The organism is Stappia indica, assembly GCF_020177335.1.
GTDB classification, from domain to species: domain Bacteria; phylum Pseudomonadota; class Alphaproteobacteria; order Rhizobiales; family Stappiaceae; genus Stappia; species Stappia indica_B.
Genome location: NZ_JAIVMG010000001.1, coordinates 518367 through 632940, shown reverse-complemented (window position 1 = coordinate 632940; position 114574 = coordinate 518367). Strand labels below are relative to the sequence as shown.

Sequence of the window (114574 nt, the reverse complement as noted above, 5' to 3'; positions counted from 1 at the left end):
GGTCTTGTTGGCCGATCCGCCACCCTTGGCCATGAACAGGAACTTGTATTCGTCCTCGCCCTCCGCATAGAGGTCGACCTGGGCCGGCATGTTGTTGGAGGTGTTCTTCTCCTCGAACATGGACAGCGGAGCGAGCTGCGAGTAGCGCAGGTTCTTCTTGAAATAGGCGTCGCGCGCGCCTTCGCCGAGCTTGGCCTCGTCGCTGCCGTCGGTCCAGATCCGGCGACCCTTCTTGCCCATGATGATGGCGGTGCCGGTGTCCTGGCACATGGGCAGGACCCCATGAGCGGCGATATTGGCGTTCTTCAGAAGGTCGAAGGCGACGAACTTGTCGTTCTCCGTCGCCTCGGGGTCATCGAGGATCTTCCGCAATTGGGCCAGATGCCCCGGACGCAGGAAATGGTTGATGTCGGCGAAGGCTTTCTCGGCCAGGAGCCGCAGTGCCTCCGGCTCGACCATCAGCACCTCTTCACCGTTGAAGGTGGCGGTGGAGACGTGGTCGGACGTCAGCTTGCGATAAGGGGTGGTGTCCTTGGCAAGCGGGAACAGCGGCGAATGCCGGTAGTCGGGGGTCTGTGGCTCGGACATCGGATGACCTTGGCTTTTCGAAAAAGGAGGAATGGGGTCGCCGCCTTGTACGCCATCCAGCCACCGCCCGCCAAGAGAGCGGTGGGAGATTTTGCCGGCACAAGGCTGACCGCCCGCGCTCCGCTCAGCGGGTCGCGGTGATGTCGAGCCGGATGGTGACCTCATCGGCGACGGTTGCGGCCGGAATGTCCGCGCCGATGCCGAACAGCATGCGCATCACCGAGACCTCGGCCGTGGCATGCGCGGTGTCGCCGTCGATGGTCAGCGTGAAGGGCAGGGTCAGCGGCTGTTCATGGTCCTTGATCGTCAACCGTCCTGCGGCGGTGTAGCTGTCGCCGCCCGTTGCGGTGATGCTGTCGGACACGAACACCGCCTTGGGAAAGGCCGCCACATTGAACCAGGCTTCACTCGGCAGGGTCTGGTCGATCTGCATCTGCCCGGTGGTGGCCGAACCCGTTTCGATCTCCGCCCGGATTGCGGCATTGGCAAGATCGGCCGGATCAAGCCGGATCTCTGCCGACCAGGTGGCGAAACTGCCGTCCACCGGGCTTTCGCCCTGCTGGGCCGTAAAGCTCAGGGAACTTGCGGCAGGGTCGACGCTCCAGTCGGAGGCGGCGGCGGGCAGCGCGGCGAGGACGAGAGCCGTGCCGGCGACAAGAAGGCGTGTCAGGGCCGAAGGGGCGCGCATGGGGAACTCCGGAACAAGATTGAGAACAAGGGGCCGATCACTCCGCCGTCTCGGCGTCTTGCCGGGCCGGCCGGGTCGAGAGCATCCGGGTCAGCACGGTATCGCGGTCGTAGAAGTGATGCTTGAGCGCGGCGGCGACATGCACCACCAGCAGCAGAAGAAGGAACAGGCCGAGCGCCTCATGCACTTGCTTCAAGGTGGCTTCCGCCTGCGCCAGGGTGCCGAGCTCCGCGGGAACCGGCAGATGCGGCACCGGCAGGGTGTTGAACAGGACGGTGGGGATGCCCCAGGGCGAACTGGAGACCATCAGCCAGCCGGACAGCGGCAGGGCGAGCAGCACCGCATAGAGGCCGGCATGGCCAAGAGCGGCGGCAAGACGCAGCGGCACAGGCGTTCCTTCCGGCAGCTTCGGCGCCGGATTGACCGCCTTCCACACAAGGCGAAGACCTGCGAGCGCGAGCACGACGAAGCCGAAGGACTTGTGCCACTGATAGAGCGCGAAGGTCTGCGGGTCCGTTGGCTCCAGCCCCGACATGTACTTGCCCAGGACGAACAGGCCCGCGACGAGAACGGCCATGGTCCAGTGAAACGCGATGGCAACGGTTCCGTAGCCGGTCTGTGTGTTGCGCAGCTGCATCGAGCTCTCCTTTGCCCGGATCGGACCGGAGCGCGGCGACGGCGGGAAAGTCCCCGATCCGTCTGCCGCGCCCGCTCCGCCGAGATGTGTTCTCGTGCTTACTTCGCCTGCAAGGCTTCGGCGCTGAACGAAATCGTGATCTCGTCGCCGACATAGGGCAGGAACATGGTCATGCCATAGTCCGAGCGCTTGACCACCGCCGTCGCGTCGAGCCCCACCGCCGGCACCTTGGCCATCGGATGCTCACCGACGGTGTTGACGGTAACATCAAAGGTCACCGGCTTGGTGACGCCCTTGATGGTCATATCGCCGCTCACTTCCAGCGTGTTGTCGCCGGTCTTGCGCACCTCGGTGGAGGAGAAGCTGGCCTGCGGATGGGTTTCGACCCCGAAGAAGTCGGCGCTCTTCAGGTGGTTGTCGCGCTCTTCCCAGAACGTGTCCAGGGTGGCCACATCGACCTTCATGGCGATCTTCGAGTTTTCCGGGGCGTCGAGGTCGATGACCAGATCGCCGGTCCAGTCGCCGAAGCGGCCATCGGTGGTCGAGTAACCGAGGTGATTGTAGGAAAAGCTCAGGTTGGCATGGGACTTGTCGAAAGCATAGGCAACCGGCTCGGCGAGGGCCGGAGCGGCGACGAGAACGGTGGCAAGGGCCGCGGCGGCGGTGCGGATCATGGGGTATCTCCTCAGGTGAAACGTGCGATGGGCTGAAAACGCCGGTCCGGCGCTCGCCCGCTACAAATCGCCCCGGGAGGCGGCAGCATCAACTGCGTGGCTTTGAATTCACTGTTCGCGGTGGGTGAACAGTGCTGTGCCCCCTGCGCGTCATTCGTGCTCTTGCGCGTGCGCTTACGCTGAGGCAGGCTGCGGTCCCGGCCGCCCGGCCGCCCGGCCGCCCGGCCGCCCGGCCGCCCGGGGCCGGCGGACGGCAGAACGCGACGGCGACACACAATCGGGGAGTTCGGAATGATTGATCTGTACACCTGGTCCACGCCGAACGGGCGCAAGGTGTCCATCATGCTGGAAGAATGCGGGCTGGACTACACGGTCTACCCCGTGGACATTCGCAACCGCGAGCAGCACCGTCCCGCCTTCGTGCAGATCTCGCCCAACAGCAAGATCCCGGCGATTGTCGATCGCGAAGCGGGTGTCAGCCTGATGGAGTCCGGCGCGATCCTGCTTTACCTGGCGGAGAAGACCGGCAAGCTCTTGCCGCCGTCCGGTCCGGCGCGGCTGAGGGTGATCGAGTGGCTGATGTGGCAGATGGGCGGGCTCGGCCCGATGCTGGGGCAGGCGCATCACTTCCTGCATTTCAACCCGGGCAAGGCGGCTTACGCGGAAGAGCGCTACCACAGCGAGGCCGCGCGACTGTATCGGGTACTCGACGGTCAGTTGCGCGACCACGAATTCGTGGCGGGGGAGTATTCAGTCGCCGACGTGTCGATCTGGCCGTGGGTCAGCCGCTTCGAGTGGCAGCGGATCGATCTGGACGACTTTCCGAATGTGCGGCGCTGGTACGAGGCGCTGGCCGCCCGTCCGGCCGTGCAGAAGGGCTATGATGTACCGGAAAAGACCAATCCGGTGCCGATGCCTGGTGAGCGGGGCGGCCTGTCACGGGAAACCGAGCCGGAAAGTGGCCCGGAGATCGGTGCGGAATAGGCCGCACGAAACGCGCAATGCAACGTGTCGTCGTGCGGCCTGGCCTGGGGGGGCGCGTGTCGCGGATTATCCGGGCTGGGCCATGCCACGCACGGACGCCGGACGGGCCATGCAGGCACTCAGCCAGCGATTGATGTTCGGCAAGGCGTCGAGCCCGGTGATTTCGCCGGCCTCATAGGACTCGCGCAAGGTCTGTACCCAGGGGAAGATCGCGATATCGGCGATTGTATAGGCATCGCCCATGATATGCGCCCGGCCGTCAAGCCGCTGTTCGAGCACACCGAGCAGGCGCTTGGCCTCGCCGAGATATCGGTCGCGGGGATAGGGATCGGAGACCTTGTCGGCCGCGTATTTGTGGAAATGCCCGAGCTGGCCGAACATCGGGCCGAGCCCGCCCATCTGCCACATCAGCCATTGCAGGCATTCGTAGCGGGCATTGGGCGCCTCCGGCAGCAGCTTGCCGGTCTTCTCCGCCAGATAGATGAGGATCGCCCCGCTTTCGAACAGCGCCAGCGGCGTGCCTTCGGGGCCGTTCGGGTCGAGGATCGCCGGGATCTTGTTGTTCGGGTTGAGCGAAAGGAACTCGGCGGTGAACTGGTCGTTGGTCTCGAACGACACCTTGTGCGCCTCATAGGCCAGACCGAGCTCTTCGAGCGCCACCGACACCTTCCGGCCGTTCGGGGTGCCGAGCGTGTAGAGCTGGATCCGATCCGGATGGCGGGCGGGCCAGCGTTGGGTGATCGGGAACTGGGCAAGAGCGGTCATGGCGGCCTCGGTTGGGCTGATTGTTCGCATGGGGAACTGGCGACCCATCCGGCCGGCATGCGCCATGCGACAAGAGGAGGAAGGACGCAAGGACGAGGAGGTTCGCGCCTTGCGTGTCAGGAAGACGAAACTGCGATAAGCTGGGGGCACCCATGCCGTGTCAGTTTCATGGTTGGGATTGCAACCTAGTCGCTGCCGATCCGTTTTCAAGAGGGTTTCATGCAAGGTCGCGTTTCGGGAATGCTGCGGTCGTTGCTCGTTCCGATCGTCACGCTTCTTGCCCTTGATGTCGTCATCCTGTTCGTCGCGACGCGGCACGTCGGCGACGACCGGACAACTGAAGCGCTGCAGGTCCTTGCCGGTCAGCTGTCGTTGGTGGCGGAAAGTGGCACCTATCATCAGGTGCGTTCCACCGGGCCCAGCGCTGCCCCGGATCGCCCCGAGTTCCTGTTCGTGCCCCCCGGGGGCGCGCGCGATGGGATGCACGCAGGCTTGCCGGTCGGGGATGCGCTGCGGGAGGTCATTGACGGGGGCGCGCGCGATTTCCGGACCGCTGTGGACCTGAACGGCGAGACCGTGCTGTTCGCGGCGGTGCCGTTCGAGGCCGGTGCCACTTGCAGGGGGTGTCATGATCGCGCCGAGGCGGTGGGAGGCACACAGGCCGTTCCCGTTCTGTCGGCTGAGGGCGTCGCCGGTCTGATTGCGGCCCGGGCCCCGCTGTCGGGGTCATTGGGTAAACCGGAATTCGTCCTGGAGATCGGCGGCGTCCTTGTTTCGATGGTCCTTCTGTCGGCGCTCTTCCTGCTGTTCTGGGTGTACTATCGGCGCCAGCATGAGGCGCGCTTATCCCAGCATCTGGCAGAGAAAGAGGTGCATCGGCTTCAGGAAATGGCCGAGATGCATGACCGCGATGTTCGATTGCGTGCCATCGTCGACAACATGGGCGAGGCGCTTGTGACCATTTCCGAGATGGGGGTGGTGGAGAGCGTCAATCCGGCGGCCCGCGGCATGTTTGGCTATAGCGTGGAGGAAATTGTCGGCGAGCCCTTCGCGCGGCTGGTCCCTGGCGTGGGAGCGCGGGCCGGAGCGGCCGAGGTGCCCCGGTTACACGAATTTGCCGCCCGGAAGGAGCAGGTTCCGGTCGAGGTGCGCGGGGTGCGCAAGAATGGCGAGCGCTTTCCGATGGAGCTGATGCTCTCGGAGGCAGGCACGGGAGACCGCTGCCGTTTTGTCGCCATTGTACGCGATCTGTCCGCCAGCAAACTTGCAGAAACGAAGGTTCGCGAGGCGCAGACACGCCTGCGCGAGGCTATTGAGTTCCTGCCCGATGCCTTCGTTGTCTATGACGCGGAAGATCGGCTGCTGCTGTGCAATCAGCGGTTCAGGGACGTCTATGCCCGCAGTGCCCATGCGATCCGGCCCGGCGTCCGGTTCGAGGATATCGTAAAGGTTGGCGTGGAAGCGGGCCAATATGCCGACGCGGATCTCGATTCCAACCCGGAAAAATGGATCGCCGAACAGGTGCGCCTGCATCGGGAACCGCCGGCGGAGCCGATCGAACAGCGGCTGGGTGATGGACGCTGGCTGAGGGTGTATGAGCGCCAGACCCCGGATGGTCAGACGGTGGGCCTGCGTATTGACATCACCGAGCTGAAACGGCGGGAAGAGGCGCTGAGGCTGAGCGAAAGCCGGCTCGGCGCCGTTGTCATGGCAGCGCTCGACGCCATCATCGTGATCGATGAGTTCGGCCGGATCCGGGAGTTCAACCCGGCGGCGGAGCGGGTCTTCGGATATGCGAAAGACGAAGTCATGGGGCTTCGTGTCCGGGAGCTTATGGTGCCAGAACGGTTTCGCTCCGCCTTCGATACCAAGATGCGGGTCCTGCAAGACGCGGAACCGACGACGCTCATCGGCGACCGGGTCGAGGTCATCGCGCTGCGCAAGGACGGGTCGGAAATCCTGATGGAGGTGGCGTTCAACCACGTCACCGGCGCCAGCGGGCGGGTGATCATCGGCTTCATGCGCGATATCACCGAGGAGAGGGCCAAGACCCTGGCGCTCGACGAGGCGCGGCAGCGCGCCGAGGCGGCCAGCCAGGCGAAGGCCAACTTCCTGACCATGATGAGCCATGAGATCAGAACCCCGCTCAATGCGGTGCTTGGGCTGCTTGATCTCCTGCTGCACACACGGCTCAACGGTGAGCAGAAGAAATACATCGAAACGGCGCGGGAATCGGCGCTTGCCCTGTTGCAGATCCTCAATGACATTCTCGACTTTTCCCGCCTGGAGGCTCGACGCCTGGAGTTTGTCGATGCACCCTTCGACCCCCGTGCCCTGATTGGAAATGTTCGCGATCTGTTTTCAGCTCGGGTGGGAGAAAAGGGTCTGACCCTGGAGACCCAGGTCGATACCAAGGTGCCAACCGTTCTTGTGGGGGATGCGGGGCGTATTCGCCAGGTGCTGATCAATCTGGTTGCCAATGCGGTCCGGCACACGGCGCGGGGCAGGATCCGGATCGAGCTGGCGCTTGCCCCGATCCCGACGCTGGCAACAGAAACGGAGCATGTGGCCTTGCGGTTCTCCGTTGCCGATACAGGCGCGGGGATCGCTGAAAAGAACAGGAAAAACGTCTTCGCACGCTTTACCACCTTGCCGGCGCAAGGGGAGACGCGCAGCGAGGGAGTTGGTCTGGGTCTCGCCATCAGTCGGGAACTGGTCGAGGGGATGGGCGGGAGCATCGATTTTGCCTCGCGCAGCGGTGAAGGTACGCGCTTCTGGTTCGACCTGGGCCTTGCCCGTGGGACGGTCGATGTCTTGCCCCGGACCGAACAGAACGCGGATGCGGAAGGACCTTGCGAGCTGGACGGGGCGAGGATCCTGCTCGCGGAGGACAATGCCACCAACCGGATGATGACGGGTGCTTTCCTGCAACGCTGGGGCTGTCGGTTCGAGACCGCCACGAATGGGGCCGAGGTCCTGGAGATGCTGGCGCAGGCTCCCTATGACGCGGTGCTGATGGATGTTTCCATGCCGGTGGTGGACGGGATCGAGGCCACGAGGCGCCTGCGGGCCAGTGGCGCCGCCTTTGCCGATATTCCGGTGGTGGCCTTGACCGCTCATGCCCTGGTGGAGGAGCGCGACCGGGCAATGGCCGCCGGCATGAATGCCTTTGTGACCAAACCCGTCGATTCGGCCGTTCTCCGGCGCGCGCTGGGCGCGGTGCTGGCGGGGCGGGCCGTGGGCCGGGCGCCGGATAGCGCGCCGCCCGAGGCTTCGCCGCCCGTGTTGATCGACGCCGACCGGTTCGCCGAGCTGATTGCCGATCTGCCGGAAGAGGTGCGCGATGCGGTGGTGCATCGCTGCGTGCTCGATCTCGATGCGGAGGCGGAGGCGCTGGACAAGGGGCAACAGGATCTCGACCGTATTCGCGCTTCAAGTCATGTTCTGGTCTCGCTCGCCGCGACCTTTGGCGCGCTGTCGCTGGCGGAAATGGCCGAAGAGGTGGAGCGGCTGGCCCTCAGCGGCAGTGACGCAGCGCGTGCCCGTGCGCCGGAACTGGCGATCCGCGCCCGGGCCGTTGCCCGGGATCTGGAGCGCCGGCGGCGGGAACGGCTCATGGTGAGCGCCTGATCGCGGGAAAGGCCGTTCCGGTCTTGGACTTGTCACGATTGCGTGGTCCCCTTTGACGAACGCAGGGCGTGTCGGACGCGGTTGGAAACAGGGGGCAAGGCCTTTGCCCTCTTTCCTCCTGCCTCGGGGCAGGATATCGATTGGCGGTTGCGCGCAAAGCCGAACGCGCCGAAAAACGGGAACGGGAGATGAGAGCCATGGGCGCAGACAATCTGACGAAGGCGCATGCGCCGAAGGGGATTGGCCGGATCTCCCGGGTGCTGTTCGGTGCCGGGCTTTTGTCGCTCGCCGTTCTTCAGGGCGCTGGGCAGGCGGAGGAACGGCGCATCGTCACCATCGACAATGCGGATTACTTCGGCTCGGACCTGCGCACGCTGAAGGATGTCGATCTCGATGCCTGCAAGGCGGCCTGCGTTGCCGAGAAGAGCTGTCAGGCGCTGACCTACAACACCTCTGCCGGCTGGTGCTTCCTCAAGTCCAGCGTCGGCGAATTGCACGCCTTCAAGGGCGCGATTGCCGGGCGTATCGTGATGGTCAAGGCGATGGACGAGGCGACGGTGGATGCCCGCCGCGCCGATCTGTCCTTCCTGCCGGGCAACCTGATGGACGAGGCCGGCCGCTATGCGCGCCAGCTCCCGCGTGCCTTCACCCCGGCGAGCGATGGCACCTCCGCCTTCGGCCTTCTGGCGCAGGGGCAGTCGGAAGCCGCAGAGCGGGCCTTTGGCCGGTCGCTGGCGCTGGAGCCGACAAACTACGGCCTGTGGGCCGGCATGACCCGGTCGTTGTTGCGACAGAAGCCGGATGACTGGCGGCGGCGCAACAAGGTGATGCAGGATGGTGGCGCGGCGGCGGTCAACGCCTATCTTGCGGCGGCCACCGACATGGACCGGGTCGAGGCCTATGATCTTCTCGCCTCGGCGCTGGAACGGCGCCAGCTCTACAAGCCGGCGATCAAGGCCCTGCGTGCCGCGCTCGCTCTCGATGACCGCGCCGACCTGCGCTCCCGGTATGAGCAGCTCGTGGCGGAACATGGCTTCCGCATCCTCGATCATCAGGTCGATTCCGATGCGGTGAGCCCGCGCGTTTGCGTGGTCTTTTCCGAGGAGTTGCCGCGCACGCGCGACATGGGACCGTTCGTCAAGGCGACCGGGGAGGGGCCGTTCTCCGTTGAAAGCGATGGCGCCCAGGTCTGCGTCGACGGGGTGCGTCACGGTCAGCGTTACGGCATTCTCGTGCGCCAGGGGCTGCCCTCCGCCAGCGGCGAGGTGCTGGAGAAATCCGCCGACCTCTCCGTCTACGTGCGCGACCGCAGCCCGGCGGTGCGGTTTCTTGGCCGGGCCTATGTGCTGCCGGCGGGCGATGGGGCGACCATCCCGCTCGTGTCGGTCAACACCGGCGAGGTGGAAACGGAAATCTACCGGATCGGCGAGCGCGGCCTGGCCTCGGCGCTGCGCGACCGGCGCGTGCTGTCCCAACTCGACAGCTACAAGGCCGATCAGATCCGCGACGAATACGGCGAGCAGGTCTGGTCCGGCACCGTGGAGACGGCGCAGCGGCTCAATCAGGACGTGACGACGGCGGTCCCGCTGGAGGAAATTGGCCTCGACATGAAGCCCGGCATCTACGCCATGGTGGCACGAGCCGCCACCGACCAGGCGAACCGCTGGGGCCCCTGGGCGACCCAGTGGTTCATCGTCTCCGATCTCGGCCTCAGCGCCTATTCCGGCGGCGACGGCACCATGGTGTCGGTGCGCGCCCTGTCGAGTGCGCAGGCGGTCGCCGGGGCCACCGTGCGCCTCGTTGCGGTCAACAACGATGTGCTGGGCGAGGCGACCAGCGACGGCGAAGGCATTGCCCGCTTCCCGGCCGGCTTGTCGCGCGGCAAGGGTGGACGGGCGCCGGCGCTTGTCGCGGTGGAAACCAAGACGGGGGATTATGCGTTCCTCGATCTCACCAAACCGGCCTTCGATCTGAGCGATCGCGGCGTGGAAGGACGGGCCTCGCCCGGTCCTGTCGATGTCTTCGCCTGGACCGATCGCGGTGTCTATCGCCCCGGCGAAAGCGTGCATGTGGGTGCGATGGCCCGGGATCCGGGGGCGCGAGCGCGGGCCGATCTGCCGCTGACGCTCGTCTTTGCCCGGCCCGATGGCGTCGAGCACAGCCGCGCGGTCACCGAGGATGCGGGCGCAGGCGGCCGGGCCTATTCTCTGGCCCTGCCGGCCAGCGCGCAGCAGGGCACCTGGACCTTGCGCGTCTATGCCGATCCGAAGGCACCGGCCCTTTCGGAAACCTCTTTCCTGGTGGAGGACTTCCAGCCGGAGCGCGTCGATTTCACGCTGGAAGCGGATGCGAAAGCGATTGATCCGCTCGATCCGCCGGAAGTCTCCTTCACCGCCAAGTTTCTCTATGGCACCCCGGCCTCCGGCCAGCGGATCGAAGGGGAGGTGATTGTCTCGCCGACGCGGGAGAATGCAGCATGGCCGGGCTATGTCTTTGGCCTGGCCGACGAGCAGATCTTCCCCAACCAGGCGATCCTTTCCGATGCCGGCGTGACCGATGAGGCGGGCCGGGGCAGCTTCGTTCCGCCGCTGCCGGATCTGGAGCCGACCACGGCCGGATACACCGCCCGCATCGTCACCCGCCTTGTCGAGGCCGGTGGCCGCTACGTGGAGCGCGGGCTGGAGTTGCCGCTTCTGCCCGATGGCGCGCGGATCGGCGTCAAGCCGGCCTTCGATGGCGGTGTCGAGGAAGGCGGCCCGGCGGAATTCGACGTCATCGCCATCGACCGCGAGGGCGCGCGGGTGGCCATGAGCGAGGTCACCTGGACGCTGGCCAAGCTGGACACCCGCTATCAGTGGTACCGCTCGGATGGGCGCTGGTCCTACGAGCCGGTGACCACCTCGCGCCGGGTTGCCAGCGGCACGCTGGACATTGGCGCCGATGGGCCGCAGCGGGTGTCGCTGCCGGTGGACTGGGGGCGCTATCGTCTGGAGGTGGTGCGCGATGGCACCGAGCCGGCGGCAACCAGCACCGAGTTCAACGCCGGCTGGTATGTGTCCTCCGCCTCGTCGGAAACCCCGGATGTGCTGGACGTCGGTCTCGACAAGCCGGCCTATCGGGTGGGTGAGACCGCACGGCTGCGGATGAAACCGCGCTTCGATGGCGTCGCCCTTGTCCATGTGGTCAACGAGAAGCTGATCGAAACGCGGGCGCTGCCGGTCAAGGCCGGTGAGGCCGACGTGGAGCTGACCGTGACCGATGACTGGGGCGTTGGCGCCTATGTCACCGCGACCTTGTTGCGACCGATGGACATTGCCGCCAAGCGGATGCCGGCGCGGGCCCTTGGCCTGCAGTGGCTGAAGGTCGATCCGGGCGCGCGGGTGCACACCGTCTCGCTGGAGGCGCCGGAGCAGATGCTGCCGCGCACCACCCTTGATGTGGATGTCCGGATCGCCGGGCAGGGCGCGGGCGAGACCGCCTATCTGACCCTTGCCGCCGTCGATGTCGGCATTCTCAACCTGACCCGCTTCGAAACGCCGGACCCGGATGGCTGGTATTTCGGCCAGCGGCGTCTGGCGACGGAAATTCGCGACTACTACGGCCAGTTGATCGACCGCACCGCCGGCGAGCTCGGCCGGGTGCGCTCGGGCGGCGATGGCATGGGGCTTTCCCTTGCCGCACCGCCGCCGCAGGAAGCGCCGGTGGCGCTGTTCTCCGGTGTCGTCGAGACGGATGCGGAGGGACGGGCGACCGTGTCCTTCGACGTGCCTGACTTCAACGGCACGCTACGGCTGATGGCGGTGGCCTGGAGCGCCGGCGGCGTTGGCCACAGCGAACGGGATGTCACCGTGCGCGATCCGGTGGTGATGACCGCGACCCTGCCGCGCTTCCTCGCACCGGGAGATGCTTCGCGCCTTCTCGTCGAGATCGACAATGTGGATGGCGGCGCGGGTGATTACCGCATCCATGTCGATGTGGACGGGCCGGTGTCGGTGGACCTGCCGGACAGCGGGCGCGGCCTGACGCTGGCCAAGGGCGAGCGGCAATCGCTGCGCCTGCCGCTGCGCGCCGGGGGGACCCCGGGCGATGCCTCGCTCCACCTGACGATCAGCGGACCGGGGGGCGAAATAGCAGAAAAGCGCCTGGCGCTCGGCGTCCGGGACAACACGCCGCTGGTGACCCGCCGCTCCTTCGTCACGCTGGCCCCGGGCGGGGCGCTGACGCTCGATGGCGGCAGCCTGTCCGGGCTGAAGCCGGAAACCGCATCGCTGACGCTGGCGGCTGGGGGAGCTGCGCGGATCGACATCCCCGGCCTTCTCGCCGCGCTCGATCGCTACCCCTACGGCTGCACCGAGCAGACCACCAGCCGGGCCTTGCCGCTGCTCTATCTCAACGAGATGGCCAGCGCTGCCGGTCTGAAGAGCGACGACGAGATCGCCGCCCGTGTCGACAAGGCGATTGCCGCCGTGCTCGCCAATCAGAGCTCCAACGGCGCCTTCGGCCTGTGGTCGAGCTATGGGTCGCAGGATCCTTGGCTCGACGCTTATGTGACCGACTTCCTGATCCGTGCCGGCGAGACGGGACACATCGTCCCGGCGCAGGCCCTGAGCGGCGCGCTCGACAATCTGGAGAACCGGGTCGCCTATGCCTCCGACTTCCGCGATGGCGGTGAGGGCATTGCCTATGCGCTGAATGTGCTGGCCCGGGCCGGCCGTGCCTCGGTCGGGGACCTGCGCTACTACGCCGATGTGAAGCTGAACGACTTCGGTTCGGCGCTGGCGCGGGCCCAGTTGGGCGGTGCTCTTGCTGGCTATGGCGAGAAGCAGCGCGCGCGGCAGGCGTTCCAGTCGGCGCTGGCGTCGATCCCCGCCGGGGATGGCACCGGCTATCGTGAGGACTATGGCACCGCCTTGCGCGATGCCGCCGGTGTCCTGACCTACGTGACCAAGGCCGGGCTCGATGGTGTCGATGCCGCCGGGCTGACCCGTCAGGTGGCGGACCGGCAGGACCGGACCAGCGCCTTGTCGACCCAGGACATGGCCTGGTTGCTCTTGGCCGGCCATGAGCTGCAGGTGAACGCGGAGGCCGACCGTTTCGCGATCAACGGCGATGCGCTCGCCGGGCGGCTGGTGCGCAAGGTCGGCGGCAACGCCCTGATGCGTGAGAACCTGCGGGTGGAAAATCGCGGCGATACCGGCAGCGACGTGGTCGTGACGGTGAGCGGTCAGCCGGTCGTGCCGGAACCTGCCGGCGGGCGCGGCTACACGATCACCCGGCAGTTGTTCGACCTCGACGGCAAGCCGCTGGAAGGCGGCGTGGTGGCGCAAAACACCCGCGTTGCCGTGGTGTTGACGGTGACCGCCGACCGCCCGGGCAAGGGCCGGATGCTGGTGGTCGACCGGCTTCCCGCCGGCCTGACCATCGACAACCCGCGTCTGGTCCGCTCCGGCGATATCGGGGCGCTCGACTGGCTGTCGACCATCGATTCCGCCGATCATGTGGAGTTCCGTGACGATCGCTTCGTGGTCGCCCTCGACCAGAGCGGTCAGAACACGGACAGCTACACCTTCGCCTATCTGGCGCGGGCTTCGATCCCCGGTGAGTTTGCCCATCCGCCGGCAACGGTGGAGGACATGTATCGCCCGGATCTGGCAGCGACCACCGCGACCGGGCGGTTTGAGGTGCTTGGGCCGCAGCGCTGACAAGGGTGAGCCGACGGAGAGCAGGATGACCCGCAGTGGTGCGTCTGGGGGCGCGACGGGGGGAACGGGTGGCGATCTGCCGGCCCGCTCCCCGAACGGCCCCGTGCGCCGGCGGCGAGCTTTGCGTCTTGCCACTTTTGTCCTGGGCGGCGGCCTGCTGGCCGCGGGTGTTGCAGCAGGCGCGCTTGCCTATGCGGTCCATGTGGCCGAGGTGCCGGGCAGTGTGCGCCCGGTCGCCGTGTCGCGCTCGGTGCTGGACCGAGAGGGGGTGCTTCTGCGCGCCTTCCAGACCCCGGATGATCGCTGGCGCCTGCCGCTCGAACCGGATGAGGTCGATCCGCTGTTCCTGCGCATGCTCCTCGCCTATGAGGATCGCCGCTTCGAAGAGCACGCGGGCGTCGATCCGCGCGCGCTCATTCGTGCGGCCGGGCAGGCGGTCTGGCAGGGGCGGATCGTCTCCGGCGCCTCGACCCTGACCATGCAGACCGCGCGGCTGCTTGCGGAAACGCCGACCCGGTCGCTCATCGCCAAATGGCGGCAGGTGGCGAGTGCGCTGGCGCTGGAACGGCGGTTCAGCAAACACGAAATCCTGACCCTCTATCTGCTGCGCGCGCCCTATGGCGGCAACATCGAGGGGCTGCGCGCCGCCAGCCTGACCTGGTTCGGCAAGGAGCCAAAGAGGCTGACGCCGGCGGAAAGCGCGCTCTTGGTGGCGCTGCCGCAGGCGCCGGAGGCGCGCCGGCCCGACCGGCACCCGAAGGCCGCGCGGCAAGCCCGTGACCGGGTGCTGGAGGCGATGGTGTCCGCTGGGGTTCTGGCGCCCGATGAGGCGGCCGCCGCCCGGCGCGATCCGGTGCCGCGCCAGCGCCGTGCCGTGCCGATGCTGGCTGCCCATTCGGCGCGCGATGCGTTGGTGGCCGCCCCCGGTGCCGAAACGGTGCGTCTGACCATCGACAGCCGGGTGCAGGCACGTCTGGAGGCGCTGGCCGAAGAGCGCGCGCGCCGGCTGGGCGGTAAGGTGTCGCTGGCGATTCTGGTGGCCGACCATGGCAGCGGTGAGGTGCTGGCGCGGGTCGGCTCGCCCGGGCTGTTGTCCGAGGCGCGGCTCGGTCATGTTGACATGACCCGGGCGCTGCGCTCGCCCGGCTCCACCCTCAAGCCGCTGATTTACGGGTTGGCGTTCGAGGAGGGGATCGCCCACCCGGGCAGTCTGATCGAGGACCGGCCAACCTTGCTGGCCGGCTACAGCCCGACCAATTTCGACCGGGCGTTCCAGGGCACGGTCCGAGTGCGCGAGGCGCTCCAGGCTTCGCTCAACGTGCCGGCGGTCAAGCTGCTCGATGCCGTCGGCGTTTCCCGTTTTGTCCAGCGGCTGGCCGCCTCCGGCGCCCATCCGCAATACTCGACGCGGGAAGCTCCGGGGCTGGCCGTCGCGCTCGGCGGCTTCGGCATGACGCTAGAGGATCTGGTTGCGCTCTATGCCGGCTTTGCCCGAGGTGGAAAGGCGGTTGTCCTGCGCGAACGCAGTGATCCGCCGCCGGCGGTGGGAGAGGCAAGAGCCACCGGATCCGGGCGTATTCTCGCCCCGGCTGCTGCCTGGTATGTGGGCGATATCCTGTCGGAGGTGCCGCCGCCGGATGCCGCGCGCGGCGAAGGCGTCGCCTACAAGACCGGCACCTCTTACGGCTATCGGGATGCCTGGGCCGTGGGCTATGACGGCCGGCACGTGATCGGCGTCTGGGTTGGTCGCGCTGATGGTACGCCGGTACCCGGCATCACCGGTTTCCGCACGGCCGCGCCGGTGCTGTTCGAGGCGTTCCAGCGGGTTGCGCCGGCGCGCACGCGCCTGCCGGCCCCACCGCCGGGCGTGCAGGCGGAAACCTCTGAGCACGCCCCCGGCGCCCTGCGCTATGCCCGCACCTCGGACCGCCGTGCGCTGCTTTCAGAGGAAAACGGCCCGGACATCTTCTATCCGCCAGATGGCGCGGTGGTTGATCTGGGGCTTTCGGAGCCTGATGCGACGGGCGGTGAGGCGGTGCTGGTGGTCAAGGCGCGGCGCGGGCGCGGGCCGTTCACCTGGATGGCCAATGGCGTTCCGGTCGCGCGCGGCCCCTTCGCCACCTCGCTGACCTTCCGCCCCGATGGCCCCGGTGCCTCGACCATCACCGTGATCGATGCCGATGGCCATGCCGATCAGGTGGTGGTCGATATCCGCTGACGGCCAATGGTTTAGGTGCAGCGGTCGGCGAAATCGGCGATCCGGGCAAGGGTTTCCGCATCCCACAGCAGCGGCGCGTGACCTTCATCGGGAATCGTCATGGCTTCCGCATTCGGATGCCGCCGCAGCATCTCGGCCAGGGTCGCCTCGGTGAGAATGTCCGAATGGGCGCCGCGCAGGATCAACAGGGGCACATCGCCCAGTTGGTCGTAGATCGGCCAGAGGTCGATGGGCGGGGCGTCTGGCTGAACCGCTTCCACCAGATTGTGGCGGAGTGCGGGATCGTAGTCGAGGGTGAGGCCGTTCGGTGTCTCACGGTAGAACTGATGCGCCAGCCGTCGCCAGCCTGCCGCATCGAGCGCGGGAAACTGCGCCTTGAGACTGCGCTCCAGACTGTCCGCCGCCGCTTGCCAGTCCTCGGCCCGCATGTTGGTGCCGATGGAAACCGCAATGCGCGCGAGCCCGTCCCGGTCGAGTTCCGGTCCCACGTCGTTGAGCACGATCCCGGCCACCCTGCCGGGGTGGCGGCAGGCCAGCAGCATGGCGTGAATGCCGCCGCGCGAGGTGCCGATGGCGATGAACCGGCCGGGGGCGAGGGCGGCAAGACCGGCGTCGATATCCTCCGCCTCGCGCTCCACCGAATAGTTGCGCCAGTCGCTGTCGCGATCCGAGGCGCCCCGGCCGCGGTAGTCCATCGCCAGGACGCGGTGGCCCCGCGCGCACAGATCCGCCGCGAGCGCTTCGAAGTCGCGCGCGTTGCGCGACAGGCCCGACAGGCAGAGAACGGGCAGGCGGGGATTGTCGGAGGGGGCAGGCGGCCAGGTCAGGGCGCTCAAGGTCAGCCCGTCTTCTGCCCGCCATCGGCGGCAAGGCGTTTCCTTCGCCTCTGGCCGAGGCGCGTCAACTGGTAGCATTGGGCGTTTCCTCACAACATTTTTACGTCATATTAGCGCTCCTGTTCGACGGATTGAAGCTTCGGTTGTGCGTGAAGCGCGGATGGCGCGTCGCGGTTGCCGGGATGTCGTAAAAACCGCCGGGGCAGCCGGTCAGTGTCGGTTGCTTCGCCCGCCTGTCACGATTATGGTGCGCCACCCACGAAGGGTTTGTTTGCACTGCACACTCCATGAGGACCATCATGTTCAAGGGATCCATCCCCGCGCTTGTCACACCGTTTCGCAATGGCGCGGTTGATGAGAAAGCGTTCCAGGAGTTTGTGGACTGGCAAATAAAAGAGGGCAGCCACGGGCTGGTTCCCGTGGGCACCACCGGTGAGAGCCCGACCCTGTCCCATGACGAGCACAAGCGCGTCATCGGCCTGTGCATCGAGGCGGCCGGCGGCCGCGTGCCGGTGATGGCCGGCGCGGGCTCGAACAACACCGCCGAGGCGATCGATTTCGCAACCCATGCGGAAAAGGCCGGTGCCGATGCGCTGCTGGTCGTCACGCCCTATTACAACAAGCCGAACCAGGCGGGCCTTTTGGCGCATTTCCGGGCCATTGACGCCGCCGTCGGATTGCCGATCTATATCTACAACATCCCCGGTCGGTCGGTGATCGACATGCAGCCGGAGACGATGGCCGAGCTGTTCCGCACCTGCCGCAACATCAAGGGCGTCAAGGATGCCACCGCCAACATGTCGCGGGCCAGCCGCCAGCGCGAGCTGTGCGGTCCGGAGTTCGTTCAGTTGTCCGGCGAGGACATCACGGCGCTTGGCTTCAACGCCCATGGTGGCCACGGATGCATCTCGGTGACGGCGAATGTGGCGCCGCGCCTGTGCTCCGATTTCCAGAAGGCAATGCTCGCCGGCGATTTCGCCACGGCGCTGACCTTGCAGGACCGGCTGGCGCCGCTGCACAACGCGCTGTTCATCGAGCCCAACCCGACTGGCGCGAAATACGCGCTGTCGCTGCTGGGCAAGCTGGAAAACGAGCTGCGCCTGCCGCTCGTTCCGGTATCCGACACAACGAAGGCCGCGATCCGCGATGCGATGACGCACGCCGGCCTGTTGAACTAGAAGGACGCGGCGGGGAGGGCCTTTCCGGCTGTCCCCGCGCACACGAGACCATGGCAAAGAAGAGCGCCGCCGACAGCAACCGCAAGGTGATCGCCGACAACCGCAAGGCCCGGTACAACTACGAGATCGAGGACACCTTCGAGGCAGGCATCGAGCTCAAGGGGACCGAGGTCAAGGCGCTGCGTCTGGGCAAGTCCAATATCGCCGAATCCTACGCCAGCAACGAGGGTGGGGAATTCTGGCTGATCAACTCCTACATTCCGGAGTATCTCCAGGCCAATCGCTTCAATCACGAGCCGCGCCGCAAGCGCAAGCTCTTGCTGCACAAGCGCGAAATGGCCAAGCTCGCGCTTGCCGTCCAGAAAGACGGCAAGACCATCGTTCCGTTGAAGCTCTACTTCAACAAGCGCGGGCGGGCGAAGCTGGAACTGGCGTTGGCGCGCGGCAAGAAGCTGCATGACAAGCGCGAGACCGAGCGCCGCCGCGACTGGGATCGCGAGAAGTCCCGACTGTTGAAAAGCGCTGGATAGCCTGTGGAAAAGTTCGGGATAAGTCTGTGACGTGTCCAGGTGCGATCCCGGTCATGGTCCGCAGGGTCGCCCCGGGAGCCGGTAGGCAGCCTCCTGATATCACATGATTTTCAGGGATGTTCCTGAATTGTTTCCAGTAGCCCGCGCCGGTCACCAATGATCGGCGTGGGCTGGCGCGTCTGTTTGTCCACCTGCACGTGGATAAATGTGCCCTGCGCGCTCGCCGTCTTGGCCTCGCCGCGAAACAGGGCGATCCGATAGCTGACCGAGGAGCGCCCCAGGCGGGTGACCTTGAGGCCGGCATGCACCACATCCGGAAAGACCAGCTCTGAGAAGTAGCTGCAGCGGGTGTCGACCACCAGGAACACCTCTGAGGAGGTGGCCGGGTCGAGCACACCGTTTTCGATCAGCCAGCCGTTTACCGCCGTATCGAAATAGCTGAGATACTCCACGTTGTTGACGTGGCCGTAGGTGTCCACGTCCATCCAGCGGGTGGGAATGGTGCGAAACACCTGAAAGGCGTCGCGGTGCAGAGGGGCGGCTTTTTCGCTCATGTCGGCAATGCCTTGAGGACTGGAGAGGGCCGGCCGGCCCCTAAAGGGTGCGCCGGCCGAACTTGTTGGTACGCGGGAAGCCGTTGGGCGGCAGGCGTCCCGCCTGCGCCCGGTCGCCGCGCCAGTCGGTCAACTCATCCAGCTTGCGGGTGAAGCTGCGGCCGGAGCTGTCGATCCAGGTGAGGCCCTCCTCGGCGGCAAACACGGTGATGTCGGAGACGCCGCCATCCCGGTAGCGCTGCAGGCGAACGCCGCGCCCGCGTGTCATCTCGCTGATCTGCGCCAGCGGGAACACCAGGAGCTTGCGATTGCGGCCGATGATGGCGACATGATCGCCCTCGGCGGCAACGCACAGGGCGGCCTCATGCGGCGCTGAAACGTTCAGCACCTGCTTGCCCTTGCGGGTGTTGGCGACAACGTCCTCTTCCTTGACGACAAACCCGCGCGCCTCGGTGGAGCTGACCAGCAGCCGGCGGTCGGGCTTGTGCACGAACACCTCGACCACGTCGCTGCCTTCCTCCATGTCGACCATCAGCCGGATCGGCTCGCCATGGCCGCGCCCGCCGGGCAGCTTGTCCGCTCCGAGGGTGAAGAATTTGCCGCTGGTGCTGAATACCAGCAGCTTGTCGGTGGTCTCCGCGTGAAGATGCAGCTTCAGCGCGTCGCCCTGCTTGAAGGAGACGGTGGTGAGGTCGCTCTGGTGACCCTTCAGCGCGCGGATCCAGCCCTTTTCGGACACGACGACGGTGATCGGCTCCTTCTCGATCATCGCCTGATGGATGTCGGACAGGTCGCGGTCGACCGCATCGGCGAAATCGGTGCGGCGCTTGCCGAGCTCGCTATCGGCGGGATAGGCCTTCGCCAGATCGGCGATCTGCTTGCTGATCCGGGTCCACTGGCGCGCTTCCGAGCCGAGCAGGGCGAGCAGGCCTTCCCGCTCCTTGGTGAGCTTGTCGTGTTCCTTGCGGATCTCCAGCTCTTCCAGCTTGCGCAAGGAGCGCAGACGCATGTTGAGGATCGCGTCGGCCTGCACCTCGGACAGGTCGAAGGCGGCCATCAGCGAGGTCTTGGCGTTGTCCTCCTCGCGGATGATGCGGATCACCTCATCGAGATTGAGATAGGCGATGAGGTAGCCGCCGAGCACCTCAAGCCGGTGCTCGATCTGGGCGAGCCGGTGGCTGGAGCGGCGAACCAGCACTTCCTTGCGATGGTCGAGCCATTCCCGCAGCACCTGCTTCACGCCCATCACCTTCGGCACCACGCCGCCGGACAGGACGTTCATATTGAGCGAGAAACGGTTCTCCAGATCGGTCAGCTTGAACAGCGATTCCATCAGCAAGGTGGCGTCGACATTCTTGCTGCGGGGCACCAGCACGACGCGCACATCCTCGGCGGATTCATCGCGAATATCATCGAGCAGGGGCAGCTTGCGGGCCTGCAACAGCTCGGCGATCTTCTCGATCAGCCGGGATTTCTGCACCTGATAGGGAATTTCGGTGACTACCACCTGCCAGGTGCCACGCCCCAGATCCTCAATCTCCCAGCGGGCGCGCACGCGGAAACTGCCGCGCCCGGTCTCGTAGGCTTCGAGCAGCGCGGCGTCGTTGCGCACCAGAAGCCCGCCGGTCGGGAAATCCGGGCCGAGGATGAACTGCAGCAGATCGGGCGTGTCCGCGTCCGGGTTCTTGATCAGATGCTGCGCGGCGGCGCAGATCTCGCCAATGTTGTGCGGCGGGATCGAGGTCGCCATGCCCACGGCAATGCCGGCTGCGCCATTGGCCAGAAGGTTGGGGAACCCGCCCGGCAACACCACCGGTTCCTTGTCGAGCCCATCGTAGGTTTCGCGGAAGTCGACCGCGTCCTCGTCGAGCCCGTCAAGGGTGCGCGCGGCAATATCGGTCAGCCGCGCCTCGGTGTAACGCATGGCGGCGGCGCTATCGCCGTCGATATTGCCGAAGTTGCCCTGGCCGTCGACCATCGGATAGCGCACGGCGAAATCCTGGGCGAGACGCACGAGCGCATCGTAGATCGCCTGGTCGCCGTGCGGATGGTATTTACCCATCACGTCACCAACGACGCGGGCGCATTTCTTGAAGCCGGCGCCGGGATCGAGCTTCAAAAGGCGCATGGCGTAAAGCAGGCGCCGATGCACCGGCTTCAGGCCGTCGCGCACATCCGGAAGCGCCCGGTGCATGATGGTCGAGAGCGCGTAGGCGAGGTACCGTTCCTCAAGCGCTTCGCGCAGGTTGATCGGCTCCACGCCGCCAGCCGGAATCAGATCTTTTCCCATGCCCCTTGGCTACAGTCATTCGCCGAATCGCGCAATGAAATGCGGCGGAAAATCCCGGAAATGCGCGCTTTTGCGGCTGCCCGAGCCGGTGGATCTCGCGTCAGGGACGATTGGGCGAAACTATGACGCGGCAAGCGCGCGCTTCACCGCCTCGACAAAGCCTTCCCGCGCGGGCGAGGCGTCAAGCGAGCGCGGCTCGTAGACGTAGCGATGCAGGAAATAGCCGGTGAGGGTAAAGGCATCCACGAGATCCGCGTGATCGGCCCGGCGCAGATCGGTGTCGCTGTCGCGGCCACGCAGGAACGCGGGCAGGGCGAGCAGGCGGCCCGCATAGGGGCGCCCGGCCTCGCGGCAGACGGCACGGCCGGATTTCGGAGAAACGTAGATGAGGTCGGTGGCGGTTCCTGTCGCCGCGCATTCGCTGAGATCGAGACCGAAGCCCAGGTCGGCCAGAAGCTGCAGTTCGAAATGAACCATCAGCGGCCCGGCGAGCTGCGGCGCGTTGAGATGCTGCAGCAGGGTCTCCAGCCCGTCGAACAGTTGCGGATGCGGGTCGCGCTCTGGCAGGAGATGCAGCAGCGCGGCAAGGGTCTGGATGCCGTAGACCCCGGTCGGCGAGGTCATCAGGCTGGCCGCGCGCATCACCTGCGGCTCGACGGTGAAGGTGCCGAGCTGATCGTCGATCCTGGCCCGCCAGACCAGCCCGACTTCGTTGCCCGGCTGCAGGGCCGCCTGCATCTTGCGGCTGCGCCCGCCGCGCACCACCCCGAGGTGACGGCCGCGGTCGCGGGTCATCACCTCCAGGATGACGCTGGTCTCGCCCAGCTTGCGCGTGGCGAGGATGATGCCTTCACCGGTCCACTGCATGTCGTCCTGCTGTCGCCGTACGTCTGGCCGTCAGCGCCATCACGGGAGCCGGAATAGGGGCACCCGCGTTCCGCCGCGCCGTGTCAGCGGGGGAATTCGAGCCCCATCTCCCGGTAGCGTTCCGGATCGTCGGCCCAGTTCTCCCGCACCTTGACGAACAGGAACAGATGCACTTTCTGCTCCAGCGCATCGGCGATCTCAAGCCGGGCCGCCTGGGAAATCGCCTTGATCGTCTTGCCACCCTGGCCGAGGACGATCATCTTCTGGCTGTCGCGCTCCACGTAGATCGTCTGCTCGATGCGCACCGATCCGTCCTTGCGCTCCTGCCAGCTTTCCGTCTCCACCGTGGAGATATAGGGCAGCTCCTCATGCAGGCGCAGGAACAGCTTCTCCCGGGTGATCTCGGCGGCGAGCATTCGCATCGGCAGATCGGACGCCTGGTCTTCCGGGTAGAGCCACGGGCTCTCAGGGACGACGGCGCCCAGGTGCTCCATCACCTTGTCGAGGCCATGGCCCTTGGCCGCCGAGACCATGAAGGTCTCGTCGAAGGCGACTTTCGCATTGGCCGCCTGCGCCAGCTCCAGCAGCTTTTCGCGCGGGGTGATGTCGATCTTGTTGAGGATCAGGATCTTCGGCAGCTTGACGTCGGCCAGACGGTCGAGAATGCCTTCCACCTGCTCGTCGATCCCCTTCTTGGCATCGATCAGCAGCGCCACCACATCGGCTTCGCGCGCACCGCCCCAGGCGGTGTCGACCATCGCCCGGTCGAGGCGGCGGCGCGGCCGGAAGATGCCCGGTGTGTCGATGAAGATCACCTGGGAGTTGCCGCGCATGGCAATGCCGCGCACAAGCGTGCGGGTGGTCTGCACCTTGTGGGTGACGATGGAAACCTTGAGCCCGACCAGTGCGTTGAGCAGGGTGGATTTGCCGGCATTGGGGGCGCCGATCAGCGCGACAAAGCCGGCGCGGGTGGCGGCGCTGTCACCAGCGGGGGAGCCCTGTGCCGGTGCGCCGGTCTCGGGAGTATCGGTCACGTGTCTTTCGTCTCCGTCCATAGCCCTTCGCGCGTCAGCGCGGCTTCGGCAGCTTTCTGTTCGGCGATCCGTTTCGAGCCGCCCCGGCCGAAGGCCGGATCGTACCCGTCTATATCGACCCGCACGACGAAGATCGGCGCGTGGTCGGGACCGCTGCGTTCTGTTTCGCGATAAAGGGGCGCCGGCTTTCCAAGCCCTTGCGCCCATTCCTGGAGCATGGTCTTGGCATCGCGCAACGGTCCCTTGTAGTTGGTCATGCGCGGACGCCAGTGCCGCTCGATCAGATCTTGCGCCGCTTTCAGGCCGCCGTCCAGATAAACGGCGGCAATCACCGCCTCGCAGACATCGGCAAGGATCGCGGTCTTCTTGCGCCCGCCCGCCTGGGCTTCGCTGCCACCGAAGACGATGGCCTCGCCGAGTTTCAGGTCGCGGGCGACGTCGGCGCAGGTCTCGCGGCGCACAAGCTGGTTGAGCCGGCGTGCCAACTCGCCTTCCTCTGCCTGAGGAAAGGCATGGTGCAGCATGGTGGCCACCGCCAGTCCAAGGACCCGGTCGCCGAGAAACTCAAGCCGTTGATAGCTGGTTTCCGAGGCGCCGCCGCGCGCGGTCGCACTGCCATGGGTGAGGGCGCGTGTCAGCAAATCACCCTGCTTGAAGCGATGGCCAATGCGCTGTTCGAGCGCCCGTTCGGCCGCCCGTTTCTGTTCGCCCGTCATGTCCTGCCGTCCAGTCCGTTGTGCAAGGGATGCTCAGAGCATCCGGAAGATCCGGCTGCCGCGCACCGTCCACGGCCATTTCCAGAACATCCAGGCCGAGGCCTGCTCGTCCACGGAGAAGAACAGCATCTCCGCCCGGCCCACGAAATTCTCGAACGGCACGTAGCCGACCGCCGAGAGCACGCGGCTGTCGGTGGAATTGTCGCGGTTGTCGCCCATCATGAAGTAGTGGCCCGGCGGCACCTTGTAGACCCGGGTGTTGTCCCAGGTGCCGCGCGGCGTCAGGTCCAGCGTGTCGTAGCTGACGCCGTTCGGTAGGGTCTCGCGATAGCGCGCGACCCGGCGCACGCTGCCAAACGGATCGGTGGAGATGAAATCGTCGATCCGCTCGCGCGGCACCGCGGTGCCGTTGATGTGCAGCACGCCGTCGATCATCTGGATTTCATCGCCCGGCAGGCCGATCACCCGCTTGATGTAGTCGGTCGAGTTGTCGCGCGGCAGCTTGAACACCGCGATATCGCCCCGCTTCGGCTCCGACGCCCAGATGCGGCCCTCGATCGGCAGAAGGCCGTAGGGCACCGAATACCGGGAGTAGCCGTAGCTGTATTTGGAGACGAACAGATAGTCGCCGATCAGCAGCGTGTCCATCATCGACCCTGAGGGGATGTTGAATGGCTGGAACAGCAGCGTCCGCACGATCAGGGCAAGGATCAGGGCCTGTGCAAGCACCTTGGCGGTATCGTAGAGGCCACCGTCTTTGCTCTTTTTTTCCTCAGACACGCTCATCTCTCTCTTCAGGAGCCCTTGCCGGTCAGGGACGATGCGTCGAACCTCGCCGGGATCATCTTATGGCACCGCTTGCCGTCGTCTGGCCTTGCGTGTTGGGCGCGAGACCGGATCACGGCACGATTGGAAAAAGCCGGGTTCAAGCATGGGGAGACATGTTCGAACAACCAGCCGCCAAAGGCTTGTACCGGCTCGCATGTCCGGGCGCAACGCAAAGACGCCGCCTCCGCCGTCCTTCTCAATCGGTGGAGGTGAGGGGGCGGGGCAGGTCCGGCCAGTCGGCGGGCCACGCGCTGATGACCACGAAGGCCTGTGCCAGCGGCGGATCGTCGGTGATGGTCAGGTCGATCCGGGCACGAAAGCCAGCCGGCAGCAGGCTGTCGAGCCGGGCGGCGGCGGAGCCGGTCAGATGCAGTGTCGGCTGGCCGGAAGGAAGGTTGATGACCCCCATCTCTCGCCAGTTGATGCCCATGCGGATGCCGGTGCCAAGCGCCTTCGAGCAGGCCTCCTTGGCCGCGAACCGCTTGGCATAGGAGGCCGCGCGCAGCCGCTTGCGGTCGGATCGGGCGCGCTCTTCCTCGGTGAAGACGCGTTGGACGAACCGCTCGCCGAAGCGGTCGAGGGTCTTCTCGATCCGCCTGATGTCGATCAGGTCCGTTCCAATTCCGACGATCATCTGTCAGCGCGCTCCCTTGCGGCTATCATCCATGCGCCGGCGCATTTCGGCAATGGCGGCCTCGAGACCGGTGAAAATTGCCTCGCCGATCAGGAAATGGCCGATGTTCAGCTCGGCGAACTCGGGGATCGCGGCAATCGGTCCGACGGTGTCGAAGGTCAGGCCGTGACCGGCATGCACCTCAAGGCCGATGGCGGCGCCATGACGGGCAGCAGTGCGAATGCGCTCCAGCTCGCGCGCGGCGCCGTCCGTGTCCCCTTCCAGGGAGAGGTCGCAGTAGCGCCCGGTGTGCAGCTCCACCACCTGCGCGCCAAGCGCGGTGGCGGCATCGAGCTGGGCGGGGTCGGCCTCGACGAAGAGCGAGACGCGAATGTCCGCCTCCACCAGCCTGGTGACGATCGGCAGGAGATGGGTGTGGCCGCCGATGGCGTCCAGCCCGCCCTCGGTCGTGCGCTCCTCGCGCTTTTCCGGAACGAGGCAGGCGGCATGGGGGCGGGTGCGCAGGGCAATTGCCAGCATTTCGTCGGTCGCGGCCATCTCGAAATTGAGCGGCAAGGCGACGTCGGCCCGCAGGCGCTCGATATCCGCATCGAGAATGTGCCGCCGGTCTTCCCGCAGATGCGCGGTGATCCCGTCGGCCCCGGCGGAGGCCGCCAGCTTTGCCGCGCGCACCGGATCGGGCGCGGCTCCGCCACGCGCATTGCGAACGGTGGCGACGTGATCGATGTTCACGCCGAGACGCAGGCGTTGGGTCGTCATGCGGGAAGCTCCTGTCAAGGCAGTTGGCGGGCGATCGTCAATGAGGGGCGTGTCCGGCGGGCCGGGGTGCGGCGGAGTGGAACGAAGGATCAGGCCGCCGACGAATCCACGCCGCCACGCCCGTTGTCCGGGGACGAGCCACGCCGGGCGGAAAGCCGCTGGCGCCGTGCACGCTGATAGGTCCGGACGCTGTAGTAGACCAGAAAATAGAAGAGCCCCGCAACCGCCAAGCCGATGGGCAAGGCGCCGACCAGCATCGGCTTGAGGAGCGGCAGCAGCGTGTCGAGAGAGGATTGCAGGAGGCCGCCGCCCATATGCGCGCCCATGTGGCCACCAGAGACCGTGCGTGCCTCGCCGTAGAGCAGCAGCGAACCGACCTTGTAGGTGGACGCCCAGATAAACGGGAAGGTCAGCGGGTTGCCGATCGAGGTGCCGAGCGCTGCGGCGAGCATGTTGCCGCCAATCAGAAAGGCGATGGCGAAGCTGAGCAGGAAATGCAGTCCGACGAACGGGGTGATGGAGGCAAACGCCCCGGCGGCGAAACCGAGCGCGATGGCGTTCGGACTGGCGGTCAGTCGAAGCACCCGCTTGGAGAAATAACGGGCCGACCGGGCCCAGCTGTGGCGCGGCCAGACCGCGACCCGCAGGCGTTCCAGGTGGTTGGGCTTGTCACGGCGTTTGAACAGCATGTCTTATCGCTTCATGGCGGCATGTGGCGAAACGCGCGCTGCTGCCCCTGGAGGTTCGCTTCGGAAGGCTGTGGCCGGTGCTCCTTCGTGACCCTAGCCGATTTCGCGTTGCACGTTGGACACGTTGGTTTTTGCTCTTAGCTGGTTGATGATTCGTGTCAGGTGCTTCAGATCCCATACCTCGAGATCGATGATCATTTCGTGAAAATCGGCGGCCCGGCGCACCATCTTCAGATTGTCGATGTTGCCGTCCAGGTCGGCGATCGTCGCGGCAATGGCCGCCAGGGATCCCGGTTCGTTCAGCGCCGAAACGGCAATGCGCGCGGGGAAGCGGTCATGCTGGTCGCCTGACATATCCCAGCGCACATCGAGCCAGCGCTCGGGCTCTTCCTCGAACGCCTGCAGCGCGGGCGACTGTATGGGATAGATGGTGACGCCGACGCCCGGTGTCAAAATGCCGACGATCCGGTCACCGGGCACCGCGCCGCCTTCGGGCGCGAAGGAGATGGGAAGATTGCCGGTCAGGCCGGTGATCGGCAGGGAATGCGCGCCGCCGGTCGCGCTCTCCGCATCGGGAATGCGGAACTTCATGCCGCTGCCCGGCTCCAGGTCGAACCAGCCGTCCTCCGCTTCCGTCGGGACGGTTCCGAGCCGGTCGTCGCGGAAATCGGGATAGACCGCGTGAACCACGTCATGGGCGCGAATGTCGCCGCGCCCCACCGCCGCCAGCAGGTCGGCGAGATTGGAATGGCCGAGTTGAACGAGCACGCCGGCCAGCCGGTCGTCGGTCAGGGTGTGGCCCGCGCGCAGGAACGCCCGTTCAAGGATGTGCCGGCCGAGAGAGCCATATTGCTGGCGGGCCGATTCTCGCGTCGCCCGGCGAATGGCCGCCCGCGCCTTGCCGGTGACGGCCAGGGATTCCCACGCCGGGGGCGGGGTCTGCGCCTGGCTGCGGACGATGTCGACCTCGTCGCCGTTCCGAAGTTCCGTCACCAGAGGCATGATCTGGCCGTTGATCTTGGCGCCGACACAGGTGTTGCCGATATCCGTGTGCACCGCATAGGCGAAATCGATCGGCGTGGCCCCGCGCGGCAGGGCGATCAGCCGCCCCTTGGGGGTGAAGCAGAACACCTGGTCGTGGAACAATTCCAGCTTGGTGTTCTCCAGGAACTCTTCCGGCGTGTCCCCTTGCGCAAGCAGCTCGATGGTCCGGCGCAGCCATTCATAGGCGCGGCTTTCGTCGTTCAGCTTGGCGATGTTGCGCCCGCCCAACTCACCGTCCTTGTACAGCGCATGGGCGGCGATGCCGTATTCGGCGACCCGCTCCATGGCGCTGGTGCGAATCTGCAGCTCCACCCGCTGCCGGCTGGGGCCGACCACGGTGGTGTGGATCGAGCGGTAATCGTTCTGCTTCGGGGTCGAAAGATAGTCCTTGAAGCGCCCGGGAACCGTCGGCCAGGTGGTGTGCACCACTCCGAGCACCCGGTAACAGGCCTCCACCGTGCCGACGATGACGCGGAAGCCGTAGATATCCGACAATTGCTCGAAGGCGATCGACTTCGACTGCATCTTGCGGAAGATCGAGTAGGGGCGCTTTTCGCGGCCGCGCACGACGGCGGCAATCCCGCGCTCCTCCAGACGTTCCGTCAGGTCCGCTTCAATGTCGGTGATCAGGCTTTCGTTGCGCTGCTCCAGCGCCGCCAGCCGCTCGGTAATGGTCTCGTAGGCGTCCGGGTTGAGGGTCCTGAAGGCAATGTCCTCCAGCTCCTCGCGCATGTCATGCATCCCCATGCGACCGGCGAGCGGCGCATAGATCTCCATGGTTTCCTCGGCAATGCGCCCGCGCTTGTGCTCCGGCATGTGGTGCAGCGTGCGCATGTTGTGCAGCCGGTCGGCCAGCTTGACCAGGAGCACCCGCACGTCGTCGGCAATTGCCAGCAGCAGCTTGCGGAAATTCTCGGCCTGCTTCGCGCGTTTCGACACCAGATCGAGGCGCTTGATCTTGGTCAGGCCATCGACCAGCTTGCCGATCTCCGGCCCGAACAGCCGGTCGATCTCGTCGCGAGTCGCTGAGGTGTCCTCGATCGTGTCATGCAGCAGGGCGACGGCGATGGTGGCGTCGTCCAGGCGCAGATTGGTGAGAATCGCAGCGACTTCAAGCGGATGGGAGAAGAACGGATCGCCGGAAGCGCGCGTCTGGCTGCCGTGCTTCTGCATGGCATAGACATAGGCCTTGTTCAGCAAGGCCTCATCGGCATTCGGATTGAAACGCTGGACCCGTTCGACAAGTTCATATTGCCGCATCATTGCGGAGACGCCTCACAACGCCAGACCGTCCGGCTGGACCGGACGGCACTGAAATAAAGATGCGGATCCGCCTGAGGTGGCCCTCTGGCCGGCGTTGCCGCCTGGCGTCAGATATCGTCCTTGCGCTCCGGCGGGACAAGTCCCTCAAGCCCGCGCAGCAGATCTTCTTCTGACATCCGGTCGAATTCAACGGCACTGTCATCAACGCTGTTGACTTCGGTGCCGCCTCGCGCGCCGGCATTCGGCACCAGTGGCACGGCCTCGGTCTCCGGCTCGTCCACCTCGACGTATTTTTGCAGCGAATGGATCAGATCTTCCTTGAGATCCTCCGGGCTGACGGTTTCCTCGGCGACCTCGCGCAGGGCAACGACAGGGTTCTTGTCGTTGTCGCGATCCACGGTCAAAGGCGAGCCGCTGGAAATCATCCGCGCCCGATGGCTCGCCAGCAGAACCAGCTCGAAGCGATTCTCGACTTTGTCGATGCAATCTTCGACGGTCACGCGCGCCATGCATTTTCTCCGTTGCAGTATGGGAAGCAAGGCGCGACACATAGAGGGTTGGCGACCAGAACGCAACCCGAAACACAAGAATTGCGGGTCGGCCGAGGGTTAAGTATTTTTGGTCTGCGTTGTGTATTGTCATGAAACGGGCGGAAAACCTACCGGAAGGTCTGTTGCCGTTGCCGGGCGAAATGGTGTAGGTGAATTTCATAAACAGGCATGCCGAAACGGCTGTTTGACAAAAAGGACAGGCTCCGCGCAGGGGCGGTTCCATGGTCACGGGAAAACCGGGCAGTGATCCGGGCAGTCAAGTCGATCCGAATACGGTGAACGCGAACGCATTTCTTTGTCCTCTCGTGAAGGCGAATTCACGCGCAAGGATCGCTCTCGCATTTTATAATGGCAAAATATCCGTAGGGCTGGCGACTTTCTGCATTAATAAAGAAAGGCATTACACGTGATGTTCGACCCCAGAGAAAAGGTGGCCTTGTTTATCGATGGTGCGAATTTGTACTCCACCGCGAAGACAATCGGCTTCGATATCGATTACAAGCGGCTTCTTCAGGAATTTCAGTCGAAGGGGTATCTTCTGCGGGCGTACTATTATACGGCATTGATTGAAGATCAGGAATACTCCTCAATTCGCCCGCTGATCGATTGGCTCGACTACAACGGTTACAAGGTCGTGACCAAGCCGGTAAAGGAATTCGTTGATTCCAGTGGTCGGCGCAAGGTCAAGGGCAACATGGATATCGAACTGGCCGTCGATGCCATGGAACTGGTCGATCAGGTCGACCATATCGTCTTGTTCTCCGGCGATGGCGATTTCCGGTCGCTGGTCGAGGCATTGCAGCGCAAGGGCCGCAAGGTCAGCGTCGTCTCTACTCTGCAGACCCAGCCGCCGATGATCGCCGACGATCTGCGCCGGCAGGCCGATCACTTCATTGACCTCGCCACACTGGCCAAGAAGGTCGGACGCGATCCGGCGGAACGGCCCGCCCGTGTTGTCGAGCGTGCGCCGCGCGACGATGAGGACGAGGACTACTGATCTGTCGGACGCAATGACGCATCCTCTCGATCCCGATCGCGACTGCCCGCTCTGCCCGCGGTTGGTCGCGTTTCGCGCGTTGCATCGTGAGCGCTCGCCGGACTGGCATAACAGTCCGGTGCCAACCTGGACCGGGGCGACGCCCCGGTTGCTGGTGGTCGGGCTGGCGCCTGGCCTGCGCGGTGCCAATCGCACCGGGCGGCCGTTTACCGGGGATTATGCAGGCGATCTGCTCTACGAGACGATGATCGATTTCGGCTTCGCGCGGGGAACCTATGACGCGCGGCCCGATGACGGTCTGGAGCTTGTTGGCGCGGCGATCACCAATGCGGTGCGCTGCGTGCCGCCGGAGAACAAGCCGGTCGGAGCGGAGATTCGCGCCTGCCTGCCGTTTCTGACGGCCACCCTGACCCGCACGGAAAGTCTCGTCGCGGTGCTGGCTCTGGGGCGCATTGCCCATGATGCGGTGATGTCCGCCTATGGGGTGCGCAAGGCGAGCCATCCCTTCGGCCATGCGGCCCGGCATGCGATTCCCGGCCGGCCGGTGCTGTTCGACAGCTATCATTGCTCGCGCTACAACACCAACACGGGCCGGCTGACCCGTGACATGTTCCGCGATGTCTTCACGCTGATCCGTGCCGAGGTCGACGCCGCCTGACCAGGGCTCGCTCTGGGGAGAATTGTCTGGGGCGGGCGGTGTTCGCCTCAGGTGGCGGGGAGCCAGCCATCCGGCCCCAGATGCTCCTGCGGTTGGAACCGTGCCTTGTAATCCATCTTCGGCGAGCCATTGACCCAGTAGCCCAGATAGACATAGGGCAGGCCCAGCGCGCGCGCGCGCTCGACATGATCGAGAATGAGATGGGTGCCGAGACTGCGCGAGGGCGCGTTTGGCTCGAAGTAGGAATAAACCATCGACAATCCATCGCTGAGCAGGTCCGTGAGAGCGACGCCGAGCAGCGGCCCTTCACCGGTTCCCGTCAGGAATGAGTCGGGCCCGCGCTGACGGTATTCGATCAGCATGGTCTCCACATGGGTATCCTCGATCATCATCGCATAGTCGAGAACGGTCATGTCCGACATGCCGCCCTCGGCGTGGCGGGCGTCGAGATAGCGACGGAACAGATCGTATTGCTGTGCGCTTGGCGCAGGCGTGGAGGTGGTGCCGATCAGGTCTGCATTGCGCCGCCATTGCCGCCGGAAGGAGCGGGTCCAGTGGAAGTCGTCGACCCGGACCCTTACCGAGACGCAGGCCTTGCAGCCCTCGCAGGCCGGGCGGTAAGCGATGTTCTGGCTGCGCCGAAACCCGCCTTGCGTGAGCACGTCGTTGAGCGCCTGGGCCCGGCTGCCGACCAGATGGGTGAAAACCTTGCGCTCCTGCTGGCCTTCCAGATACGGGCAGGGCGAGGGGGCGGTCAGGTAGAACTGCGGTGTGTCGGTCGGGTGCCGCGTCACGACAGTGATCTCCGGTCAGGATACGTCACAGCATATCGAAACCATAATACACCGGCGCCAGGAAAGTGAACGTCAGCCAGATCAAAATCGCAAGAGGTGTTCCGGCGATCAGGAAGTCGGAGAACCGGTAGTGGCCGGGACCCATGACGATCAGATTGGTCTGATATCCGATCGGTGTGGCGAAGGAGCAATTCGCGGCGAAGATCACGCAGGTGACGAAGGCCTCCACCGGCAGGCCGGTCTGGACCGCCATGTTGACGGCGATCGGCGTCAGCAGCACGGCGGTGGCGTTGTTCGACAAAAGGTTGGTCATCACCATGACGAGGAAGAACAGCGCCGACAGGATCATCATCGGCGGCTGCGCTTCCAGCGCACCGACCAGCAGATCGGCAATGGCGGTGGCGCCGCCTGTCGCTTCCAGCGCCGTTGCCGAGGCGATCGAGGCGCCGATCAGCATGAAAATGCGGCTGTCGACCGCGCGCAGCGCCTGGCGCACGTTGAGGCAGCCGGCGGCGATCATGGCGAAGGTGGCCGCCAGTGCGGCAGAGACGATGGGAACGACACCGGTGGCGATCACCGCCACCAGCAGGGTGAAGATCGCCAGCGCACGTGGCGCCAGCCGCCGTGGAGGGACCTCCGCCGTCGACCAGTCCAGCAGCAGGACGTCGTGATAGCGACGCAGTTTCTCGATATCGCTGGCGCCGCCTGCGATCAGCAGCACATCGCCGGGCTCCAGCCGGATCTCGGTCATCGCCATGCGCGGCATCCGCGAGCGCCGCTGCACCCCCATGATCACGCAGCTTGTCGCCGAGTGGAAGCCGCTCTGGGCGATGGTGCGCCCGCTGAGCCGCGACGCAGGCGCGACCATGGCCTCGGTCAGGGTGAGCGAGCGCTGGGAGGGCGCCGGTTCGGTATCGTCCGTCTCGTTGCCTTCCGTGCCCATCAGGGGATTGCGGCGGGCCAGCGCCGAGGTCAGGGCCGAACGGGTGGCGGCGACGATCACCGTGTCGCCGACCGACAGGGTGACGTTTTCGAAGGGCGGTAGAATCGGCCGCTCGCCGCGCTGTACCAGACGCACGGTCATGTCCTTCAGCGGCGGAAACAACCCGGCCACCGCCTCCACCCCTTCGAGCGGATGACCGGCGGTAATGGAGATCTGGGCGATGAATTGCTTGCCGGAGGAAGATTGCAGCTCATCGGCCATGGTCCGACGCGCGCGAAGCAGCAGCGGCATGACGAAGATGACGTAAAGGCCGCCGACGACGGCAAGGATGGCACCAAGTCCGGTGAAGCTGAAGAAGCCGAGGCGGACATCGCTTGACCGCGCCGCGACATCGGCGACCAGAAGGTTGGTGGAGGAACCGATCAGCGTGGTCATGCCGCCAAGAATGGCGATGAAGGACAGCGGCATCAGTAGCCGCGAGGCCGATTTTCCTTGCGCGGCGGCGACCGCGGACAGGATCGGCAGGAACATCACCACCACGGGCGTGTTGTTGAGAAAGCCGCTGGTCACCGCAACGGTGGCGAGGATGGCACCGGCGGCGACAAACGGATAGCGCCGGGTGGCCTTGACCATCAGCTTCGCCGGTTTGTCGAGCGCGTCGGTCTGGAACAGCGCCTGACCGATGATCAACAGACAGATGACGGTGATCAGGGCCGGATTGGCGAAGCCGGCAAGCAGATCCGCCGGACCGATGGTGGGCGCGGGCTGGCCATTGGAGGCCGCCCAAGGAAACGAGAAGATCGCCAGAAGCGCCACGACCGAGCCAAGCGCGATGAATTCAAGCGTGAACCGGTCGATGGCATAGAGCACGATGGTGACAACAATCACCAGCAGCGTGAGAAGCATCGGCAGGTCGGCTGGCGTCATGCGGTCGGCCCACATCCTTTTGCTGGCTGGCCGGCACGGCAGCACGGCACGAAATCGAACTCCCCTTTTCTAGAGCAGTTTGATGAAAAGTGGAAACCGGTTTTCCACGCGAAACCGCATGAAAGCAAACGGATAGCCGAAAGTCATACAGCCCGCATGCGCTGTGCGGGATTGGCGTATCGTCGCGTCAGTGCCGGCCGGAATCGCGATAGGTGACCGCGCTGTTGATCACCACCGTTCCCAGAATGAGATCATGCAGGAGTTGCTTGCGCGGGGTGAAGAGGCACACCGCCAGCACCAGGGGGGTCAGCAGCGTGACGGAGAACCAGTAGAGCAGCGTATGCATCGCGCCGATCAGTGCATCGGGGCGCCCGCCGTTCCACATGCGCAGCTCCAGCCCGGCCGAGCGCATGCCGATGGTCGCCGAGCGCGGCCCGCCAAGGGTGATGGCGGCATAGACCAGCGCCACCACCTGCCACAGAATGGGATAAATGAACCAGCCGAGCCCGAAGGTGAACAGGCCGAGCAGCAAGACCAGGAAGCCGGCGCCGAGGCAGAGCGCGCCGACCACCACCACATCGAGCAGGAAGGCAAGGGCGCGCCGGGTGCGCACATCCTGATAATAGGCTGCCGACCCGAGGGGATCGCCGCCGGATGCGGCGGGACTGGTGACTGTGGGGTCGGGTTGCATGGGCAGTTGGGCTCCGGTGATGACTCTCATTCCCTAGATAAGGAGCGGACGCCTTGATTCAAAGGCGGGACTCGCCAAGATCCAGCGGTTTGACCTTGTGGCCGTGCTCTTCCAGGGCCGCGATGATCCGGTCCGCGTGAGCCCGGTCATGGGTTTCCATGGTGACGTCAAGGGTTGTGCCCTTGGCCGGAACGTTCAGGAACAGCCGGTGGTGCGACACTTCCAGGATGTTGCCGCCAAGCGTGCCGACAAGGCTGGAAATCTCGCCAAGGACACCCGGGCGGTCCTGGGTGGCGATGCGGATCGCCAGCATCCGCCCCTCGCGCGCCAGCGCCCGCACCATGATCGAGGAAAGAAGGCGCGGGTCGATGTTGCCGCCGCACATCACCAGGCCGACCCGGCGGCCGGCGAACCGCTCAGGCGTGGTCAGGACGGCGGCGAGCCCCGCCGCGCCCGCGCCTTCCGCCATGGTCTTTTGCCGGGTGAGATAGGCGTTGACCGCTTGTTCAATGGCGTCCTCGCTGACGAGCAGGATGTCATCCACCGTGTCGCGGGCGATCTTCTGGGTCAGGACGCCGACATTCTTCACCGCGATGCCCTCGGCCAGCGTCGCGCCGCCGCAGGTCGCCTGCTCACCGCGCAGGGCCGCCAGCATCGAGGGGTAAAGCTCAGGTTCCACGCCGACGATCTCGATGTCCGGCTTCAGCGCCTTGGCTGCGGTCGCCATGCCGGCGATCAACCCGCCGCCGCCGATCGGCACGACGAGACAGTCAAGGTCCGGCTGTGCCTCCAGCATCTCCAGCGCGATGGTGCCCTGTCCGCAGATGATCGCCGGATCGTCGTAAGGATGGACCCAGACGAGTCCGTGTTCTTCCGCTCGGCGCTCCGCCTCGGCCTGCGCATCGGCGAGCATTTCGCCGGCCAGCACCACCTGCGCGCCGTAGCTGCGGGTGGCGGCGACCTTCACGAAGGGCGTCGGTTCGGGCATGACGATGGTGGCCGGAATGCCGAGCCGCCGCGCGTGATAGGCGACCGCCTGGGCATGGTTGCCGGCGGACATGGCGATCACCCCGCGCGCCCGTTCGTCCTCGCTCAAGGTAAGTAGCTTGACGAGGGCGCCGCGCTCCTTGAAGGCATTGGTGACCTGCAGGTTCTCGTATTTGACGCGGATGTCCGCGCCGGTGAGCTGCGACAGCTTGGGCGCGGGCAGGCAGGGCGTTTGCATCACCGCGCCGGCGATTGACCGGGCCGCGTCCTGGATGGATTGAAGCGTTACCTGCATTTGCGCCACCGGGCCTGTGTCATGGGATCCCAGTTTGTGCCTCTATCCGGGGATCATTTGCAAGCTCGTGATGGTCGAGCCGACCATCAGCGCGGCCAGCGCGACGTTGAGCCCGCGCAGGATGCGCCCGTCGCCCGTGCTCGCCCGCATCAGGCTGCCACCACACAGCCAGAGGCTGTTGAGGGTGATGCCCAGGAGGCAGAAGGTCACGGAGACCACCAGTGCATCGGCGAGGAACCGGTTCGGCGCGACGAACTGGGAAAGCGCGGCGACCTGTATGGCATAGGCCTTGGGGTTGAGCGGATGCACCCAGAAGCCGCGCCAGAACCCTGGTGCCGCACCTGCCTTCATTGTCTTCGGTCGCGCCCGGACAATGAGCCAGGCGAGGTACAATATATACCCCATGCATGCCCAGCGCAGGATCTGGAACACCGCCGGAGCGCTTTGCAGCAGAGCGAACAGCCCAAGGGCGTTCAGCCAGAAGATCAGTTGGAAGCCGCCCGTGGTTCCCAGCATGAAGGGCAGGACGGGGCGCACGCCAAAGGCGAGCCCGTTGGCCACCAGAGCCATGTTGGCCGGACCGGGCGAGCCGACCATCGCCACGATGAACCCGGCAAGCAGAGCGAATTGCGTCAGCGGCATCAGCATCTGCGATGCGGCTGCGAGGTGTGAGGGCTGTGCGATCTCGGAAAGCATGGCGATCCTTGCGTGGCCGGTATGGCGTTGCGTTTCTGGCAAGGCATCGAAAGTCGATTGATATGTACCAAGTTACAATATTATTATTGTACTCATGACAATATTCCGGACCTTCGGCGCTCAGGACGGGCCACTGACCGCGCGGCGGATCGAGAGCTTCCTGCGTGGCCAGATCGAGGCGGGCGTCCTGTCCTCCGGGGCGAAGCTGCCGCCGATCCGCGAGAGCGCCTGGCAGATCGGCTGCGCGCCGGGAACCGTGGCGCGGGCCTATCGCGCGCTGGTGGTGGCGGGGCTCGCCCATGGCGAGGTTGGCCGCGGCACCTTCATTGGCAGCGGCGCGGGGGCCGATCCGTTTCCCATGCGCGCGCCGCCGCCCGAGGCGGTGGCGGATTTCAGCGTCAACAGCTTCCAGATGGAGGATGCAAGCGGTTTGCTCGCCGAGGCCCTGCACCGGAGCGCCGCGCGCGTCGCCTCCGGTGCGGTGTCGCTCTCCTATCAGGGGCTGGAGGGTTGCCGGGAGAACCGGGAGGCGGTGGTGCCGCTGATCTCGCGTTGGCGGTCTGGCGTGACAGCGGAGGATATCGTCGTTGCGAGCGGCGCGCAGTCCTTGCTGTCGGCGGCGTTCCTCGCTCTGCGGGATCCCGGGGGCGGTGTCGCCTGCGATGCCTTGACCTATCCCGGGGTGATTGCGGCGGCGGTGGCCACCGGCACGAAGCTCCACCCGGTGCGGATGGATGCGCAAGGCATGTGCCCGGAGGCGCTCGATGCCCTGTGCCGGAAGGTGCCGGTGTCGCAGGTGTTCCTGATGCCGGCGGTGCAGAACCCGACCGGCGGGGCCATGCCGGGCGCCCGCCGGTCTGCGCTGGCGGAGGTTGCGGCCCGGCATCGGCTCACCGTTCTGGAGGATCAGATCTACGGCTTTCTGGAGGAGCCTGGGCGGACAGGGTTTTCCGAGCTGATTCCGGAGCGGACACTGCTGGTGTTCAGCCTGTCGAAATGCGTCGCACCGGCCCTTCGGGTCGGCTATGCGGCTGGCCCGTCAGTGATGATCCGCCGGCTCGCCAGCGCGCAGAATGCCATGCAGATGATGGTGTCGCCGGTCCTGACCGACGCGGCGAACTGGATCCTTAGCCTGCCGACGTTTGAGGAAAGACTGGCGCGGCTGCGCGAGGGGGGGGCCCGCCGGGCGGCCTATGTGGCCGAACGGTTGCCAGGCTTGTCGCGCGATACCCTGGCAGGAGGGCTTGCCTGGCTTTCCGTGCCGGAGGGCTGGACCGAGGATGGCTTTTGCGCCGAGGCGGAGGCGCTCGGCGTGCGGGTCAGTCCGGGGCGGCTGTTTGCGGCCGACGCCCGCACCGCGCCGGGCGCGGTGCGTCTGTGCCTTGCCTCCGTGCCCGACGAGACCCGCTTTCGCGCGGCCATCGACCGCATCGCCGGGCTGTGTCAGCGGCCCGGAACGCGGTCGGAGTTCATCCCCTAGACGGCCTTTGCCAGCCGGCGGGCGACCTCGGGGGCGAAATAGGTGAGGATGCCGTCGGTGCCGGCGCGCTTGAAGGCGATCAGGCTTTCCATCATCGCCCGGTCCCGGTCGATCCAGCCGTTCTGGCCGGCGGCGCAGATCATGGCGTATTCGCCGGACACCTGATAGGCGTAGGTCGGCATCAGGAAGGTGTCCTTCACACGGCGGATGATGTCGAGATAGGGCATGCCCGGCTTGATCATCACCATGTCGGCGCCTTCCTCAAGATCGAGCTCGACTTCGCGCAACGCCTCGTCGCTGTTGGCCGGATCCATCTGGTAGGTGCGCTTGTCGCCGACCAGCGTGGTGTTGGTGCCGACCGCATCGCGGAACGGGCCGTAGAAGGCAGAGGCATATTTCGCCGCATAGGCCATCACCTGCACATCGCCATGGCCGGAGCGGTCGAGAGCGCCGCGAATCGCGCCGATACGTCCGTCCATCATGTCCGAGGGGGCGATCACGTCGGCGCCGGCATCCGCCTGCAACAGCGCCTGGCGGACAAGCTGTTCCACGGTCTCGTCGTTGAGGATGTCCTCACCCTGCATCAGCCCGTCATGGCCATGGCTGGTGTAGGGGTCGAGCGCCACATCGGTGATTATGCCGATCGGCAGGCCCTCCCGGGTGATCGCCCGGCAGGCGCGGCAGATGAGATTGTCCGGGTTGAGCGCCTCCGATCCGGTCTCGTCGCGCAAGGAGGGGTCGGTGTTGGGAAACAGCGCAATGGCCGGAATGCCGAGCTTCGCCGCTTCCTCGGCCTGCCGCACCACGCCATCGACGCTGAACCGCTGCACGCCGGGCATGGAGGGCACGTCCTCGGCAATGCCTTCGCCTTCGGTCAAAAACAGCGGCCAGATCAGGTCGTCGACCGTGAGGCTCACTTCGCGCACCAGCCGGCGCGACCAGTCGGTGCGCCGGTTGCGGCGCAGCCGGCGACCGCCAACGATGGAGCCGACATCGGCAGCAAGGCCGCCGGCGTAGGGACGATGAGGCGCGGTCATGTTGAGGAATCTCCAGTGTGTCGTCGAAAATCGCGTTTGTCCGGACACTATCCCATGCGCCTCTTCGCCGAAAGACTGAGAGGGTGCGATACAATGGCAAGATTGACGGCAGGTCAGGTGACCGGTACTCAAACCTAGGGTCCAGAGCCGCAAATGAGGCATTTCGAGCTCATTTGCGGCTCTGGACCCTTGCGCTGCCCGGCCGTCTTGCCGCGCGGTGCGTAAGGTAACGTGCGGTAGGGGAGGCGCCGTTCATGGATTTTACCCTCGGTGAGGATCAGCGCGCGTTTCAGGACGTAGCGGCACAATTCGCCCGCGACGAAATGGAGCCACACGCCCGGGAATGGGACGAAACATCGACGTTTCCGGTCGAAACCATGCGCAAGGCCGCCGAACTGGGCTTTGGCGGCATCTATGTGGGGGATGATGTCGGCGGCTCCGGCCTTGGCCGTCTCGACGCGGCGGTGATCTTCGAGGAACTAGCCAAGGGCTGCACCTCGACCGCCGCCTATATCTCGATCCACAACATGGCGTCCTGGATGATCGACCGCTACGGCTCCGACGAGCAGCGCCGCCGCTTCCTGCCCGATCTTTGCGCCATGCAGCGCTTCGCCAGCTATTGCCTGACCGAGCCGGGGGCGGGTTCCGACGCGGCGAGCCTCAGGACCCGCGCGGTGCGCGATGGCGACCACTATGTGCTCAACGGCTCCAAGGCGTTCATTTCCGGCGGCGGTGTATCGGATGTCTATGTGACCATGGTGCGCACCGGCGAGGATGGCCCCCGGGGGATCTCCTGCGTTGTCGTGGAAAAGGGGACGCCGGGCCTGTCCTTCGGGGCGCAGGAGGTCAAGCTGGGCTGGAAAAGCCAGCCGACGGCGCAGGTCGATTTCACCGATTGCCGGGTGCCGGTGGCCAACCGCATCGGCGAAGAGGGCGAGGGGTTCCGCATCGCCATGGCCGGGCTCGACGGCGGTCGGCTCAATATCGGTGCCTGCTCGCTCGGGGCGGCGCAGACCTGCCTGGATCGCACCACCGCCTACATGCGCGAGCGGCGCCAGTTCGGCAAGGCGCTCGCCGAGTTCCAGGCCCTGCAGTTTCGTCTCGCCGATATGGCGACGGAGCTGGAGGCGGCCCGCCTCTTGCTGCACAAGGCGGCGATTCTGGTCGATGCCAAGGCACCGGATGCCACCCGCACGGCGGCGATGGCCAAGCGGCTGGCGACCGACACGGGCTTCAAGGTGGTCAACGAGGCGCTGCAACTGCACGGCGGCTACGGGTATCTGCGCGACTATCCGATCGAGCGCTACCTGCGGGACGTGCGGGTCCATCAGATCCTGGAAGGTACCAACGAGATCATGCGGTTGATCATCGCGCGGGACCTGTTGAAGGATTGAGAATGCGCCCCGGGTTCCATGCGCGTGCTTTGCGGCCGGTGTCGTCATTTCCGGACGTCCGGGTGATGCGGCGGCAACGCTTCTGCTCGCGCAGATGTTTCCGGCCATTCCGGCGAACGACGATGTGCTGTTCGCCGCGATGGTGCTATGGGGCTACGGCGTGATCCTGGCCGTGCTGATCCTGTTCGGCGACAAGTTAGTGAGGGCTCGATGAGCGAAGACGAAATTCTGTTCGAAACCCGTGGCCATGCCGGCGTCGTTACCCTCAATCGTCCGAAAGCCCTCAATGCCCTGAGCCATGGCATGGTGCGCGCGCTCGCCGCGCAGATGAATGCCTGGCGCGAGGACGATGCGGTTCGTCTTGTGGTGTTGCGGGCCGCTGGCGAGCGGGCCTTCTGTGCCGGTGGCGACATTCGCCGGATCTACGATCAGGGGCAGGCCGGGGATCCGCACAAGGTCGACTTCTTCGCCGACGAATACCGGATGAACGTGGCGATCAAGCGTTATCCCAAGCCCTGGGTGTCGCTGATCGACGGCATCGTCATGGGCGGCGGCGTCGGCATTTCGGTGCACGGCAGCCACCGGGTCGGCACCGAACGAACCGTCTTTGCCATGCCGGAGACCGGCATCGGCTTCTTCCCCGACGTCGGCGGCTCCTATTTCCTGCCGCGCCTGCGGGGGGAGACCGGAATGCTGGCGGCGCTGAGCGCAGGGCGGATGAAACAGGCCGATGCGCTGTGGACCGGCGTGCTGACCCATGCGGTCGCCTCCGCCGATCTCGATGGGCTGCTGGACGCGCTTGCCGAGAGCGGGTCTCCCGACGAGGTGCTGGCCGCGCGGGCCCGCACCGCTGCGGATCTTGCCGAGGGCGAGGCGCCGCTGGCGGAACGCGAGACGCGCATCGCTGACGTGTTCGGCCGCGACTCGGTCGCCGCGATCCTCAATGAGCTGGATCAGGTCACCGGCGCGGATGCGAATTGGGCGGCCGGGCTGGCGGACACCATCCGCTCCAAGTCTCCGACCAGCCTTGAGATCGCCTTCCGGCAGGTGCGGCGCGGTGCCGATCTGGACTTCGAAGATTGCATGCGGATGGAATACCGGATCGTCAGCCGGATCCTGGAAGGCAAGGACTTCTACGAGGGCGTGCGCGCGGTCCTGGTGGACAAGGACAACACCCCGCACTGGACGCCGGCCAATCTTGAAGATGTGCGCGAAGCGGATGTGGAAGCGCACTTTTCCGCACCCGCGGGCGGTGATCTGGATGTATGACGAGGACGGGCGGGGGCGAGGACTGGCAACAGGGATGATGTGCCGATGATCTCGCTGATCAAGGATTTCGTGCAGAGCCGGCCGGCCTGGTCGGTGGTGCTCGTCTGGTATCTCAGGGCCATGGCGGTGCTCCTCTTGGGCGGCGGGCTCATTCACTGGGCGCGGATCATCGGCATTGTGCCCTGGCGCGGCGCCTGGTTCTGGGACATGCCGGTGGAGTGGCAGGCGGCGACCGTGTTCTTCGCCGTCTTGGATCTGGTGGCGGCCATCGGCCTGTGGCTGACCGTGTCCTGGGGCGCGGTGATGTGGCTGTTCCGGGCGCTGACACAGGTGGTGATGCACTCCGCATTTTCCGATGTGTTCGGGCGCCGGCCTTATGAAATCGCGTTCTATCTGTTGACCATCGCACTCTATCTGATCCTGCTCTACCTCACGGAGCGGGAACAACGACGTTAGCGCGCCATTCCGGCGCGCGGATCTCGAATCTTGAGTGTTGTGAACTTTCGTTCAGCCAAGGAGAGAATACATGGCAACCATCGGCTTTATCGGACTGGGCAACATGGGTGGGCCGATGGCGGTCAACCTGGTGAAGGCCGGGCACAAGGTCTTCGGCCTTGATCTGTCGACCGAAGCCAAGGAGCGCCTCAGCGCGGCGGGCGGTGTTGCCGTCGACAGCGTCGCGGAGGCGGTGGCCTCTGCCGATGTGGTGGTGTCGATGCTGCCGGCGGGCGCGCATGTGCTCAAGGTGTATTGCGGCGACGACGGGGTGCTGGCGCATGTGCGTCCCGGTGCGCTGCTGATCGACAGCTCCACCATCGATGTGGACTCCGCCCGCAAGGTCGCTGCCGCCGCCGTCGAAGCGGGCATGCGGATGGTCGATGCGCCGGTCTCCGGCGGGGTCGCCGGTGCCGCCGGCGGAACGCTCACCTTTATGGTCGGCGGTCCGGACGACGCCTATGAAGCGGCGCTGCCCTATCTGGAAATCATGGGCAAGACCATCGTCCATGCCGGCGGTGCCGGCACCGGGCAGGCGGCGAAGATCTGTAACAACATGCTGCTTGGCATTTCCATGATCGGTGTCAGTGAAGCCTTCGTTCTAGCCGAGCGGCTCGGGCTCGATCACCAGAAGCTTTATGATATTTCCTCCACCGCCTCGGGTCAGTGCTGGTCGCTGACGAGCTATTGTCCCGTTCCAGGGCCGGTCGAGACCTCGCCGGCCAACCGCGACTACCAGCCGGGTTTCGCGGCGGCGATGATGCTGAAGGATCTGAAGCTCGCTCAGGAGGCGGCGCATTCCAGTGGTGCCTCGACGCCGCTCGGGGCCGAGGCCGCGGCGCTCTACAACATGTTCTGCAATGCGGGTGAGGCGGGAACCGACTTCTCCGGCATCATTCGCTTCCTGCGCGGCAAGCAGGAGGCCTGACGCGCTCGTTTTCCAGCAAACCCGTGCCGCGCCGATGGGCGCGGCACTTAGGGTCCAGACTCATAAATGCGCTGACATGGCATGGGAATGGCAAGAGACTGCAAGGAAGGGCGTGCGGAGCGGGCTTGTTGCCCGGTCAAACGCGCTGACGATGCAGGGCGAAGCCATTTCCATGTCCTGAAGGATTTGACCGGATTGCACCTGCTCATGCGTCGCGAAAGGCTTGAAAATGAGCCACATTTCCGGCGCTTCCGCTCCTTGACCAGGAGCAATCCGCCTCAAACCATTTCGAGCTCATTTATGAGTCTGGATCCTAGGGTTTCCAGTAAGTAAATCTTGGTTTTTTGGCTGTTTTGCTACCTAAATCCATGTTTAACAAAACGTCACGCATGTTGGTTTGGGGTAAAATTGGCAATTAACGTTCGGTTTAGCGTTCTTTTTAAGCGGATTTTAGAGACCGGCCGCCTAATGTCTGTTTCAAGGTGAGGATAACCCACCAAAAACAATACATGAGGCGCAGACAGATGATGACCGCAAAAAAGGTGGCTGAAACAACAGTTCAAGCCGAAGACACGAACCAGATCAAACCGCTTTACCTTGAAGCTCTGACTTTGGTCGAACGACTGCATCGCCGGTTGCTGGATGTGGTCAAGGACGAATTCGACAGGGAAGGCCGCTCGGATATCAATGCGGTGCAGGCACTGCTGCTGTTCAATATCGGCGATGCCGAACTGACTGCCGGCGAGCTGCGCACCCGGGGCTACTATCTGGGCTCCAACGTGTCCTACAACCTGAAGAAGCTGGTCGACATGGGCTTTATCCATCACCAGCGTTCGCGCACCGACCGCCGCTCGGTTCGTGTCAGCCTGACGGAACAGGGCAAGGAAGTCGCCAAGAAGATCAATGATCTGTATGAACGGCAGATGCTGTCGGTCGAGCAGGTCGGCGAGATCGGTCCGGATGATTTCGTGGTGCTGAACAAGTCGCTGCGTCGGCTTGAGCGGTTCTGGACCGACCAGATCCTGTATCGGCTGTAAAAGCCCGGCAAAGGTCACCGGTCGCGGTGTGCCGCCTCTCCGGCAAGGGAGCTTCCCGGATCCGGATTTCAAAAGGCCCGCCTTCCTCCAGGAGGGCGGGCCTTTGACGTTTGCCCCCGCCGGAGACTGCATCGGCTGTCGGGTCCGGTTGAAAAGTGCCGGTGGGGCAGACCATGAATGCGCCACAATGACATGAAAACCCATGTACCCGACATGTCCGGAGTGTGGCCGCAGGTTGCGCTGGCTTTGCCGGATGGCTCTCGTTGCCGTAGTATTCGCCGGGAGATGCAATTGGCCCTGTGCGTGTGAGTATTTGTTAACAGGGGCGGGGTACCCATGTCCTGACCGCAGGATGCAGGGTGAAAAGGGAGTATGCGCGTGGGATCGATGGCAGCCACCATCTTCGAGGTGGGATCGTTGGCGCGAAAGGCCGGTTTCGGACTGGCCGGGCTGGCTCTGATGGCGTTGCCCCAGGCGGCGACGGCACAGAACGCGGCGGTGCAGATGCTGATCGAGCAGCAGCAGCGGGCCGAGTGGAGCGATCAGTTCGACAACACCATGCGCAGCCTTCAGGCAATCGAATCCACCTCGCCGACCTTGTCTCCCGATACGGCGGCCTATGTGGAACAGGCGATCGCCCGCTATTCCTCGATCGTTGCGCAAGGCGGCTGGCCGCGGGTCAGCAGCGGACGGCGGGCCATGCGGCTCGGTGCCCGGGATGACAATGTGGTGCCCTTGCGCCGCCGCCTGATGGCCTCCGGCGACCTTGAGCAGACCGCCGGCTTTTCCAGCACCTTCGATTCCTATGTCGATGCCGGCGTGCGGCGTTTCCAGGCCCGCAACGGCCTGACCCCCGATGGGGTGGTGGGGAAGGGGACCCTCGATGCGCTCAACGTTCCGGCCGAGGTGCGTCTGTCCCAGCTTGAAACCAATCTGGTGCGCCTGCGTTCCATGTCCGGCTTCCTCGGCGACCGCTATGTGATGGTGAACATCCCGGCAGCCGAAATCGAGGCGGTGGAAAACGGCCGCGTCCGGTCTCGGCACACGGCCGTGGTCGGCAAGATCGACCGGCAGACGCCGATTCTCAACTCGAAGATCTACGAGCTCAATTTCAATCCCTACTGGACGGTTCCCGTCTCGATTATCCGCAAGGACCTGATCCCGAAGATGAACGAGGATCCCGGCTATCTGGAAAAGAACCGGATCCGGATCTTCGACTGGAAGGGGAACGAACTGACCTGGCAGCAGATCGACTGGAGCACCGACGAGGCGACCAAGTTCCAGTTCCGTCAGGAGCCGGGCGAGATCAATTCGCTTGGGTCGGTTCGCATCAACTTCCACAACAAGCATCAGGTCTATCTGCATGACACCCCGTCGAAGTCGCTGTTCGGCTCCGACTATCGGTTCCACTCCTCGGGCTGCGTGCGCGTGCAGAACGTGCGTGAACTGATTACCTGGCTGCTGGCCAGCACGACGCCGGATTGGGACCGTCAGCGGGTGGATACCACCATTCGCTCCGGCGAGCGCGAGGATGTGCGGCTGAAGACCCAGATCCCGCTGTATCTCGCCTATGTGACCGCTTGGGCGACCGCCGAGGGCGTGGTGCATTTCCGCGACGATATCTACAATCGTGACGGACTGATGATGAGCAGCACCGAGGCATCCTTGCAGTGACGGGGACGCTTTGTCGCGCGGAAGCAAATCGCCGTCGCAATAGGCGCCATGCCGACGGTGTCGGTTCGTCATGTTGTGAGGGATGGCAAGTGGTTTTCCTCGCCGGCTTCGAATGCGGCGCAGTGACGCGGAGGCCTGAGGCATGAGCGGGACCACGTCCATGCCAGGGGAGGTGTATTTCGAGTTCGTTCCGCTTGGTCGACAGGTCAAGGTGACCGCCATCGACGCGGCCAGCGGGCTGGAAGTCGTGGTGATGGGGCCGGTTCAGGCGGCGCAGGCGGATCTTCAGCAATTGGCGCTGCGCAAGCTGATGCGGCAACTTGAGGTGAGGACAACCCGCCGCTGACCCCGGAAAATGCCCGGAACTGGGCCTTGGTTCCGTTTGGCGGCTGTGCTATTTGCATCGCCCTTGATGGTGGTGGGGAAGATTGGCTGTCCCCGCTGGAGCGCTCGCCGGCATGTTGCAAGGCGCGCATTCTTTTCGTGAGTGAAAACTCTCCTGGTGAGACTTGGAAGGGGACCGACGATGTCGATGACCGAAACTGCACTCGACGCGCCGATTTATCCGGATTTCTTCACGTGCGCCCTGGCCGACGCGGACCCCGAGCTCTATTCCGCGATGAGCAAGGAACTCGGTCGCCAGAAGCATGAGATCGAGCTGATCGCTTCGGAAAACATCGTCTCGCGCGCCGTGCTGGAAGCACAAGGCTCGGTGCTCACCAACAAATACGCCGAAGGCTACCCGGGCCGCCGCTACTACGGCGGTTGCCAGTTCGTCGATATCGCCGAGGAACTGGCGATCGACCGAGCCAAGCAGATGTTTGGCTGCGATTTCGCCAATGTGCAGCCGAACTCCGGCAGCCAGGCGAACCAGGCGGTGTTCCTTGCCCTGTTGAAGCCGGGCGACACCATTCTCGGGCTGAGCCTCGACGCTGGCGGTCACCTGACCCATGGTGCGCGTCCGAACATGTCCGGCAAGTGGTTCAACGCGGTTCCCTACGGTCTCGACAACAGTACCGGCATGATCGACTACGACCGGCTGGAAGAGCTGGCGAAGGAACACAAGCCGGCGATGATCATTGCCGGCGGCTCCGCCTACTCGCGTGAGTTCGACTTCGTCCGCTTCCGTGAGATCGCCGATGCGGTCGGCGCCTATCTGATGGTGGATATGGCGCATTTTGCCGGCCTCGTCGCCGGTGGTGCGCATCCCAGCCCGTTCCCTTACGCGGATGTGGCGACCTCGACGACCCACAAGACCCTGCGCGGTCCCCGTGGCGGTCTCGTGGTGACCAACCGTGAGGACATTGCCAAGAAGATCAATTCGGCAGTGTTCCCGGGCCTTCAGGGCGGTCCGCTGATGCATGTGATCGCGGCAAAGGCGGTGGCCTTCGGCGAGGCGCTGCGCCCGGATTTTCGCATCTATGCCCGCAACGTGGTGGAAAACGCCAAGGTGCTGGCCGAGACCCTGCGCGAGGGCGGTCTGGATATCGTCTCCGGCGGCACGGACAACCATCTGATGCTGGTCGACCTGCGACCGAAGGACCTCACCGGCAAGGCCGCCGAGGCATCGCTCGGCCGCGCCAACATCACCTGCAACAAGAACGGTGTCCCGGACGATCCGCAGAAGCCGACGATCACCTCCGGCATTCGCCTAGGCACGCCGGCCGGCACCACCCGCGGCTTCGGCCCGGCGGAGTTCCGCGAGATCGGCCTCCTGATCACCGAGGTTCTGGACGGCCTGAAGAGCGCCAACAGCGAAGATGGCAATGCCCGCACCGAAGAGACCGTACGCGGCAAGGTGCTCGCTCTGACCGAGCGTTTCCCGATCTATCCCGGCCTTTGAGCCGGGAGCGATCCAATCCGGAGCCACGTGACGCATGAAATGCCCGTATTGCGGCTGCGATGATACGCAGGTGAAGGATTCCCGTCCCACCGAGGACAACACGGCGATCCGCCGCCGCCGGATCTGTTCGGCCTGCGGCGGTCGTTTCACCACCTTTGAACGGATCCAGCTGCGCGAGTTGACGGTCATCAAGCGTAGCGGGCGCCGTGTGCCCTTCGACCGGGAAAAGCTGGCGCGGTCCGTGCGGATCGCGACCCGCAAGCGGCCGGTCGAACCGGAGCAGCAGGAGCGCATGGTCAGTGGGATCGTGCGCCAGCTGGAAAGCTCCGGCGAAAGCGACGTCAAGGCCAGCGACATCGGCCATCTGGTGATGGAGGGCCTGAAGGTCCTGGATGATGTTGCCTATGTGCGCTTTGCCTCCGTCTACAAGAACTTCCGGGAGGCAAAGGACTTCGAGGCTCTTCTCGATGAGATGAGCGGTCCGGAGGGGCCGGGGCTTGAGGACCGCTGACAAGCGGACGACTGCGTGAGCGATATCAACCGATTGAACGATGAACGGTACATGGCTGCGACCGTTGCCTATGCCCGGCGCACCCAGGGACTGGTCTGGCCGAACCCGTCCGTTGGCGCCCTGATCGTAAAGGGGGGCGTGATTCAGGGACGCGGTGTGACCCAGCGCCCCGGTGGCCCCCATGCAGAGGTGATGGCCCTGCGCCAGGCGGGCGAGGCGGCCCGGGGCGCGAGCTGCTATGTCACACTGGAGCCCTGTTCCCATCATGGCCGCACCGGACCTTGCGCCGTCGCGCTTGCGGAAGCGGGGGTGAAGCGGGTGATCATCGGCCTGCGCGACCCCAATCCACGCGTTGCCGGGCGCGGGGAGGCGATCCTGCGTGAACGCGGCGTCGAGGTGGTGTCCGGGGTGGCCGCCGATCTGTGCCACGCTCATCACATTGGCCATGTACGACGCCTTCTGGACGGGCGTCCCCAGGTGATCCTGAAGCTCGCGGTGTCGCAAGATGGCTTCATCGGCCGGCGCGGCGCGGGTCAGGTGGCGATCACCGGCGAGGGAATTGCCCGGCGTGTGCATATCCTGCGCGCCGAGTGCGATGGCATCATGGTGGGCATCGGTACGGCGCTCTGCGATGATCCGTTGCTGAACTGCCGTCTGCCCGGTCTGGGGGAGCGTTCGCCGGTCCGGGTCATTCTCGACACCGCCGCCCGGCTGCCGCTCGACAGCAAGCTGGTGCGCGGCGCCGCCGATATTCCCGTCTGGGTTCTGGTCGGCAATGGCGCCGACTACGCCCGTACCGATGCCCTGCGTGATGCCGGCTGCACGGTGGTTCGGCTGGCAACCCTGGCCACTGGGCGGATCGATCCCTTGGTGGCGCTGCGCGCGCTCGGCCAGCGTGGGCTCACCCGTCTGCTGGTGGAGGGCGGCGCCTCCGTCGCCCGCGCCTTCGTTGACCGGGGTGTCGCCGATGAGGTGATTATTTCACGCGGCAATGTCGTCATCGGGGAGGGGGGGATCCGGCCCTTCGTCGATCGCGGCATCGAGTTTTTCGAGCGAATGCCGGACTACCGGCTTGTTGCCCGCCAGTGCCACGAGGGCGAGCAGCTTCAGCATTATCGACGCGAGAGGGGCTGACCATGTTCACCGGGATTGTCACAGACATCGGGCGTATCGCCGCTATTTCGGAGATCCCGGCCGGGCTACGCACCCGTATCCTCACGGTCTATGACCCGGATGGCATTGCCCTTGGCGCCTCGATCGCCTGCAACGGCGTGTGTCATACGGTGACCGCCAAGGGGCGGGACGCGGGCGAGAACTGGTTCGAGATTGAATCGGCGGCGGAAACCCTGAAGCTGACCACGGTTCCGAAGTGGAAGGTGGGGGACCGGCTCAATCTGGAGCGCTCCCTGGCCATCGGCGACGAACTGGGCGGCCACATCGTGCAGGGGCATGTGGATGGCACCGCCGAAATCATCGAGCGGACCGATCATCCCGAATCCGCTTTCTTCCGCTTCAAGGTGCCGGGTGAGTGCGCGCCCTTCATCGCGAAGAAGGGCGGCGTGGCGCTGGATGGCACCTCCCTGACGGTAAACGATGTCGACGGTGATACCTTCTCCGTCTTTCTCATCCCCCACACCCTGACGGTGACCACCTGGGGGGAGCGCAAGTGCGGCGATCTGGTCAACCTCGAAGTCGACATGATGGCGCGGTACGCGGCCCGTCTTGCCCAGTATGCCGGGGGCGCGGATCTCTAGCGCATGACTGCCCTGAACACAGGGGGCTGGACAAAGCCATGAAGGCATGGTTCCTACCGGCACCCCGTGGCCGGGGCGGATGATGCCTGCCGCTGGCATGGTCTGCGCCTGGACCCCGACACCGGCCTCGATTCCCGCGCCCTTGCCACCCCTGTGGAAGCGGCGCCTGCCCGAAGAAGTGGATTTGCGACATGACGGCTCCCACCATCCTGATCATCGACGCCCGGTTCTACGATGATATCGCCGATGCCCTGCTGGCCGGCGCGACCGAGGTGCTGGATGCCGCCGGCGCGAAGGTGACCCGGATCTCCGTGCCCGGAGTTCTCGAAATTCCGGCGGCCCTGGCCATGGCGCTGGCCGCCATGGAAAACGGCGGCACCGAATATGACGGGTTCGTGTTGCTTGGCTGCGTGATTCGCGGCGAAACCTCGCACTACGATATCGTGGCCAACGAATCCGCGCGGGCGGTGATGGAGCTGGTGGTGGATGCGGCCCTGCCGCTCGGCAATGGCATCCTGACCGTCGAGAATCGCGCCCAGGCCTGGGCGCGCGCCGACGTGGCCCAGAAGAACAAGGGCGGTGTGGCCGCGCGGGCGGCTCTCGACATGATCGCAATCCGGGATCAGCTCGGAGTCTGAAGAACAATGTCCGACAAGTCTACTTCACACACACCTGGCGAAACGCGTCCGGCCAACAAGCGTGGTGCCGCGCGCCTGTCGGCCGTGCAGGCGCTCTACCAGATGGACGTGGGCGGTGCGACGCTGACCGACGTTCTGGCCGAGTTCGAAGCCTTTCGTCTCGGTGGGGAGCTGGATGGCGAGCAGTACCGCGAGGCGGATGCCACCTGGTTCCGCGATCTGGTCAAGGGCGTGGTCGCCGAACAGCGCCTTCTCGATCCGCTGATTCACAAGGCGTTGGTCGCCGACTGGCCCTTGAAGCGGATCGACACCACCTTGCGGGCGATCCTGCGATCGGCCGCGTTTGAGCTGCTGCGCCGCAAGGACGTGCCGGCGCGGGTGGTGATCACCGAATATATCGATGTGGCCAAGGCCTTTTACGAGGGGGATGAAACCCGCCTCGTCAACGGTGTACTCGACCGGATCGCCCGGGAGCACCGGGCTGGAGAGTTCGGCGGTTCCGCGCCCACGACCTGAGCCTTCGCGATTGCCGAGCGCTTTCACAAAGGCATTGCCGCGGGTGACCTGCGGCAGTGCCCTGGTTGCCTTCCGTTTCCGATGAACTTTCCCGTCTGATCGTGAGGGGCGCGTGCGGGCTGCAGATTGCCCGTCGCCGCGTGTCGGCCTATGGTCCACCGCTCACAACCATCGGACGTTTCCCATGACCGCGATTCCCGCTGACGATTTCATTGACGACCGCCTCGCGCGGCGCAACGCGATCCTGCTCGCCTGCGCGCAGGCGCTTGGCGGGGCCTCAGCCTCGATCGTGATCGCAACCGCCTCGCTGGTTGGCGCGGGGTTGCTGGGAGCGGACAAATCCCTGGCGACGCTGCCGGTCTCGTTCTTCGTGCTGGGCACCGCCTTCGGAACCTTGCCGGCCGGGGCCATTATGCACCGGTTTGGCCGGCGCGCGGGGTTCGTGGGCGCGTCGCTGCTTGGTGTCGGGTCCGGAGTGACCTCCGCCTATGCGATCTTTGCGAGCAACTTCGCCTTGTTCTGTCTGGCGGTGGCTGCCAGCGGGGTTGTCGGTGCCTTCGTGCAGCAATACAGGTTCGCCGCAGCCGATACCGCCAGCGATGGCTACAAGCCGAAGGCGATTTCCTTCGTTCTGGCAGGCGGTATGCTGGCTGGCATCGTCGGACCACAGACGGTGATCTGGACCGCGGATCTGTTCTCGCCGGTCATGTTCGCCGGCACCTATGTGGGGCAGGCCGTACTGTCGCTGATCTCGCTGGCGTTTCTCCCGTTCCTGCAGATCCCGAGGCCGAAGCACACAGGCGAGGCGCGCGGCGAGCGCCGCCCGCTGTTGCAGATCCTCGCGCAGCAACGGTTCATTGTCGCGGCGGCCTGTGCCGTGACGTCCTACGCGCTGATGAACCTCGTGATGACCGCCACACCGCTGGCCATGATCGGGTGCGGCCACAGCCGCACCGATGCGGCCCTGGCGATCCAGTGGCATGTGCTGGCCATGTTCGCGCCGAGCTTCTTCACCGGGCACCTGATCGCCCGTTTCGGCCGCGAGCGGATCGTCGCCGTCGGCCTCGCTTTGCTCGCTGGCTGTGCTGTCGTCGCCATTTCGGGTGTCGAGGTTGCGCACTTCTGGGTTGCGCTGGTACTGCTCGGGTTGGGCTGGAACTTCGGCTTCATCGGCGCGACCGCCATGCTGACCGGAGTCTATCGTCCGGCGGAACGTAACCAGGTGCAGGCGGTCAACGACTTTATCGTGTTCGGCTTTGTTGCCGCAGCGTCATTTTCCTCCGGGGCACTGCTGGATGCGTTCGGATGGGCGACCGTCAACTGGCTGGTATTCCCCTTCACGCTGCTCAGCCTGGTGTTGCTTGGCTGGCTCGTGATCAGCGAGCGTCAGCGCGAATTGACGTAAAACAAAGGCGTTTTTCCCTCCCGTGAGGTTCAAAGTCTTTCTTGACGAAAGGCTCAGGACAGCTACCGTCATTGGCGGCAGGCCGAAGAAAAGCAAACGCGCGGCCGAGTCGTGTCCTTCAGGGGGGGTGCAATGCTCGAACTTTCTATTGTGATTGTGTGTGGGCTTTTGTCTGTCGCCTATGGCATCTGGGCTGTCGGATCCGTCATGGCGGCGGACGCCGGCAATGCACGCATGCAGGAAATCGCCGGTGCGATCCAGGAGGGCGCGCAGGCCTATCTCAACCGTCAGTACACGACCATTGCCGTGGTCGGGGTCGTGATCTTCGCGCTGGTGGTGTGGTTGCTCGGTTTGCTTGTGGCCATCGGTTTCGCCATCGGCGCGGTGCTGTCGGCAGCGGCCGGGTATATCGGCATGCTGGTCTCGGTTCGGGCCAATGTGCGCACCGCCCAGGCAGCCAGCAATTCGCTCGCGGCTGGGCTCGAAATCGCCTTTCGCGCCGGCGCGGTCACGGGGCTTCTGGTGGCCGGTCTGGCCCTTCTGGGGGTCTCCGTCTACTTCACGCTGCTGACCTACGGACTTGGATTTGAAGCGCAAAGCCGCACGGTGATCGACGCGCTGGTGGCGCTTGGCTTCGGCGCCTCGCTGATCTCCATCTTCGCCCGCCTTGGCGGCGGCATCTTCACCAAGGGCGCCGATGTGGGCGGGGACCTCGTCGGCAAGGTTGAAGCGGGCATTCCGGAGGATGATCCGCGCAACCCGGCGACCATCGCCGACAATGTGGGCGACAATGTCGGCGACTGCGCGGGCATGGCGGCGGACCTGTTCGAGACCTATGCGGTAACCGTGGTCGCGACCATGGTGCTCGCGTCGATCTTCTTCACCGGTGCGGCAGCGCTGGAGCTGATGATGCTGCCGCTGCTGATCGGCGGTGCCTGCGTGGTGACCTCGATCATCGGCACGTTCTTCGTCAAGCTCGGCACCAGCAACTCCATCATGGGGGCGCTTTACAAGGGGTTCGTTGCCACGGCGCTGTTCTCCGCGGTTGGGCTCTTCGCCATCACCTTCTTCTGGATCGGTTTCGATACCAGCTACACCACCTCCGGCGGCGTTACCTTCATTGGCCGCAATCTGTTTTACTGCGGTCTCATCGGCCTTGTGGTGACCGGGCTGATCATCTGGGTGACCGAGTATTACACCGGGACCGACTATCGCCCGGTCCGGGCGATCGCTCAGGCCTCGGTGACCGGTCATGGCACCAACGTCATTCAGGGGCTTGCGATTTCACTGGAAGCCACGGCCCTGCCGGCACTGGTGATCATTGCCGGCATTCTCGCCGCCTTCAATCTGGCTGGCCTGTTCGGTATCGCCATTGCGGTGACGACGATGCTGGCGCTGGCCGGCATGGTGGTGGCGCTCGATGCCTTCGGTCCGGTGACCGACAACGCCGGCGGCATTGCCGAGATGGCCGGATTGCCGAAGGAAGTGCGGGTCACCACCGACGCGCTCGACGCGGTTGGCAACACCACCAAGGCGGTGACCAAGGGCTACGCCATCGGCTCCGCCGGGCTCGGCGCGCTGGTGCTGTTTGCCGCCTATACGGAGGATCTGAAGTTCTTCGCCGCCAATGCGGCGCCGGGCTCCTACTTCGAGGGGGTGTCGGTCGATTTCTCCCTGTCCAATCCTTACGTGGTCGTCGGCCTCCTGTTCGGCGGGCTGCTGCCCTATCTGTTCGGCGGTATCTCGATGACCGCAGTGGGCCGGGCGGCCGGCTCCGTGGTCGAGGAGGTTCGTCGCCAGTTCCGGGAAAAGCCAGGCATCATGGCCGGTACGGAAAAGCCGGACTACGGCCGGGCAGTGGACATGCTGACCAAGGCCGCGATCCGCGAGATGATCATTCCTTCCCTGATGCCGGTGCTGTCGCCGCTTGTTGTCTTTGGGGTGATAACTGCGGTGGCCGGCAAGTCGCAGGGCTTTGCCTCGCTCGGCGCGATGCTGCTCGGCGTGATCGTCACGGGTCTGTTCGTCGCCATTTCCATGACCGCGGGTGGCGGCGCCTGGGACAATGCCAAGAAGTCCTTTGAGGATGGGTTCACCGACAAGGATGGGGTGACACATGAAAAAGGCTCGGAGGCGCACAAGGCCTCCGTCACCGGCGACACGGTGGGCGATCCTTACAAGGACACCGCCGGCCCGGCGGTCAATCCGATGATCAAGATCACCAACATCATGGCCCTGTTGCTGCTTGCCGTGCTGGCGCACGGCTAGGCTGAGAGCGCCGACCGGCAGGACCGTCGGCCATCAAACGGAAAACGCCCCGGCCGAGAGAATCGGCCGGGGCGTTTTCATGTCGCTGCCGGGCACCCCCGGCCGCGGCCGCGTGTCAGAGACCCAGGCTCGGGTTCTGCGCGCCGCGCAGGATCTGCGTCAGGAAGCCGTAATCCGAACCGCCGGTGCGGGTCTTGCGGGTGAGCACATCGATGACCTTGCCGTCTTCCATGCTGTAGTAGCCGGTGTCGCGGACGAAGCCGTCTTCGTCGAAATAGATGGCGACCACGCGCTGTTCCACCAGCTCGGGCTTGAGAAAGGCCGTCGTCTCGCGGGTCTGCGAGATGTAGTAATAGGCATCGCCATTGAGGCGCGAGGTGGTGGAGGGAGAGCCGAGCAGGAGTTCCACCTGTTCGCGACTCGAGCCGACCTGAATGTCGCGGACCCGCTCACTGGAGATGACATGTCCGTGATTGAGCGTGGTCGTGAAGCAGCCGCCGACCGGCAAACTCAAGACACTCACCATCAGTGCGCCGCGCAGCCATCTCTTCATCGCAAACGATCCTGTTGTTTTCTGCAAGCCGAAGCCGATCTATGACCTTGGGATTGGTCAAGCCGGAATGGTCGCCAGTCCTTGGCAAAGTCCCTAACCTGCGATAGGCCACTTGGCAACCGTGGTCCAAACGAGGCACAGCATGGTGTTCGGGTTATTTCGCCGGCGCAAGCGTCCGGAAGTCTTCACGACGTATAGCGCGATCGTGGCGCAGGCGCGGCAGGCGCATTTCTATTCCGACTTGCGCGTCCCCGACACGCTCGACGGGCGTTTTGAGTTGATCATGCTGCATGCGATTCTGCTGTTCGACCGTTTGCGCGGCGAAGGGGATGCTGCATCGGCCTTTGGTCAGGAGGTGTTCGACCTGTTCTTCCAGGACATGGATCACTCCCTGCGCGAGATGGGGGTCGGTGATCTGACCGTGCCGAAGAAGATCAAGAAGATGGCCGAGGCCTTTTATGGCCGGGCGGGGGTCTATAGTGAGGCGCTGGCGTCGGAAAGCCGGCATATGTTAGTCGAGGCGCTGGATCGCAACATCTTTGCCGAGGCATCGGATCTGCCGGCGGCCGCAGCGCTTGCCGACTATGTGCGGGCCGCCTGCGGAACCCTCGGCGAACAGCCGCTGCCGGAGGTGATGTCCGGCAGTCTGAACTGGCCGGAGGCAACCGGCTTTATCGCGAAAGATACATGATGACAGTCAAGGAATTCCCCGTCCGCCGTCCGCAGGATGTCAGCCGGCTGGGTGATCGCACCCTGAAGATCGCGCTGGTTCCCACCGACGCGGAACGGGCAGCGATGATCGAAGCCTACGGACTTCTCTCCCTGCCGGAACTGAAGGCCGATCTTGAGCTGCGGCCCTGGCGCAAGGACGGCGTCACCGTCGAGGGGCATCTTCAGGGACGGGTGTCCCAGGCCTGCGTGGTCACGCTGGAGCCGGTGGAGCAGGTGCTCGATGCGCGGTTTACGGTCCGGTTTGCGCCGGGTGCTGCCGTAGAAGACGTGGACGAGGACGGCGAGATCGTCATTGACGTGCAGAGCGAGGATCCGCCCGATCCGCTTGAGGGCGACGAAGTCGATCTCGGCGCGGTTCTGTGCGAGCAGTTCGCGCTGGCGCTGGATCCCTATCCTCGGGCCGAGGGGGCGCAGGTGCCGGAAGCCTACGCCGATGCTGGTGAAACGGCGGAAAACGGGGGCGAAGCGCCGGCGCGACCGTCCCCCTTTGCGGTGTTGGCGGACCTCAAGAAAAAACAATCCTGATGCGATTGTGCGCGCTGGCGCGGGGCGGTGCGCTTCCTGCACCTGTGACAGGACAGGGAGAAAGCTGTTGTTTCCGTGTCGCAAACAGGTATGTTCCCCGACGCTGCAGACCGCAGGGAAAATGCTCCGGGCGGGTGTTCCGGAGGATGCGACGCGCGGTCTTGCCGTGGCGCGCGCCCGCTGACTGGCGGGCCTTTCAACCGACCGGAAAGACGACGGCCTAGAAGAAACGGACCATGGCGCAGACCATTCGCATTTCGCTCGATGTCATGGGGGGAGACGCCGGTGCCGAGGTTGTTGTGCCCGGCGCCGCGCTGGCGCTGGAGCGGCACCCGGGCATCACCTTCCACCTTTACGGCGATGAGGCGATCATCGCTCCCTTGCTTGACGCCCATCCGGCGCTGAAGCAGGCCTCGACCCTTCACCACTGCGATGTCTCGGTGGCGATGGACGCCAAGCCGAGCCAGGCCCTTCGGCAGGGGCGCTGGCGGTCAAGCATGTGGCGGGCCATTGAGGCGGTGAAGAGCGGGGAGGCGGATGTCGCCGTTTCCGCCGGCAACACCGGCGCGCTGATGGCCATGTCGAAATTCTGCCTGCGGACCATGGCGAATATCGAGCGGCCGGCCATCGCGGCGATCTGGCCGACGGCGCGCGGCGAATCGATTGTGCTCGACGTGGGTGCGACCATCGGTGCCGATGCGCAGCAGCTGATCGATTTCGCGCTTCTCGGCGGTGCCATGGCCCGGGTGCTGTTCGGCATCGAGCGTCCGACCGTTGGCTTGCTGAACATCGGTGTGGAAGAGGTCAAGGGACTTGAGGAGGTGCGCACCGCCGGCAAGCTGCTGCGCGAGGCGGACCTGCACTCCCTGTCCTACTACGGATTCGTGGAAGGCGACGACCTTGGCAAGGGCACGGTCGATGTGGTCGTGACCGAAGGGTTTGCCGGAAATATCGCGCTGAAGACGGCCGAAGGCACGGCCAAGCAGATCGGCGGCTACCTGCGCTCGGCCATGAGCCGGACCTGGCGCGCTCGTCTCGGCTATCTGCTGGCCAAGGACGCCTTTGACCGGCTGCGGCAGAAGATGGACCCCCGCAACGTCAATGGCGGGGTGTTCCTCGGACTGAACGGCATTGTCATCAAGAGCCATGGCGGCACCGACGCGGAAGGCTTCGCCGCCGCGGTCGAGCTTGCCCATGACATGGCCCGCAACGATCTCATGCCCAAGATATCCCAGGATTTGCTTCATTATCATCGCGGCCGGTTCGCGGCGCGGGATGGATCGGAAGGTGATCAGTGACAGTTAAACGTTCCGTCGTTTTGGGAACCGGCAGCTACCTGCCGGAGCGCCGGCTGAGCAACAGAGATCTGGCCAAGATGGTCGACACCTCGGATGAGTGGATCGTTCAGCGGACGGGCATTCATGCGCGCCATATCGCAGCTGAAGGGGAGATGACCTCCCATCTGGCGCTGGCTGCGGCGCGCAATGCGCTGGATGCGGCGGGCGTGTCCGCTGACAGCATCGACATGATCATCCTGGCCACCGCCACGCCGGACAACACCTTCCCGGCGACTGCGGTTACCGTTCAGGCGGAATTGGGGCTGACCACCGGCTTTGCCTTCGATGTGCATGCGGTCTGTTCCGGCTTCGTCTACGCGATGACCACGGCCGATGCCTATCTGCGCGGCGGTCTTGCCAAGCGCGCGCTGGTGATCGGTGCGGAGACCTTCTCCCGCATTCTCGACTGGAACGACCGGACCACCTGCGTTCTGTTCGGCGATGGCGCCGGCGCGGTGGTGCTGGAAGCGGTCGAGGCGGAAGGGACCAACGCCGATCGCGGGATCCTCAGCAGCCACCTGCGCTCCGATGGGCGCCACAAGGAAAAGCTGTTCGTCGATGGCGGCCCGTCCTCGACCCAGACCGTCGGCCATTTGCGCATGCAGGGGCGTGAGGTGTTCCGTCATGCGGTGTCGATGATCACCGATGTGGTGGAGGATGCCTTTGCCGCGACAGGGACCAGCGCCGAGGATCTCGACTGGTTCGTGCCGCACCAGGCCAACCGGCGGATCATCGACGCCAGCGCCAAGAAGCTCGGCATTGCGCCGGAGAAGCTGGTGATCACGCTGGAAGAGCAGGGCAATACCTCCGCAGCGTCAATTCCGCTCGCGCTGGATCAGGCGGTTCGCGATGGCCGGATCCAGCCTGGTCATCTGGTGATGCTGGAGGCCATGGGCGGCGGTTTCACCTGGGGAGCGTCGATCCTGCGCTGGTAACCGGCCATCTATTTGATGGCGGTGTGTTTTTTCTGTCGCGGGCAGCCTTGCGCGGTTGACCCGTCCGGCAGGAGTCAATAGGCTACCGTCTCTTGAGAATGTATCCCTATTTTCTGCCAGATCACGGTTTCTGGCCAAGGAGGGACCATGGGCGGCAGGACTATCACACGCGCGGATCTGTGCGAGGCTGTGTATCAGAAGGTCGGATTGTCTCGCTCCGAGTCATCCGAGCTGGTCGAAAAGGTGCTTTCCGAAATCGCGGACTGCCTCGTGACGGGAGAGGCGGTGAAGCTTTCTTCCTTCGGGTCGTTTGTGGTGCGCTCCAAGGGGGAGCGGATCGGACGGAACCCCAAAACCGGTGAAGAAGTGCCGATTTCACCGCGTCGGGTAATGGTGTTCAAGCCGTCCAACGTGCTGAAAAAGAAGATCAACGAAACCATTCTTGGGAGTGCCGGCGGCGACTGATGACGCTGCCGCCTCGGTAAGGTGTCAAACAGGTGTCCGTGGAAAAAAGTCCCGATGCGTTTCGCACCATCAGCGAGGTCGCCGATGACCTCGACCTGCCGCAGCATGTGTTGCGGTTCTGGGAGACACGTTTCACCCAAATCCGCCCGCTGAAGCGGGGCGGTGGCCGGCGCTACTACCGGCCCGACGATGTCGACCTTTTGCGCGGCATTCGTCATCTGCTTTACGAAGAAGGCTACACGATCAAGGGCGTGCAACGGATCCTCAAGGAACAGGGGCCGCGTTTCGTCATGCAGATCTGGCGCGAGGATGCGCTGACGCTGACCGCGATTGCCGCTGCCGCCGGCCGGACCGAGGCCGGCTCGAACGAGGTGGCGCCGGAGCCTGAGCGTCCGGCCGCCAAGGCGCGCGGCACGCGCAAGAAGCCCGCTGCCAAGCCCACCGAAGCCTGGCCCGATGAAGTGCCACCGCCGGCGGCCCCCGCGGAGCCGGAGGCGGAACCCGGTGAAGAAGAAGCTATCCCGCGCGGCATTCTGCCCGAAGGGGTGAGTGTCGAGCCCGGCACCGCTGGCTGGTCCGGCTTGCGCCTGATGGAGCGGTTTCTCGGCGACAAGGCCGAGGCTGCGGGCGGCGGAGCCTTGTCGCGCGATGACGTGCGCCGGCTTCAGGCGACCCTGTTCGAGCTGCTTGAGTGCAAGCGGATCCTCGATCAGGCCCGGTAGGGCACTCCCGGCTGAACACTGTATCTCCTGAAACCGAACGCGCCTTCGAGACTGTGATCTTCCGGCGTGCGCCAATTGGCGTCGTCGCAAGGCCATGGTGGCCGGGCGAGCGCAGGGGCGCATGTGTCCGAGCCTGCGGGACGGCAGAAACCGCGACAGGGGCGTGCTCCTGAGGTTCGCCAAAGCTTGCTGGATTGTCGGTGTGAACAGATCGCAAGGAGGGGAGGCGGAGCGCCTCGTACCCTTTAGTTCTGGCCTGCGTTGCAAGCTGTCTGGATGATCGCCTGGCTGACCGTCAAAAAAGACCACTTAAAGCGTGGTCGGGCAGGCCGGATTTGAACCGACGACCCCTTCACCCCCAGTGAAGTGCGCTACCAGGCTGCGCTACTGCCCGTTTGTCCATCTGCGAACGGCTTCTTCCTAGCCGTTTGATCCGGGCGGCGCAAGCGGTTCTGTTGCGGTGTGAGCGACTGTGCACAGCGCAGTGGCTGCAGCGCCCCTTGTCGGGCGCGCCGATAGGCCTGTTCCGCGCCGATCAACCCCCAGGCGAGACCGTAGAGCAGATAGAGATGGCGCCACCGGTCGGTGTCGATGATCGCCGACATCAGCATGTGCCCGAGCAACACCATGAAGACGCATTGGACAAAAGGTTGCCAGGGGCGCGGCTGGAACATGAGCGGAAAGAGCTGGCGCACGGTGACGGTCACCAGCAGCAGATAGGCAAACCCGCCAAGCCAGCCATAGGTGGTGAAGGCCTTGAGGTAGCTGTTGTGCTCGTCTTCGGGAAAGAAGTTGCGGAACTGCAGCGGTCCGAGACCGAAGGGGTGGTCCAGCACCATCTGGAAGCCGAGCGAATAGCGGGCGAAACGGCCGAGGCGGGCCGTGTCGTAGTCCTGGACCAGCTTGGCGCGCTGCAGGAACATGTCGGCGACGCTGTCGATCGACAGGGCAATGGCCAGCAGCAACACAAGCCCGCCAAGCCCGGCAATCGCATAGGCGATCAGCCGCAACCGGTCCGGGCCCTTCGGCATGGTGATGAAAACCGCGAGATAGACGCCGATCCCGGCAAAGGCCAGAAGCCCCCAGGCCGCGCGCGAGAAGCTGAGGAACACGCCGATGGTGAGGAACAGCAGGAGTGCGATCTGCGGCAGGGCACGCGTGACCGGACGGGTCAGCACCTGATGCAGCAGCAGAGCCCAGGGGAGCACCAGAAACGGCCCATAGACATTGGGGTCCTGAAAGGTGCCCTTGGCACGGCCGTAGAGGGTGAAACTGTCGCCCGGGAGGAGGTGAAAATAGCCGGCGATGCCGGTGAGGGTGACGATCACCGCGCTGGCGATATAGGCATTGGCGATGATGGAGAGCCGCTCGGGGCGCACCGCAACAATGCAGGCAAAGAAGATCGCCGTCAGGGCAAGAAAGGCGGTGACGGTGATGTAAAGGGCCGCCTCGCCGAAGTCATCCGACATCAGCGAGGAAAACAGCCCGCCGGTGACGAAGAGCACCATGATAAGGAGCAGAGGACCGACCGCCGCCGGAAAACGGGCGCCGCCGATGAGCCACCCGGCCAGCACCACCAGCATCGCCAGTTCATAAGGCGCCGGTTCCCGAAAGACGAAGCCGCCCAGAAACACGAGGCACCAGAGGGCGCCGGCCGCAATGGTTTCCGCTGGCACGCTCCAGCCGCTCCCGGCCGCGCGCGGCCGGGGCGGACAAAGCCAGAGCGGGGCCGGCAGGGTGCGCTTCAATAGGCGTTCTCCGTGTTCAGCAGCGCGAACGGCGTGCTGACGAGGATCTTGAGATCAAACAGGATCGACCAGTTTTCGATGTAGTAGACATCGAACTCCACCCGCTTCTGGATCTTTTCCGGCGTATCGACCTCGCCGCGCCAACCGTTGATCTGGGCCCAGCCGGTGACGCCCGGCTTGACCTTGTGGCGGGCAAAATAGCCGTCCACCACATCGTCCCACAGGGTGTCATTGGTATGGGCATTGACCGCGTGCGGTCGCGGGCCGACCAGGGACAGATCGCCGCGCAGCACGTTGAAAAGCTGTGGCAGTTCATCGATCGAGCTGCGCCGGATGAACTTGCCGACCCTTGTCACGCGCGGGTCGTCCCGGGTCACCACCTTCTTCGCGGTCGGATCGGCCATCTCGTGGTACATGGAGCGGAACTTCAGGACCTCGATCACCTCATTGTTGAACCCGTAGCGCTTCTGGCGGAACAGAACCGGTCCCTTGCTCTCCATGCGGATGGCAATGGCCGTGCCGATCATCACCGGCGAGAGCAGCACGATCATCAGGCAGGCGAAAACCAGGTCGAACGCGCGCTTGGCGATGGAATCCCAGTCGGCCATCGGCTTGTGCACCACATCGACAAAGGGAACCGTGCCGATGAAGGAGGAGGCGCGATCGCGGAAGCGCATCTTGTCCATATGCGCGGACAGGCGAATGTCGACCGGCAGGACCCACAGGGTCTTGAGGAACTCCAGAAGACGCTTTTCCGCCCGCAAGGGGATCGTCACGATCAGCATGTCGATCCGGGCGATCCGGGCGAATTCGACCAGGTCGGCCACTGTGCCGAGCTTCGGATAGCCGGCGACGATATCCGGAGAGCGGTCGCCCTTGCGGTCGTCGAAGATGCCGCAGATGCGGATGTCGTTGTCCTGATGCATCTCGATTTCGTGGATCAGGTCGGCCGCCGCCGTGCCGCCTCCGACAATCACCGCGCGCCGTTCCAGTCGACCTTGGCGGGTCCAACGGCGGGTGAGAATGGACAGGGTGAGGCGCAAGACCAGCATTGCGGCAAGCCCGAGCGCGTACCAGGTTGTCAGCCAGAGTTCGCTGGTGCCGGTCAGGAGGACGCCGGAGGATTTGACGACCAGAAACACGCCGAAGACGAGCGTCCAGGCAATCGTTATCCGCGCACCTTGTGACAGCATCGTCCGCATCACGGGCAACTGGTAGCAGTCGGCCGCCTGAAGGAACGCCACCGCGAGAATGAGTGCCGCCCCCACGAGCAGCAGATGTTCGAGCGCATAGCCGCCAGGGCCGGTGGAGGCGAAGGTTGCCAACCCGGCGAAAATGACGATCGCCATGTCGAGGAGACGAACGGTCCCTCCGAGAACCGAGGGCGAGATAACGGAGTCTTGCAGGCTCTCGGCGATTTCCAGCGCTTGCGGCGACAGTTTCGAGCCGGGATGCCGGGCCTCCTGTCCGCTCTCCTGCTTGCGCCTGGTGGCTGCATCGTCCTTTTCAGGCGGCAGGATGTCCTTGAGAAAACGCACGGTTGGATCATTGGTCATGGCGCGGGCCCCACCCTGTTACTCTGGCTTGCGCCGTACTGCCTGCGCCTTGGATTCTGCAAGCGCACCGGTTGAAAGAAATGCGGGCGCTTCTGTCCCCGTGGTTGCGCCACGCGGCTTCGGCTCGCGAATGGTGACATAGAGCGAGGTGATTCGATCGCTCATCAGCTCCACATTGAAGGTTTCCGACAGGCATTGGCGCTGGCCGACAGCACGGCGCTGCATCCCTTCCGGGTCGGCATAGGCCGCAGCCATGGCGCCGGCAAGCTCTCCTGCGTCCCCCGGCGTCACCAGCCGGTCGGCATAGCGGCCGAAAATCTCAGGGATGCCGCCAACGCGGCTGGCAATCAGCGGCACTTCGGCGGCCACCGTCTCCAGAACGATGTAGGGCATTGCCTCGGCGCGAGAGGGCACCACGACGCATTGTGCCTTGCGGAAGGCATCGCGCGCGGGGAGGGGACCTGTGAACCGCACGGTTTCGCTCAGGCCGTAGTCTCTCACCATTCTTTCGTAGCGCGGGTGGTCGTCGCCTTCGCCGACGATCAGGGCGCGGGGCGTGAGGCCCTGCTCGCTTTTCATGCGGTGCAACGCCTTGATGAACAGATCCGGTCCCTTGAGGTCGCGCAGCATGCCGATGAACACAAAGTCGGCGGCATCCGGGTCCGGTTTGACCTTCGAAAACTCTTCCGGCGAGAGGCCATTGTAGACGACCCGGGCCGGGGCCTTCGGCGTCATCACCTTGGCTTCGTAGGCGGCGTATTCGTAATCGGAGACGAATACGAGCCCGTCGGTGAAGCGCTGCTGGAGGCGCTCCAGGGCGAAGTAGACCTTTCCTTCAAGACGGGCCGGATCGTAGTGCAGGCTGCCGCCATGAGGGCAATAGATGCGGGTGACCTTCTTTCCGGACATGCGCAGGATGGTGCCGATCGCCCGGGCGAAGACACCGCCCTTGGCGCCGTGGCCGTGAATGACGTCCGGGGACAGGTCGCGGATGTGCCGGTAGAGCCGTAGGGCCGAGCGCAGGTCGCCCGGGGTGACCTGCCGGCGCATCGGAAAGCGCGCCAGCCCAAGCGCAAGTTGCGGAGCGAGCCGTGCAATGGCCGCGTCCTCGAATGGGCCGCCGGTGCTGGAATCGCAAATCACGCCGACCTGATGCCCGGCACGAGTCTGTGCAAGGGCAAGGTCGGCAATATGTCGAAAGATCCCGCCGATCGGGGCGCGAACGATATGAAGGATGCGCAAGGGCGCGGCGGTCATCGGAAACTCCCTTGTTCGACGCAAGGTGCACGTCCGGATTATGCTTCCGGTTGGCACGAGGTCGACCCTAGCAGGGAGGAGTGAGTCGCAGGTTAATTCCGACGATGCAGGGACTTGCGGCCCTTCTTAGAAGAACCGCTCGCGCACGTAGATGGTGTCGCCAGGGCGCACCGGATCGGTGATCGGCACGCGGCCGCTGATGACCTCGCCGTTGATCTGACGGGTGATGTCGACGGTGCCATGCAGGGCGCGGGGGGAGAACCCGCCGGCGGTAGCAATCGCATTCTGGGCGGTCATGCCCGCCACATACGGATACTGGCCGGCGTTGGTGACCTCGCCCATGACGAAGACCGGGCGATAGGTGGCGACTTCGATGGAGACGTCCGGGTCGCGCAAATAGCCGTTTTTCAAGCGCTTTGTAACGGTCTTCTCAAGCTCGCGAAGGGTCAGGCCGCGCACGGGAACGCTGCCGATCAGCGGCATGGAGATGTAGCCGGCCTGATCGACGGTGTAGGTGTTGTTGAGATCCGCCTGGCCGAAAACGATCACTCGCAGAACGTCCGAGGAATCGAGCCGGTAGGGCTTGGTAAGAATGTCATGGAACGCGGTCGGCGGTTGACGGTAGCCGCTGCAAGCGGCGAGCATCAAGGCCAGAGCCATGACGAATGCGGTGCGCGTGATCATGCCTGTCTCCTGGGGCAACTGCGCCAGTATTTTCCGCATCATGGTTAACGGGCAGTGAATCAACGGGAAATGAATTGGGCATCAATGAGAAAGCGCCGACTTTCCGCCGGTTAACGGTCCGCTTACCATAATTCCCGACAATGGGCTCCAGGATCTCGCGGAGTAATAGTCATGAATCAGCCCCAGCCCTCGGGCGCGGATGAAAGGGTCGAGATCGACCTGTCCGCGATACTTGGCGCCCTGCGTGGTGCCTTGCGCTGGTTGCTGCCGCTGTGCGCGGCGGTTGCGCTGATTGCTCTTGTCGGGTTGCAATTCGTTTCCCCCAAATATCGCGGCGAAGCCAAGGTGCTGATTGAAACCTCCGGCCCGGTCTATCCGGGGGACGCGCGCGGCGCGGAGGAAGAGCGGGCTCTGCTGGACGGGGAGGGGGTTGCCAGCCAGGTCGAGTTGCTGATGTCCCGCGATCTGGCGCGCCGTGTGGCCAAGCGCATGGATCTTGCCGCGGTTCCGGAGTTCGGCGGTAATGGCTCCTCGGGGCTGGTGACGGATATGTTCATCTCCCTGGGGTTGATGCGCGATCCGGGGCGTACCTCGCGGGAAGAGCGGGTGCTGAAGAAGTTTTATGAGAACCTTGAAGTCTACCGGGTAGATGGTTCGCGGGTCATCGCTGTGCGTTTCGTCTCACGGGATCCGGAACTTGCCGCGGGTGTCGCCAATGCGCTGGTCGAGGAGTATCTCAACCTGCAGTCGACAGTGAAGCGCGAGACGACGGACTTCGCCGCGACGGCACTGGAGCCGCAGATCGAGCGGCTGCAGCAGGAGGTAAAGGCGGCGCAGGAGAAGGTCGAGGCGTTCCGCTCGCAGGCCGACCTGTTGCTTGGCGCGGACAATCAGACGCTGGATCAGCAGCAGCTCGGTGAAATCAGCACTGAGCTTTCCGACGCACGCGCCGCCCAGTCCCAGGCCGAGGCCCGGGCCAATCAGCTCCGGCGCCTTCTGAAGCAGGGTGGTTCGCTGGACAGCGCCAGTGAGGTGCTGAACTCGCAGCTGATCCAGCGGCTGCGTGAGCGCCAGGTGGAGTTGCAGGGGCGGATCGCCGAACTCTCGACCACCTTGCTGCCGAACCATCCGCAGATCCGGGCTCTGCGCTCGCAGCTCACCGATTTCGACCGGCAGATTCGCGGCGAAGCGGGCAAGGTCATCGCCGGTCTTGAGAACGACGCGAAGGTGGCGCGGGATCGCGTTGCTTCGCTGAGCGCAACCTTGAACGAGTTGAAGGCGCGGGCGGCCAAGTCGAACGAGGATCAGATCCGCCTGCGCGAACTGGAACGGGAAGCCGGCGTCAAGGCGGCGCAGCTCGATCAGTTGATGATCCGCTACCGCGAGGCGGACACCCGGCGCAATGCGACGGTGCTGGCCGCCGATGCCCGTGTCATCTCCCGGGCCACGGTTCCGCAGGAGCCTTTCTCGCCCAAGGTCCTGCCGATCACGATTATCGCAACCCTGGCAACGCTTGTGCTCGGCGCTACCTGGGTCGTGCTGGGGCAGTTCCTTTCCGGCCGGGTCTTTGTGTACGTGCCGCTGGCAGACGGAGAAGCCTCCGACAGCCCGGCGCCGCCGGCGATGCCGACGCCAGTGACCACCGCCGGATTTGGCGCGGGCGCTTTTGGTGCGGCCAGCTATGCCCGTGCGGGTGGCGGTGCCTTTTCCTATGGCTTTGGCGCGCCCCAGACGGTCACCCCCGCTCAGGCGGGCGCGGCTGCGCCGACCGAGGCGCCGGAAGCGGCCCAGGCAGAGGCGCCCGCGGGCGATGAACCGAAGATGAGCGCCGCGGAAACGGCGGCGTCAGCCTATGCTCCGGTTTCCCGTCCTGCGCAGGACCGGCCCCGCCGGATTGCCGTTCTCAGTGTCGACAACGATGAAGTGGCGCAGGAAGTGGCGTTCCGCCTGGTGCGGGAGGCGGCCGAACAGGGCGTGTTGCCACTGTTTCTGGAGGTGCGCCCGGATCTCGCCGATCCGGAGGCCGTGGCCGGGTTTGCCGAGCTTCTGGATGGCAGCGCCTCGTTCGCCGGGGTGATCTATCGCGATACGGCCTCGCGCGCGCATGTGATCGAGTCGGGCCGCCAGCTCATCGACGATGACCTGGCGCAGAGCGGCCGTTTCGAAACGCTGATGACCGCCATCGACCATACCTACGACCAGGTGTTCTTCGATCTCGGGTTGATCGACGATTCCCTCATCAGCGCGCAGATCCTGGCCATGGCCGATCAGGTGGTGGTGGCGTCCGGCGGATCGCCGGCAGGCCCGGAGCTGGAAGAGGCGCTGCGGATGCTGGAAGAACACACCGGCGCACCGGTGGCGATCGAAACCGTGAGCCGGGACGACGGCGGCAAGCGGCCACGCTCCGACATGGCGGCCTGACAGACGGCAGGCTCTCGGTTGCGTGAGTAGGAGGCGATCAGGCTGTTGGAAGGGCTCCCGCAGAGGCAGCCTCACCGCCTCAGAGCGGCAGGCCGAGGCGGCGCAGTCGGCGGACGATGGCCCACAGGCGCGGGGAGTTGCGGATATAGCGTTTGCTGTTGCGCAGCGCACGCACGCTCATCTCGGCGCAGCGGCCCTTGAACGTGACCGGGATCTCGATATCCATCAAGACCTCCTTGTCCGCCCAGGCGGTCTTGTAGCGCTCCGCGCCCAGACCGAAGTCAAAGGTCGCGGCGCCGAGCGCGCATGCCTCGGCGACCACATGGTTCAGCAGGATGTCGCCAGGGCTGCAGGCGGCCACGTCCTCGCTGATGCTGTTGGTGTAGGCGTGGAACCGGTCGAACTGGAGGCCGGACAGATAGGTCGCCTTGACCGCGTCGCCGACGATCAGGGCGTGGATCATGAAGCTGTCCGATCCGTCGTCGAGAGCCTTTGTGAGCTGCTCCGACAAGAACGCCCGAACGTCTTCCGGCTCGAACACATTGGGAATGCCGCTGCTTTCTTGCCGCGCGCCGCGCTGCGCGATCAGCGTATCGAGGAAGGAAAGCGCAGTTGCCGCGTCCCGCGCACGCTCGATGCGCACCGGCCCGATCTCGCCGAGTTTCTTTTCCTTGGTCCGCAGCTTCTTGCGCGCGCTTGAACTGCGCCGCGCCTTGTAGAGCGTATCGAAGTCGGGGATCAGTGGCAGGGCGTGAATTGCGTTGAGGCTTTCGATCGACGCTTGATCAACCAGGGGGTGCACACGTCCGTTGATCTCCGCCGGGACATATTTCAGATCGAAGAGGTCAATGCCGTGGCGCCGGCCGATGGAAATCAGGGCCTTCCGGAGGGTGCGCCCGTGAATGCCGGCAAGGATGTCCCGGCGCCACAGGCCACTGTTCTGATTGCCATGGAAGTCGGCGAGAAAGCGGGCGATGGTCAGGGTGCCGCCGGCCGCGCGCATCAGTCCCAGCGGCAGCAGGAACGCCGGCTTACCCTCGATCGTCCCGACGACGATCAGCGCTTCGATGCCCCGCGCCCGTCCGACATGGTGTTGCCAGGACGACAGCCAGTCGTAGCTGGTGAAAAGCGTGCCGAACGCGTTTTCCTGAAGGGCGCGCCATTCCACCTCGACCTCAGCGGGATCATTGGCGGCGCGGATGGCGAAGTCGCCGGACTCCAGCATGGCATCGATCCTCATGGCTTCTGCATCCATCTCTTCCCAGGTATGTGCGGGGAGCCGGAAGGCGGGGGGCGCAGAGGTTGCTGACATCCGTGCGTTCTCTCGTTCTCAGTCCAATTGGATGGCCGCCGTGAGGCGTTATTGCAATTTCAAATAGCAAGGAGTTCTAAAGAAAACGTCGCTAGGCTCGCGCCTGTGTTATCGGGACGCTCGGGAAGGGGCTGGAATGGACGTGCGCCGGCAGATCCTTGGAAGTGGCTGCAAACTGCTTCACTGGAGCGGCATCGGGCGTCTCTTGTCGCCGCTGACAGCCGGCAAGGGCCTCATCTTCACCCTGCACAGCGTGCGGACAGGGAAAGCACATGGTGACTTTCTCCCCAACAGGCACCTGTCCGTCACCTCCGATTTTCTGGAGCAGACCATCGAACAGGTGCGTGGTTCCGGCTTCGATTTCGTCTCGCTGGACGAGGCGGTCGACCGGATGGGGCAAAGCGGCGGGCGCCCCTTTGCCGCCCTGACCTTCGATGATGGCTATCGCAACAATCTCGACATCGCCTATCCGGTCCTGAAGCGACACCAGGTGCCCTTCACCATTTTCGTCACCAGCGGCTTCGTGGATCGGACCTCGGAAATCTGGTGGGAAGCGCTGGAGCGGATCGTTGCTTCGGCCGAGGCGATCGAAACACCGGTCGGCGAACGGATGCAGCGGTTGCCGACCAATACCCCCGCACGCAAGAGGCAGGTCTTCGACAGGCTGCTGAAGTGGTATTCGCTGGATCTTGGCGAACGGTCGCAGCGGATGGAGATCCGGCGGCTCGCCGAGCACCATGGGCTGGACCTTGCTGCGTTGGCCGAGGAGCTCATCCTCGGTTGGGATGACATCCGCAGGCTCTGCGCCGATCCGTTGTTCAGCCTAGGTGCGCATACGCACAATCACTTCGCGCTGGCCCGCCTGACTCGCGACGACATGCGCGCCGAAATCCGGCAGGGCCTTGAGCGGTTCCAGGCGGAACTGGGGCTTCGGCCCACCATGTTCGCCTATCCCTATGGTTTCGAGGCTGCCGTGAACCACCAGTCGACGGAGGCGGTGCGCGAGTTCGGCTTTCGTGCAGCGGTGACCACCCATCCGGGCGTCCTGACCGGCGGCGAGCCGCTGTTGGAGCTGCCGCGCGTGTCGCTGAATGGCTACTTCCAGGATCGGGCGATCATTGCCCAGTATCTCACCGGCGCGCCGTTCCCGGTGCTCAACGCCATGAAGCGGATCCGCAGCCGGCTTAGTCCTCAGCCTGCTTGCGGCTGATTGTCGCGGGGCGCTCCATCCACCAGATCAGCGCGCCGGCGGGAATGGTCCAGGCGATACCGGCGATGGCGAAATAAAGCATCTGCACGGCTGTATGGGCGTTTTGCAGCGTCATGTCGCCAATCACCATGGCGATGAAGGCGTAGACGATGACGAAGGTCACCAGAATCACCATTCCAATGAACTTGCGCAGGCGAGAGGGCATGGGCGTTGTCGTCCGTATCAGCGGGAGAGGGCGCGCGGCAAACCGCGCTTGTCCGCTGCATGTGTCACATTCTCCGGGCGCGTCAAGCCTTGTCATTCGCGGCCACGGTCTGTAACCGGCTTTGAGGGGAGGCTCCGAGCCAGCTTCAGGCACGGGTCAGGGCGGAGGAAACATGACGGATATGGCAGTGTCTTTCGAGCACACGGCAGAGCAGCGCGCGCGCGACCGGCGGGCCATTCGGGTCTGGCTCTATGGCGTTTGCCTGCTGATCTTCGCCATGATCGTGGTCGGCGGCGCCACCCGACTGACCGAATCCGGCCTGTCGATCACCGAATGGAAGCCGATCCACGGGGTGATTCCGCCGCTCTCCGTTGCCGAGTGGGAGGAGGAGCTGGAGAAATACCGCCAGATCCCTGAATACCAGCTCATCAACAAGGGGATGTCGCTGGCGGAGTTCAAGTTCATCTACTGGTGGGAATGGAGCCACCGCTTGCTCGGCCGGGTGATTGGCGTGGCCTTCTTCCTGCCGCTGGTCTGGTTCTGGGCACGCGGGCGGGTGGAACCCTGGTTGCGCCCCTGGCTGATCGGAGGCTTCGTGCTTGGCGGCATGCAAGGGGGGATCGGCTGGTGGATGGTGGCCTCCGGTCTCGTCGACCGGGTCGATGTCAGCCAGTACCGACTGGCAACCCATCTGACGCTTGCCTGCCTGATCCTTGCCTATCTGCTTGCGCTGGCTCGCCATCTGGCACTGGCGCCACTGGACGGCCCGGCGCGCCGGGGGAGGGGCCGCTACAGCGGCGCGGCGGGGGGGCTGCTGGCGCTGCTCGGCGTGCAGATCTTCCTCGGCGGGCTGGTCGCGGGTCTCAATGCCGGCCTCACCTTCAATACCTGGCCGCTGATGGATGGTGCCTGGATCCCGGATGGGCTGTGGCTGATGCAGCCGGCGTGGCTCAATCATTTCGAAAACGTGTTGACGGTGCAGTTCCAGCATCGCCTTACCGCCTATCTGCTGGTTCTGGCGGCCGTCTGGATGGCTGTCCGGGTATGGCGCAACGCGAGCGCCCGCGCCCTGCGTCCGGTGGCGCTGGCGGTGGTTGGCGTGCTGTTCGTGCAGATGACCCTCGGCATCTTGACCTTGCTTGGCCATGTGCCCTTCACGTTGGCCCTGTTCCATCAGGGCTTCATCGTCATCGTGCTCGCGGCCATGGTCGAGTTCTGGATCCGCGCGAGGCTGCATACAGGCGATGTGGCGCGGGCGGCCGGCTGACGAGACGGTTTTCAATCCTCGGGAGATGAAACAAAGATGGACCGGCAAGCCCCCGGGCCATTTGGGTAAGGACAATTCGTCTGAGTTCGTCATCCCGGACGCAGCGTAGCGGAGATCCGGGATCAGGGAGCCACAACGTGTCGGCTCCAATCCATTGGAACGCTTGCCTTCCGGCTCTCCGATCCCGGGTCGCGCTGACGCTTGCCCGGGATGACGCCGTGAGGGGCGGTTGTCCTTTTCAGCAGTCTGTCAGGCCGGGGAGATGCTCCCCGGCCCGTTTGTTGTTGTGCCGCGCTGTGAAGACGGTCAGCCCTTGACGCTGGCCAGCGCCTGATCCAGATCGGCGATGATGTCTTCCGCGTCTTCCAGGCCGACGGAAATCCGCACCACGTCGGGGCCAGCGCCCGCCGCCGTCTTCTGCTCGTCGGTGAGCTGGCGATGGGTGGTGGAGGCCGGATGGATGATCAGCGAGCGGGTGTCGCCGATGTTGGCAAGGTGGGAGATGATCTCGCAGTTGGAGACCACGGCAACGCCGGCGTCATAGCCGCCCTTGACCCCGAAGGTGAACACCGCGCCGGCGCCCTTGGGCATGTATTTCTGGTGCTTGGCGTAGTTCGGATCGCCCGGAAGTCCGGCGTAGGACACCCAGCTGACCTTGTCGTGCCCATCGAGATATTCGGCGACCTTCAGCGCGTTGTCGCAATGACGCTGCATGCGGAGCGGCAGGGTTTCGATGCCGGTCTGCAGCAGGAAGGCGTTCATCGGCGAAATCGCCGGTCCGAGATCGCGCAGGCCCAGCACCCGGCAGGCGATGGCAAAGGCGAAATTGCCGAAGGTCTCGTGCAGCACCATGCCGTTGTATTCCGGCCGGGGCTTGGACAGCATCGGGTAGTTCTCGCTGGACGACCAGTCATAGGAGCCGCCATCAACGATGACGCCGCCCATGGAGTTGCCGTGCCCGCCCATGAACTTGGTCAGCGAATGCAGGACAATATCGGCGCCATGCTCGATCGGCCGGCAGAGATAGGGGGAGGCCATCGTGTTGTCGACCACCAGCGGCACGTTGCGCGCCTTGGCGATTTCGGCAATCGCGGCGATGTCGGTCACCACGCCGCCCGGGTTGGCCAGGCTCTCGATGAACACGGCGCGGGTGCGGTCGTCGATCAGATCGGCGAAGCTCTGCGGGTCTTCCGCATCCGCCCATTTGACGTTCCAGCCGAAGCTCTTGAACGAATGGTTGAGCTGGTTGATCGAGCCGCCATAAAGCTTGTTCGCCGCGACAATGTTGTCGCCCGGGGTCATCATGGCGTGGAAGGTCAGCAACTGCGCGGAATGGCCGGACGCGACGGCAAGCGCGGCGGTGCCGCCCTCAAGCGCGGCGACCCGCTCTTCCAGCACCGCCGTGGTCGGGTTGGTGATCCGGGTATAGATGTTCCCGAACGCCTGCAGGCCGAACAACGAGGCGGCATGGTCGACGTCATCGAACACGAAGGAGGTCGTCTGGTAGATCGGCGTGGTGCGCGCGCCGGTGGACGGGTCCGGTTGGGCGCCCGCGTGAATGGCGAGCGTCGAGAAGCCGGGAATGCGGTCAGTCATGGAATCCTCCACCGTGGATGAATGCGCGGCATACTGGCCGAAGGCGCGGAGGCGGTCAAAGAAAACAGATCCGCCTCAGGCCTTGGTCAGATGATTTCATCCTCATCGAACAGCGGATCGCTGCCGAGTTGTTCCGTCAGGCTGTCGATGGTGCTCAGGGCATCGTCATGGGGCATGGCTGCGATGTGAAACAATGCATCGCCCTCGTTCACCACCGGCAGGTTGGTGCGACCGATGATCAGGCCGGCGGTTGTGGCGACGACATCCTGTTCCACCTCGCCAAAGGGATCGGAGACGGTGCCGAGCAGATCGCCCGGCGTCAGCGTGTCGCCGATGGTCTTGAACGCGCGCAGCAATCCTCCGGCCGGCGCGCGCAGCCAGGTGCTGGAGCCGACCTTGATCGGCGGCGCCTTCGGCCTGGTGACGCCCTTCGGGCCGATCATGTGGAGCTGGCGCATCACCCGCAGGATGCCGCTGACGCCGACCCGCACGGCGAATTCATCGAAACGCAGACCCTCGCCGCCCTCGAACAACAGGATGTCGACATCATGCTGCTGCGCCGCCTGCCGCAGTGACCCCTCACGCAGCGGCGAGGTGAGAATCACCGGCGCGCCAAAGGTTTCGGCAAGGGCGAGGGTTTCGGGCTTGGATGGTGAGACGCGGATTTGTGGCAGGTTGGTCCGGTGAATGGCGGCGGAGTGCAGGTCGATGCCGATATCGGCGCGCGCCACCACCTCGGTCATGAAAAGATGGGCAAGGCGGGCGGCCAACGACCCGCGCGGGCTGCCGGGGAAGCTGCGGTTGAGGTCGCGCCGGTCCGGCAGGTAGCGGGAATGGCTGTGGAAGCCGAAGGCATTGACGATCGGGACCACCAGCAAGGTTCCGCGCAGGTTCTCCAGCGCCGGCTGGCGCAGAACCCGGCGGGCAATGTCCACGCCGATGATTTCGTCGCCATGGATCGCCGCGCTGACGAACAGCGTCGGTCCGGGGCGTGCGCCATGGACCACATGCACCGACATGGAAACCGGCGTGTGGTCGGACAACACGCTGACCGGAAGGTCGATGGTGCGCCGCTCCCCCGGGGCGATCGTGAAGGATCCGATCGCGAAGGGCGGACGCGGCTCCGCTCCGCCCCGGGGCCGTGCCGGCTGTGAGGCCGTCGGCGGCGTCACCCTTTCCCCCTGGTGCGGGTCTTGCCCGGTTTGGCTTTCTTCTCGATGAATTCGATGATCTTGCCGGCAACGTCGATGCCGGTGGCCTTTTCCACCCCTTCCAGCCCGGGGGAGGAGTTCACCTCCATCACCACGGGGCCATGATTGGCCCGCAGCATGTCGACACCGCAGACATTGAGCCCCATGGTCTTGGCTGCGCGAACGGCGGCCTGCCGCTCCTCCGGCGAAATGCGGGTGGGCTCCGCACTGCCGCCGCGATGCAGGTTTGAGCGGAACTCGCCTTCAGCGCCGGTACGCTTCATCGCGGCGATCACCTTGCCATCCACCACCAGCGCGCGGATATCGGTGCCGCCGGCTTCCTTGATGAACTCCTGCACGAGAATGTTGACCCCGGCGCCGCGAAACGCCTCGATCACGGATTTCGCCGAGCGGTGGGTATCGGCAAGGACGACGCCAATGCCCTGGGTGCCCTCCAGCAGCTTGATCACCAGCGGCGCGCCCCCGGCGAGCTTCAACACTTCCTCGGTCTGCTTCGGGTCATGGGCGAAGGTGGTGACCGGCAGGCCGACCCCATCGCGAGCCAGCAGTTGCATCGATCGCAGCTTGTCGCGCGAACGGCCGATGCTGACGGATTCGTTGAGCGGGAACACGCCCATCATCTCGAACTGACGCAGTACGGCCAGGCCGTAGAAGGTGACCGAAGCGCCGATGCGCGGGATCACCGCATCGAAGAGCGGTAGCTTCTCGCCGTTATAATAGATTTCCGGCCGGCGCGAGGCGATGTTCATGTAGCAGCGCAGGGTGTTGACGATCTGCATCTCATGCCCGCGTTCCTCGGCGGCCTCCTTGAGCCGGCGATGCGAGTAAAGGTCCGGGTTGCGGGCCATCATGGCGATCTTCATGGTATGTCTCCGGATGGCGGTGGCACGATCGGTGCCCCAACGTGAAACTGGCTGCTTGGAGCTCCGGCGACATAGGAACGCCCAGGATCGACAAGGACGCCGCGCCGGCGGATTGCCGAACGTCCAAGGATCAGATCGAATTCCATCTTCGCGCGATTGGCGAGCGATGCCTCGATGGACCAGTGATGACGGCCGAGCAGCAGCGTCGTGCGGATCACGAAGCGCCGTTCGGGAATGCCGCTGGTGTTCTTGATGTCGCGCTCGTCGATCAGCGGGGTCTCGACCGGGATGGTCTTGTGCGCGGCCGAGGCGGGGACCTTGAAACGCACCCACTTGCGGCCTTCGCGCTCGAACAGCTGCTGGTCGACCGCATGAAGCGCGGAGGTGCGCGCGCCAGTGTCGATCTTGGCCTTGAGCGTGGCGATACCAAGGTCCGGCAGGGAGACGATCTCCCGCCAGCCGATGATGTCGGGCTGGGGTTGGGGACGTTTGAGCCTTGCCGGCCCATCCGGTTGCAGGCTCCCGGACTTGCGCGAAGTGGTCACCTTGCCTGTCTCGTGTGCTGCCATGTCCCGCGGGCCGCCAATCGGCGCGCGGTCACCTTTTGCAGAGTGCACCCGGGGCGGGCACCTCGTCAAACGCCTTGTTTGACAGGCTTTCCCGTTCCGGGCGGGGGTGTCGGGCGACGCTCGCCCCCTCCTGGGGGCTCAGTCCTGAGGCGGTTTGCTCGTCGCCAGTCCGCGATGCTGATAGCCGCTCTTCAACACCGGACGCTTGGCCGACAGGTTGCGCGAATTGACGCCGGTCCAGCCGATCTCGCCGGAAAGGCGCCCGTATTCGATCTTCGGGCAGCGATCCATCACCACCTTGAGACCCTTGTCCTCCGCCAGCCGGGCCGCCGCGTCATTGCGCACGGAAAGCTGCATCCAGATGACCTTGGGCAACGTCGGGAGCCGCAAGGCCTCCTCAACGACGGCGCCGGCCGCCTCCGAATTGCGGAAGATGTCGACCATGTCGATGGCAACGGGGACATCCGCCAGTGAGGCATGGACGGTCTGGCCGAGAATCTCCTTGCCGGCCTGTCCCGGATTGATCGGGATGACCTCATAGCCCTTGGACAGCAGGTATTTCAGAACGAAGTAGGACGGCCGCACGGTGTTGGCGCTGGCGCCGACCAGGGCAATGGTCTTCACCCCGTCGAGGATGTCGCGGATATAGGCGTCCGAGTAGCTGTCATGGTTCACGGCAAGGGGCTCCGGTAAGGGCAGGGCGGCGGGCGCGGGGAAGGGTTATTCCCCGGTCCAATCGGGCGAGCGCTTTTCCAGGAAGGCGCCGATGCCTTCCTCCGCATCGCGGGCCATCATGTTGTCGACCATCACCTGGGCGCAGTAGTCATAGGCCTCGGCAAGCGGCATCTCGATCTGCCGATAGAACGCTTCCTTGCCGGTCTTCAGCGTCAGCGGCGATTTGGCGGCGATGGTTTCGGCATATTTCGCCACCACCTGACCGAGATAGGCCTCCGGCACGACCCGGTTGACGAGCCCGAATTCGCGGGCGGTCGAGGCGTCGATGATTTCGCCGGTGAGCAGCATCTCCATCGCCTGCTTGCGCGAGACATTGCGCGACAGCGCCACCATCGGCGTGGAACAGAACAGGCCGATATTGACGCCGGGGGTGCAGAACCGGGCCGTGTCGCTGGCAATCGCCAGATCGCAGGAGGCAACCAGCTGCAGCCCGGCGGCGGTTGCCATGCCGCCCACCTCGGCGATCACCGGCTTGGGCAGAGTGACGATGGTCTGCATCAGCCGTGAGCAGCGCCCCATCACATCCGTGTAATAGGCCCGGCCGCCATCGGCCTTTGCGCGGGCCGCGGTCATCTCCTTCAGGTCGTGACCGGCGCAGAACACCGCGCCCGTTGCCCTGAGCACGACCACCCGCACCTCGGGATCCTCTGCCGCACCCTCGAGCGCCGACTGAAGCGCGGCCATCATCTCCTCCGACAGCGCGTTGCGGCTTGCCTCCCGTTGCAGGGTGAGGGTCAGAACGCCGCCCTGGCGGTCCTGGGCGATCGGTGGGGTGGCATCTTGCGCTTGCAGCATGGCGAGCGGTCTCCTTGACGTGTCTGCCCGTTATAGCGGAGCGGCCGGCGCCGACAAAGCGCCGCGTGGGCCTTGTGATGCAAGGTCGCATTCCGTAAACGGAAAGGGGAGATACGCGAGGGAGGGAATATCTTGCAGCCGATCATGAGTATCGCGGAACTGGACGAGTTCATCGACCGGGAGTTTCCGCAAGTGCATGTGGATGGGCGGATCTATGCCATCGAGGACCTGTCATCGGGGCAGGCGGTGGTGTCGATCACCCCGCAGGACCGGCATTTGCGCCCCGGGGGGACGGTGTCCGGCCCGACTCAGATGACGCTCGCCGATCTCGCCGCCTATATCGTGATTCTCGCCCATATCGGGCCGGTGGGGCTTGCGGTGACCACCCATCAGTCGATCAACTTCCTGCGCAAGCCCGAGCCCGGCGAGCTGATCGCCACCTGTTCGCTGCTGAAGCTCGGCAAGCGGCTGGCCGTCACCGAATGCGGTATCCGCAGCCGTGGCAGCGAGGAGCTGGTTTCCCACGCAACCGCGACCTATTCGATCCCGCCACGGGAAAGCTGAGCCGGCGCAGGGCGGTTTGGGTGAGGAATTTATGTGGTAATATCATACCGTTTTTATAATGCATTGTTTTATTTGGCAAATCTCGAGGGCGGTGCGAATAATGTTGATTGACAGGTTGTTCCGCCACGCGTAAATACCCTTCGACAGCACGCGGTCCCGTTTGGGGCCGTTTTGCATGGCATTCGGACCGGCTTGGCTGACATCTGGCAATGTCCGGTTCGCGACAAAAACGGATCGCACCCATGAAGACCTATTCTGCCAAGACGGCCGAGGTCGAGAAAAAGTGGATCTTGATCGACGCTGAGGGCGTTGTCGTCGGCCGCCTGGCCGCCTTCATTGCCAACACTTTGCGCGGCAAGACCAAGCCGACCTTCACCCCGCACATCGACTGCGGCGACAATGTCATCGTCATCAACGCCGACAAGGCGGTTCTGACGGGCAACAAGCTGCAGGACAAGAAGTACTACTGGCACACCGGTTATCCCGGTGGCATCAAGGAACGCACCGCGCGCGCCATCATCGAGGGCAAGTTCCCCGAGCGCGTTCTGGAGCAGGCCGTGAAGCGCATGATGCCGGGTGGCCCGCTGAGCCGCCAGCAGCTGAAGAATCTCCGGATTTACGCCGGGTCCACCCATCCGCATGAAGCCCAGACGCCGGTCACGGTTGACTTCAAGGCCTTCAACGCGAAGAACGACGGAAAGAGGGCTTGACCATGGCTGAGCTGCAGTCCCTCGAAGAACTCGGCGGCGCCATCGACGCCGGCCAGTCCGAAGCTCCTGTGCATGTCCAGAAGCTTGACGCCCATGGCCGCGCCTACGCGACCGGCAAGCGGAAGGACGCGATCGCACGTGTCTGGATCAAGCCGGGCACCGGCAAGATCACCATCAACAAGAAGGACTTCGTGGAGTATTTCGCGCGTCCGGTGTTGCAGATGATCCTGCGTCAGCCGATCGTTCTGACCGATCGCGACGGCCAGTATGACGTGATCGCCACCGTCACCGGTGGCGGCCTGTCCGGCCAGGCCGGCGCGCTGCGTCACGGCATCTCCAAGGCTCTGACCCATTACGAGCCGGAGCTGCGCGGTGTGCTCAAGAAGGAAGGCTTCCTGACCCGCGACAGCCGCGTTGTCGAGCGTAAGAAGTACGGCAAGCGCAAGGCGCGCCGGAGCTTCCAGTTCTCCAAGCGCTGATCTCCGGATCGGTTCTTGCAAGAAACACGACGGCCCGCCCTTTGGCGGGCCGTTTTGCGTTATGACAAGCCCCTTCTCAGGGCGTCCTCCCGGACGAAGCGCAAGCGGAGATCCGGGACCGGAGAGCCACGACCTCTCGAGTCCTGCTCCTTGAAAATGCAGGCCCATCGGCTCCCCGATCCCGGGTCGCGCCAAGGCTTGCCCGGGGAGGACGGGGGAGGCGTCTTCGCCCTTTGGCGGGCCGTTTTGCGTTTGTCGGGCGGTTTGTGCCGGCCTGCCGCGTCCCGGCGATAGATGCGCGGCCTATCCCTTGCGCGAGGCGAGAAGGATGCTGGTTTCGGAGGAGGCGATGCCGTCGAGGCCGCGGATGGTCGACAGCAGCCGGTCAAAGGCCTCCAGCGTGTCCGCCTCGATCTCCGCGACCACATCCCAGCGCCCGTTGGTGGTGTGCAGCGCGCGCACGTCCGGAAAGCCATAGAGCCGGCGCACGATCGCATCGGCCCGGTGTCCCTCGACCTCGATCATCATCACCGCGCGAATCGGCCGGCCCGTCGCATCGCTGCGCAGGCGAAGGGTGAAGCCCTGAATGGTGCCATCGGCCACCAGCCGGTCCATCCGCGCCCGAACCGTGGCCCGGGACGTGCCGAGCTCGGCGGCGAGCGAGGCAACCGGCAGGCGGGAATCGTGGCGCAGCAGGGCGATCAGCTTCCGGTCGAGATCATCCATATCTGTCACATTGCTCCATTGAGCCTGCCACTATGGCAGAATTCCTGAACAAATCGCCGAAAATCCATCTATTTGCCACCGCGCAATCGGCGCATCCTTTGTGAAACGACCGGGAAGGGAGGGCGTCTCCCATCTCCGGCACCAGGATGCGGGGAGGCGGATGATGAGCGGAAACGGGGCGCGGCGGATCGGTTTGCTTGGCGTGCCGGTGGAGGCGGGAACGGGCCGTCGCGGGGCGGGTATGGGGCCGGAGGCCTTGCGCGTCGCCGAACTGGAAGCCCGACTGGTCGCCCTTGGCCGGGATGTCACCGACCATGGCAATGTGGTGCAACTGGATGCACGAGCTTTGGGGCCATTGACCTTCGCCGGCGCCGCCCACAGCCCGGAGCGGGTGGCGAGCTGGGTGCGACCGCTTGCCCGCCAATCCTACGATCTGTGCAAGGCCGGCACGCTGCCGGTGTTTCTCGGCGGCGATCACTCGTTGGCGATGGGCTCGGTCATGGGGGTTGCCCGCCACTGGGAGGAGGAGGGCAGGCCGCTGTTCGTCCTCTGGCTCGATGCCCATGCGGATTTCAACATTCCCTCGATTTCGCCTTCGGGCAACATGCACGGCATGTCGCTGGCGCTGCTCGCCGGTGAAGAGGAATTGCGGCCGGTGTTCGGTGATGACCCGACCACATCCATTCCGCCGGAGCGCATGTGCGTGTTCGGCGCCCGCTCGATCGACCCGGGAGAACGCGATCTGCTGCGCCGGCGCGGCGTGTCGATCGTCGACATGCGGCAGATCGACGAACATGGTGTCTCGGTTCTGCTGCACCGGTTCCTGAACCGTGTCGCCGCCGAAAACGGCGTGCTGCACGTATCGCTCGACGTGGATTTCCTCGACCCCACGGTCGCCCCTGGCGTGGGCACCACCGTACCGGGCGGCGCCACCTATCGCGAGGCCCATCTGGTGATGGAGCTTCTGGAGGATGCGGGCTGCGTCGGCTCGCTCGACGTGGTCGAGCTGAACCCGTTTCTCGATGACCGCGGTCGCAGCGCGCTCGTGCTTGCCGAGCTGGTGGCCAGCCTGTTCGGGCAGGAAATCATGGACCGGCCCACCCAGCCGTTCGGGTAAGCGAAGGAACGCGCCCCGACCACCCGTTCACTGACTTTTGCATCACTTGATCCGAGGAGGCCCGCATGAGCCGGTTGCCGGAAGACTACATCGCCGCCGAACACCGCTTGGGTGCGCATAACTACAAGCCGCTGGACGTCGTCCTGACGAGAGGCGAGGGCGTCTGGCTGTGGGATGTGGAGGGGCGGCGCTATCTCGATTGCCTCTCCGCCTATTCAGCCGTCAACCAGGGGCACTGCCATCCGCGCATCCGCGATGCGATGGTAGAGCAGGCCGGCAAGCTGACGCTGACCTCCCGGGCCTTTCACAACGACCAGCTTGCGCTTCTCTATGAAGATCTCTCGGCCCTGACCGGCGCGCACAAGATCCTGCCGATGAACTCCGGCGCCGAGGCGGTGGAAACGGCGGTCAAGGCGGTACGTAAATGGGGCTACGAGGTGAAGGGCGTGCCGGCGGGCAAGGCGGAAATCATCGTTTGCGCCAACAACTTCCATGGTCGCACCCTGGGCATCGTCGGCTTCTCGACGGATCCGACGGCGCGCGCCGGGTTCGGTCCCTTCGCGCCCGGGTTCAAGGTGGTCCCGTTCGGCGACTATGAGGCGCTGGAAGCGGCAGTCACCGACAATACGGTCGCCTTTCTCGCCGAACCGATCCAGGGCGAGGCTGGCATTCTCCTTCCACCCGAAGGGTATTTTCGCAAGGCGCGGGAGCTGTGCACCGCGCGCAACATCACCATGATTCTCGATGAGATCCAGACCGGCCTCGGGCGCACCGGGCGGCTGCTGGCGGAAGAGCATGAAGGGGTCGAGGCGGATGTGACGCTGGTCGGCAAGGCGCTGTCCGGGGGCTTCTATCCGGTTTCAGCGGTGCTCTCCAACTCGGAGGTTCTCGGCGTTCTGAAGCCGGGCGAGCATGGCTCGACCTTTGGCGGCAATCCGCTCGCCTGTGCCGTCGCCCGCATGGCGCTGAAGGTGCTGGTCGAGGAGGGGATGATCGACAATGCGGAAACCCAAGGGGCGTATTTCCGCAAAGGACTGGGGGAAATCCGCTCCAATGCGGTGCGCGAGGTGCGCGGGCGCGGCCTGATGATTGCCGTGGAGCTGCATCCGGAAGCCGGCGGCGCGCGGGGGTATTGCGAGGCGCTGCGCGATGAGGGGATCCTGGCCAAGGACACCCATGAAGACACCATTCGCATCGCGCCGCCGCTGGTGCTGGGCCGTGAGGATGTCGACTGGGCACTGGAGCGGTTCGACAAGGTTCTGACGCGCGGGGGCTGAGGCGCCCGCGCGTTCAGTCAGGACCCTGTCTGGCGACGTGTCTGCTTGCCGGTCTGGTGGCTGGCAGCGTTGTCGTTGTCCGGAGTGACGCTCCAGGAGCGGTAGACGGGATGCGCGTCGCGCATCTCGTCGTAGAGCCCGACCATGGTCTGCAGGAAGGTCATCTTCCCCGTATAGGTCAGAACCAGACCGATGACGAGCGGCACCAGGCTGGTGGTCGCCGCGCCCCACAGTCCGATGACGAAGCCGATGCCGGTGACCAGCGACAGCACCATGGCCCGGCGGTTGATGGCGTCGGGGATCGGGACCATCAGCCGGTTGAGCCACACCCGTTCGCCGAAGGTCGCGCGCACGTGCCAGCTGTCGAACCGTCTGGGCGGTGGGAAGAGCCTCGGGTTCAGCCACAACCAGATGCACACCAGCGCGATAGCGGCAAGCGCCACCGGCCAGCCGTACCAGGCATGCGACCAGACGGCGAGATGCAGCAGGGGCAGGGTGGCGAAGCGGGTCCACACACTCCAGCCGCTGGCGTGGCGCCGCCAGACATCCGCATCCATGCCCAGCGCCGGAATCTTTCCTGCGTCCATGGGCCTGTAAACGGAGTATTTTGCGGCCGGCGTGCCGGTCCGCTGCGGAGTGTGCGGCATGATGCGCCTGTATTCGGCTGAACCTGTCAGCGACTGAAGCGGATACCCGATGACGCGGCCAGACCCAGCGCGATCGGTGCTCCGAGGCGCCGGAAGGTGCCTGCGAGAGCCTTTTCAGTCATACCGCATTTTCCCGCCCCATGCCAAGGCTGGGGCAGGATGGAGGCGTCGGATGCGGACGGTCAGGAGCGCGTCTTGACGTAGCTGCCGGGCGCATCCTCCAGGATCTTCATGCGCCGGGCGCCCGGCTTGCGCGCCTTGGCAGTGGTGTCGTCCTGCGCGCGGATCCAGGCGTCCCAATGCGGCCACCAGGAACCGGGATGTTCGCTCGCCTGGGCGATCCAGTGCTCAAGTGAGCCCGTCGGCGGACCATCGACCCAGTATTGATACTTTTTCTTGGCGGGCGGATTGACCACCCCGGCGATATGCCCCGAGCCGGAGAGCACATAGTCCACCTTGCCGCCGAAGAAGCTGGAGCCGAGAAACACCGATTCCGGCGGAGCGATGTGATCCTCGCGGGTGGCGAGGTTGTAGACCGGGATCGTCACCTTCCCCAGGTCCAGCCGTTCGCCGGCGATTTCCATCTCGCCCTTGGAGAGGCGGTTTTCCAGGTAGCAGTTGCGCAGATAGAAGGAGTGATTGGCCGCCGGCATCCGGGTGGAGTCCGAATTCCAGAACAACAGGTCGAAGGGGAAAGGTTCGCGCCCCTTCAGGTAGTTGTTGACCATATAGGGCCAGATCAGATCGTTCGACCGCAACAGGTTGAAGGCGGAGGCCATCTTCGAGCCATCGAGATAGCCCTTTTCCTCCATCCGTTTTTCCAGCGCTTCGATCTGCTCTTCGTCGACGAACACTTTCAGATCGCCCGCGTGGGTGAAATCGACCTGGGTGGTGAAGAAGGTGGCGCTCTGGATCCGCTCGTCGCCGGTGGCCGCCATGTAGGCCAGCGTCACGGCCAGCAGGGTGCCGCCGACGCAATAGCCGATGGCATTGACCTCTTCCTCGCCCGTGGCGCGCTTGATGACGTCGAGGGTCTCCAGGATGCCCTCGCGCATGTAGTGCTCGAAGCTCTTCTTCGCCTGGCGTTCATCGGGATTGACCCAGGAAACGACGAACACCGTGTGTCCTTGCTCCACGGCCCATCTGATGAACGACTTTTCCGGATTGAGATCGAGAATGTAGAACTTGTTGATCCAGGGCGGCACGATCATCAGCGGCCGCTTGAGAACGGTATCGGTGGTCGGGGTGTACTGGATGACCTGGCACACGTCGTTCTGGGCGATCACCTTGCCGGGGGTCAGCGCCAGATTCTCACCGACCTTGAACTTGGTCGGATCCGACTGGCGAAGGCGCAACTCGCCCTTGCCGGCCTCGATATCCTCCGCCAGCAGCTTCATGCCGCGCACCAGATTCTCGCCGTTCGATTCCAGCGTCTCGCGCAGCAGCTCCGGATTGGTCAGGACGAAGTTCGACGGCGACAGCGCGTTGGCGATCTGCTTGACGTAGAAATCCGCCTTGTGGCGCGTATGGTCGTCGAGGTCCGCGGCCTCGACCACGAGCTGCTCCGCCCATTGCGAGGTGATCAGGTAGAGCTGCTTGACGAAATCGAAGAACTGATTCTCGCTCCATTCCGGGTCGCCGAACCGCTTGTCGCGCGGATCCGGTGTGACCGCTGGCGTGGAGGGCTCGCCCATCATGCGCTTGAGCGAGGAGTTCCAAAGGCCGATATATTGGGTCCACAGACGGCTCTGGGCTTCGATCGCGCGCTGCGGATCGGACATCCAGTACTCACCGACCTGGCTGAGGGTCTTGACGATTCCCGTCAGTTCATCGGCCAGTTCGGACTTGATCTCCCCCTTTTCGCGCGGTTCGACATAGGCGGCCATGGCTTTGCCGGCGTTTTCGATGATCTTGGCGAGGTTCTGCGCAAAGGCTTCCGGATTGTTCACGATGTACTGCAGAAGTGGGTTGTGTTGATCGTTCTGCATCCGCGCTGTGCCCTCCACTGGCATTCCGGAAATTGATGTCTGCCGCCGCTGGTGTCGGTCCCTGGCGCCGGTCCGTGCATGGCGGGTGTGGACCGACGAAGCTCAACTGGCATAATAGCGCTTTATCAGGCCGGCATGACAAGATGGACAAAGCGCTTAGTGTGTCGTAACCGGGGGAATGTTGAATCCGATGACCTTTGCACGAAGGGATCGGCCACAGGGTCGGACCGCGTACCGTTCGATGTCGGCAGCACCACTTGCGACTGCAATGGCGCTAATCGTTGGCGCTTGCGCCTACGCGCCTTCCGGCACGCTGGTTGACGCCTTCGAACCGGTGCCGGCGCGTGGGGGGGCGGCCTCCGGTGCCGAGGCGCGCCCAAGCGCAACCGCCGGTGAGCAGGGGACCACGGCCGAGCGCCTTGCCGGGAGTGCGACCGCGGCATCAGCGCCGGTGGCAAACGCCGACGCTTCCCGGCCGGAGACGCCGGCAACGGCGTTTTTCACTCCCTACGACTTCGATTCGCAGCTTCTGTCCCTTGAGGAGCAGGAAGCGACGCGCCGCCGGCTCCTGGATATCGCTGCAGGGCGGGCGGGGGCATCGCCTCCCGCGCCGGCACAATCGGGAGCCGAGGCCCTGCGCCGTCTCGGTGCCGAGCATGGTCAGCGTGCCATTCGCGAAATCGAAGCGGGTGCGGAGGACTAGAATGGACTGGGGTAGCCGGGCGGTTTGACCGCAGGTGCCCGTTCTTTCTACCCGCTTCGGCGGGGAAGACCGCAAGATGAGCGTCATGAACGTGATTTTGCCGATGCAAGGCGCCGCGTTCGCTGGTAAACATCCGCGCTGCCGTGCCGCCTGACATCCCGTCTCCCGACCGTTCCGCATTCGCGCGAAGGCAAGGGGGAAGGGCAGGCGAAGCGGGCCGGAAGCGTTTTCGCAGGTGCCGCCTCCGGATGATCGAAGAGTTCCCTGCGCCGTGCAAGAGGTGTGTCATGGAAGAGTTCTACCAGACGCGGCGTTTGCCGCCCTATGTCTTCGAACAGGTGAACCGGCTCAAGGCAAAGGCACGCGCGGCAGGGGCGGACATCATCGATTTGGGCATGGGCAATCCGGATGTGCCCACCCCCCAGCACATTGTCGACAAGCTGGTCGAAACGGTCCAGAACCCGCGGACCCATCGCTATTCCTCCTCCAAGGGCATTCCGGGGCTGCGCCGCGCGCAGGCGGCCTATTACGAGCGCCGTTTCGGCGTAAAGCTCGACCCGGAAACCCAGGTGGTCGCCACGCTCGGGTCCAAGGAAGGCTTCGCCAACATGGCCCAGGCGATTTCCGCGCCGGGCGATGTGGTGCTCGTGCCGAACCCGAGCTATCCGATTCACGCCTTCGGCTTCCTGATGGCCGGCGCGGCCCTGCGCTCCATTCCCGCCGAGCCCGGCCCGGAGGTGTTCCACGCGCTGGAGCGTGCGATTGTCCATTCGGTGCCCAAGCCGATCGCTCTGATCCTGTGCTATCCGGCCAACCCGACCGCCTATGTGGCCGATCTCGAGTTCTACAAGGACATCGTCGCCTTCGCGAAGAAGCATGATATCTTCGTTTTGTCCGATCTGGCCTATTCGGAGATCTACTTCGGCGATACGCCGCCGCCCTCCTTGCTGCAGGTGCCCGGCGCGATGGATGTCGCCGTGGAGTTCACGTCCCTGTCCAAGACCTACTCCATGCCCGGCTGGCGCATGGGCTTTGCCGTCGGCAACGAGCGGCTGATCGCCGCCCTGGCGCGGGTGAAGTCCTATCTGGACTATGGCGCCTTCACGCCGATTCAGGTGGCGGCCACCGCCGCGCTCAACGGTCCGGACGATTGCATTGCCGAGACCCGGGCGATCTATCGCAAGCGGCGCGATACTCTGGTCGATGCCTTCGGCCGGGCGGGCTGGGATGTGCCGGCCCCGGAAGCGAGCATGTTCGCCTGGGCGCCGATTCCGGAGAAGTTCCGCGAGCTGGGCTCGGTGGAGTTTTCCAAGCTGCTGATCGAGAAGGCCGAGGTGGCGGTCGCCCCGGGGCTGGGCTTCGGCGAGCATGGCGACGGTTATGTGCGCATCGCGCTGGTGGAAAACGAACAGCGCATCCGCCAGGCGGCGCGCAGTCTCCGCCGCTTCCTTGAAACGGCGGACAAAACATTGCACAACGTGGTCCCCATCGGAGCGTCCCGCTAGGACGGTCGCGCTTACAAACGGATTGCATCTCATATGGCAACTGAATTGCACGTCGGTGTCGCGGGCCTTGGAACGGTCGGCGCGTCCCTCGTCGGACTGCTGGACAAGAAAGCGAACGCGCTTGCGGCCCGGTGCGGCCGTCCCTTGCGGACGGTCGCGGTCTGCGCCCGCGACAGGACGCGCGATCGCGGGCTCGACCTGTCCGGCTGCGAATGGTTCGACGACCCCTGCGCGCTCGCGGTCTCGCCGTCGATTGACGTGTTCGTGGAGTTGATCGGCGGCGACGAGGGGCCGGCGCATGACAGTGTGCGGGCCGCCCTTGAGGCCGGCAAGCATGTGGTGACGGCGAACAAGGCCTTGCTCGCCCGCCACGGCGTCGAGCTGGCGGCGATTGCCGAGAAGAACGGCGTCAGCCTCAATTTCGAGGCGGCGGTGGCCGGCGGCATTCCCATCGTCAAGACCATGCGCGAAGCGCTGGCGGGCAATGACGTTACCCGCGTCTATGGCATCATGAACGGGACCTGCAACTACATCCTCACCCGGATGGAGCAGGAAGGGCTCGGCTTTGCCGAATGCCTCGCCGATGCCCAGCGTCTCGGCTATGCCGAGGCCGATCCGACCTTCGACATCGAAGGGTTCGACACGGCGCACAAGCTGGCGATCCTGACCTCGCTCGCCTTCGGCTGCGAGATCGACATGGATGCGATCTACGTCGAGGGCATCAGCTCGATCAGCAAGGCGGATATCGAGGCGGCCAGCGAGCTGGGCTATCGCATCAAGCTCCTGGGCGTGGCGCTGCGCACCGACAGCGGCATCGAACAGCGGGTGCACCCGACCATGGTTCCGCGCTCCTCGGCGATTGCCCGCATCGACGGTGTGCTGAACGCGGTCGCGGTGGATGGCGATACGGTCGGGGAGGTGGTGCTGGTCGGCCCCGGTGCCGGCGGCAACGCCACCGCGTCCGCTGTGATCGCCGATCTTGCCGATGTGGCCCGCGGGCAGATGCGCCCGGCGCTTGGCGCACCGGTCGGCGAACTGGCCCCCTATCGCGCGGCGCGGATGCGCCGGCATGAGGGGGGATATTACATCCGCCTTTCCGTCTTCGACCGTCCGGGCGCTTTCGCCGAGATCGCGCGTATCATGGCCGATGAGGAGATTTCGCTGGAGTCGATCGTGCAGCACGGCCGGGCGCCAGCTGCGGCCGGTAAGGGCTGTTCGCCGCAACCGGTGATCCTGATAACCTACGAAACAACAGAAGCCGCCGTGAAGCGGGCCCTTGCGACGATTGAGGCGCAAAACCTGGTCGACGGCACCCCCCAACTGATCCGGATCGAGAAACTCGCTTGATCCGTGCACCGTACCATTGATCTGAGGACCATTCATGTCGAAGACCGAAGCCGCCAAGAGCGATGCGCTCGACCGTATCCTGGCCCTGGAACTGGCCCGTGTCACCGAGCGTGCTGCCGTGGCTGCTGCCCGGTTGCGCGGGCGCGGCGACGAGATGGCTGCCGACCAGGCCGCCGTTGACGCCATGCGCCGCGAACTGAACTGCCTGCCGATTGCCGGCACCGTGGTGATCGGCGAGGGCGAGCGTGACGAGGCGCCGATGCTCTACATCGGCGAGACGGTCGGCACCGGTGAGGGACCGGCGGTCGATATCGCGCTCGATCCGCTCGAAGGCACGACCATTTGCGCCAAGAACCTGCCGAATTCGCTGGCGGTGATTGCGATGGCACCGAAGGGTGGGCTGCTGAACGCTCCGGACAGCTACATGGAAAAGATCGCGGTCGGTCCGGGTTACCCGGCGGGGATCGTCGATCTCGATGCGCCTGTGGAAGAGAACATCGCCGCGCTGGCCAAGGAAAAGGGCGTGCCGGTGGCGGAAATCACCGCCTGTGTGCTCGACCGTCCGCGCCATGCCAGCCTGATCGAGGGCTTGCGCGCCACCGGCGCCTCCATTCGCCTGATCGGCGATGGCGACGTGGCCGGCGTGATCCACACCACCGATCCGGACGAGACCGGCATCGATATCTACATGGGCATTGGCGGTGCGCCGGAAGGCGTGCTGGCGGCCGCCGCCCTGCGCTGCATCGGCGGCCAGATGCAGGGCCGTCTGGTGATCACCCGCGAAGAGCAAGTCGAGCGCGCCTATCGCATGGGCATCAAGGACATCAAGCGCAAGTACACCATGGAAGAGATGGCCACCGGCGATGTGCTGTTCGCGGCCACCGGCGTCACCGACGGCAACTTCCTGCAGGGTGTGCGCTTCGGGCGTGGCGACATCACCACCCACACCGTCGTGATGCGCTCCACCACCGGGACCGTTCGCTACATCAAGGCGCGGCATACCCATCTCGACAAGTTCCATCTGGGCTGACTGAAAACGAAGCGCGGGCCGGACGGCTGAACGGCCGGCCCCGCACCGGCGCCGACGGGGAGCCTCGAACGGGCATGACAGGCATGGACGAGGGCACGCGGCGCACGGTTCTTGGCGTGGTGCGCTCCGCTGGTGAACGCATCTGGCAGGAGCGGCTCGACCGGCGCCAGGCCAGCGTTGCCATGGCGATTACCCAGCGGCTTGGCGTGCCGGAAGTGGTGGGCCGGGTGCTGGCGGGGCGCGATGTGCCCCTTGACGCGGCCACCGCGTTTCTCGACCCGACAATCAAGAGCCTGATGCCGGATCCGTCCGTGGTTCAGGACATGGAGGCGGGTGCGGCCCGGGCCGCCGATGCGGTTCTCGCCGGGGACGAGATCGCCATCTTCGGCGACTACGATGTGGATGGCGCCACCTCCTCGGCGGTGCTGTCGCGCTACTTCTCCGCGCTTGGCGTTTCCTGCCGCATCCACATTCCCGACCGGATTATCGAGGGCTATGGCCCGAACGGCCCCGCCATTCGCGCCCTGAAGGACGCCGGCGCCGGGCTGCTGATCTGCGTCGACTGCGGCAGCACCTCGTTCGAGGCGCTGGAGGAAGCCGCCGCCGTGGGGCTGGAAACGCTGGTCATCGACCATCATCAGGTCGGCGAGACGCTGCCCCGCGCTCATGCCCTGATCAACCCCAACCGGCAGGACGACCTGTCCGGTCTCGGCCATCTGGCCGCCGTCGGGGTCGCCTTTCTGTTCATTGTCGCGCTCAATCGCGAGCTGCGTCGCCGGGGTGTCTTCCGTCAGCGGCGGGAGCCGGACCTTCTGGCCCTGCTCGATCTGGTCGCCGTCGGCACCGTCTGCGACGTGGTGCCGCTCAAGGGGTTGAACCGGGCCTTCGTGCGCAAGGGGCTGCTGGCGCTGCATGCGCGTGGCAACATTGGTCTTGCCGCGCTGTGCGACACGGCCCGGGTCAACGGCCCGGCCACGCCCTATCATCTCGGCTTCCTCATCGGTCCGCGCATCAATGCCGGCGGGCGGATTGGCGATGCGGCGCTCGGCGCCCGTTTGCTGACCACCCTTGACGGGGATGAGGCGCGGTCGATCTCCGAGACACTCGAACGGCTGAACGGCGAACGGCAGGCCATCGAGGCGATCATGCTGGAGGAGGCCGATGCCGCCGCGCTGATCGCGGTGGAGCGGAACGATCCGCCGGTGCTGGTCTCCGGCTCCGATGGCTGGCATCCGGGCGTGGTCGGGTTGGTCGCCTCCCGCCTGAAGGAACGCTACCGCCGTCCGGCCTTCGCCATTGCCTTCGACGAGCGGCGCGGTGTCGGCACCGGGTCCGGCCGCTCAATTCCGGGCGTCGATCTCGGCGGGGCGGTGCGCAAGGCGGTCGACCTCGGGATCTTGGAGAAGGGCGGCGGCCATGCCATGGCCGCTGGCCTGACCGTGGCGCGTGACCGGATGACCGAGCTTGAGGAATTTTTCCGGGCCGAGCTTTCGGATGAGGTGGCCGCCGCCCGCGCCGGCAACACCCTGAAGGTCGATGGCGTGCTGACCGCCAGCGCTGCAAGCGTCGATCTCCTGCATCTCCTGGAGGACGCTGGGCCGTTCGGCGCCGGCCATTCGGAACCGGTGTTCGCCTTTCCCGCCCACCGGGTGAAATTCGCCGATGTGGTCGGCAAGGGGCATGTGCGCCTGACCCTTGGCGATGGCGCCGGAGGCAGCCTGAAGGCGATCGCCTTCAAGGCGGAGCAGACCCCCTTGGGAGAGATGCTGCTGTCGAAGCGCGGGCAGACCCTGCATCTGGCCGGGTCCCTGTCGCTCGATACCTGGCAGGGCCGCGAGCAGGTTCAGGTGCGGGTGATCGACGCTGCGGATCCGCGCACCTGCCGGCCTTGAAGCAGGCCGTCAACTAGGCAAAAATTTCCCTCGATTAACCAAGATGTAATCCCGTCGGCCTTACCCTGAGGGCGGATGATGATGACGGGATTGAACCAATGACACCTCGGGCACAGCTGCGCCGGTTGATGAGCGACGTCGACCAGGCGGCGGACAGGGCGCATGTGGCGCTGCGGCGCGTGCAGGTCGGACCCGATGTGCGCTGCGTCGACGCCGCCGAGGTGGCCGCGCCCCTGCGCCATGGCCTCATTCTCGCCAGCCTGCTGATGGCCGCCAAGGTCCTTTTCGCGCAAGGGTGATCCCGCGCGGAAGCCGGGGGAGCCGCTGATTTTGCGGTTGAATTTCCCCGGTACTGGCGGCAGCATCGCCGCCCATGAGCACCAATTCCTATCGTATCGCGCTATGCGCGCTGAACCTTGGTCACGGTGGGGAGACCCCCGGTGACTTCGTCGCGGCCATTGCCCGCCATATGGAGCGGGCGCGGGAGGCGGGCGCGCGTCTGCTGCTGCTGCCGGAATACATCAGCGAGTGTTTCCTCGCCTGGCGCCCGGAAGGGCTGTCCCCCGATGGCGAGATCGCCTGGATGGCGGGGGAGGCGGACCGGATCCTTCCCCAGCTTCGCGAACTTGTCACCCGCACCGGGGTTTCGCTGGTGGCTGGGTCGATGCCTCATGCGGCCGGCGAGGGGCGGTTCACCAACCGGGCAACCGCGTTTCTACGTGACGGCCGGACCATTCATCACGACAAGCTGGCGCTCACCCCGGATGAGCAGGACCGGGACACCTGGGACCTTTACCCGGGCGATGCGGTGACGCTGTTCGAACTGGACGGCATCCGCATGGCGATGCTGATCTGTCTTGATGTGGAGATGCCGGCCCTGTCCTGCCTGATGGCCGCCGAGGCACCCGAATTGCTGCTGGTGCCGTCGATGACCTCGAGCCTTGCCGGGTATAGCCGGGTGTTCGGCTGCGCCAAGGCACGGGCGGTGGAACTGATGGGCGCGGTGGCGGTCTGCGGCACGGTCGGCAGTACGCCGGGCACCACGCAGAACGAGGAAACCGTCTCCGGTGCCGCGCTCTATCTTCCATGCGAACCGGCGCTTGGCTATGACGGTGTCGGTGCGGCGCTGCCGCCGGTCGACGGCAAGGCCGGGGAAGAGCCGTTTCTGGTGGTGGATGTGCCGGTCGGTGAGATCCGGGCACTGCGTGCCGGCGGGGCCGAGGTCTGGCCGGGCAACTGGCGCGCCGATGGCGTGACGCTGCGCAAGGCCTGAAGGCGGCCAGTCGCTGTGGCGTCAATCAGAATAGCCGCCCCCGCCAGGCAAGCGAGGGCGGCCGATGCGGGACCCTCGGCGGATCAGTTGGTTTCCTTGACAGCGTTCGGGAAGAACAGCTGCTGACCATCGACCTTGTAGGCGGCAATCGCCTTCTGGCCTTCCGCGCCGATCAGCCAGTCGATGAAGGCCTGTCCGTCGTCTTTCTTCACCGCCGCATGCTTCTCCGGATTGACCAGAATGACGCCATACTGGTTGAACAGCTGGTCGTCGCCCTCGGTCAGGATCGCCAGTTCGCCCTTGTTCTTGAAGGCGATCCAGGTGGCCCGGTCCGACATGGTGTAGGCGCCCATACCGGCGGCTGCGTTCAGCGTCGCGCCCATGCCCGAGCCGGTTTCCCGGTACCAGCTACCCGACGCCTCTCCGATGTCGACCTCGGCCATTTTCCAGAGCGCGCGCTCCTTCTTGTGGGTGCCGGAATCATCGCCGCGCGAGGCGAAGGGTGCCTTGCTGTCAGCGATCTTGCGCAGGGCAAGCGGTGCGTCGGACAATCCCTTGATGCCTGCCGGATCGCTCTTGGGCCCGACGATCACGAAGTCGTTGTACATCACGTCGGATCGCTTCACGCCGAAGCCATCGGCGACGAATTTCTCCTCCGCCGGCTTGGCGTGGACCAGAAGCACGTCGCCATCGCCGTTGCGGGCGTTCTTCAGCGCCTGTCCGGTGCCGACGGCGACGACACGGACCTCGATGCCGCTCTTCTCCTTGAACTGCGGCAGGATCGCATCGAGCAGGCCGGAGTTCTGCGTCGAGGTGGTCGACTGGACGATGATGAAACGATCATCGTCGGCGAGAGCCGGTGCCGTGGCGACAACGCCCAGCGCGAGGACCGCGGCGGCGGATGCGGAGAAGAAACGTGTGAGCATGGGATCTCCCTTCGGGTCTTGGCGGAAAATTCAGAGCAGGATCTGGCCGGCGAGATAGGCCCGGGCCTCGGGGGAGGCCGGTGTGTCGAAATAGCTGTCGGCGTCGCTGTGCTCGGTCAGCCGGCCGCGATGCAGGAAGACCACGTCTTCGGCCAGCCTGCGGGCCTGGTGCAGGTCGTGGGTGACGAGCAGGACCTTGGTGCCGCCGGCCCGCGCCTTGTGCAGGGTCTCCTCGATCAGCAACACCGAAGCCGGATCGAGATTGGCACACGGTTCGTCGAGGAACAGGATATCCGGGGCCAGAAGCAGGGCGCGGGCAAGCGCCAGCCGTTGCTGCTCACCGCCTGATAGCAGGCGCGCCGGTCGGTCGGCCAGGTCATTGAGATGAAGGTCATCCATGAGAATGGACAGAAGCTCAGTGGCTTCAGGCGACTTCTTCAAGTTGACCGCAAACTGGAGGTTGGCGCGTACCGAGCGTCTGAACAGCACCGGTTTCTGGAACACCATCGCCTGACGCTGGCGCGTTTGCCGGTCGAGCTCCCGCCCGCCCCAGAGGATCCGTCCCGCCGAGGGGGCCAGAAGCCCGTGCAGCAGCTTCAAAAGCACGCTCTTGCCTGCGCCGTTTGGGCCCATGATCACCGTCAGCCGGTTGTCCGCCAGGTCGAGATCGATGCCGTCGAGGATCCGGGTGCCATCGGCGACGAAGCCGAGCCCGCGAATGGTCAGCGGCAGCCGGGCGGCCGGGCGCGCTTCGCCTGGGCTTGTGGGGAAGGGCAGGACGCGGGGGTCAGGCATAGGCCATCCTCCGCGCGCTCGCCCTGACGGCCATCACGGCAGCGTTGACCGCCAGCGCGATCATCAGGAGCACGAGGCCCAGCGCCAGCGCCAATGCCAGATCGCCCTTCGATGTCTCAAGAGCGATGGCTGTGGTCATGACGCGGGTGACGTGGTTGATGTTGCCGCCGACAATGATGACGGCGCCAACCTCGGCGATGGCCCGGCCGAAGCCGGCAAGCACTACGGTCAAGAGCGCATAGCGGGCATCCCACAGCAGCGTCACGGCGGCCTTGTGCCAGGGAACCACCATGGAGCGGAAGGTGTCCGCGTATTCGGCGTTGAGATCGCTCAGGACCTGGTGGGTGAGGGCGACGATGATCGGGGTGACCAGAACGGATTGTGCGATGATCATCGCGCCGGGGGTGTAGAGCAGCCGGAGAACGCCAAGCGGTCCGGCATTCGACAAGAGCATATAGACCAGGAGGCCAACCACCACCGGCGGCAGGCCCATCAAGGTGTTGAAGAGAACGACGAACAGCCCGCGTCCGGGAAAGCGCAGGATCGCCAGCGCGGCGCCGATTGGCAGGCCGATGGCACAGGCGATCAGAACCGCGGCGAAGGTGACGCGCAGCGACAGGAACACGATCTCGCCCAGCGCCGGGTCAAACCGCCACAGCAACTCAAAGGCCAGCGAGAAGGAGTTTGCGAAATCCTGCATAATCCCGCGCGGTTTCCGAAAATGAATGCCTTTACGTAACCTAACGCAGCTTATGCGCTTGTAAAGCCGAATTCTCTCGCGGCGATGGCGCCATCGGGCTGGGTTTGGGGTATAACGGCAGCCACATGGAGAGCGGGCCGGTACGGGCCGGCCGCCGCAGCGAAAAACTTAAGGAAAGTCATGGGGATCGGACGGCGAGCGGGTTTGGGGTTCATCCTTGGAGGGATGGCCGGAGCGGGCGGCGTGGCGCTGTCGGCGGCGGCTACCCATTCGGCTGCAACCGAGTTGCTTCGGCCGGCGGCACAGATGTTGCTGTTCCACGCGCCGCTGTTTCTCAGCCTGTCCCTGCTCTTTCTCTGGCGCGGGCGCGGTGTGCCCTCCGGCGTTCTGGCGATGGGGACCGGAGCGCTTTTTGTGCTTGTTGCCGGTCTGGCGCTCTTTTGCGGCGATCTGCTGTTTCGCGCCTATGGCGGCGTGCGGCTGTTTCCCTTCGCCGCGCCGCTTGGCGGCAGCCTGTTGATCGCTGCCTGGCTTGGTGTGATCCTCACAGGTGCGGCGCTGCTGCGCTCCGGTGAAAGCGAGCGTGGCGCTTAGGCGCGACAGCATGTCGGATTTGCACAAGCCGCGCGCTGGAAACGGCGGCACAACAATGCCATGGATGGTCGCGCCGGTTCGCGATCGCGACAGGAAGCCGAGGTTCGCATGACCCGTTTCTCCTTCTGGGAGCTGGCGCGCAAGGCGCTGAACGCCCATCAGGACTGGGGCGATCAGTGGCGCAAGCCCGAGCCGAAACCCGCCTATGACGTGCTCATTATCGGCGCGGGCGGCCATGGGCTGGCGACCGCCTATTACCTGGCCAGGGAGCACGGCGTGACCAACGTCGCCGTGCTGGAAAAGGGCTGGCTCGGCGGCGGCAACACCGGGCGCAACACGACCATCGTTCGCTCCAACTACCTTTGGGAGGAGAGCGAAGCGCTCTACGACCATGCCATGGACCTGTGGCAGGACCTGTCGCAGGAGCTGAACTACAACGTCATGTATTCGGCGCGCGGCGTGATGATGCTGGCGCATACGGTGCATGACATCCAGGTGTTCAAGCGCCATGTGCACGCCAACCGGCTGGCCGGCGTACAGAACGAATGGCTGACCGCCGAAGAGGCGAAGGCCTTCTGTCCACCGCTGAACATCGGCAAGAACATCCGCTATCCGGTGCTCGGCGCCGCCTTGCAGCGCAAGGGCGGCGTCGCCCGGCATGACGCGGTGGCCTGGGGCTACGCGCGCGGCGCGGACAAGTACGGCGTCGATATCATTCAGAACTGCGCGGTCACGGGCATTCGCCGGAATGCCGATGGATTGGTCGCCGGGGTCGAGACCTCGCGCGGCTTCATCGGCGCGAAGAAGGTGGGCGTTGTCGCCGCCGGGCATACCAGCACGGTGATGGACATGGCCGGCGTGCGCATGCCGCTGGAATCGAATCCGCTGCAGGCGCTGGTCTCCGAACCGGTCAAACCCTGCTTCCCTTGCGTGGTCATGTCCAACACGGTGCATGCCTATGTCTCGCAGTCGGACAAGGGCGAGTTGGTGATCGGCGCCGGCACCGACCAGTATGTCTCCTACAGCCAGACCGGCGGATTGCAGATCACCACCCACACGGTCGATGCCATCTGTGAGCTGTTCCCGATGTTCCGCCGCATGCGGATGCTGCGCAACTGGGGCGGCATCGTCGACGTGACCCCGGACCGCTCGCCGATCATCGGCAAGACGCCGGTGCCGGGGCTTTTTGTCAATTGCGGCTGGGGCACTGGCGGGTTCAAGGCAACGCCCGGGTCGGGGCATGTCTTCGCCCACACCATCGCCCGCGACGACCCGCATCCGATCAATGCGCCCTTCACCCTCGACCGGTTCCGCACGGGCCGGCTCATCGACGAGGCGGCAGCCGCCGCCGTCGCCCATTGAGGTAGGTTCATGCTGCTGATCCAGTGCCCCTATTGCGCGGTGGAGCGCCCCGAGCTCGAATTCCGCTATGGCGGCGAGGCGCATATCGCCCGCCCCGAGAGCCCGTCGGAACTGACCGATGAGCAATGGGCCGATTTTCTCTACATGCGCAGCAACCCGAAGGGCGTGATGGCCGAACGCTGGCGCCATGTGCATGGGTGCGGCCGGTTCTTCAATGCCCTGCGCGATACGGTCAGCGACCGCTTCCTCGCCGTCTACAAGGCCGGCGAGCCGCGCCCCGCTATCGAGGTGTCGGCGCCTGCTGCCCCGAACAAGGAGACCGGCCGGTGACCCAGATCCGCCGCACCCGCTCCGGCGGCCGTATCGACCGGTCGCAGCCGGTGCGTTTCACCTTCGATGGCCGGGAGCTGACCGGCTTTGCCGGAGATACGCTCGCCTCCGCCCTTCTGGCTAATGACGAGCATCTTGTCGGCCGCTCGTTCAAGTATCACCGGCCGCGCGGTATCCTCACCGCCGGCTCGGAGGAGCCGAACGCGCTGGTCGGCGTCACCCGGTCGCCGGGCTCCGGCACCCCGAACCTGCGCGCCACCCAGGTTGAGCTCCATGAGGGGCTGTCCGCCCGCAGCCAGAACCGCTTTCCCTCGCTCGGGTTCGACATCGGCGCGGTCAATGATTTGCTGTCGCCGCTGTTTGTCGCGGGCTTCTACTACAAGACCTTCATGTGGCCGAAGAGCTTCTGGAATCGGGTCTACGAGCCGTTCATCCGGGCGGCCGCCGGCCTCGGGGTCGCGCCGACCGCGCCGGATCGCGACCGCTATGCCAACCGCTATGCCCACTGCGACGTACTGATCGCCGGCGCCGGTCCGGCGGGCATCGCCGCTGCCCTGTCCGCCGCTGAGGTGGGCGCGCGGGTGATCCTGGCCGATGAGCAGGCGGAAATGGGCGGGGCGCTGCTGCATGAGACCGGCGCGACGGTGGAGCGCCAGCCGGCTGACCGCTGGCTGGAAGCGGCGCTGGCGGAGCTGGCCGCCAATCCGCGCGTCACCCTGCTGCTGCGCACCACCGCGTTCGGCTATTTCAATCACAACTATATCGCGCTCGGCGAACGGGTCACCGACCATCTTGCCGTGCCGGACCCGGATTTGCCGCGCGAACGGTTGTGGCAGGTTCGCGCCCGTCAGGTGGTGATCGCCGCCGGTTCGATTGAGCGCCCGCTGGTGTTTCCGGAAAACGACCGCCCGGGTGTGATGCTGGCCGAGGCGGGGCGTATCTATGCCAACCGCTATGGGGTGTTGCCGGGCAGATCCATCGCGGTCGCCACCGCCTGCGATACGGCCTATCGCGCAGCGCTCGACATCCATGCGGCGGGTGGCTCCATCGCGGTCATCGCCGACCTGCGGGAGCGGCCCGATGAGGCGCTTGTCGCCGAAGCGCGGGCGGCAGGCATCCGCGTCGAGACCTCCTGCGTCGTCACCGGGGTGCTTGGCCGCAAGCGCGTGCGCAGCGTTCTGCTGGGCCGGTTGCGATCGGGCAGCGTTACAGCGGCCGGTACCGTGAATGCCGATTGCCTGCTGATGTCCGGCGGCTGGACGCCGAATGTCAGCCTGCACTCCCAGTCACGCGGAAAGCTCGTCTGGGACGCGGAGCGCGGGGCCTATCTGCCCGGAGCGGCCGTGCAGGCGGAGCGCTCCGCCGGGAGCTGCGCCGGGGTCGACGGGCTTGCGGCGGTGCTTGCCGATGGCGCCCATGCCGGCGCGGAGGCAGCCCGAGAGGCCACGGGCACGGCGCATGCGCCGCGCCAGATCGTCGCCGAGGGCGGTGAGGCCGGTATTGGCTGGGTGCTGGGCGCGCTGCCGCACGACCGGGATGCGGCCAGGGTGCGCGCCTTTGTCGACTACCAGAACGACGTCACCGCCAAGGACGTCAAGCTGGCGGTGCGCGAGGGCATGCACTCCATCGAGCATATCAAGCGCTACACGACCACCGGCATGGCGACCGATCAGGGGCGTCTGTCGAACATGAACGCCCTGTCGATTGCCTCCACCGCGCTGAACCGGCCGGTGCCGGAGGTGGGGCTGACCACGTTCCGCCAGCCTTATACGCCGGTCAGTTTCGGAACGCTCGCCACCACCTCGCGCGGCGATCTGTTCGATCCGGTCCGCAAGACGCCGATCCATGGCTGGGCGGCGGGGCAGGGCGCGGCCTTCGAGGATGTCAGCCTGTGGAAGCGCGCCTGGTATTTCCCGCGCGGCGGTGAGGACATGCACCGCGCGGTGGAGCGGGAGTGCCGCACGGTGCGCGAAAGCGTCGGCCTGTTCGACGCCTCCACCCTGGGCAAGATCGAGGTCGTCGGACCGGATGCGGCGGAATTCCTCAACCGGATCTACACCAATCCGTGGCTGAAGCTCGGGCCAGGCCGCCTGCGCTACGGGCTGATGCTGAACGAGGCCGGGTTCATCATGGATGACGGTGTCGTCGGCCGGCTGGCCGAGGACCGGTTCCATGTGACCACCACCACCGGCGGTGCGCCGCGTGTGCTCGCCCATATGGAGGACTATCTCCAGACCGAATGGCCGGACCTCAAGGTCTGGCTGACCTCCACCACCGAACAATGGGCGGTGATCGCGGTGCAGGGGCCGAAGGCGCGGGAGGCGATCGCGCCGCTTGTCGATGATATCGACCTTGCGACCGAGGCGCTGCCGCATATGTCCATGCGCGAAGGGCACGTGATGGGCGGCATTCCCTGCCGGCTGTTCCGCATGAGCTTCACCGGCGAGGCCGGATATGAGCTCAACGTGCCGCCCTCGCGCGCCCGCGAGGTCTGGGAGGCGGTCTGGGCCAATGTCGAGAAGCTTGGCGGTTGCGCCTATGGCACCGAGACCATGCATGTGCTGCGGGCGGAAAAGGGCTACATCATCGTTGGTCAGGAGACCGATGGTACCGTCACCCCGGACGATGTCGGCATGAGCTGGGCCATCGGCAAGAAGAAGCGCGACTTCGTCGGCATGCGTTCGCTGGCCCGGCCGGATCTCGTGGCCGAGGGGCGCAAGCAACTGGTCGGCCTGTTGACCAGGGACGGCACGGCGCTCCTGGAGGAGGGGGCGCAGATCACCCGCGAGGCGGTGCCCGCGCTGAAGACCCCCGCGCTTGGTCATGTGACCTCGTCCTATGTTTCACCCGCCGCTGGCCGGCCGATTGCCCTGGCGATGATCGCCGATGGCCGGGCCCGGATGGGCGAAACCCTGCATGTGCCGATGCCGGAAGGCGCGATCACCGTCGAGGTGGTCCCACCGGTGTTCGTCGATCCCGAAGGAGCGCGGCTCAATGTCTGAGGCAATCCTTTATTCCGCCGATGGTGACACCGAAACGGTGCTCGCCGCCCCGGGGCTGCGCGTTTCTCGCACCCGGCCCGTCGCGCGCTTCGCCTTTCGCGGCGACGCGGCTGCCGCCGGCAAGGCCGGCGCGGCTTTCGGCGCGTCCCTGCCGATGACCCCGCTTGCCGCCAACCAGGTCGCCGCCCGCGCCGCGCTGTGGCTCGGGCCGGATGAATGGCTGCTGCTCGCCGCCGATGAGCCCCCAGCGGCAATCGCCGCCGGCATCGAAGCGGCTCTGGCAGATGTGCCGCATGCTCTTGTCGATGTTTCGGAGCGCAATCTGGCGCTTTTGGTGGAAGGCGAGCGGGCGGCGCGTCTGCTCAACACCCAGGTGTTTCTCGACCTCGACCTTGCGGCCTTCCCGGTGGGAATGGCGACGCGCACCTTGTTTGCCAAGGCGGAAATCATCCTCTGGCGGCTCGGGGACGAGGCCTTCGCCGTGGAATGTTGGCGCAGCTTTGCCCCCTACATCGAGGGGCTGCTGCTGGAGGGAGCGCGGGGGCTGTGAGCCAAATCATCTGCGTCAGAATTTGATCTGGCTGGAATCTCGGGGTGTTGCCAGGACCTCGGGCAGGCGACTGTGGGCGGCGATCCATCTGCTTTTTCGTGGTGCGATCCAGTCCGCGATTGTCAGAATGGATTGATAGTCGTCTCGAAGGTCGCGCATGAAAACCGGCTCATGATGCGCGATCCGATTGCGGAGTATTCTTAGATTGTAGAGCGGTTTGTGGACCCGTTTTCTGGAGACTTTGTCCGCATGGGGAAAGGCTCCTCGCAAGGCCGGGCGCCAAAGGGTCATTTCGTAATTCGCCTTAACTCCGCTCCGCTGATCTAAAAGACCTCCTCGCCCCAGGAGCGAGACCCAGAAGCCGAACGACAAGGAAGCGACGATATGGGGCGAGTCGTCCGGATATCGCTCTCTTGCAAGCTTTCGCCTGCTTTCCCTGATCCTTTGCCGACAGCCATGGTCGAGGCCGGCGGCAGGGTTCTCGTACCAAGAGGCGCCATAGGCCAGTGCCAACTGCGAAGTCATGGAGTTGCGAAGGGCGACTTCCAATGCTTGCAAGGGGCCGTAGAAAGCAGCGCTGACTGCTGTGTTCCATGCATAAAGCCGCATGGCGTCCACACGATTGCCTGATGTGGCATTCGTATACGTCGCCAAGCGATCATGGGACAAGGATGCCGATAACTCATCCAGAGAGTCTGGCAGGCCAAATTCCTTGACTTCGGAGTGGTCGATAGCCATAATCTCCGTTGTTCGCCCCGGACCCGCCTCTGCCATATGGTATGCGCCCGGGGTTTTTGATTCTGGGCGTTTCTCGTCTATTGTGCGGGCAAATCGAACTTCCGAAAATTAGACCGAAATCCACTCCAGATTGCAAGAGTTGTGCTCTGGCGGCTCGGGGACGAGGCCTTCGCCCTGGAATGCTGGCGCAGCTTTGCCCCCTACATCGAGGGACTGCTGGCGGAGGGAGCGCGGGGGCTGTGACGCCTTGCACGCCCCCACGCTCCGGTTTCAGGCTTGGTCAGTCGGCGATCAGCCCGCGCTTCTTGAGCAGGCCATCGACCGACGGCAATGCGCCGCGGAAGGCGATATAGGCGTCCTTCGGGTCCTGGCTGCCGCCGGCGGAGTAGATCCACTTGCCGAGCCGCTCGGCGGTGTCCGGATGGAACGCGTCGCCGGTTTCCTCAAAGGCGGTAAAGGCGTCCGCGTCCATCACCTCCGACCACATGTAGCTGTAGTAACCGGACGAATAGCCATCGCCGGAGAACACATGGGCGAAATGGGTCGGCCGATGCCGCATGACGATCTCGCGCGGCATGTCGATGCGTGACAGGGTGGCCGCCTCAAGCGCGGCGACGTCCGCACCGTCCGCCGGCTGGCCGTCATGCACATCGAGATCGAAGATCGCCGAGGCGAGATATTCGACGGTGGAGAACCCCTGATTGAAGTTGCGGGCCGCGTGCAGGCGGTCGAGCAGATCCTGCGGCATGGGCTGGCCGTCATGGGCGCTGACGGCAAATTTCGACAGGATTTCAGGCTCGCTGAGCCAATGCTCGAACAGTTGCGACGGCAGTTCGACGAAATCGCGCGCAACGGAGGTGCCGGCGATCAGCGGATAGGTGACATTCGACATCAACCCATGCAGGGCATGGCCGAACTCGTGAAACAGGGTGCGGGCATCGTCGAAGGTCAGCAATGTCGGCGCGCCGGGGGCGGCCTTGGCGAAATTCATCACGTTGACGATGATCGGGCGAATGTCGCCATCGAGCTTCTGCTGGCGCCGGAAGGCACTCATCCAGGCGCCGCTGCGCTTGGAGGCCCGATTGAAATAATCGCCAAGGAACAGGCCCAGATGCTGGCCGCTCCGGTCCTTCACCTCGAAGGCACGTACATCGGGGTGATAAGGATCGAGCCCTTTGACCTCCTGGAACGTCAGGCCAAACAGCCGGTTGGCTGTGTGGAAGGCCGCCTCGATCATCCGGTCGAGCTGGAAATAGGGTTTCAGCTCGGCATCATCGAGGGCGTAGTCGCGCTGGCGAAGCTTTTCCGAATAGTAGCGCCAGTCCCAAGGGGCGATTTCAAGGTTGTCGCCCTCAGCCGCCGCGATTTCCTGCAGCGCGGCGGCTTCCGCGCCAGCCTGGGCCCGTGCCGGGTTCCAGACCGCCTCCAGCAGCTCGCGTACCGCCGCCGGCGATCCAGCCATGGTGTCGTCGAGCTTGAAGCTGGCGAAATCGTCGAACCCGAGAAGCTGTGCGCGCTCGGCACGCAGTTTCAGGGTCTCGGCAATGATCTCGCGGTTGTCGGTCTCGCCTGGCATCTCGCCGCGCCGGATCCAGGCGGCGAAGGCCTCCTCGCGCAACTCGCGTCTTGCGGAGAATTGCAGGAACGGCTCGATCAGCGAGCGGGACAGGGTGATCACATGCTTGCCCGGGCGTCCGCGTTCGCGCGCCGCTTCGGCCGCTGCCGCCCGCAGAAAGTCTGGCAGCCCGGCAAGATCCGCTTCCGTTTCAAGAACGAGCGCATACTCCGCTTCGTCGCGCAGAACGTTCTGGGAGAATGCCGTGCCCAGCACGGCCAGCCGCTGGGTAATCTCGCTCATCCGTGCCTTGGCGGCGTCATCGAGCCCGGCCCCGGCGCGGCGGAACAGGGTGTGATAGCGCTCCAGAACCCGGAACTGCTCCGCATTGAGGCCAAGGCTCTCCCGTTGCTGCCACAGCTGCTCGATCCGCCGGAACAGCGCCGAGTTGAGCATGGTCTCACTGTGGTGGCGGGCAAGCCGGGGCGCCATGTCGCGCTCGATGGCCTGCAAGGCGGGGCTGGTGTGGGCGCCGGTGAGATTGAAGAACACCGACGCGACTCGGGTGAGCTGCTCACCGGCCCGCTCCAGTGCCTCAATGGTGTTGGCGAAGTCGGGTGCGTCCGTCCGCTCGGCGATGGCCGTGATATCCGCCTTTGCTTCCGCCAGGGCCGTGTCGAACGCCGGGGCGAAGTCACCCGCTTCGATCTGGCCGAAAGGGGGAAGACCGAAGGGCGTGTCCCAGCGGGCAAGAAGCGGATTTGCAATATCGGACATGAATGGGTTCCGTCTGCGGGAAGGAAGGGGGTGAGAGGTCACCGGAAATGGGGACCTCCATTATATGGGCGCAGAGACTTTCCTTGTCAGCCCTTCCAGACCGGGCCGCAAAGGTTTTCAAATGCGGTGACAGGAGAACTCCTGAGAATTCGCCCGGTTCGTGTCATTGATCGTTAAGGGCGCGTGCATCATACTGGCGCCTATGTCCGCTCTATCCATCTCCCTTTCCGGCCTGCAACGCGCCGGTGCCAGATTTGAAACCTCCGCCCGTCAGATCGTCTCAGCGGGAACGGTTCGGCAGGGTGCAGAGGATGCGGGACAGACTCCCGCCGCCGGAGCCGAGGCCGCCATTGGCGCGCCGCGACCCGGTTTCTCACCGGACATGGCCACCGCGATGGTGGGGATGATTGAGGCTGAAAACGCCTATACCGCCAATGCACGGGTGGCCGGCCGTATCGCCGAGATGCAGAAGGCCTATCTGGACGCGCTTGCCCCGAAATCCGAAAAGTAAAGCCTTGCGCCGAACACGTCGCGATCTCGTTCAGACCGCAAGGGAGCGCGTCAGGCGAACCGCTGCCGGCTGCATGATCGTGTGTTGGGTGTGGGGGAAAGCCGGGGCCAGAAATAAATAACGCCCACCGGAGGGAGGAGAACCGGTGGGCGCCATTTATTGGCAACCGATGCTGGGAGGAGGTGCACCGGTTGTACAACGGAGCCAGACGTTGGGAGGAGGAGTGTCCGGCGCCGTTGAGAGACATATGGGGGAGTCGGCCCCTGATTGCCAGAGCCGAGGTTGCATATCAGCTCTGATCCCAGCGCAGGGCACTGCACAAATTTTCGCGCCATTTTGTGTGCAGCGCAAAATGAGCGGTGCTTCAAGCCACGTCTCGCCCTTGGCAATGCGCGGGAGGGGTTTGTCCGGATCTCAAGATAACATACTGTAATATAAGGGATATCAAGAATTCCTGGAGCCGGATTTTGCCTCCTGGCTCAGACACGCGCGCCTTTCTCACTGGTGCTTGCGCTGGCTGGCAGGCGCGAACACATGATATCAAAAGAGGATGAAGCCCTGCCGTCTCACCTCCGCCGGTCTCATTGTTCAGGCTGATGGTTCCAGTTATCCACTGCCGGACGTCGATGCGGCCGAGATTCTTGTGCCTCATCTGGCCCCACGTGTCGAAACTTATGAGCTGGGGGGCTTGGGCGAGATCGGCGTTCTGATCCGCTATTCCTGTCATTGCTGGACCAGCAAGTATGATGAGGCACTCCATGACGGCGGAATCCGGATCATGGATCGTGGGCGGGCGCGCGCCTTTGACCCCGCGCGCTATGCGGCCTCGTTGGAACTGCCGGAATTGATGCGGGATCTGCCGCACAAACGGATCTATGCCACCCGGGGCGACCGCAACTACGGCAGCTATGATGCGAGCCGACGCGATGCGGATGGGCTCTTCTATACGGCCTATTTCGCCCTGAAGGCGCGGAAGGGGCTATGTGGCGCTGCCCCCTATAGTTTTCGCTTGTTCGTTGAAAGCGCCTATCCCAAGGCGCAACAGGAGCCCGGCCGGGCAACGAGCCTGCGTGCGATCATTGGCAGGTCCCGAACGGGCATCGGGGCGAACGGCGATTCTGAAGACTGACGCAGCGCGGGTGTGGAAACGAAAAAAGCGCCTCCCGAGGCTTCGGGCGGCGCTTTTTGTTCGGACCCGCCTGACGGCGGGGCGAGATCAGCGATGGGTGCGGGCGATGAAGTCGATGTCGCCACGGCCGATGCCGAGATCGCTCAGTTCACGGTTGGACAGCCGCGACAGCTCGTAATAGGTCTGCCGGTACTTCTGCCAGGAATTGTATTTGCGCACGAGGGTGTCGAACATGGTTTCGCTCTTTCGGTCTGACGTTTCGGTGAGCGAACACCCGCCGATGTTGCGGCGCGACAATCGCTCGATAGGGTGGATATAAGCTGCCTTTCGGCCTTCGGAAGACGGTGTTTCAGCATGGCTGGGCCGCGCTGGCCGCTGAGCTGAAACAAGGGCGTCCGGTGCGGCGGGACACGCCGCGAAGGTCTTTCAAAAAAGCGATCGCCCACCGGAGGGAGGAGAACCGGCGGGCGACGCTATTTCCGGACGAGGCTGGGAGGAGGATGCCTCGCCGGGCACGCTAAAGGGACAGGGGAGGAGGTCTATCCCTTTGAACGTGATCTCTTATCGGCTTACGCGCTTGGCGATGAAGGGAATGTCGCCGCGTGCAATGCCAAGGTCGTCAAGTTCGCGCGTCGTCAAGCGCGACAGCTCGGAAACCGTGCTCTGGTAGCTCTTCCAGGACCGGTACTTGCGCGTAAGTGACTCAAACATCGGATGGCCTCGCCAGATTTGCGCCGCTGCCGTTTCGCGTCAGCGCCGCGTCAATTCGATGACCGGTAGATAGATTTTCCAGGTGATGAAAAAAAGTGCGATTTGTGCATGGCAGGGGTGCGGATTGTGCATTGCACCATCATGCCCTTGCCCAATTGCCCGGTTTTGCGCCGAACTTGGCTTATTCGGCGGCACTCATCCGCCGGATCGGCCGTCGTGCCAGCACCTCGCGAAGGAACTGCCCGGTATAACTTTCCGGCACTTCGGCGATGTCTTCCGGCGGACCGGCGGCAACCAGCGTGCCGCCGCCATCGCCGCCCTCCGGCCCGAGATCGAGAATCCAGTCGGCGGTCTTGATGACCTCCAGATTGTGTTCGATCACCAGCACGGTGTTGCCCTGGTCGACCAGCTCGTGCAGCACCTCCAGCAGTTTCGCCACGTCATGGAAATGCAGGCCGGTGGTCGGCTCGTCGAGGATATAGAGCGTGCGGCCGGTGGCGCGCTTGGCCAGTTCCTTGGCCAGCTTGACGCGCTGCGCTTCGCCGCCGGACAGGGTGGTGGCCTGCTGGCCGACCTTGATATAGCCGAGCCCCACCCGGGCGAGGGTCTCCAGCTTGTCGCGCACCGCCGGCACGGCGGAGAAGAACGCGGCGCCTTCCTCAACCGTCATGTCGAGCACATCGGCAATCGACTTGCCCTTGAACAGGACTTCGAGGGTCTCCCGATTGTACCGCTTTCCCTGGCAGACATCGCAGGTGACATAGACGTCGGGCAGGAAGTGCATCTCGATCTTGATGACACCATCGCCCTGGCAGGCCTCGCAGCGCCCGCCCTTGACGTTGAAGGAAAACCGGCCCGGCGCATAGCCGCGGGTCTTGGCTTCCGGCAGGCCAGCGAACCACTCGCGGATCGGCGTGAAGGCGCCGGTGTAGGTCGCCGGGTTGGACCGCGGCGTGCGTCCGATCGGCGACTGGTCGATGTCGATCACCTTGTCGAGCAGTTCCAGCCCGTCGATATGATCGTGCGGCGCCGGGTTGTCGCGCGCGCCGTTCAGCCGCCGCGCCGCCGCCCGGTACAGGGTGTCGATCAGGAAGGTCGACTTGCCGCCGCCTGAAACGCCGGTGATGCAGGTGAAGGTGCCGAGCGGAATGTCGGCGGACACGTTCTTCAGATTGTTGCCGCGCGCGCCGGCCACATGCAGCCGGCGTGTCTTGGAGATCTCGCGGCGCATGGCCGGCATGGGAATCGCAAGGTCGCCGGAGAGGTAGCGACCGGTCAACGACGCCGGGTTGGCGAGGATGTCCGCCGGCGCCCCTTCGGCGACAACCTCACCGCCATGCACGCCCGCGCCCGGGCCGATATCGACCACGTAATCGGCGGTCAGCACCGCATCCTCGTCATGCTCGACCACGATCACCGTGTTGCCGAGGTCGCGCAGGTGCTTGAGCGTTTCCAGCAGGCGGGCATTGTCGCGCTGGTGCAGGCCGATCGACGGCTCGTCGAGCACGTAGAGCACGCCGGTCAGACCCGAGCCGATCTGCGACGCCAGCCGGATGCGCTGGCTTTCGCCGCCGGACAGGGTGCCGGAGTTGCGCGACAGCGACAGATAGTCGAGCCCCACGTCATTGAGAAACTTCAGCCGCTCGCGAATTTCCTTCAGGATTCGCACGGCAATTTCGCTCTGCTTGACGGTGAGTTGATCCGGCAGCGCGGAGAACCAGTCGCCGGCCTCGCGGATCGACAGCCGGGCAATGTCGCCGATATGACAATCGGCGATCTTCACCGCCAGCGCCTCCGGTTTCAGCCGATGCCCGCCGCAGGTGGGGCAGGGGCGGTCCGACTGGTAGCGCGACAGCTCCTCGCGCACCCATTCGGATTCGGTCTCGCGCCAGCGCCGCTCGATATTGCCGACGACACCCTCGAAGGTCTTGGAGGTGCGGTAGCTGCGTACCCCGTCGTCATAGACGAATTCGATCTTCTCCCGGCGGGTGCCATGGAGGATGGCGTTGCGCAGCGCCTCCGGCAGGTCCGACCAGGGCACGGTCATCGAGCCGTCGAAATGCCGGCAGAGCGCCTCCAGGGTCTGCGCGTAATAAGGAGAGGTCGAGCCGGTCTTGGCCCAGGGCAGCACCGCGCCGCCGCGCAAGGAAAGGCTGTGGTCCGGCACCACCAGTTCCGGCTCGAACGCCAGCGTGGTACCGAGCCCGTCGCAGGCCGGGCAGGCGCCGAACGGGTTGTTGAAGGAGAACAGGCGCGGCTCGATTTCCGAAATGGTGAAACCGGAAACGGGACAGGCGAATTTCTCTGAAAAGACAATCCGTTCGTGGGTTTCGTTGCGATTCTGAAGCACCGCGTCACGGCTCTTGTCCGCAGCCGGAAGCGGACGGTCCGCATATTCGGCAATGGCAATGCCGTCTGCCAGCGACAGGGCCGTTTCCAGGGAATCGGCCAACCGTCCGGCGATGTCGCCGCGCACGACGATGCGGTCGACCACCACGTCGATGTCATGCTTCAGCTTCTTGTCGAGGGCCGGGGCTTCGGAAATCTCGTGGAACTCGCCGTCGATCTTGACCCGCTGGAAGCCCTTCTTCATCAGCTCGGCCAGCTCCTTGCGGTACTCGCCCTTGCGCCCGCGCACCACCGGCGCCAGTAGATAAAGCCGCGTTCCTTCTTCCAGCGCCAGAACCCGGTCGACCATCTGGCTGACCGTCTGGCTCTCGATCGGCAGTCCGGTCGCCGGCGAATAGGGAACGCCGATGCGCGCGAACAGGAGGCGCAGGTAGTCGTAGATCTCGGTGACCGTGCCGACCGTCGAGCGCGGGTTGCGCGAGGTCGTTTTCTGCTCGATGGAGATGGCGGGCGACAGGCCGTCGATCTGGTCGACATCCGGCTTCTGCATCATCTCCAGGAACTGCCGGGCATAGGCCGACAGGCTTTCAACGTAGCGGCGCTGTCCTTCGGCGTAGATGGTATCGAACGCCAGCGAGGATTTGCCAGAGCCGGACAGGCCGGTCATCACGATCAACTGATCGCGCGGCAGGTCGAGGTCGACATTCTTCAGATTATGCTCGCGCGCGCCCCGCACGCTGATCATGCGCCGGTCCGGTGCGGACTGGGGAGCGGAAGGGGTGTTGGTCGAGCGGGTCTTGGCCATTGGTGTCTGCAATCCCTGGCGTTGCGGTGCCGGAGTTATTCAGGAGTTCCGGGCGATGCGGTCCCGGATCGAGGATCCGTCACGCCGCGCCGTTCTACGCTATGACGGCGGATGCGTCGATTGCCGAACGCGACCCGGCGCGGGGTTGATGTCTATACGTATTGGCGTGGAAGTCCGATTGCACGAACATAATAAGAACATTGCCTGGGTGGCAAGTCCGTTGCGGCGCGGCGGCGAAATTTCCTGTTCGGTTGCCCTCGCGATGGCCGGAGGGAGCGTCCCGCGCGAGGGGCAAGAGAGGCTCTTGAAATCGCGCCGTGGATATGGAACGAATAGGGAACGCGGTCGGACCTTTCGGCGCCGACTGTGGAAAAACGGCAAAAATCCACGGCATCGCTGGCACCAAACCCATATGGTCCCCCGACGCGGCCGGACATTCGGCGGGCGCTGAATGAAGACGAACGAGGAGAGCGACAATGTCGGGTAGCGTCAACAAGGTGATCCTGGTGGGCAATCTCGGCGCCGATCCGGAAGTGCGGCGGATGCAGGATGGCCGTCCGGTCGTCAACCTGCGCATCGCCACCTCGGAGAACTGGCGTGACCGCAACACCGGCGAGCGGCGTGAGCGGACGGAATGGCACCGGGTGGTGATTTTTAACGAGGGGCTGGCCAAGGTCGCCGAGAACTACCTGCGCAAGGGCTCCAAGATCTATGTGGAAGGCCAGTTGCAGACGCGCAAGTGGCAGGATCAGTCCGGCCAGGATCGCTACAGCACCGAGGTCGTGCTGCAGGGCTTCAACTCTGTGCTGACCATGCTGGATGGCCGCGGCGAAGGCGCTGGCGGCGGCGGTCGTGAGCTTGGCGGCCCGTCTGGCGGGTCGGCATCGGGTGGCGGCTTTGGCGGCGGTTCGCGTGGCGGCGGCTATGACGCGCCGCAGCAGGGCGGTGGCGGGGGCTACGGCGGTTCCGGTGGTCCCGGCGACATGGACGATGAAATTCCGTTCTGAGGCGATGTCCTGTCTTTGTGAGGCAGGCTGAACCGGACAACGAAAAACCCGGCGCGAAACCCGCGCCGGGTTTTTTCATGTCTGGTGCGCGCAGCGGCGTGCCGTAGGGCAACGCACGCGGTGCGATGGGATCTCAGGCCGGGTCCGTGTCCCGGGACTTGCTGGCCGCCAGCATTTCCTCATGGTGCCGGGTGGCCTGCACCTCGATGAAGACCCGGCGCACAATGGGAAAGCGCTGCTTGATCGCGATCTCCAGCGCATAGATCGCCTCTTCCACCTTGCCGACCGTGAGGTTGTCCTGAAAGTCGATGGAGAGGGCGAGCAGCACGTCCTCCGGTCCCCGGTGCAGGGTGCGGATCTCGTTGAGGCGCGAGACGGTCGGCGTCGCCTCGACGACGGCACGGATGGTCTCCACCACCTCCGGCGCGGCGGCTTCGCCCACGAGAAGACCCTTGGTCTCATAGGCAAGGAACGCGGCCGTGGCCGCCAGGATCACGCCGATGGCGACCGAGGCGGCGCCATCGAGCCACGGAAGGCCGAGATATTGCGCTGCCAGCAGGCCGGTGAGGGCAACCAGCAGGCCGAGCATGGCCGCCGTATCCTCGAACAGAACGGTGAAGACCGCCGGATCCTTGCTGTCGCGCACGGCCTGCAACAATCCCTGCCGCCCGCGCACCTTGGAAAACTCCTTGTAGGCGATCCACCAGGCGCCCGCCTCGAACACGATGGCAAGGCCCAGCACCACATAGGCGACGATGGGCGAGGTAACCGGATGCGGATGCAGGATCTTCTGGACGCCCTCGTAGATCGAGATGCCGGAGCCCACGGCGAAAATCAGGATGGCAACCACGAAGGACCAGAAGTAGAGTTCTGCTCCATATCCGAAAGGGTGTTTTTCATCAGCAGGTTGCCGGGCTTTCCTCAGGCCATGCAAAAGGAGTCCCTGGTTGCCGGTATCCACCAGCGAGTGAATCCCTTCCGACATCATCGCCGAGGAGCCGGTGTAGGCTGCGGCGAAGAACTTGGTCACGGCGATGAGGGCGTTGCCGGCAAGCGCGGCGTAGATGACTTTCCTGGAGCCGGTCGCTGCCATGGCGTTTTCCTTTCCTGCCGGTCGGTCTGCTGACGTGGGGCGACAATCCGCGAATGCGCCTGGCACATCTGACGCGGATGTGACTCGAGAGCACGTTCTGTTTCGGGGTAGTCAATTGAGGACGGCTCTGCAACCTGTCGCAAGCGGGCAGAGGTGGGAGAAGGGGAGGAAAAACCATGCGGCGGCGTGTTCCAAATGCTCAAGACGCTGCGGCAGGGAGACCGTTTCGGCGACGGTCGGCAAGTCTGTTGGTGGCCTTCATTCTTCTTGGCACGGTTAGTCCTGCGTGCGCCGGGGAGGCCGAGGTGGTCGATGCCCGCGCGCGGCAATCCACGGATGGGAGCTGGCGTTTCGAGGTGACCGTCTCCCATGCCGACACCGGCTGGGATCACTATGCCGATCTGTGGGAGGTGCTGGCGCCCGATGGTCGGGTGCTTGGTCGCCGGGTCCTCGCCCATCCGCATGTGAACGAACAGCCTTTCACCCGGTCGCTGGCCGGGGTGGCGATCCCGGAAGGTCTCGATCGGGTCGAAATCCGGGTGCGCGATACGGTCCACGGATGGGGGGAGCGGCGCTATCTCTTGAACTTGCCTTGAGAATTGCTCCGCGCGGGGCGAGACGACGGGGCTTGTGACCGAATATGAAGCGGAAGAGATAGGTAATTGTTTTTGCTTTAAAAAACAGGGAATATGAGAACTCTATCAAAAGTCGATTCCCGGGGGCTGACATGTATCTTGGATTGCTGTTCCTGCTGCTGACGGCAACGCTCGCCAGCGCCGCCTATGGGTCGCCGCGCTGGACGGTGGGGCTGACCGTTGTTTCCTTTGTCGCGGCGGGGCTGGTGTATTTCCATCACGCCTCCGACTCGCTTCCTCTGTCGTTTTGAGGCCCGCCATGATCTCCCGTACGCTCGAAACGACGCTGAACGCGCTCGCCCTCTACGCCATCGCCGCCGTGCTTGGCGTGGCCTTCTTCGACCAGCTCGTGAACGGCGAGTTGCCCTGTCCGCTCTGCCTGCTGCAGCGGGCTGGCTTCCTGCTCCTGGCGATCGGCCCGGTCATGGCTGTCGCGCGCGGGCCCCGGGCCGCCTACTACGGCGTGACCATCCTGGCCGGTCTCGCCGGCGCGGGCTTCGCCATGCGCCAGATCCTGCTGCACATTGCGCCGGGGGATGCCGGCTACGGCGCGCCTTTCCTGGGGCTGCATTTCTACACCTGGGCCTTCGTGGTGTTCGTCGTCGCCATTGCCGCGAGTGCGCTGATGTTGGTCTTGCGCCAGCCTGATGGCGAAAAGGCCGATGAGGCGCAGGTCGGCGCCGCTGCGGGCAGCGCGCTCGGACGCATCGGTATCCTGCTCGTCATTCTCATGGCGGCAGCGAATACGCTCTCGACCACGCTGGAATGCGGATTTGCGACTTGCCCGGACGATCCGGTGACGTACCAGCTTCTGACCCCGTCGGGGTCCTGAGATGCGCTGTGGGTGTCCGTGGCCGGGTACCCACGCACTCGCGCATTGATTGACGCTGCGGGCGGTCCTCCGTATCACGGGAGGCCGCCTTTTTTGTGCCTCGCTGAGCCGGAGCCCGTCCATGACCCAACGCCTTGCCATTCGCCGCATGAAGCCCGCGGATCTGGAACGTGCGCTCGACTGGGCTGCGGACGAGGGGTGGAACCCGGGTGTCGACGACGGCACGCCGTTTCTGGCGAGCGATCCGGAAGGCTTCTTTGTCGGTGAGTGCGAGGGAGAGCCGGTGTCTTGCATATCGGCGGTGCGCTACGGCGAGGGTTACGGCTTCATCGGCTTCTACATCTGCCACCCGGATTGGCGCGGCAAGGGGTATGGCAAGCCCATCTGGGATCATGCCATGGCCTATCTGGAGGGGCGTACGATCGGTCTCGATGCGGTCCTCGCCCAGGAAGCCACCTATCGCTCATCGGGCTTTGAGAGCGACTATCACACGATCCGCCATGGCGGGCTCTCGATGGCCGAACAGCCGTCCGACCCGCGCGTCTCGATGCTCGGACAGGGCATCCTGCCCACGGTGCTCGCCTATGACCGTCCGTTCGTTCCGGCCGTGCGCGATGCCTTCCTGGCGTCCTGGTGCTCGCCGATGGCGAAGGGGCGGCGTGGGTGCGTCTTCGTGGAAGGCGGCGAGCTGCGCGGCTACGGCGTGATCCGCCAGTGCCGCGAAGGTTTCAAGATCGGTCCGCTCTTCGCCGACACGCCGGAGGTGGCCGACACGCTCTTTCGCGCGCTGGCGGGGCAGGTGCGCGGACAGATGGTCTGGCTCGATGTGCCTGAGTGCAACGCGGCGGCGATGGCATTGGCCGAGACCTACGAGCTCTCGCCGGAGTTCGAGACCGCGCGCATGTATCATGGCGAGAAGCCCGTTCTCGATCTGGCGCGGACCTACGGCATCACGACATTGGAATTGGGCTGAAAGCGGCGCTTGCGGTTCCGTGCGGCGTTCAGCCGGCGGCGATCAGCGCACGAACGCCATCGGCGATGAACTGCACCGAAAGGGCGGCCAGCAGGACGCCGAGAAGGCGGGTCACGACCATCGCCGCCGTGTCGCCCATCAGCCGCTCGATCCGGTCGGCCAGCAGGAACGAAACGAAGCAGCTGCCGATGATCACGAGGATCACCGACACCAGACCGGCCATGGAAAGGCTGTCGGGCGCCTGGGAGCTGAGCAGGATCACGGCGCTGATCGCGGCGGGGCCGGCGATCAGCGGAATGGCCAGCGGAAACACGGCCACCGCGTGCAGCTCGTCCTGATGGGCGACCG

105 protein-coding genes and 1 tRNA gene (2 of these 106 only partly in view) are annotated in these 114574 nt (G+C 64.9%); 56 read left to right on the top strand and 50 right to left on the bottom strand.

Annotation, left to right across the window (positions count from 1 at the left end):
• The 4 genes from LC062_RS02795 to LC062_RS02780 form a co-directional block, all read right to left on the bottom strand.
• On the bottom strand, positions 1-588 hold the 5' end (the start) of the coding sequence (locus LC062_RS02795; RefSeq protein ID WP_224909487.1) for a fumarate hydratase. It extends 1047 nt beyond the left edge of the window; the window shows 588 of its 1635 coding nt (coding positions 1-588); it begins with the start codon at positions 586-588; the stop codon falls past the left edge of the window.
• Between the two features lie 124 nt (positions 589-712).
• Complete coding sequence (locus tag LC062_RS02790; protein ID WP_224909486.1) at positions 713-1276, bottom strand: YceI family protein; 564 nt, start codon at positions 1274-1276, stop codon at positions 713-715.
• 37 nt (positions 1277-1313) lie between these two features.
• Positions 1314-1913: a cytochrome b gene (locus LC062_RS02785; RefSeq protein WP_224909485.1), complete on the bottom strand. Its 600-nt coding sequence runs from the start codon at positions 1911-1913 to the stop codon at positions 1314-1316.
• A gap of 98 nt (positions 1914-2011) precedes the next feature.
• The gene (locus tag LC062_RS02780; RefSeq protein WP_224909484.1) at positions 2012-2587 is read right to left on the bottom strand and encodes a YceI family protein; all 576 of its coding nucleotides are present in this window, start codon (positions 2585-2587) and stop codon (positions 2012-2014) included.
• A gap of 291 nt (positions 2588-2878) precedes the next feature.
• Between LC062_RS02780 and LC062_RS02775 the strand changes: the two genes are divergently transcribed.
• On the top strand, positions 2879-3571 hold the full coding sequence (locus LC062_RS02775; RefSeq protein ID WP_224909483.1) for a glutathione S-transferase family protein: 693 nt from the start codon (positions 2879-2881) through the stop codon (positions 3569-3571).
• Between the two features lie 66 nt (positions 3572-3637).
• Here LC062_RS02775 and LC062_RS02770 read toward each other — a convergent pair whose 3' ends face one another.
• Positions 3638-4336: a glutathione binding-like protein gene (locus LC062_RS02770; RefSeq protein ID WP_224909482.1), complete on the bottom strand. Its 699-nt coding sequence runs from the start codon at positions 4334-4336 to the stop codon at positions 3638-3640.
• Between the two features lie 219 nt (positions 4337-4555).
• Between LC062_RS02770 and LC062_RS02765 the strand changes: the two genes are divergently transcribed.
• The 3 genes from LC062_RS02765 to pbpC all read left to right on the top strand — a co-directional run bounded on the left by LC062_RS02765 (position 4556) and on the right by pbpC (position 15886).
• A complete protein-coding gene (locus tag LC062_RS02765) occupies positions 4556-7966 on the top strand; it encodes a PAS domain S-box protein (RefSeq protein ID WP_224909481.1) in 3411 nt (1136 codons plus the stop codon).
• Between the two features lie 197 nt (positions 7967-8163).
• Complete coding sequence (locus LC062_RS02760; RefSeq protein ID WP_224909480.1) at positions 8164-13668, top strand: alpha-2-macroglobulin family protein; 5505 nt, start codon at positions 8164-8166, stop codon at positions 13666-13668.
• A gap of 25 nt (positions 13669-13693) precedes the next feature.
• Positions 13694-15886 carry a penicillin-binding protein 1C gene (gene pbpC / locus LC062_RS02755; RefSeq protein WP_224909479.1) on the top strand — a complete coding sequence of 731 codons (2193 nt, stop codon included), beginning with the start codon at positions 13694-13696 and terminating at the stop codon, positions 15884-15886.
• A gap of 11 nt (positions 15887-15897) precedes the next feature.
• Here the strand turns inward: pbpC and LC062_RS02750 are convergent, their stop codons facing one another.
• Positions 15898-16722, bottom strand: coding sequence for an alpha/beta fold hydrolase (locus LC062_RS02750; RefSeq protein ID WP_224909478.1), 825 nt, complete (start codon positions 16720-16722; stop codon positions 15898-15900).
• A 299-nt stretch (positions 16723-17021) separates the two neighbouring features.
• Here LC062_RS02750 and dapA point away from each other — a divergent pair, with 299 nt between their 5' ends.
• Entirely contained in the window at positions 17022-17900 is an 879-nt protein-coding gene (gene dapA, locus LC062_RS02745) for a 4-hydroxy-tetrahydrodipicolinate synthase (RefSeq protein WP_224909477.1), read from the top strand.
• A gap of 50 nt (positions 17901-17950) precedes the next feature.
• The gene (gene smpB / locus LC062_RS02740) at positions 17951-18430 is read left to right on the top strand and encodes an SsrA-binding protein SmpB (protein WP_224909476.1); all 480 of its coding nucleotides are present in this window, start codon (positions 17951-17953) and stop codon (positions 18428-18430) included.
• A gap of 110 nt (positions 18431-18540) precedes the next feature.
• Here the strand turns inward: smpB and LC062_RS02735 are convergent, their stop codons facing one another.
• The 11 genes from LC062_RS02735 to rpoZ all read right to left on the bottom strand — a co-directional run bounded on the left by LC062_RS02735 (position 18541) and on the right by rpoZ (position 29617).
• On the bottom strand, positions 18541-18984 hold the full coding sequence (locus tag LC062_RS02735; protein WP_224909475.1) for an acyl-CoA thioesterase: 444 nt from the start codon (positions 18982-18984) through the stop codon (positions 18541-18543).
• Positions 18985-19024: 40 nt separating this feature from the next.
• On the bottom strand, positions 19025-21274 hold the full coding sequence (parC, locus tag LC062_RS02730; RefSeq protein WP_224909474.1) for a DNA topoisomerase IV subunit A: 2250 nt from the start codon (positions 21272-21274) through the stop codon (positions 19025-19027).
• A 120-nt stretch (positions 21275-21394) separates the two neighbouring features.
• Positions 21395-22141 (bottom strand): DNA repair protein RecO, encoded by a 747-nt coding sequence (gene recO / locus LC062_RS02725; RefSeq protein ID WP_224909473.1) that lies wholly within the window; start codon positions 22139-22141, stop codon positions 21395-21397.
• A gap of 83 nt (positions 22142-22224) precedes the next feature.
• Positions 22225-23196 carry a GTPase Era gene (gene era / locus LC062_RS02720; RefSeq protein ID WP_263625401.1) on the bottom strand — a complete coding sequence of 324 codons (972 nt, stop codon included), beginning with the start codon at positions 23194-23196 and terminating at the stop codon, positions 22225-22227.
• Entirely contained in the window at positions 23172-23891 is a 720-nt protein-coding gene (rnc, locus tag LC062_RS02715) for a ribonuclease III (protein WP_224909471.1), read from the bottom strand. The genes era and rnc overlap by 25 nt, the downstream gene beginning before the upstream one ends.
• A gap of 33 nt (positions 23892-23924) precedes the next feature.
• Positions 23925-24677, bottom strand: a complete 753-nt coding sequence (lepB, locus tag LC062_RS02710; protein WP_224909470.1) for a signal peptidase I — start codon at positions 24675-24677, stop codon at positions 23925-23927.
• Between the two features lie 238 nt (positions 24678-24915).
• Positions 24916-25353, bottom strand: coding sequence for a holo-ACP synthase (gene acpS, locus LC062_RS02705; RefSeq protein WP_224909469.1), 438 nt, complete (start codon positions 25351-25353; stop codon positions 24916-24918).
• Between the two features lie 3 nt (positions 25354-25356).
• Positions 25357-26112: a pyridoxine 5'-phosphate synthase gene (locus LC062_RS02700; protein WP_224909468.1), complete on the bottom strand. Its 756-nt coding sequence runs from the start codon at positions 26110-26112 to the stop codon at positions 25357-25359.
• Between the two features lie 89 nt (positions 26113-26201).
• On the bottom strand, positions 26202-26801 hold the full coding sequence (locus LC062_RS02695; protein ID WP_224909467.1) for a DUF2062 domain-containing protein: 600 nt from the start codon (positions 26799-26801) through the stop codon (positions 26202-26204).
• A gap of 93 nt (positions 26802-26894) precedes the next feature.
• On the bottom strand, positions 26895-29108 hold the full coding sequence (locus LC062_RS02690; RefSeq protein ID WP_224909466.1) for a RelA/SpoT family protein: 2214 nt from the start codon (positions 29106-29108) through the stop codon (positions 26895-26897).
• 107 nt (positions 29109-29215) lie between these two features.
• Positions 29216-29617, bottom strand: coding sequence for a DNA-directed RNA polymerase subunit omega (rpoZ, locus tag LC062_RS02685; protein WP_224909465.1), 402 nt, complete (start codon positions 29615-29617; stop codon positions 29216-29218).
• 451 nt (positions 29618-30068) lie between these two features.
• Here rpoZ and LC062_RS02680 point away from each other — a divergent pair, with 451 nt between their 5' ends.
• Positions 30069-30656, top strand: a complete 588-nt coding sequence (locus LC062_RS02680; protein ID WP_181758385.1) for a LabA-like NYN domain-containing protein — start codon at positions 30069-30071, stop codon at positions 30654-30656.
• 13 nt (positions 30657-30669) lie between these two features.
• Entirely contained in the window at positions 30670-31314 is a 645-nt protein-coding gene (locus tag LC062_RS02675) for a uracil-DNA glycosylase (RefSeq protein WP_224909464.1), read from the top strand.
• A 47-nt stretch (positions 31315-31361) separates the two neighbouring features.
• Here LC062_RS02675 and LC062_RS02670 read toward each other — a convergent pair whose 3' ends face one another.
• From LC062_RS02670 to LC062_RS02650, 5 genes are all read right to left on the bottom strand, one after another.
• The gene (locus LC062_RS02670; protein ID WP_224909463.1) at positions 31362-32108 is read right to left on the bottom strand and encodes an arginyltransferase; all 747 of its coding nucleotides are present in this window, start codon (positions 32106-32108) and stop codon (positions 31362-31364) included.
• A gap of 25 nt (positions 32109-32133) precedes the next feature.
• Positions 32134-33978 carry an SLC13 family permease gene (locus LC062_RS02665; RefSeq protein WP_224909462.1) on the bottom strand — a complete coding sequence of 615 codons (1845 nt, stop codon included), beginning with the start codon at positions 33976-33978 and terminating at the stop codon, positions 32134-32136.
• 187 nt (positions 33979-34165) lie between these two features.
• Positions 34166-34669: an RDD family protein gene (locus LC062_RS02660; RefSeq protein ID WP_224909461.1), complete on the bottom strand. Its 504-nt coding sequence runs from the start codon at positions 34667-34669 to the stop codon at positions 34166-34168.
• 58 nt (positions 34670-34727) lie between these two features.
• The gene (locus tag LC062_RS02655; RefSeq protein ID WP_224909460.1) at positions 34728-35951 is read right to left on the bottom strand and encodes a threonine ammonia-lyase; all 1224 of its coding nucleotides are present in this window, start codon (positions 35949-35951) and stop codon (positions 34728-34730) included.
• Positions 35952-35993: 42 nt separating this feature from the next.
• Positions 35994-36647, bottom strand: a complete 654-nt coding sequence (locus tag LC062_RS02650) for a LysE family translocator (RefSeq protein WP_224909459.1) — start codon at positions 36645-36647, stop codon at positions 35994-35996.
• Positions 36648-36741: 94 nt separating this feature from the next.
• Between LC062_RS02650 and LC062_RS02645 the strand changes: the two genes are divergently transcribed.
• Complete coding sequence (locus LC062_RS02645; protein ID WP_224909458.1) at positions 36742-38127, top strand: aminotransferase-like domain-containing protein; 1386 nt, start codon at positions 36742-36744, stop codon at positions 38125-38127.
• Here the strand turns inward: LC062_RS02645 and hemB are convergent.
• On the bottom strand, positions 38124-39164 hold the full coding sequence (hemB, locus tag LC062_RS02640; protein ID WP_224909457.1) for a porphobilinogen synthase: 1041 nt from the start codon (positions 39162-39164) through the stop codon (positions 38124-38126). The genes LC062_RS02645 and hemB overlap by 4 nt on opposite strands.
• 254 nt (positions 39165-39418) lie before the next feature.
• On the opposite strand from hemB, the gene LC062_RS02635 reads away from it, so the two are divergent.
• The 15 genes from LC062_RS02635 (at position 39419) to LC062_RS02560 (ending at position 54896) form a co-directional block, all read left to right on the top strand.
• A complete protein-coding gene (locus tag LC062_RS02635; protein ID WP_224909456.1) occupies positions 39419-40558 on the top strand; it encodes an isobutyryl-CoA dehydrogenase in 1140 nt (379 codons plus the stop codon).
• A 210-nt stretch (positions 40559-40768) separates the two neighbouring features.
• On the top strand, positions 40769-41827 hold the full coding sequence (locus tag LC062_RS02625) for an enoyl-CoA hydratase/isomerase family protein (RefSeq protein ID WP_224909455.1): 1059 nt from the start codon (positions 40769-40771) through the stop codon (positions 41825-41827).
• 45 nt (positions 41828-41872) lie between these two features.
• Complete coding sequence (locus LC062_RS02620; RefSeq protein ID WP_224909454.1) at positions 41873-42283, top strand: DUF6163 family protein; 411 nt, start codon at positions 41873-41875, stop codon at positions 42281-42283.
• Between the two features lie 70 nt (positions 42284-42353).
• Positions 42354-43250, top strand: coding sequence for a 3-hydroxyisobutyrate dehydrogenase (mmsB, locus tag LC062_RS02615; protein ID WP_224909453.1), 897 nt, complete (start codon positions 42354-42356; stop codon positions 43248-43250).
• 524 nt (positions 43251-43774) lie between these two features.
• On the top strand, positions 43775-44287 hold the full coding sequence (gene ldtR, locus LC062_RS02610; protein WP_224909452.1) for a transcriptional regulator LdtR: 513 nt from the start codon (positions 43775-43777) through the stop codon (positions 44285-44287).
• Positions 44288-44674: 387 nt separating this feature from the next.
• Positions 44675-45961 carry a L,D-transpeptidase family protein gene (locus LC062_RS02605; protein ID WP_224909786.1) on the top strand — a complete coding sequence of 429 codons (1287 nt, stop codon included), beginning with the start codon at positions 44675-44677 and terminating at the stop codon, positions 45959-45961.
• 142 nt (positions 45962-46103) lie between these two features.
• The gene (locus LC062_RS02600; protein ID WP_224909451.1) at positions 46104-46307 is read left to right on the top strand and encodes a DUF6898 family protein; all 204 of its coding nucleotides are present in this window, start codon (positions 46104-46106) and stop codon (positions 46305-46307) included.
• A 180-nt stretch (positions 46308-46487) separates the two neighbouring features.
• The gene (glyA, locus tag LC062_RS02595) at positions 46488-47804 is read left to right on the top strand and encodes a serine hydroxymethyltransferase (RefSeq protein WP_224909450.1); all 1317 of its coding nucleotides are present in this window, start codon (positions 46488-46490) and stop codon (positions 47802-47804) included.
• 34 nt (positions 47805-47838) lie between these two features.
• Positions 47839-48315, top strand: coding sequence for a transcriptional regulator NrdR (gene nrdR, locus LC062_RS02590; RefSeq protein WP_224909449.1), 477 nt, complete (start codon positions 47839-47841; stop codon positions 48313-48315).
• A 15-nt stretch (positions 48316-48330) separates the two neighbouring features.
• Entirely contained in the window at positions 48331-49449 is a 1119-nt protein-coding gene (gene ribD / locus LC062_RS02585) for a bifunctional diaminohydroxyphosphoribosylaminopyrimidine deaminase/5-amino-6-(5-phosphoribosylamino)uracil reductase RibD (RefSeq protein ID WP_404829665.1), read from the top strand.
• Positions 49450-49451: 2 nt separating this feature from the next.
• A complete protein-coding gene (locus LC062_RS02580) occupies positions 49452-50069 on the top strand; it encodes a riboflavin synthase (RefSeq protein WP_224909447.1) in 618 nt (205 codons plus the stop codon).
• A gap of 191 nt (positions 50070-50260) precedes the next feature.
• The gene (ribH, locus tag LC062_RS02575) at positions 50261-50707 is read left to right on the top strand and encodes a 6,7-dimethyl-8-ribityllumazine synthase (protein ID WP_224909446.1); all 447 of its coding nucleotides are present in this window, start codon (positions 50261-50263) and stop codon (positions 50705-50707) included.
• Between the two features lie 6 nt (positions 50708-50713).
• Positions 50714-51223 carry a transcription antitermination factor NusB gene (nusB, locus tag LC062_RS02570; protein WP_224909445.1) on the top strand — a complete coding sequence of 170 codons (510 nt, stop codon included), beginning with the start codon at positions 50714-50716 and terminating at the stop codon, positions 51221-51223.
• Positions 51224-51407: 184 nt separating this feature from the next.
• Positions 51408-52628: an MFS transporter gene (locus LC062_RS02565; protein ID WP_224909444.1), complete on the top strand. Its 1221-nt coding sequence runs from the start codon at positions 51408-51410 to the stop codon at positions 52626-52628.
• A 132-nt stretch (positions 52629-52760) separates the two neighbouring features.
• Positions 52761-54896, top strand: a complete 2136-nt coding sequence (locus LC062_RS02560) for a sodium-translocating pyrophosphatase (protein WP_224909443.1) — start codon at positions 52761-52763, stop codon at positions 54894-54896.
• Between the two features lie 115 nt (positions 54897-55011).
• On the opposite strand, the gene LC062_RS02555 is transcribed toward LC062_RS02560, so the two are convergent.
• Complete coding sequence (locus tag LC062_RS02555) at positions 55012-55449, bottom strand: outer membrane protein assembly factor BamE (RefSeq protein ID WP_181758410.1); 438 nt, start codon at positions 55447-55449, stop codon at positions 55012-55014.
• 142 nt (positions 55450-55591) lie between these two features.
• Here LC062_RS02555 and LC062_RS02550 point away from each other — a divergent pair, with 142 nt between their 5' ends.
• From LC062_RS02550 to LC062_RS02525, 6 genes are all read left to right on the top strand, one after another.
• On the top strand, positions 55592-56140 hold the full coding sequence (locus LC062_RS02550; RefSeq protein WP_224909442.1) for a ubiquinol-cytochrome C chaperone family protein: 549 nt from the start codon (positions 55592-55594) through the stop codon (positions 56138-56140).
• Entirely contained in the window at positions 56137-56706 is a 570-nt protein-coding gene (locus tag LC062_RS02545) for a YceD family protein (RefSeq protein ID WP_224909441.1), read from the top strand. Before LC062_RS02550 ends, LC062_RS02545 begins: the two co-directional genes overlap by 4 nt.
• A 236-nt stretch (positions 56707-56942) precedes the next feature.
• Positions 56943-58004, top strand: a complete 1062-nt coding sequence (gene plsX / locus LC062_RS02540) for a phosphate acyltransferase PlsX (protein WP_224909440.1) — start codon at positions 56943-56945, stop codon at positions 58002-58004.
• Entirely contained in the window at positions 58001-58978 is a 978-nt protein-coding gene (locus LC062_RS02535; protein WP_224909439.1) for a beta-ketoacyl-ACP synthase III, read from the top strand. The genes plsX and LC062_RS02535 overlap by 4 nt, the downstream gene beginning before the upstream one ends.
• Before the next feature lie 147 nt (positions 58979-59125).
• Positions 59126-59443 (top strand): integration host factor subunit alpha, encoded by a 318-nt coding sequence (locus LC062_RS02530; protein ID WP_224909438.1) that lies wholly within the window; start codon positions 59126-59128, stop codon positions 59441-59443.
• Positions 59444-59481: 38 nt separating this feature from the next.
• Positions 59482-60165, top strand: a complete 684-nt coding sequence (locus tag LC062_RS02525; RefSeq protein WP_224909785.1) for a MerR family transcriptional regulator — start codon at positions 59482-59484, stop codon at positions 60163-60165.
• A gap of 317 nt (positions 60166-60482) precedes the next feature.
• On the opposite strand, the gene LC062_RS02520 is transcribed toward LC062_RS02525, so the two are convergent.
• The 5 genes from LC062_RS02520 to LC062_RS02500 form a co-directional block, all read right to left on the bottom strand.
• Positions 60483-60559: transfer RNA gene (locus LC062_RS02520), tRNA-Pro, on the bottom strand.
• On the bottom strand, positions 60537-61841 hold the full coding sequence (locus LC062_RS02515) for an O-antigen ligase family protein (RefSeq protein ID WP_224909437.1): 1305 nt from the start codon (positions 61839-61841) through the stop codon (positions 60537-60539). Before LC062_RS02515 ends, LC062_RS02520 begins: the two co-directional genes overlap by 23 nt.
• Before the next feature lie 68 nt (positions 61842-61909).
• Positions 61910-63469 carry an undecaprenyl-phosphate glucose phosphotransferase gene (locus LC062_RS02510; protein WP_224909436.1) on the bottom strand — a complete coding sequence of 520 codons (1560 nt, stop codon included), beginning with the start codon at positions 63467-63469 and terminating at the stop codon, positions 61910-61912.
• Positions 63470-63487: 18 nt separating this feature from the next.
• Positions 63488-64726, bottom strand: a complete 1239-nt coding sequence (locus tag LC062_RS02505) for a glycosyltransferase (RefSeq protein WP_224909435.1) — start codon at positions 64724-64726, stop codon at positions 63488-63490.
• 126 nt (positions 64727-64852) lie between these two features.
• Positions 64853-65410 carry a polysaccharide biosynthesis/export family protein gene (locus LC062_RS02500; protein ID WP_181758417.1) on the bottom strand — a complete coding sequence of 186 codons (558 nt, stop codon included), beginning with the start codon at positions 65408-65410 and terminating at the stop codon, positions 64853-64855.
• Between the two features lie 171 nt (positions 65411-65581).
• Here LC062_RS02500 and LC062_RS02495 point away from each other — a divergent pair, with 171 nt between their 5' ends.
• Entirely contained in the window at positions 65582-67831 is a 2250-nt protein-coding gene (locus LC062_RS02495; RefSeq protein WP_224909434.1) for an exopolysaccharide transport family protein, read from the top strand.
• A 79-nt stretch (positions 67832-67910) separates the two neighbouring features.
• On the opposite strand, the gene LC062_RS02490 is transcribed toward LC062_RS02495, so the two are convergent.
• Entirely contained in the window at positions 67911-69071 is a 1161-nt protein-coding gene (locus LC062_RS02490; RefSeq protein WP_224909433.1) for a GNAT family N-acetyltransferase, read from the bottom strand.
• 208 nt (positions 69072-69279) lie between these two features.
• Between LC062_RS02490 and LC062_RS02485 the strand changes: the two genes are divergently transcribed.
• Positions 69280-70353 carry a polysaccharide deacetylase family protein gene (locus LC062_RS02485; RefSeq protein WP_224909432.1) on the top strand — a complete coding sequence of 358 codons (1074 nt, stop codon included), beginning with the start codon at positions 69280-69282 and terminating at the stop codon, positions 70351-70353.
• Here LC062_RS02485 and LC062_RS02480 read toward each other — a convergent pair.
• Positions 70328-70558, bottom strand: coding sequence for a DUF2842 domain-containing protein (locus tag LC062_RS02480; RefSeq protein WP_224909431.1), 231 nt, complete (start codon positions 70556-70558; stop codon positions 70328-70330). The genes LC062_RS02485 and LC062_RS02480 overlap by 26 nt on opposite strands.
• Positions 70559-70739: 181 nt before the next feature.
• Here LC062_RS02480 and LC062_RS02475 point away from each other — a divergent pair, with 181 nt between their 5' ends.
• Positions 70740-71825, top strand: a complete 1086-nt coding sequence (locus LC062_RS02475) for a COX15/CtaA family protein (RefSeq protein WP_224909784.1) — start codon at positions 70740-70742, stop codon at positions 71823-71825.
• A gap of 306 nt (positions 71826-72131) precedes the next feature.
• Here LC062_RS02475 and LC062_RS02470 read toward each other — a convergent pair whose 3' ends face one another.
• The 6 genes from LC062_RS02470 to LC062_RS02445 all read right to left on the bottom strand — a co-directional run bounded on the left by LC062_RS02470 (position 72132) and on the right by LC062_RS02445 (position 77594).
• On the bottom strand, positions 72132-73421 hold the full coding sequence (locus tag LC062_RS02470; RefSeq protein WP_224909430.1) for an O-acetylhomoserine aminocarboxypropyltransferase: 1290 nt from the start codon (positions 73419-73421) through the stop codon (positions 72132-72134).
• An 86-nt stretch (positions 73422-73507) separates the two neighbouring features.
• Positions 73508-74593: a succinylglutamate desuccinylase/aspartoacylase family protein gene (locus LC062_RS02465; protein ID WP_224909429.1), complete on the bottom strand. Its 1086-nt coding sequence runs from the start codon at positions 74591-74593 to the stop codon at positions 73508-73510.
• Entirely contained in the window at positions 74590-75495 is a 906-nt protein-coding gene (rimK, locus tag LC062_RS02460) for a 30S ribosomal protein S6--L-glutamate ligase (RefSeq protein WP_224909428.1), read from the bottom strand. The genes LC062_RS02465 and rimK overlap by 4 nt, the downstream gene beginning before the upstream one ends.
• On the bottom strand, positions 75492-76064 hold the full coding sequence (locus LC062_RS02455) for an ATP-dependent zinc protease family protein (RefSeq protein ID WP_224909427.1): 573 nt from the start codon (positions 76062-76064) through the stop codon (positions 75492-75494). The genes rimK and LC062_RS02455 overlap by 4 nt, the downstream gene beginning before the upstream one ends.
• A 138-nt stretch (positions 76065-76202) precedes the next feature.
• Entirely contained in the window at positions 76203-76739 is a 537-nt protein-coding gene (locus LC062_RS02450) for a CoA-binding protein (protein ID WP_224909426.1), read from the bottom strand.
• Between the two features lie 45 nt (positions 76740-76784).
• Complete coding sequence (locus LC062_RS02445) at positions 76785-77594, bottom strand: enoyl-CoA hydratase (protein ID WP_224909425.1); 810 nt, start codon at positions 77592-77594, stop codon at positions 76785-76787.
• 144 nt (positions 77595-77738) lie between these two features.
• Here LC062_RS02445 and LC062_RS02440 point away from each other — a divergent pair, with 144 nt between their 5' ends.
• From LC062_RS02440 to rpsI, 3 genes are all read left to right on the top strand, one after another.
• The gene (locus LC062_RS02440) at positions 77739-78158 is read left to right on the top strand and encodes a PaaI family thioesterase (RefSeq protein ID WP_224909424.1); all 420 of its coding nucleotides are present in this window, start codon (positions 77739-77741) and stop codon (positions 78156-78158) included.
• 242 nt (positions 78159-78400) lie between these two features.
• The gene (gene rplM / locus LC062_RS02435; RefSeq protein ID WP_224909423.1) at positions 78401-78868 is read left to right on the top strand and encodes a 50S ribosomal protein L13; all 468 of its coding nucleotides are present in this window, start codon (positions 78401-78403) and stop codon (positions 78866-78868) included.
• 2 nt (positions 78869-78870) lie between these two features.
• Entirely contained in the window at positions 78871-79347 is a 477-nt protein-coding gene (gene rpsI, locus LC062_RS02430; protein WP_224909422.1) for a 30S ribosomal protein S9, read from the top strand.
• A 303-nt stretch (positions 79348-79650) separates the two neighbouring features.
• On the opposite strand, the gene LC062_RS02425 is transcribed toward rpsI, so the two are convergent.
• Positions 79651-80073, bottom strand: a complete 423-nt coding sequence (locus LC062_RS02425) for an Lrp/AsnC family transcriptional regulator (protein WP_181758428.1) — start codon at positions 80071-80073, stop codon at positions 79651-79653.
• A 160-nt stretch (positions 80074-80233) separates the two neighbouring features.
• Between LC062_RS02425 and rocF the strand changes: the two genes are divergently transcribed.
• Positions 80234-81190, top strand: a complete 957-nt coding sequence (rocF, locus tag LC062_RS02420) for an arginase (RefSeq protein ID WP_224909421.1) — start codon at positions 80234-80236, stop codon at positions 81188-81190.
• Between the two features lie 65 nt (positions 81191-81255).
• Positions 81256-82467, top strand: coding sequence for an ornithine--oxo-acid transaminase (rocD, locus tag LC062_RS02415; protein WP_224909420.1), 1212 nt, complete (start codon positions 81256-81258; stop codon positions 82465-82467).
• Between the two features lie 17 nt (positions 82468-82484).
• Here rocD and LC062_RS02410 read toward each other — a convergent pair whose 3' ends face one another.
• Both LC062_RS02410 and LC062_RS02405 read right to left on the bottom strand, forming a co-directional pair.
• A complete protein-coding gene (locus LC062_RS02410; RefSeq protein WP_224909419.1) occupies positions 82485-83054 on the bottom strand; it encodes a DUF6653 family protein in 570 nt (189 codons plus the stop codon).
• A 242-nt stretch (positions 83055-83296) separates the two neighbouring features.
• A complete protein-coding gene (locus LC062_RS02405; RefSeq protein WP_224909418.1) occupies positions 83297-85102 on the bottom strand; it encodes a PHA/PHB synthase family protein in 1806 nt (601 codons plus the stop codon).
• A gap of 268 nt (positions 85103-85370) precedes the next feature.
• Between LC062_RS02405 and LC062_RS02400 the strand changes: the two genes are divergently transcribed.
• The 7 genes from LC062_RS02400 to LC062_RS02370 all read left to right on the top strand — a co-directional run bounded on the left by LC062_RS02400 (position 85371) and on the right by LC062_RS02370 (position 92852).
• Positions 85371-85805, top strand: coding sequence for a hypothetical protein (locus LC062_RS02400; protein ID WP_224909417.1), 435 nt, complete (start codon positions 85371-85373; stop codon positions 85803-85805).
• A 287-nt stretch (positions 85806-86092) separates the two neighbouring features.
• Positions 86093-87310 (top strand): LL-diaminopimelate aminotransferase, encoded by a 1218-nt coding sequence (locus tag LC062_RS02395; RefSeq protein WP_224909416.1) that lies wholly within the window; start codon positions 86093-86095, stop codon positions 87308-87310.
• A 33-nt stretch (positions 87311-87343) separates the two neighbouring features.
• Positions 87344-88657 carry a homoserine dehydrogenase gene (locus tag LC062_RS02390; protein WP_224909415.1) on the top strand — a complete coding sequence of 438 codons (1314 nt, stop codon included), beginning with the start codon at positions 87344-87346 and terminating at the stop codon, positions 88655-88657.
• Positions 88658-88691: 34 nt separating this feature from the next.
• Complete coding sequence (gene glpX / locus LC062_RS02385; RefSeq protein WP_224909414.1) at positions 88692-89687, top strand: class II fructose-bisphosphatase; 996 nt, start codon at positions 88692-88694, stop codon at positions 89685-89687.
• Positions 89688-89761: 74 nt separating this feature from the next.
• Positions 89762-91579: a single-stranded-DNA-specific exonuclease RecJ gene (gene recJ, locus LC062_RS02380; protein ID WP_224909413.1), complete on the top strand. Its 1818-nt coding sequence runs from the start codon at positions 89762-89764 to the stop codon at positions 91577-91579.
• Positions 91580-91677: 98 nt separating this feature from the next.
• Entirely contained in the window at positions 91678-91878 is a 201-nt protein-coding gene (locus LC062_RS02375) for a hypothetical protein (protein ID WP_224909412.1), read from the top strand.
• Positions 91879-91952: 74 nt separating this feature from the next.
• On the top strand, positions 91953-92852 hold the full coding sequence (locus LC062_RS02370) for a nitrilase-related carbon-nitrogen hydrolase (RefSeq protein ID WP_224909411.1): 900 nt from the start codon (positions 91953-91955) through the stop codon (positions 92850-92852).
• A gap of 83 nt (positions 92853-92935) precedes the next feature.
• On the opposite strand, the gene LC062_RS02365 is transcribed toward LC062_RS02370, so the two are convergent.
• From LC062_RS02365 to LC062_RS02355, 3 genes are read right to left on the bottom strand one after another with little or no spacing between them, the layout of a single operon-like run.
• Entirely contained in the window at positions 92936-93778 is an 843-nt protein-coding gene (locus LC062_RS02365; RefSeq protein WP_224909410.1) for a substrate-binding domain-containing protein, read from the bottom strand.
• A gap of 30 nt (positions 93779-93808) precedes the next feature.
• Positions 93809-94573, bottom strand: coding sequence for an ATP-binding cassette domain-containing protein (locus LC062_RS02360; protein ID WP_224909409.1), 765 nt, complete (start codon positions 94571-94573; stop codon positions 93809-93811).
• Complete coding sequence (locus LC062_RS02355) at positions 94566-95273, bottom strand: ABC transporter permease (protein WP_224909408.1); 708 nt, start codon at positions 95271-95273, stop codon at positions 94566-94568. Before LC062_RS02355 ends, LC062_RS02360 begins: the two co-directional genes overlap by 8 nt.
• A gap of 225 nt (positions 95274-95498) precedes the next feature.
• Here LC062_RS02355 and LC062_RS02350 point away from each other — a divergent pair, with 225 nt between their 5' ends.
• The 5 genes from LC062_RS02350 (at position 95499) to LC062_RS02330 (ending at position 101111) form a co-directional block, all read left to right on the top strand.
• Positions 95499-95867, top strand: coding sequence for a DUF423 domain-containing protein (locus tag LC062_RS02350; RefSeq protein ID WP_224909407.1), 369 nt, complete (start codon positions 95499-95501; stop codon positions 95865-95867).
• Between the two features lie 108 nt (positions 95868-95975).
• Positions 95976-97229, top strand: coding sequence for a sarcosine oxidase subunit beta family protein (locus LC062_RS02345; RefSeq protein WP_224909406.1), 1254 nt, complete (start codon positions 95976-95978; stop codon positions 97227-97229).
• A gap of 9 nt (positions 97230-97238) precedes the next feature.
• Positions 97239-97559, top strand: coding sequence for a sarcosine oxidase subunit delta (locus tag LC062_RS02340; RefSeq protein ID WP_224909405.1), 321 nt, complete (start codon positions 97239-97241; stop codon positions 97557-97559).
• Positions 97556-100561: a sarcosine oxidase subunit alpha family protein gene (locus LC062_RS02335; protein ID WP_224909404.1), complete on the top strand. Its 3006-nt coding sequence runs from the start codon at positions 97556-97558 to the stop codon at positions 100559-100561. The genes LC062_RS02340 and LC062_RS02335 overlap by 4 nt, the downstream gene beginning before the upstream one ends.
• Complete coding sequence (locus LC062_RS02330) at positions 100554-101111, top strand: sarcosine oxidase subunit gamma (RefSeq protein ID WP_224909403.1); 558 nt, start codon at positions 100554-100556, stop codon at positions 101109-101111. The genes LC062_RS02335 and LC062_RS02330 overlap by 8 nt, the downstream gene beginning before the upstream one ends.
• Before the next feature lie 15 nt (positions 101112-101126).
• On the opposite strand, the gene LC062_RS02325 is transcribed toward LC062_RS02330, so the two are convergent.
• Together LC062_RS02325 and LC062_RS02320 are read right to left on the bottom strand one after the other, a co-directional pair.
• Positions 101127-101849: an Abi family protein gene (locus LC062_RS02325; protein ID WP_224909402.1), complete on the bottom strand. Its 723-nt coding sequence runs from the start codon at positions 101847-101849 to the stop codon at positions 101127-101129.
• A gap of 280 nt (positions 101850-102129) precedes the next feature.
• On the bottom strand, positions 102130-104181 hold the full coding sequence (locus LC062_RS02320) for a M3 family metallopeptidase (protein ID WP_224909401.1): 2052 nt from the start codon (positions 104179-104181) through the stop codon (positions 102130-102132).
• Positions 104182-105242: 1061 nt separating this feature from the next.
• Between LC062_RS02320 and LC062_RS02315 the strand changes: the two genes are divergently transcribed.
• Positions 105243-105821, top strand: a complete 579-nt coding sequence (locus LC062_RS02315) for a hypothetical protein (protein ID WP_224909400.1) — start codon at positions 105243-105245, stop codon at positions 105819-105821.
• A gap of 87 nt (positions 105822-105908) precedes the next feature.
• On the opposite strand, the gene LC062_RS02310 is transcribed toward LC062_RS02315, so the two are convergent.
• From LC062_RS02310 to uvrA, 3 genes are all read right to left on the bottom strand, one after another.
• Positions 105909-106055: a DUF1127 domain-containing protein gene (locus LC062_RS02310; protein ID WP_181758450.1), complete on the bottom strand. Its 147-nt coding sequence runs from the start codon at positions 106053-106055 to the stop codon at positions 105909-105911.
• A 327-nt stretch (positions 106056-106382) separates the two neighbouring features.
• A complete protein-coding gene (locus LC062_RS02305) occupies positions 106383-106532 on the bottom strand; it encodes a DUF1127 domain-containing protein (protein ID WP_181758451.1) in 150 nt (49 codons plus the stop codon).
• Between the two features lie 181 nt (positions 106533-106713).
• A complete protein-coding gene (gene uvrA, locus LC062_RS02300) occupies positions 106714-109626 on the bottom strand; it encodes an excinuclease ABC subunit UvrA (protein WP_224909783.1) in 2913 nt (970 codons plus the stop codon).
• Positions 109627-110162: 536 nt separating this feature from the next.
• On the opposite strand from uvrA, the gene LC062_RS02295 reads away from it, so the two are divergent.
• On the top strand, positions 110163-110693 hold the full coding sequence (locus LC062_RS02295) for a single-stranded DNA-binding protein (RefSeq protein WP_224909399.1): 531 nt from the start codon (positions 110163-110165) through the stop codon (positions 110691-110693).
• A 133-nt stretch (positions 110694-110826) separates the two neighbouring features.
• Here the strand turns inward: LC062_RS02295 and LC062_RS02290 are convergent, their stop codons facing one another.
• Entirely contained in the window at positions 110827-111786 is a 960-nt protein-coding gene (locus LC062_RS02290) for a cation diffusion facilitator family transporter (protein WP_224909398.1), read from the bottom strand.
• Positions 111787-112037: 251 nt separating this feature from the next.
• On the opposite strand from LC062_RS02290, the gene LC062_RS02285 reads away from it, so the two are divergent.
• From LC062_RS02285 to LC062_RS02270, 4 genes are all read left to right on the top strand, one after another.
• On the top strand, positions 112038-112382 hold the full coding sequence (locus LC062_RS02285; protein WP_224909397.1) for a hypothetical protein: 345 nt from the start codon (positions 112038-112040) through the stop codon (positions 112380-112382).
• Positions 112383-112513: 131 nt separating this feature from the next.
• Positions 112514-112672 carry a DUF5993 family protein gene (locus LC062_RS02280; RefSeq protein WP_224909396.1) on the top strand — a complete coding sequence of 53 codons (159 nt, stop codon included), beginning with the start codon at positions 112514-112516 and terminating at the stop codon, positions 112670-112672.
• 8 nt (positions 112673-112680) lie between these two features.
• Entirely contained in the window at positions 112681-113253 is a 573-nt protein-coding gene (locus tag LC062_RS02275; protein WP_224909395.1) for a disulfide bond formation protein B, read from the top strand.
• A gap of 121 nt (positions 113254-113374) precedes the next feature.
• Positions 113375-114226: a GNAT family N-acetyltransferase gene (locus tag LC062_RS02270; RefSeq protein ID WP_224909394.1), complete on the top strand. Its 852-nt coding sequence runs from the start codon at positions 113375-113377 to the stop codon at positions 114224-114226.
• A gap of 28 nt (positions 114227-114254) precedes the next feature.
• Here the strand turns inward: LC062_RS02270 and LC062_RS02265 are convergent, their stop codons facing one another.
• Positions 114255-114574: the 3' portion of a MarC family protein gene (locus LC062_RS02265; protein ID WP_224909393.1), read on the bottom strand. The gene runs 313 nt beyond the window's last position; only the last 320 of its 633 coding nucleotides appear in the window; its start codon lies beyond the right edge, outside the window — the gene reads right to left on this strand; it ends in the stop codon at positions 114255-114257.

Bases quoted from the DNA above. Each gene is read 5' to 3' on its own strand.
- LC062_RS02790 (WP_224909486.1), bottom strand. From the start codon at position 1,276: ATGCGCGCCCCTTCGGCCCTGACACGCCTTCTTGTCGCCGGCACGGCT.
- LC062_RS02785 (WP_224909485.1), bottom strand. From the start codon at position 1,913: ATGCAGCTGCGCAACACACAGACCGGCTACGGAACCGTTGCCATCGCG.
- LC062_RS02780 (WP_224909484.1), bottom strand. From the start codon at position 2,587: ATGATCCGCACCGCCGCCGCGGCCCTTGCCACCGTTCTCGTCGCCGCT.
- LC062_RS02775 (WP_224909483.1), top strand. From the start codon at position 2,879: ATGATTGATCTGTACACCTGGTCCACGCCGAACGGGCGCAAGGTGTCC.
- LC062_RS02770 (WP_224909482.1), bottom strand. From the start codon at position 4,336: ATGACCGCTCTTGCCCAGTTCCCGATCACCCAACGCTGGCCCGCCCGC.
- LC062_RS02765 (WP_224909481.1), top strand. From the start codon at position 4,556: ATGCAAGGTCGCGTTTCGGGAATGCTGCGGTCGTTGCTCGTTCCGATC.
- LC062_RS02760 (WP_224909480.1), top strand. From the start codon at position 8,164: ATGGGCGCAGACAATCTGACGAAGGCGCATGCGCCGAAGGGGATTGGC.
- pbpC (WP_224909479.1), top strand. From the start codon at position 13,694: ATGACCCGCAGTGGTGCGTCTGGGGGCGCGACGGGGGGAACGGGTGGC.
- dapA (WP_224909477.1), top strand. From the start codon at position 17,022: ATGTTCAAGGGATCCATCCCCGCGCTTGTCACACCGTTTCGCAATGGC.
- smpB (WP_224909476.1), top strand. From the start codon at position 17,951: ATGGCAAAGAAGAGCGCCGCCGACAGCAACCGCAAGGTGATCGCCGAC.
- LC062_RS02735 (WP_224909475.1), bottom strand. From the start codon at position 18,984: ATGAGCGAAAAAGCCGCCCCTCTGCACCGCGACGCCTTTCAGGTGTTT.
- parC (WP_224909474.1), bottom strand. From the start codon at position 21,274: ATGGGAAAAGATCTGATTCCGGCTGGCGGCGTGGAGCCGATCAACCTG.
- recO (WP_224909473.1), bottom strand. From the start codon at position 22,141: ATGCAGTGGACCGGTGAAGGCATCATCCTCGCCACGCGCAAGCTGGGC.
- era (WP_263625401.1), bottom strand. From the start codon at position 23,196: ATGGACGGAGACGAAAGACACGTGACCGATACTCCCGAGACCGGCGCA.
- rnc (WP_224909471.1), bottom strand. From the start codon at position 23,891: ATGACGGGCGAACAGAAACGGGCGGCCGAACGGGCGCTCGAACAGCGC.
- lepB (WP_224909470.1), bottom strand. From the start codon at position 24,677: ATGAGCGTGTCTGAGGAAAAAAAGAGCAAAGACGGTGGCCTCTACGAT.
- acpS (WP_224909469.1), bottom strand. From the start codon at position 25,353: ATGATCGTCGGAATTGGAACGGACCTGATCGACATCAGGCGGATCGAG.
- LC062_RS02700 (WP_224909468.1), bottom strand. From the start codon at position 26,112: ATGACGACCCAACGCCTGCGTCTCGGCGTGAACATCGATCACGTCGCC.
- LC062_RS02695 (WP_224909467.1), bottom strand. From the start codon at position 26,801: ATGCTGTTCAAACGCCGTGACAAGCCCAACCACCTGGAACGCCTGCGG.
- LC062_RS02690 (WP_224909466.1), bottom strand. From the start codon at position 29,108: ATGATGCGGCAATATGAACTTGTCGAACGGGTCCAGCGTTTCAATCCG.
- rpoZ (WP_224909465.1), bottom strand. From the start codon at position 29,617: ATGGCGCGCGTGACCGTCGAAGATTGCATCGACAAAGTCGAGAATCGC.
- LC062_RS02680 (WP_181758385.1), top strand. From the start codon at position 30,069: ATGTTCGACCCCAGAGAAAAGGTGGCCTTGTTTATCGATGGTGCGAAT.
- LC062_RS02675 (WP_224909464.1), top strand. From the start codon at position 30,670: ATGACGCATCCTCTCGATCCCGATCGCGACTGCCCGCTCTGCCCGCGG.
- LC062_RS02665 (WP_224909462.1), bottom strand. From the start codon at position 33,978: ATGACGCCAGCCGACCTGCCGATGCTTCTCACGCTGCTGGTGATTGTT.
- LC062_RS02660 (WP_224909461.1), bottom strand. From the start codon at position 34,669: ATGCAACCCGACCCCACAGTCACCAGTCCCGCCGCATCCGGCGGCGAT.
- LC062_RS02655 (WP_224909460.1), bottom strand. From the start codon at position 35,951: ATGCAGGTAACGCTTCAATCCATCCAGGACGCGGCCCGGTCAATCGCC.
- LC062_RS02650 (WP_224909459.1), bottom strand. From the start codon at position 36,647: ATGCTTTCCGAGATCGCACAGCCCTCACACCTCGCAGCCGCATCGCAG.
- LC062_RS02645 (WP_224909458.1), top strand. From the start codon at position 36,742: ATGACAATATTCCGGACCTTCGGCGCTCAGGACGGGCCACTGACCGCG.
- hemB (WP_224909457.1), bottom strand. From the start codon at position 39,164: ATGACCGCGCCTCATCGTCCCTACGCCGGCGGCCTTGCTGCCGATGTC.
- LC062_RS02635 (WP_224909456.1), top strand. From the start codon at position 39,419: ATGGATTTTACCCTCGGTGAGGATCAGCGCGCGTTTCAGGACGTAGCG.
- LC062_RS02625 (WP_224909455.1), top strand. From the start codon at position 40,769: ATGAGCGAAGACGAAATTCTGTTCGAAACCCGTGGCCATGCCGGCGTC.
- LC062_RS02620 (WP_224909454.1), top strand. From the start codon at position 41,873: ATGATCTCGCTGATCAAGGATTTCGTGCAGAGCCGGCCGGCCTGGTCG.
- mmsB (WP_224909453.1), top strand. From the start codon at position 42,354: ATGGCAACCATCGGCTTTATCGGACTGGGCAACATGGGTGGGCCGATG.
- ldtR (WP_224909452.1), top strand. From the start codon at position 43,775: ATGATGACCGCAAAAAAGGTGGCTGAAACAACAGTTCAAGCCGAAGAC.
- LC062_RS02605 (WP_224909786.1), top strand. From the start codon at position 44,675: ATGGCAGCCACCATCTTCGAGGTGGGATCGTTGGCGCGAAAGGCCGGT.
- LC062_RS02600 (WP_224909451.1), top strand. From the start codon at position 46,104: ATGAGCGGGACCACGTCCATGCCAGGGGAGGTGTATTTCGAGTTCGTT.
- glyA (WP_224909450.1), top strand. From the start codon at position 46,488: ATGTCGATGACCGAAACTGCACTCGACGCGCCGATTTATCCGGATTTC.
- nrdR (WP_224909449.1), top strand. From the start codon at position 47,839: ATGAAATGCCCGTATTGCGGCTGCGATGATACGCAGGTGAAGGATTCC.
- LC062_RS02580 (WP_224909447.1), top strand. From the start codon at position 49,452: ATGTTCACCGGGATTGTCACAGACATCGGGCGTATCGCCGCTATTTCG.
- ribH (WP_224909446.1), top strand. From the start codon at position 50,261: ATGACGGCTCCCACCATCCTGATCATCGACGCCCGGTTCTACGATGAT.
- nusB (WP_224909445.1), top strand. From the start codon at position 50,714: ATGTCCGACAAGTCTACTTCACACACACCTGGCGAAACGCGTCCGGCC.
- LC062_RS02565 (WP_224909444.1), top strand. From the start codon at position 51,408: ATGACCGCGATTCCCGCTGACGATTTCATTGACGACCGCCTCGCGCGG.
- LC062_RS02560 (WP_224909443.1), top strand. From the start codon at position 52,761: ATGCTCGAACTTTCTATTGTGATTGTGTGTGGGCTTTTGTCTGTCGCC.
- LC062_RS02555 (WP_181758410.1), bottom strand. From the start codon at position 55,449: ATGAAGAGATGGCTGCGCGGCGCACTGATGGTGAGTGTCTTGAGTTTG.
- LC062_RS02550 (WP_224909442.1), top strand. From the start codon at position 55,592: ATGGTGTTCGGGTTATTTCGCCGGCGCAAGCGTCCGGAAGTCTTCACG.
- LC062_RS02545 (WP_224909441.1), top strand. From the start codon at position 56,137: ATGATGACAGTCAAGGAATTCCCCGTCCGCCGTCCGCAGGATGTCAGC.
- plsX (WP_224909440.1), top strand. From the start codon at position 56,943: ATGGCGCAGACCATTCGCATTTCGCTCGATGTCATGGGGGGAGACGCC.
- LC062_RS02530 (WP_224909438.1), top strand. From the start codon at position 59,126: ATGGGCGGCAGGACTATCACACGCGCGGATCTGTGCGAGGCTGTGTAT.
- LC062_RS02510 (WP_224909436.1), bottom strand. From the start codon at position 63,469: ATGACCAATGATCCAACCGTGCGTTTTCTCAAGGACATCCTGCCGCCT.
- LC062_RS02505 (WP_224909435.1), bottom strand. From the start codon at position 64,726: ATGACCGCCGCGCCCTTGCGCATCCTTCATATCGTTCGCGCCCCGATC.
- LC062_RS02500 (WP_181758417.1), bottom strand. From the start codon at position 65,410: ATGATCACGCGCACCGCATTCGTCATGGCTCTGGCCTTGATGCTCGCC.
- LC062_RS02495 (WP_224909434.1), top strand. From the start codon at position 65,582: ATGAATCAGCCCCAGCCCTCGGGCGCGGATGAAAGGGTCGAGATCGAC.
- LC062_RS02490 (WP_224909433.1), bottom strand. From the start codon at position 69,071: ATGAGGATCGATGCCATGCTGGAGTCCGGCGACTTCGCCATCCGCGCC.
- LC062_RS02485 (WP_224909432.1), top strand. From the start codon at position 69,280: ATGGACGTGCGCCGGCAGATCCTTGGAAGTGGCTGCAAACTGCTTCAC.
- LC062_RS02480 (WP_224909431.1), bottom strand. From the start codon at position 70,558: ATGCCCTCTCGCCTGCGCAAGTTCATTGGAATGGTGATTCTGGTGACC.
- LC062_RS02475 (WP_224909784.1), top strand. From the start codon at position 70,740: ATGGCAGTGTCTTTCGAGCACACGGCAGAGCAGCGCGCGCGCGACCGG.
- LC062_RS02470 (WP_224909430.1), bottom strand. From the start codon at position 73,421: ATGACTGACCGCATTCCCGGCTTCTCGACGCTCGCCATTCACGCGGGC.
- rimK (WP_224909428.1), bottom strand. From the start codon at position 75,495: ATGAAGATCGCCATGATGGCCCGCAACCCGGACCTTTACTCGCATCGC.
- LC062_RS02455 (WP_224909427.1), bottom strand. From the start codon at position 76,064: ATGGCAGCACACGAGACAGGCAAGGTGACCACTTCGCGCAAGTCCGGG.
- LC062_RS02445 (WP_224909425.1), bottom strand. From the start codon at position 77,594: ATGCTGCAAGCGCAAGATGCCACCCCACCGATCGCCCAGGACCGCCAG.
- LC062_RS02440 (WP_224909424.1), top strand. From the start codon at position 77,739: ATGAGTATCGCGGAACTGGACGAGTTCATCGACCGGGAGTTTCCGCAA.
- rplM (WP_224909423.1), top strand. From the start codon at position 78,401: ATGAAGACCTATTCTGCCAAGACGGCCGAGGTCGAGAAAAAGTGGATC.
- rpsI (WP_224909422.1), top strand. From the start codon at position 78,871: ATGGCTGAGCTGCAGTCCCTCGAAGAACTCGGCGGCGCCATCGACGCC.
- LC062_RS02425 (WP_181758428.1), bottom strand. From the start codon at position 80,073: ATGGATGATCTCGACCGGAAGCTGATCGCCCTGCTGCGCCACGATTCC.
- rocF (WP_224909421.1), top strand. From the start codon at position 80,234: ATGATGAGCGGAAACGGGGCGCGGCGGATCGGTTTGCTTGGCGTGCCG.
- rocD (WP_224909420.1), top strand. From the start codon at position 81,256: ATGAGCCGGTTGCCGGAAGACTACATCGCCGCCGAACACCGCTTGGGT.
- LC062_RS02410 (WP_224909419.1), bottom strand. From the start codon at position 83,054: ATGGACGCAGGAAAGATTCCGGCGCTGGGCATGGATGCGGATGTCTGG.
- LC062_RS02405 (WP_224909418.1), bottom strand. From the start codon at position 85,102: ATGCAGAACGATCAACACAACCCACTTCTGCAGTACATCGTGAACAAT.
- LC062_RS02400 (WP_224909417.1), top strand. From the start codon at position 85,371: ATGGCGCTAATCGTTGGCGCTTGCGCCTACGCGCCTTCCGGCACGCTG.
- LC062_RS02395 (WP_224909416.1), top strand. From the start codon at position 86,093: ATGGAAGAGTTCTACCAGACGCGGCGTTTGCCGCCCTATGTCTTCGAA.
- LC062_RS02390 (WP_224909415.1), top strand. From the start codon at position 87,344: ATGGCAACTGAATTGCACGTCGGTGTCGCGGGCCTTGGAACGGTCGGC.
- glpX (WP_224909414.1), top strand. From the start codon at position 88,692: ATGTCGAAGACCGAAGCCGCCAAGAGCGATGCGCTCGACCGTATCCTG.
- recJ (WP_224909413.1), top strand. From the start codon at position 89,762: ATGACAGGCATGGACGAGGGCACGCGGCGCACGGTTCTTGGCGTGGTG.
- LC062_RS02375 (WP_224909412.1), top strand. From the start codon at position 91,678: ATGACACCTCGGGCACAGCTGCGCCGGTTGATGAGCGACGTCGACCAG.
- LC062_RS02370 (WP_224909411.1), top strand. From the start codon at position 91,953: ATGAGCACCAATTCCTATCGTATCGCGCTATGCGCGCTGAACCTTGGT.
- LC062_RS02365 (WP_224909410.1), bottom strand. From the start codon at position 93,778: ATGCTCACACGTTTCTTCTCCGCATCCGCCGCCGCGGTCCTCGCGCTG.
- LC062_RS02360 (WP_224909409.1), bottom strand. From the start codon at position 94,573: ATGCCTGACCCCCGCGTCCTGCCCTTCCCCACAAGCCCAGGCGAAGCG.
- LC062_RS02355 (WP_224909408.1), bottom strand. From the start codon at position 95,273: ATGCAGGATTTCGCAAACTCCTTCTCGCTGGCCTTTGAGTTGCTGTGG.
- LC062_RS02350 (WP_224909407.1), top strand. From the start codon at position 95,499: ATGGCCGGAGCGGGCGGCGTGGCGCTGTCGGCGGCGGCTACCCATTCG.
- LC062_RS02345 (WP_224909406.1), top strand. From the start codon at position 95,976: ATGACCCGTTTCTCCTTCTGGGAGCTGGCGCGCAAGGCGCTGAACGCC.
- LC062_RS02340 (WP_224909405.1), top strand. From the start codon at position 97,239: ATGCTGCTGATCCAGTGCCCCTATTGCGCGGTGGAGCGCCCCGAGCTC.
- LC062_RS02330 (WP_224909403.1), top strand. From the start codon at position 100,554: ATGTCTGAGGCAATCCTTTATTCCGCCGATGGTGACACCGAAACGGTG.
- LC062_RS02325 (WP_224909402.1), bottom strand. From the start codon at position 101,849: ATGGCTATCGACCACTCCGAAGTCAAGGAATTTGGCCTGCCAGACTCT.
- LC062_RS02320 (WP_224909401.1), bottom strand. From the start codon at position 104,181: ATGTCCGATATTGCAAATCCGCTTCTTGCCCGCTGGGACACGCCCTTC.
- LC062_RS02315 (WP_224909400.1), top strand. From the start codon at position 105,243: ATGAAGCCCTGCCGTCTCACCTCCGCCGGTCTCATTGTTCAGGCTGAT.
- LC062_RS02310 (WP_181758450.1), bottom strand. From the start codon at position 106,055: ATGTTCGACACCCTCGTGCGCAAATACAATTCCTGGCAGAAGTACCGG.
- LC062_RS02305 (WP_181758451.1), bottom strand. From the start codon at position 106,532: ATGTTTGAGTCACTTACGCGCAAGTACCGGTCCTGGAAGAGCTACCAG.
- uvrA (WP_224909783.1), bottom strand. From the start codon at position 109,626: ATGATCAGCGTGCGGGGCGCGCGCGAGCATAATCTGAAGAATGTCGAC.
- LC062_RS02295 (WP_224909399.1), top strand. From the start codon at position 110,163: ATGTCGGGTAGCGTCAACAAGGTGATCCTGGTGGGCAATCTCGGCGCC.
- LC062_RS02290 (WP_224909398.1), bottom strand. From the start codon at position 111,786: ATGGCAGCGACCGGCTCCAGGAAAGTCATCTACGCCGCGCTTGCCGGC.
- LC062_RS02280 (WP_224909396.1), top strand. From the start codon at position 112,514: ATGTATCTTGGATTGCTGTTCCTGCTGCTGACGGCAACGCTCGCCAGC.
- LC062_RS02275 (WP_224909395.1), top strand. From the start codon at position 112,681: ATGATCTCCCGTACGCTCGAAACGACGCTGAACGCGCTCGCCCTCTAC.
- LC062_RS02270 (WP_224909394.1), top strand. From the start codon at position 113,375: ATGACCCAACGCCTTGCCATTCGCCGCATGAAGCCCGCGGATCTGGAA.